92 protein-coding genes, 1 tRNA gene, 3 pseudogenes and 1 riboswitch (1 of these 97 running past the window's edge) are annotated in these 102,086 nt (G+C 69.3%); of the genes and pseudogenes, 55 read left to right on the top strand and 41 right to left on the bottom strand.

Going from position 1 to position 102,086, the window contains the following annotated elements:
• Window positions 1-95: 95 nt before the first annotated feature.
• From aspS to lepB, 9 genes are all read right to left on the bottom strand, one after another.
• Window positions 96-1,874 carry an aspartate--tRNA ligase gene (aspS, locus tag MQH10_RS04160; RefSeq protein ID WP_242562801.1) on the bottom strand — a complete coding sequence of 593 codons (1,779 nt, stop codon included), beginning with the start codon at window positions 1,872-1,874 and terminating at the stop codon, window positions 96-98.
• A 96-nt stretch (window positions 1,875-1,970) separates the two neighbouring features.
• The gene (locus tag MQH10_RS04155; protein ID WP_242562800.1) at window positions 1,971-3,314 is read right to left on the bottom strand and encodes a serine hydrolase domain-containing protein; all 1,344 of its coding nucleotides are present in this window, start codon (window positions 3,312-3,314) and stop codon (window positions 1,971-1,973) included.
• Window positions 3,315-3,394: 80 nt separating this feature from the next.
• Window positions 3,395-5,647 carry a DNA topoisomerase IV subunit A gene (parC, locus tag MQH10_RS04150; RefSeq protein ID WP_242562799.1) on the bottom strand — a complete coding sequence of 751 codons (2,253 nt, stop codon included), beginning with the start codon at window positions 5,645-5,647 and terminating at the stop codon, window positions 3,395-3,397.
• A 74-nt stretch (window positions 5,648-5,721) separates the two neighbouring features.
• On the bottom strand, window positions 5,722-6,651 hold the full coding sequence (locus MQH10_RS04145) for a homoserine O-succinyltransferase (RefSeq protein ID WP_242562798.1): 930 nt from the start codon (window positions 6,649-6,651) through the stop codon (window positions 5,722-5,724).
• A gap of 43 nt (window positions 6,652-6,694) precedes the next feature.
• A riboswitch (SAM-I-IV-variant riboswitch) is annotated at window positions 6,695-6,798 on the bottom strand.
• Window positions 6,799-6,865: 67 nt separating this feature from the next.
• On the bottom strand, window positions 6,866-7,597 hold the full coding sequence (gene recO / locus MQH10_RS04140) for a DNA repair protein RecO (RefSeq protein ID WP_242562797.1): 732 nt from the start codon (window positions 7,595-7,597) through the stop codon (window positions 6,866-6,868).
• The gene (locus MQH10_RS04135; protein ID WP_242562796.1) at window positions 7,597-8,400 is read right to left on the bottom strand and encodes an arylamine N-acetyltransferase family protein; all 804 of its coding nucleotides are present in this window, start codon (window positions 8,398-8,400) and stop codon (window positions 7,597-7,599) included. Before MQH10_RS04135 ends, recO begins: the two co-directional genes overlap by 1 nt.
• 17 nt (window positions 8,401-8,417) lie before the next feature.
• Window positions 8,418-9,362: a GTPase Era gene (gene era, locus MQH10_RS04130; RefSeq protein WP_242562795.1), complete on the bottom strand. Its 945-nt coding sequence runs from the start codon at window positions 9,360-9,362 to the stop codon at window positions 8,418-8,420.
• Window positions 9,359-10,057 carry a ribonuclease III gene (gene rnc, locus MQH10_RS04125; RefSeq protein ID WP_242562794.1) on the bottom strand — a complete coding sequence of 233 codons (699 nt, stop codon included), beginning with the start codon at window positions 10,055-10,057 and terminating at the stop codon, window positions 9,359-9,361. Before rnc ends, era begins: the two co-directional genes overlap by 4 nt.
• Window positions 10,054-10,827 (bottom strand): signal peptidase I, encoded by a 774-nt coding sequence (gene lepB, locus MQH10_RS04120; protein ID WP_242562793.1) that lies wholly within the window; start codon window positions 10,825-10,827, stop codon window positions 10,054-10,056. Before lepB ends, rnc begins: the two co-directional genes overlap by 4 nt.
• Before the next feature lie 164 nt (window positions 10,828-10,991).
• Here lepB and MQH10_RS04115 point away from each other — a divergent pair, with 164 nt between their 5' ends.
• Window positions 10,992-12,161, top strand: coding sequence for a pyridoxal phosphate-dependent aminotransferase (locus tag MQH10_RS04115; RefSeq protein ID WP_242562792.1), 1,170 nt, complete (start codon window positions 10,992-10,994; stop codon window positions 12,159-12,161).
• Window positions 12,162-12,226: 65 nt separating this feature from the next.
• Window positions 12,227-14,242: a S9 family peptidase gene (locus tag MQH10_RS04110; protein ID WP_242562791.1), complete on the top strand. Its 2,016-nt coding sequence runs from the start codon at window positions 12,227-12,229 to the stop codon at window positions 14,240-14,242.
• Here the strand turns inward: MQH10_RS04110 and MQH10_RS04105 are convergent.
• Entirely contained in the window at window positions 14,230-14,832 is a 603-nt protein-coding gene (locus tag MQH10_RS04105; RefSeq protein ID WP_242562790.1) for a TetR/AcrR family transcriptional regulator, read from the bottom strand. The two genes, MQH10_RS04110 and MQH10_RS04105, sit on opposite strands and share 13 nt — an antisense overlap.
• A gap of 62 nt (window positions 14,833-14,894) precedes the next feature.
• On the opposite strand from MQH10_RS04105, the gene MQH10_RS04100 reads away from it, so the two are divergent.
• Window positions 14,895-15,887, top strand: coding sequence for an SDR family NAD(P)-dependent oxidoreductase (locus MQH10_RS04100; protein WP_242562789.1), 993 nt, complete (start codon window positions 14,895-14,897; stop codon window positions 15,885-15,887).
• A gap of 171 nt (window positions 15,888-16,058) precedes the next feature.
• On the opposite strand, the gene MQH10_RS04095 is transcribed toward MQH10_RS04100, so the two are convergent.
• Genes MQH10_RS04095 through pyrE form a run of 4 tightly spaced genes read right to left on the bottom strand, consistent with a single transcriptional unit; the run spans window position 16,059 to window position 18,750 of the window.
• Complete coding sequence (locus MQH10_RS04095; protein ID WP_242562788.1) at window positions 16,059-16,988, bottom strand: hypothetical protein; 930 nt, start codon at window positions 16,986-16,988, stop codon at window positions 16,059-16,061.
• Window positions 16,989-16,997: 9 nt separating this feature from the next.
• Window positions 16,998-17,414 carry a holo-ACP synthase gene (acpS, locus tag MQH10_RS04090; RefSeq protein ID WP_242562787.1) on the bottom strand — a complete coding sequence of 139 codons (417 nt, stop codon included), beginning with the start codon at window positions 17,412-17,414 and terminating at the stop codon, window positions 16,998-17,000.
• Window positions 17,411-18,169, bottom strand: coding sequence for a pyridoxine 5'-phosphate synthase (locus MQH10_RS04085; RefSeq protein WP_242562786.1), 759 nt, complete (start codon window positions 18,167-18,169; stop codon window positions 17,411-17,413). Before MQH10_RS04085 ends, acpS begins: the two co-directional genes overlap by 4 nt.
• The gene (gene pyrE, locus MQH10_RS04080; protein ID WP_242562785.1) at window positions 18,166-18,750 is read right to left on the bottom strand and encodes an orotate phosphoribosyltransferase; all 585 of its coding nucleotides are present in this window, start codon (window positions 18,748-18,750) and stop codon (window positions 18,166-18,168) included. The genes MQH10_RS04085 and pyrE overlap by 4 nt, the downstream gene beginning before the upstream one ends.
• A 333-nt stretch (window positions 18,751-19,083) precedes the next feature.
• Between pyrE and MQH10_RS04075 the strand changes: the two genes are divergently transcribed.
• Genes MQH10_RS04075 through MQH10_RS04065 form a run of 3 tightly spaced genes read left to right on the top strand, consistent with a single transcriptional unit; the run spans window position 19,084 to window position 20,295 of the window.
• Window positions 19,084-19,308 carry a hypothetical protein gene (locus MQH10_RS04075; protein ID WP_242562784.1) on the top strand — a complete coding sequence of 75 codons (225 nt, stop codon included), beginning with the start codon at window positions 19,084-19,086 and terminating at the stop codon, window positions 19,306-19,308.
• Window positions 19,305-19,862 (top strand): GNAT family N-acetyltransferase, encoded by a 558-nt coding sequence (locus tag MQH10_RS04070; RefSeq protein ID WP_242562783.1) that lies wholly within the window; start codon window positions 19,305-19,307, stop codon window positions 19,860-19,862. The genes MQH10_RS04075 and MQH10_RS04070 overlap by 4 nt, the downstream gene beginning before the upstream one ends.
• Before the next feature lie 22 nt (window positions 19,863-19,884).
• Entirely contained in the window at window positions 19,885-20,295 is a 411-nt protein-coding gene (locus MQH10_RS04065; protein ID WP_242562782.1) for a VOC family protein, read from the top strand.
• On the opposite strand, the gene MQH10_RS04060 is transcribed toward MQH10_RS04065, so the two are convergent.
• Window positions 20,292-21,191 (bottom strand): EamA family transporter, encoded by a 900-nt coding sequence (locus MQH10_RS04060; protein ID WP_242562781.1) that lies wholly within the window; start codon window positions 21,189-21,191, stop codon window positions 20,292-20,294. The two genes, MQH10_RS04065 and MQH10_RS04060, sit on opposite strands and share 4 nt — an antisense overlap.
• Window positions 21,192-21,337: 146 nt before the next feature.
• On the opposite strand from MQH10_RS04060, the gene MQH10_RS04055 reads away from it, so the two are divergent.
• The 7 genes from MQH10_RS04055 (at window position 21,338) to MQH10_RS04025 (ending at window position 29,490) form a co-directional block, all read left to right on the top strand.
• Complete coding sequence (locus MQH10_RS04055) at window positions 21,338-22,210, top strand: TauD/TfdA dioxygenase family protein (protein ID WP_242562780.1); 873 nt, start codon at window positions 21,338-21,340, stop codon at window positions 22,208-22,210.
• Window positions 22,211-22,321: 111 nt separating this feature from the next.
• Complete coding sequence (locus MQH10_RS04050; protein WP_242562779.1) at window positions 22,322-25,474, top strand: amidohydrolase family protein; 3,153 nt, start codon at window positions 22,322-22,324, stop codon at window positions 25,472-25,474.
• A 38-nt stretch (window positions 25,475-25,512) separates the two neighbouring features.
• Entirely contained in the window at window positions 25,513-25,866 is a 354-nt protein-coding gene (locus MQH10_RS04045) for an ArsR/SmtB family transcription factor (RefSeq protein WP_242562778.1), read from the top strand.
• A gap of 14 nt (window positions 25,867-25,880) precedes the next feature.
• Complete coding sequence (locus MQH10_RS04040) at window positions 25,881-26,408, top strand: arsenate reductase ArsC (RefSeq protein ID WP_242562777.1); 528 nt, start codon at window positions 25,881-25,883, stop codon at window positions 26,406-26,408.
• 3 nt (window positions 26,409-26,411) lie between these two features.
• Entirely contained in the window at window positions 26,412-27,476 is a 1,065-nt protein-coding gene (arsB, locus tag MQH10_RS04035) for an ACR3 family arsenite efflux transporter (protein WP_242562776.1), read from the top strand.
• Window positions 27,473-28,747, top strand: coding sequence for an ATP-grasp domain-containing protein (locus MQH10_RS04030; RefSeq protein WP_242562775.1), 1,275 nt, complete (start codon window positions 27,473-27,475; stop codon window positions 28,745-28,747). Before arsB ends, MQH10_RS04030 begins: the two co-directional genes overlap by 4 nt.
• A gap of 56 nt (window positions 28,748-28,803) precedes the next feature.
• A complete protein-coding gene (locus MQH10_RS04025; RefSeq protein ID WP_242562774.1) occupies window positions 28,804-29,490 on the top strand; it encodes a glutathione S-transferase family protein in 687 nt (228 codons plus the stop codon).
• Here MQH10_RS04025 and MQH10_RS04020 read toward each other — a convergent pair.
• Window positions 29,487-31,655, bottom strand: coding sequence for a RelA/SpoT family protein (locus MQH10_RS04020; RefSeq protein WP_242562773.1), 2,169 nt, complete (start codon window positions 31,653-31,655; stop codon window positions 29,487-29,489). The genes MQH10_RS04025 and MQH10_RS04020 overlap by 4 nt on opposite strands.
• A 131-nt stretch (window positions 31,656-31,786) precedes the next feature.
• Window positions 31,787-32,146 (bottom strand): DNA-directed RNA polymerase subunit omega, encoded by a 360-nt coding sequence (rpoZ, locus tag MQH10_RS04015; protein WP_242562808.1) that lies wholly within the window; start codon window positions 32,144-32,146, stop codon window positions 31,787-31,789.
• 148 nt (window positions 32,147-32,294) lie between these two features.
• Here rpoZ and MQH10_RS04010 point away from each other — a divergent pair, with 148 nt between their 5' ends.
• Window positions 32,295-32,918, top strand: coding sequence for a DUF998 domain-containing protein (locus MQH10_RS04010; protein WP_242562772.1), 624 nt, complete (start codon window positions 32,295-32,297; stop codon window positions 32,916-32,918).
• Here MQH10_RS04010 and MQH10_RS04005 read toward each other — a convergent pair.
• Window positions 32,915-33,544, bottom strand: coding sequence for an HAD hydrolase-like protein (locus MQH10_RS04005; protein WP_242562771.1), 630 nt, complete (start codon window positions 33,542-33,544; stop codon window positions 32,915-32,917). The genes MQH10_RS04010 and MQH10_RS04005 overlap by 4 nt on opposite strands.
• A 151-nt stretch (window positions 33,545-33,695) precedes the next feature.
• Entirely contained in the window at window positions 33,696-34,241 is a 546-nt protein-coding gene (gene folK / locus MQH10_RS04000; protein WP_242562770.1) for a 2-amino-4-hydroxy-6-hydroxymethyldihydropteridine diphosphokinase, read from the bottom strand.
• On the opposite strand from folK, the gene MQH10_RS03995 reads away from it, so the two are divergent.
• On the top strand, window positions 34,235-34,828 hold the full coding sequence (locus MQH10_RS03995; RefSeq protein ID WP_242562769.1) for a LabA-like NYN domain-containing protein: 594 nt from the start codon (window positions 34,235-34,237) through the stop codon (window positions 34,826-34,828). The two genes, folK and MQH10_RS03995, sit on opposite strands and share 7 nt — an antisense overlap.
• Window positions 34,825-35,475, top strand: a complete 651-nt coding sequence (locus tag MQH10_RS03990; protein ID WP_242562768.1) for a uracil-DNA glycosylase — start codon at window positions 34,825-34,827, stop codon at window positions 35,473-35,475. Before MQH10_RS03995 ends, MQH10_RS03990 begins: the two co-directional genes overlap by 4 nt.
• Here MQH10_RS03990 and MQH10_RS03985 read toward each other — a convergent pair.
• Genes MQH10_RS03985 through dapA form a run of 4 tightly spaced genes read right to left on the bottom strand, consistent with a single transcriptional unit; the run spans window position 35,472 to window position 38,161 of the window.
• Window positions 35,472-36,044 (bottom strand): class I SAM-dependent methyltransferase, encoded by a 573-nt coding sequence (locus tag MQH10_RS03985; protein ID WP_242562767.1) that lies wholly within the window; start codon window positions 36,042-36,044, stop codon window positions 35,472-35,474. The two genes, MQH10_RS03990 and MQH10_RS03985, sit on opposite strands and share 4 nt — an antisense overlap.
• Before the next feature lie 31 nt (window positions 36,045-36,075).
• Window positions 36,076-36,825 (bottom strand): GNAT family N-acetyltransferase, encoded by a 750-nt coding sequence (locus MQH10_RS03980; protein ID WP_242562766.1) that lies wholly within the window; start codon window positions 36,823-36,825, stop codon window positions 36,076-36,078.
• Window positions 36,822-37,277, bottom strand: coding sequence for an SsrA-binding protein SmpB (gene smpB / locus MQH10_RS03975; RefSeq protein ID WP_242562765.1), 456 nt, complete (start codon window positions 37,275-37,277; stop codon window positions 36,822-36,824). Before smpB ends, MQH10_RS03980 begins: the two co-directional genes overlap by 4 nt.
• Complete coding sequence (gene dapA, locus MQH10_RS03970; RefSeq protein ID WP_242562764.1) at window positions 37,277-38,161, bottom strand: 4-hydroxy-tetrahydrodipicolinate synthase; 885 nt, start codon at window positions 38,159-38,161, stop codon at window positions 37,277-37,279. Before dapA ends, smpB begins: the two co-directional genes overlap by 1 nt.
• A gap of 130 nt (window positions 38,162-38,291) precedes the next feature.
• Between dapA and MQH10_RS03965 the strand changes: the two genes are divergently transcribed.
• The gene (locus MQH10_RS03965) at window positions 38,292-40,427 is read left to right on the top strand and encodes a lytic transglycosylase domain-containing protein (RefSeq protein ID WP_242562763.1); all 2,136 of its coding nucleotides are present in this window, start codon (window positions 38,292-38,294) and stop codon (window positions 40,425-40,427) included.
• A gap of 287 nt (window positions 40,428-40,714) precedes the next feature.
• Here the strand turns inward: MQH10_RS03965 and MQH10_RS03960 are convergent, their stop codons facing one another.
• Entirely contained in the window at window positions 40,715-41,344 is a 630-nt protein-coding gene (locus MQH10_RS03960) for a TetR/AcrR family transcriptional regulator (protein ID WP_242562762.1), read from the bottom strand.
• A 192-nt stretch (window positions 41,345-41,536) separates the two neighbouring features.
• On the opposite strand from MQH10_RS03960, the gene MQH10_RS03955 reads away from it, so the two are divergent.
• Window positions 41,537-42,439, top strand: a complete 903-nt coding sequence (locus MQH10_RS03955; RefSeq protein WP_242562807.1) for a class I SAM-dependent methyltransferase — start codon at window positions 41,537-41,539, stop codon at window positions 42,437-42,439.
• On the top strand, window positions 42,436-43,224 hold the full coding sequence (locus tag MQH10_RS03950) for a TrmH family RNA methyltransferase (protein ID WP_242562761.1): 789 nt from the start codon (window positions 42,436-42,438) through the stop codon (window positions 43,222-43,224). Before MQH10_RS03955 ends, MQH10_RS03950 begins: the two co-directional genes overlap by 4 nt.
• Before the next feature lie 3 nt (window positions 43,225-43,227).
• On the opposite strand, the gene MQH10_RS03945 is transcribed toward MQH10_RS03950, so the two are convergent.
• Complete coding sequence (locus MQH10_RS03945; protein WP_242562760.1) at window positions 43,228-43,575, bottom strand: hypothetical protein; 348 nt, start codon at window positions 43,573-43,575, stop codon at window positions 43,228-43,230.
• Between the two features lie 303 nt (window positions 43,576-43,878).
• On the opposite strand from MQH10_RS03945, the gene MQH10_RS03940 reads away from it, so the two are divergent.
• Window positions 43,879-44,313 carry a hypothetical protein gene (locus tag MQH10_RS03940; RefSeq protein WP_242562759.1) on the top strand — a complete coding sequence of 145 codons (435 nt, stop codon included), beginning with the start codon at window positions 43,879-43,881 and terminating at the stop codon, window positions 44,311-44,313.
• Between the two features lie 76 nt (window positions 44,314-44,389).
• Here the strand turns inward: MQH10_RS03940 and hrpB are convergent, their stop codons facing one another.
• Entirely contained in the window at window positions 44,390-46,828 is a 2,439-nt protein-coding gene (gene hrpB, locus MQH10_RS03935; RefSeq protein ID WP_242562758.1) for an ATP-dependent helicase HrpB, read from the bottom strand.
• A gap of 126 nt (window positions 46,829-46,954) precedes the next feature.
• Here hrpB and MQH10_RS03930 point away from each other — a divergent pair, with 126 nt between their 5' ends.
• From MQH10_RS03930 to MQH10_RS03915, 4 genes are all read left to right on the top strand, one after another.
• Window positions 46,955-48,502 (top strand): amino acid permease, encoded by a 1,548-nt coding sequence (locus MQH10_RS03930; RefSeq protein ID WP_242562757.1) that lies wholly within the window; start codon window positions 46,955-46,957, stop codon window positions 48,500-48,502.
• 75 nt (window positions 48,503-48,577) lie between these two features.
• The gene (locus MQH10_RS03925; protein ID WP_242562756.1) at window positions 48,578-49,246 is read left to right on the top strand and encodes an MBL fold metallo-hydrolase; all 669 of its coding nucleotides are present in this window, start codon (window positions 48,578-48,580) and stop codon (window positions 49,244-49,246) included.
• A gap of 70 nt (window positions 49,247-49,316) precedes the next feature.
• On the top strand, window positions 49,317-50,045 hold the full coding sequence (locus MQH10_RS03920; protein WP_242562755.1) for a response regulator: 729 nt from the start codon (window positions 49,317-49,319) through the stop codon (window positions 50,043-50,045).
• Entirely contained in the window at window positions 50,042-51,391 is a 1,350-nt protein-coding gene (locus tag MQH10_RS03915) for a sensor histidine kinase (protein WP_242562754.1), read from the top strand. The genes MQH10_RS03920 and MQH10_RS03915 overlap by 4 nt, the downstream gene beginning before the upstream one ends.
• A gap of 10 nt (window positions 51,392-51,401) precedes the next feature.
• On the opposite strand, the gene MQH10_RS03910 is transcribed toward MQH10_RS03915, so the two are convergent.
• Together MQH10_RS03910 and MQH10_RS03905 are read right to left on the bottom strand one after the other, a co-directional pair.
• The gene (locus MQH10_RS03910; protein ID WP_242562753.1) at window positions 51,402-51,878 is read right to left on the bottom strand and encodes an SRPBCC family protein; all 477 of its coding nucleotides are present in this window, start codon (window positions 51,876-51,878) and stop codon (window positions 51,402-51,404) included.
• Entirely contained in the window at window positions 51,868-52,230 is a 363-nt protein-coding gene (locus MQH10_RS03905; RefSeq protein WP_242562752.1) for an ArsR/SmtB family transcription factor, read from the bottom strand. Before MQH10_RS03905 ends, MQH10_RS03910 begins: the two co-directional genes overlap by 11 nt.
• A gap of 208 nt (window positions 52,231-52,438) precedes the next feature.
• Between MQH10_RS03905 and MQH10_RS03900 the strand changes: the two genes are divergently transcribed.
• Complete coding sequence (locus tag MQH10_RS03900) at window positions 52,439-52,657, top strand: con-10 family general stress protein (RefSeq protein WP_242562751.1); 219 nt, start codon at window positions 52,439-52,441, stop codon at window positions 52,655-52,657.
• A gap of 52 nt (window positions 52,658-52,709) precedes the next feature.
• Here MQH10_RS03900 and egtB read toward each other — a convergent pair.
• Window positions 52,710-54,943: pseudogene (gene egtB / locus MQH10_RS03895) on the bottom strand (ergothioneine biosynthesis protein EgtB).
• Window positions 54,944-55,166: 223 nt separating this feature from the next.
• Between egtB and MQH10_RS27015 the strand changes: the two are divergent.
• Window positions 55,167-56,794 (top strand): annotated as a pseudogene (locus tag MQH10_RS27015) (peptide ABC transporter substrate-binding protein).
• Between the two features lie 118 nt (window positions 56,795-56,912).
• On the opposite strand, the gene MQH10_RS03885 reads toward MQH10_RS27015, so the two are convergent.
• Window positions 56,913-57,692, bottom strand: coding sequence for a hypothetical protein (locus MQH10_RS03885; protein WP_242562750.1), 780 nt, complete (start codon window positions 57,690-57,692; stop codon window positions 56,913-56,915).
• A gap of 215 nt (window positions 57,693-57,907) precedes the next feature.
• A complete protein-coding gene (locus MQH10_RS03880) occupies window positions 57,908-61,075 on the bottom strand; it encodes a glycoside hydrolase family 2 TIM barrel-domain containing protein (RefSeq protein ID WP_242562749.1) in 3,168 nt (1,055 codons plus the stop codon).
• Window positions 61,076-61,262: 187 nt separating this feature from the next.
• Here MQH10_RS03880 and MQH10_RS03875 point away from each other — a divergent pair, with 187 nt between their 5' ends.
• The 12 genes and pseudogenes from MQH10_RS03875 (at window position 61,263) to cobA (ending at window position 76,314) form a co-directional block, all read left to right on the top strand.
• Window positions 61,263-62,036, top strand: coding sequence for a DUF2189 domain-containing protein (locus tag MQH10_RS03875; RefSeq protein ID WP_242562748.1), 774 nt, complete (start codon window positions 61,263-61,265; stop codon window positions 62,034-62,036).
• Between the two features lie 134 nt (window positions 62,037-62,170).
• The gene (locus tag MQH10_RS03870; RefSeq protein WP_242562747.1) at window positions 62,171-62,749 is read left to right on the top strand and encodes an ANTAR domain-containing response regulator; all 579 of its coding nucleotides are present in this window, start codon (window positions 62,171-62,173) and stop codon (window positions 62,747-62,749) included.
• A complete protein-coding gene (locus MQH10_RS03865; RefSeq protein ID WP_242562746.1) occupies window positions 62,746-63,879 on the top strand; it encodes a CmpA/NrtA family ABC transporter substrate-binding protein in 1,134 nt (377 codons plus the stop codon). The genes MQH10_RS03870 and MQH10_RS03865 overlap by 4 nt, the downstream gene beginning before the upstream one ends.
• Window positions 63,880-64,334: 455 nt before the next feature.
• Entirely contained in the window at window positions 64,335-65,543 is a 1,209-nt protein-coding gene (locus tag MQH10_RS03860) for an alginate export family protein (RefSeq protein ID WP_336605039.1), read from the top strand.
• A gap of 11 nt (window positions 65,544-65,554) precedes the next feature.
• A complete protein-coding gene (locus MQH10_RS03855; protein WP_242562805.1) occupies window positions 65,555-66,844 on the top strand; it encodes a CmpA/NrtA family ABC transporter substrate-binding protein in 1,290 nt (429 codons plus the stop codon).
• Window positions 66,845-66,852: 8 nt separating this feature from the next.
• Entirely contained in the window at window positions 66,853-67,743 is an 891-nt protein-coding gene (gene ntrB, locus MQH10_RS03850) for a nitrate ABC transporter permease (RefSeq protein ID WP_242562745.1), read from the top strand.
• A gap of 12 nt (window positions 67,744-67,755) precedes the next feature.
• Window positions 67,756-68,541, top strand: a complete 786-nt coding sequence (locus MQH10_RS03845; protein ID WP_242562744.1) for an ABC transporter ATP-binding protein — start codon at window positions 67,756-67,758, stop codon at window positions 68,539-68,541.
• Window positions 68,542-68,784: 243 nt separating this feature from the next.
• Window positions 68,785-70,014 (top strand): nitrate/nitrite transporter, encoded by a 1,230-nt coding sequence (locus tag MQH10_RS03840; RefSeq protein WP_242562743.1) that lies wholly within the window; start codon window positions 68,785-68,787, stop codon window positions 70,012-70,014.
• A gap of 15 nt (window positions 70,015-70,029) precedes the next feature.
• A pseudogene (gene nirB, locus MQH10_RS03835) lies at window positions 70,030-72,491 on the top strand (nitrite reductase large subunit NirB).
• Window positions 72,488-72,835 (top strand): nitrite reductase small subunit NirD, encoded by a 348-nt coding sequence (nirD, locus tag MQH10_RS03830; protein WP_242562742.1) that lies wholly within the window; start codon window positions 72,488-72,490, stop codon window positions 72,833-72,835. The pseudogene nirB and the gene nirD overlap by 4 nt, the downstream one beginning before the upstream one ends.
• Before the next feature lies 1 nt (window position 72,836).
• The gene (locus MQH10_RS03825) at window positions 72,837-75,530 is read left to right on the top strand and encodes a nitrate reductase (RefSeq protein ID WP_242562741.1); all 2,694 of its coding nucleotides are present in this window, start codon (window positions 72,837-72,839) and stop codon (window positions 75,528-75,530) included.
• Window positions 75,517-76,314 carry a uroporphyrinogen-III C-methyltransferase gene (cobA, locus tag MQH10_RS03820; RefSeq protein ID WP_242562740.1) on the top strand — a complete coding sequence of 266 codons (798 nt, stop codon included), beginning with the start codon at window positions 75,517-75,519 and terminating at the stop codon, window positions 76,312-76,314. The genes MQH10_RS03825 and cobA overlap by 14 nt, the downstream gene beginning before the upstream one ends.
• A 469-nt stretch (window positions 76,315-76,783) precedes the next feature.
• Here the strand turns inward: cobA and MQH10_RS03815 are convergent.
• A tRNA-Ser gene (locus MQH10_RS03815) sits at window positions 76,784-76,873 on the bottom strand.
• Between the two features lie 123 nt (window positions 76,874-76,996).
• On the opposite strand from MQH10_RS03815, the gene MQH10_RS03810 reads away from it, so the two are divergent.
• Genes MQH10_RS03810 through MQH10_RS03790 form a run of 5 tightly spaced genes read left to right on the top strand, consistent with a single transcriptional unit; the run spans window position 76,997 to window position 82,735 of the window.
• Window positions 76,997-78,532, top strand: a complete 1,536-nt coding sequence (locus MQH10_RS03810; protein WP_272886696.1) for an exopolysaccharide biosynthesis polyprenyl glycosylphosphotransferase — start codon at window positions 76,997-76,999, stop codon at window positions 78,530-78,532.
• Between the two features lie 10 nt (window positions 78,533-78,542).
• A complete protein-coding gene (gene hfsF, locus MQH10_RS03805; RefSeq protein WP_242562739.1) occupies window positions 78,543-79,988 on the top strand; it encodes a polysaccharide biosynthesis protein HfsF in 1,446 nt (481 codons plus the stop codon).
• Window positions 79,985-80,854 carry a glycosyltransferase family 2 protein gene (locus MQH10_RS03800; protein WP_336605038.1) on the top strand — a complete coding sequence of 290 codons (870 nt, stop codon included), beginning with the start codon at window positions 79,985-79,987 and terminating at the stop codon, window positions 80,852-80,854. The genes hfsF and MQH10_RS03800 overlap by 4 nt, the downstream gene beginning before the upstream one ends.
• Before the next feature lie 58 nt (window positions 80,855-80,912).
• Window positions 80,913-81,695, top strand: coding sequence for an oligosaccharide deacetylase HfsH (hfsH, locus tag MQH10_RS03795; RefSeq protein ID WP_242562738.1), 783 nt, complete (start codon window positions 80,913-80,915; stop codon window positions 81,693-81,695).
• Window positions 81,692-82,735 carry a sterol desaturase family protein gene (locus MQH10_RS03790; protein ID WP_242562737.1) on the top strand — a complete coding sequence of 348 codons (1,044 nt, stop codon included), beginning with the start codon at window positions 81,692-81,694 and terminating at the stop codon, window positions 82,733-82,735. The genes hfsH and MQH10_RS03790 overlap by 4 nt, the downstream gene beginning before the upstream one ends.
• Here the strand turns inward: MQH10_RS03790 and MQH10_RS03785 are convergent.
• The 3 genes from MQH10_RS03785 to MQH10_RS03775 form a co-directional block, all read right to left on the bottom strand.
• On the bottom strand, window positions 82,725-83,990 hold the full coding sequence (locus MQH10_RS03785; RefSeq protein ID WP_242562736.1) for an O-antigen ligase family protein: 1,266 nt from the start codon (window positions 83,988-83,990) through the stop codon (window positions 82,725-82,727). The two genes, MQH10_RS03790 and MQH10_RS03785, sit on opposite strands and share 11 nt — an antisense overlap.
• Window positions 83,987-84,688: a P-loop NTPase family protein gene (locus MQH10_RS03780; protein WP_242562735.1), complete on the bottom strand. Its 702-nt coding sequence runs from the start codon at window positions 84,686-84,688 to the stop codon at window positions 83,987-83,989. The genes MQH10_RS03785 and MQH10_RS03780 overlap by 4 nt, the downstream gene beginning before the upstream one ends.
• A 91-nt stretch (window positions 84,689-84,779) precedes the next feature.
• Entirely contained in the window at window positions 84,780-86,159 is a 1,380-nt protein-coding gene (locus tag MQH10_RS03775) for a GumC family protein (RefSeq protein WP_242562804.1), read from the bottom strand.
• A gap of 210 nt (window positions 86,160-86,369) precedes the next feature.
• Between MQH10_RS03775 and MQH10_RS03770 the strand changes: the two genes are divergently transcribed.
• Entirely contained in the window at window positions 86,370-87,173 is an 804-nt protein-coding gene (locus tag MQH10_RS03770) for a polysaccharide biosynthesis/export family protein (protein ID WP_242562734.1), read from the top strand.
• A gap of 58 nt (window positions 87,174-87,231) precedes the next feature.
• Here the strand turns inward: MQH10_RS03770 and MQH10_RS03765 are convergent, their stop codons facing one another.
• Window positions 87,232-87,498 carry a sel1 repeat family protein gene (locus tag MQH10_RS03765; protein WP_242562733.1) on the bottom strand — a complete coding sequence of 89 codons (267 nt, stop codon included), beginning with the start codon at window positions 87,496-87,498 and terminating at the stop codon, window positions 87,232-87,234.
• 315 nt (window positions 87,499-87,813) lie between these two features.
• Between MQH10_RS03765 and MQH10_RS03760 the strand changes: the two genes are divergently transcribed.
• From MQH10_RS03760 to MQH10_RS03730, 7 genes are all read left to right on the top strand, one after another.
• Window positions 87,814-88,347, top strand: a complete 534-nt coding sequence (locus tag MQH10_RS03760; protein WP_242562732.1) for an RcnB family protein — start codon at window positions 87,814-87,816, stop codon at window positions 88,345-88,347.
• A gap of 127 nt (window positions 88,348-88,474) precedes the next feature.
• Window positions 88,475-88,945, top strand: coding sequence for an RcnB family protein (locus tag MQH10_RS03755; RefSeq protein WP_242562731.1), 471 nt, complete (start codon window positions 88,475-88,477; stop codon window positions 88,943-88,945).
• Window positions 88,946-89,097: 152 nt separating this feature from the next.
• Window positions 89,098-91,170 (top strand): S9 family peptidase, encoded by a 2,073-nt coding sequence (locus tag MQH10_RS03750; protein ID WP_242562730.1) that lies wholly within the window; start codon window positions 89,098-89,100, stop codon window positions 91,168-91,170.
• Between the two features lie 74 nt (window positions 91,171-91,244).
• Entirely contained in the window at window positions 91,245-91,658 is a 414-nt protein-coding gene (locus MQH10_RS03745) for a hypothetical protein (RefSeq protein WP_242562729.1), read from the top strand.
• A gap of 8 nt (window positions 91,659-91,666) precedes the next feature.
• The gene (locus MQH10_RS03740; protein WP_242562728.1) at window positions 91,667-92,335 is read left to right on the top strand and encodes an alpha/beta hydrolase; all 669 of its coding nucleotides are present in this window, start codon (window positions 91,667-91,669) and stop codon (window positions 92,333-92,335) included.
• 116 nt (window positions 92,336-92,451) lie between these two features.
• Window positions 92,452-93,159 carry a DUF899 family protein gene (locus MQH10_RS03735; protein ID WP_242562727.1) on the top strand — a complete coding sequence of 236 codons (708 nt, stop codon included), beginning with the start codon at window positions 92,452-92,454 and terminating at the stop codon, window positions 93,157-93,159.
• A gap of 32 nt (window positions 93,160-93,191) precedes the next feature.
• Window positions 93,192-93,392 carry a hypothetical protein gene (locus tag MQH10_RS03730; RefSeq protein ID WP_242562726.1) on the top strand — a complete coding sequence of 67 codons (201 nt, stop codon included), beginning with the start codon at window positions 93,192-93,194 and terminating at the stop codon, window positions 93,390-93,392.
• Between the two features lie 77 nt (window positions 93,393-93,469).
• Here the strand turns inward: MQH10_RS03730 and gatB are convergent, their stop codons facing one another.
• Window positions 93,470-94,963: an Asp-tRNA(Asn)/Glu-tRNA(Gln) amidotransferase subunit GatB gene (gene gatB, locus MQH10_RS03725; protein WP_242562725.1), complete on the bottom strand. Its 1,494-nt coding sequence runs from the start codon at window positions 94,961-94,963 to the stop codon at window positions 93,470-93,472.
• Window positions 94,964-95,110: 147 nt separating this feature from the next.
• On the opposite strand from gatB, the gene MQH10_RS03720 reads away from it, so the two are divergent.
• Window positions 95,111-95,383: a hypothetical protein gene (locus tag MQH10_RS03720; protein ID WP_242562724.1), complete on the top strand. Its 273-nt coding sequence runs from the start codon at window positions 95,111-95,113 to the stop codon at window positions 95,381-95,383.
• A gap of 164 nt (window positions 95,384-95,547) precedes the next feature.
• Here MQH10_RS03720 and gatA read toward each other — a convergent pair whose 3' ends face one another.
• From gatA to MQH10_RS03700, 4 genes are all read right to left on the bottom strand, one after another.
• Entirely contained in the window at window positions 95,548-97,020 is a 1,473-nt protein-coding gene (gatA, locus tag MQH10_RS03715) for an Asp-tRNA(Asn)/Glu-tRNA(Gln) amidotransferase subunit GatA (protein ID WP_242562723.1), read from the bottom strand.
• The gene (gene gatC / locus MQH10_RS03710; RefSeq protein WP_242562722.1) at window positions 97,020-97,307 is read right to left on the bottom strand and encodes an Asp-tRNA(Asn)/Glu-tRNA(Gln) amidotransferase subunit GatC; all 288 of its coding nucleotides are present in this window, start codon (window positions 97,305-97,307) and stop codon (window positions 97,020-97,022) included. The genes gatA and gatC overlap by 1 nt, the downstream gene beginning before the upstream one ends.
• A gap of 67 nt (window positions 97,308-97,374) precedes the next feature.
• Complete coding sequence (locus MQH10_RS03705) at window positions 97,375-97,746, bottom strand: DUF4180 domain-containing protein (RefSeq protein ID WP_242562721.1); 372 nt, start codon at window positions 97,744-97,746, stop codon at window positions 97,375-97,377.
• Window positions 97,747-97,773: 27 nt separating this feature from the next.
• Window positions 97,774-100,092, bottom strand: coding sequence for an ATP-binding protein (locus MQH10_RS03700; protein WP_242562720.1), 2,319 nt, complete (start codon window positions 100,090-100,092; stop codon window positions 97,774-97,776).
• Window positions 100,093-100,220: 128 nt separating this feature from the next.
• Between MQH10_RS03700 and ruvX the strand changes: the two genes are divergently transcribed.
• From ruvX to MQH10_RS03685, 3 genes are all read left to right on the top strand, one after another.
• Window positions 100,221-100,703, top strand: coding sequence for a Holliday junction resolvase RuvX (gene ruvX, locus MQH10_RS03695; protein ID WP_242562719.1), 483 nt, complete (start codon window positions 100,221-100,223; stop codon window positions 100,701-100,703).
• Between the two features lie 63 nt (window positions 100,704-100,766).
• Entirely contained in the window at window positions 100,767-101,744 is a 978-nt protein-coding gene (locus MQH10_RS03690) for an aspartate carbamoyltransferase catalytic subunit (RefSeq protein WP_242562718.1), read from the top strand.
• A protein-coding gene (locus MQH10_RS03685) for an LOG family protein (protein WP_242562717.1) crosses the window boundary here: on the top strand, window positions 101,744-102,086 show its 5' portion. 239 nt of this gene lie beyond the right edge of the window; 343 of the gene's 582 nt are visible here — the first part of the coding sequence; it begins with the start codon at window positions 101,744-101,746; its stop codon lies off the right edge, out of view. Before MQH10_RS03690 ends, MQH10_RS03685 begins: the two co-directional genes overlap by 1 nt.

Raw genomic sequence — 102,086 nt, 5'->3', positions numbered from 1 at the left:
GTCCGGCCGGTGGCCGGTCCGGGCTGCCGGGTCCGTGGTCCCCGCCCCGCCCGCGTCCGTCGCGGCGCGCGCCGCCGAAGTACTGACCCCTACCCCTAGACCTTGATCGGCGGAGCCGTGCGGATGTGCAGCTCCTTCAGCTGCTTGTCGGTCACGTCCGAGGGCGCGTTCATCAGCAGGTCCTGGCCCTGCTGGTTCAGCGGGAAGGCGATGACCTCGCGGATCGCCGTCTGGCCGGCCAGCAGCATGACGATGCGGTCGATGCCGGGCGCGAGGCCGCCGTGGGGCGGGGCGCCATGGCGGAAGGCGTTCAGCATGCCGCCGAACTGCTCCTCGACCACATTGGGGCCATAGCCCGCGATCTCGAAGGCCTTCAGCATCACGTCCGGGCGGTGGTTCCGCACCGCGCCCGAGCACAGCTCGTAGCCGTTGCAGACGATGTCGTACTGATAGGCCAGGATGTCCAAGGGATCCTTGGTCTCCAGCGCCTCCAGCTCGCCCTGCGGCATGGAGAACGGGTTGTGCGAGAAGTCGACGTGGTTCGTCTCCTCGTTCATCTCGAACATCGGGAAGTCGACGATCCAGACGAACTCGAAGCGGTTCTCGTCCACGACGCCGAGGTCGGTCCCGACCTTGGTGCGGGCAGAGCCGGCGAACTTGTAGAAGACCTTCGGGTCGCCGGCGACGAAGAAGGCCGCGTCGCCCTTGCCCAGGCCCAACTGGCCCATGACCTCGTCGGTCTTCTCAGGCCCGAGGTTCTTGGCGATCGGGCCGCCCCAGGCGCCCTGGTCCTCGCTCCAGAAGATATAGCCCAGGCCCGGCTGGCCCTCGCCCTGCGCCCAGCTGTTCATACGGTCGCAGAAGGCGCGGCTGCCGCCCTTGGGGGCCGGAATGCCCCACACGGCGTTCTTGGCGTCTTCCAGAATGCGGGCGAACAGGCCGAAGCCGCCGCCGCGGAAGCGCTCGGAGACGTCCTGCATGACGATCGGGTTGCGCAGGTCCGGCTTGTCGGAGCCGTACTTGGCGATGGCTTCCCGATAGGGGATGCGCGGGAACGGATAGGGGGTCACCGGCTTGCCGTCGGAGAACTCCTCGAACACCCCGTGCATCACCGGCTCGATGGCCGCGAAGATGTCTTCCTGGGTGACGAAGCTCATCTCGACGTCGAGCTGATAGAATTCCAGGCTGCGGTCGGCGCGCAGGTCCTCGTCGCGGAAGCAGGGGGCGATCTGGAAATAGCGGTCGAAGCCCGAGACCATCAGCAGCTGCTTGAACTGCTGCGGCGCCTGGGGCAGCGCGTAGAACTTGGACGGATGCAGGCGCGACGGCACCAGGAAGTCGCGCGCGCCTTCCGGCGACGAGGCCGTCAGGATCGGGGTCTGATATTCCAGGAAGCCCTGGCCGATCATGCGGTTGCGGATCGAGTGGATGACCTTGGACCGCAGCACGATGTTCTTGTGCAGGGTCTCGCGGCGCAGATCGAGATAGCGGTGCTTCAGCCGGATCTCTTCCGGATAGTCAGGCTCGCCGAACACCGGCAGCGGCAGCTCGGCGGCTTCCGACAGCACGTCGACCGAGGTCACGCGGATCTCGACCTCGCCGGTGGGCAGGTTCGGATTGATGGTCTCGGGCGTGCGGGCCACCACCTCGCCGTCGACGCGGATCACGCTCTCGGCGCGCAGGCGCTCGACCAGATTGAAGCCGGGGGTCTCGGGCGCCAGGACCAGCTGGGTCAGGCCGTAATGGTCGCGCAGGTCGATGAAGACCAGCCCGCCATGGTCGCGCTTGCGATGGATCCAGCCGGACAGGCGGACCGGCTGACCGGTGTCGGCGGCGCGAAGCGCGCCGCAGGTATGAGTGCGATAGGCGTGCATGGGGAGTCGCTAAGGCTCAGAAAATCAAGGCGCGGAAGGGCGCATGGGGGGGGCGGAATGTCAAGGTGAGGCGGGTCATTCCACCCTCCCCTGGGGTCACTTCTCCGGGTGGGTCAGGGCCTGGTAGGTCAGGGTCCGGGCCATGGTCCCGAGATCATCCCCGCCCGTGCCGCCGATGCGCTGGATCATGCCCACGAAATAGAGGTCGTTGGTGGGGTCGATCCAGAACCAGGTGCCGGCCGCGCCGCCCCAGCTCATCTCGCCCTTGCCGGTCAGGCTGCCGGCCTTGCGCGGATCATTGACCACCGCGAAGTCGAGCCCGAAGCCCACGGCCTCGTTGAACCGCGCGCCGGACGTGCCGTTGGAGGTCACCAGCACGCTCTGCGGGATCACGTTGGTGCCCATCAGCTCAACCGCGGCTGGCGACAGGATGCGCACCCCGTCCAGCTCGCCCTTGTTCAGGATCATCTGGGCGAAGCGGCCATAGTCGGCCGTGGTGGAGACCAGGCCGCCGCCGCCGGATTCCATCGCCGGCGGCTTGGTGTAGTCGGGCATGGTCCCGCCGTAGAGCTGGGTCGGCTCGACCAGCTTGCCGGTCTTGGGATCGCCGACATAGACGGCGGCGAGGCGCGAGGCCTTGGCGGGGCCGGTATAGAAGGCGGTGTCGTTCATCTTCAGCGGGCCGAACACCCGCTGCTGCAGGAAGTCGCCGAACTTCTGGCCGCTGATCTTCTCGACGATATAGCCCTGGACGTCGACCGAGGCCGAATAGGACCAGCTGGTCCCCGGCTGGAACATCAGCGGGATGTCGGCCATCCGGTTGATCAACTCCTGCAGGTTCGAGGAGCCCAGGACGCGGCGTTCGCGGAACAGCTTGTCGACCGGATGCTTGTCGCCCAGGCCGTAGCCGAAGCCGGCCGTGTGGCTCATGATCTCGCGCATGGTCGGGGGGCGGTTGGCGGGGACGGTGACGATGTTCCCCTTGTCGTCCACCCCGGTCATGACCTTGAGGTCCTTGAACTCGGGCACGAACTTGGTGACCGGGTCGTCCAGCTTCCACTTGCCCTCTTCGAAGAGGATCATCATGGCCACGCCGGTCAGGGGCTTGGACATCGAATAGATGCGGAAGATGGCGTCGCGATCCATCGGCGCCGCCGTCGCCAGGCTCTTCTGGCCATAGGTGTTAAACTCCACGGCCTTGCCGTGGCGGACCAGCAGGGTGGTCATGCCGGCCACCCGGCCCTGGGCCACGGTCCCGGCCATATAGGCGTCGAGCTTCTTCAGCCGCTCGGCGTCAAAGCCCACCGCCTCCGGCGCGACCAGGCGGGGCGTCGCCGCCACGGGCGCGGCGGGCTTCTCCTTGGCGACCGCCTGGCAGCCTCCGAGCCCGAGGCCGAATGCGACGAAGGCGGTCGCGAAGAGATGGACGCGGCGCGTCATGGTCAGTCCCCCTGGAATTCGCCCGTCTGGATGCGGGTGTCTTGAAGTCAGCTAGCCCAGCCCGGGGTCGGGGGAAACCCCTACCCCTTCGGTCGGAACCGGCGGCTGGTCGGGAAGCCCTTGGGCGCCAGCTTGCCGGCGGCGGCGCGACGGGCCAGCCACTCGCGCCACTCGGCCCAGACCCGGGTGCGACCGGCCGGATCGATCCAGGTCGCGCCTTCCTCGGCCTTGAAGACGATGGCGTCGCGCAGCCCCCCCTCGCGGTAGGATTGCAGCTTCACGCCCTTGCCGCGCGGCATTTCCGGCAGCTCCTCGAGCGGGAAGATCAGGATCTTGCCGTTGTCGCCGATGACCCCCAGATGGTCGCCGGTCGCCGGCAGGGCGAAGGCCGCCCCCTTGGCGCCGACATTCAGCACCTGCTTGCCGGCCTTGCGGGCCGACAGGGCCTCCTCCTCGGGCAGGACGAAGCCGTAGCCCTCCTTCGACGCAATCACCCGCTTCAGGCCCGGCTTGTGGGCGAAGACGTCGATGATGCCGGTCTTGTCGTCGAGATCGAGCAGCAGGCGCAGCGGCTCGCCATGGCCGCGCGCGCCCGGCAGCTTGTCGCAGCCCAGCGTGAAGAACCGGCCGTCAGAGGCGAAGATCAGGAGCTTGTCGGTGGTCTCGGCCGGGACCAGGAAGCCCAGCTTGTCGCCTTCCTTGAACTTCAGTTCCGACGGATCCTCGACCTTGCCCTTGGCGGCGCGGATCCAGCCGCGCTCGGACAGGATCACGGTGATCGGCTCGCGCACGATCATGGCCTCGATGGCCGCCTCGGCGTCGACCACCGGGGCCTCGGCGAAGATCGAGCGGCGGCGGCCGACCGTGGTCTCCGGACCCAGCACGGCGCGCACGTCGCGCAGCCCCACCCCGACCAGCTTCCACTGCTGCTTGTCGGAGGCCAGCAGCTTCAGCAGGCCGTCGCGTTCCTCCGCCAGTTCCGCATGTTCGCGACGGATCTCCATCTCCTCCAGCCGGGCCAGCTGGCGCAGGCGGGTGTTGAGGATGGCGTCGGCCTGGATCTCGGACAGCGCGAAGGCGGCGATCAGCTTGGCCTTGGGCTCGTCCTCGTAGCGGACGATGCGGATCACCTCGTCGAGGTTCAGATAGGCGATTAGCAGGCCGTCGAGGATGTGCAGCCGGGCCTCGATCTTGCCCAGCCGGAACCGGGCGCGGCGGATCAGCACCTCGCGCCGGTGGTCGAGGAAGGCCTGCAGGATCGACTTCAGCCCCATGACGCCGGGCGTGCCGCGGGCGTCCAGGACGTTGAGGTTCACCGAGAACCGGTTCTCCAGCGCCGAGAGCTTGAACAGGCTCTCCATCAGCACTTCCGGTTCGACATTGCGGTTCTTGGGCTCGATGACCAGCCGCACGTCCTCCGCGCTCTCGTCGCGGACATCGCCCAGCAGCGGGGCCTTCTTGTTCTCGATCAGCTCGGCCAGCTGCTCGACCAGGTCGGCCTTCTTCACCTGATAGGGGATCTGGGTGATGACGATCTGGTAGCTGCCGCGGCCGGTGTCTTCCTTCTCCCACAGCGCCCGCAGGCGCACGCCGCCGCGGCCGGTCTCGTAGGTCTCGAGCAGCGAGGCGCGGGGCTCGACAATGACGCCGCCGGTCGGGAAGTCCGGGCCCTGGACATGGGCCATCAACTCCTCGGTGGTCGCCTCGGGCTTCTCCAGCAGCAGGGTGCAGGCGTCGATCAGCTCGGCGGCGTTGTGCGGCGGGATCGAGGTCGCCATGCCCACGGCGATGCCGGTGGTGCCGTTGGCCAGCAGATTGGGGAAGCCGGTCGGCAGGACGACAGGTTCTTCGTCCTGGTTGTCATAGGTCGGCTTGAAGTCGACCGCGTCCTCGTCGATGCCGTCCAGGAGCAGCATCGCCGCCTCGGTCAGCTTCGCCTCGGTGTAGCGCATGGCCGCCGGGTTATCGCCGTCGATATTGCCGAAATTGCCCTGGCCATCGACCAGCAGATAGCGCTGGGCGAAGTCCTGGGCCATGCGGACCAGGGTGTCGTAGATCGACTGGTCGCCGTGCGGGTGATAGCCGCCCATGACCTCGCCGACGACCTTGGCGCATTTGCGGGCCGCGGCCTCCGGGTTCAGGCGCATCTCGCGCATGGCGTAGAGCACGCGCCGCTGCACCGGCTTCAGGCCGTCGCGGACGTCCGGCAGGGCCCGGTCGGTGATGACCGAGAGCGCATAGGCCAGATATCGCCGCGACAGGGCTTCCGCCAAAGGCTCGTCAACGATGCGCTCGCCGTCACCGTCAGAGGGCGGGGGGATGTGTTTGGACATGTCGAATCAATCGGGAGAAGTGACTGAACGTTCTAGAGCCTGACGCCGGGAAAGGCATCCCTGGCGCGGCGCGGCTAAGCGACCGAACCTGACCCGATGGCGTCCAGATCGAAGGGCGTGGTCTGGTAGATCTCATTGATCCAGTTGCCGAACAACAGGTGCGCATGGCTGCGCCACCGGTTCTTTGGCGCGCCGCCTCGCGGACTGGCGTCGAAGTAGTGGGCCGGGGGCGCGGTGTCGGGCGCCTTGGCCCGATCGCGCTCATACTCTTCGGCCAGAGTGCCGGCGTCGTACTCAAGGTGGTTGAACATGAACAACCCCCGCCGGCGCGAATCCTCCACGAGGCACAGCCCCGCCTCATCGGACTCCATCAGCACGTTCAGACCGGCGCCGGCGGGAAGATCGCCATGCCGCACCTCGCTGGAGCGCGACACCGGGACGTCAACTTCGTCTGACAGGCCCCGCAGATAGGCCGAATTCGGCGAGACCAGCCGATGGGCGAACACCCCCGACAGCTTCTGAGGCAGGACGTGCTTGTCCACGCCGTGAAAATGCCGAAGCGCCGCCTGGGCGCCCCAGCAGACATAAAAGCAGCTGTGCACGTGGCGATCCGTCCAATCGAGGATCCGCCGCAGTTCGTCCCAGTAGGCGACCTGTTCGAACGGCAGGGTCTCGACCGGCGCGCCGGTGACGATCAATCCATCCAGGCGCTGGGTCTTCACCTCATCCCAGGTGCGGTAAAAGGCGCGGAGGTGCTCCGCCGGCGTATTCCGCGGCGTATGGGTGGCGAGTTGAACAAGGGTGAGCTCGACCTGCAGCGGCGTCGCCCCCAGCAATCGTGCGAACTGGGTCTCCGTCTTCGGCTTGTCGGGCATGAGGTTGAGAAGCCCGATATGCAGCGGCCGGATGTCCTGGCGGGCGGCGTCGGCCTCCCGCATGATGACCACGCCCTCGGCTTCCAGAAGGGCGCGGGCCGGCAGGGCGTCGGGAATCTTGATCGGCATGAAAGCCCCTCACAAGCAAACCAAGGTCGCGAGGCGGGGTGATGAGAACCCGTTTGTTTGCCGCCACGGCCACATCCTCCGGGGGGAGCGCCACCTTGCTCGGGAAGCAGGTTGGCGTTGGGCAGGGCCCAACTCTTGATGCCGCGCCAGAATAGAAGAAGGCCGCCCGGGACTTCAAGCGCGGCGTCCGGATTTTAGGCGCAGCGCGCCGATCCTAGAGCCGCTGGGCTTCCCTCAGGCGATCCACCAGCCATAGCCGCGCCGGCGGCAGCGGACGGTTCATGGGGGCGAAGACGAAGGCGTTGAGGAAGTGGGCCGTCAGATCCAGCCCCGCGCCGACATCGCCCGCCCCCAGGCCGGTCTGGGCGGCCAGCAGGAAGGGCGGCAGGGTCAGCAGCTTGTCCTTATAGGGCGCGCCGGCCTCGCGACTGACCGCGCGCCCGGTGCGCGGGCTCACATAGATCAGGTCGTCGGTCGATCCGGTCGCCGCGCACTTGGAGAGATCCAGGCCGAAGCCCAGATCCTGCAGCAGACCCGCCTCGAAGCGCACGAACACGGCCGGCCAGATGTCGGGCAGCAGCAGGGCAGAGGACAGGGCCTCGAAGGCCAGGAACGCGCCGGGATGCGGCTCGCGTTCCGGCAGGGCGCCGGCGGCCACGGCGGCCGCGGCAGCCAGGCCGGCCAGCGCCAGGGCGTCGTCGAACAGGGCCGAGGGCCCCTCCCCCACCGGCTCAAGCTGCGCCGAACCCAGCTGGTCGGAGACCCGGGCGCGATAGTTCAGGATCACCCGCGCGCCCGCCTGCAGGAACGGCTTGATCCGCCGCGACGCCCCGCCGGCCACATGGGCCGCATACTTGCCGTGGTGGGCGGTCAGGAGCTCGACAATCGCCCCGGTCTCCCCGTGGGCGCGGGCCGACAGCACATAGGCGTCGTCCTCGAACTCCATCAGCCGGCCGCCGCGAGGCGCTGAAGGATCGGTCGCCAAGCGGGATCGAAGGGCAGATGGAAGATCTCGCTCAGCGCGGCTTCCATCCCATCGGCGTCCAGCTCCCGGCGCTCAACCTCACCGGCGACCGGCCGGAGGGTCAGGCGATTGTTGAGCAGGGTGTGGCGGGCCTGGGGCGTCGTGCGGGCGACCATCAGCACCTGGCGGAACCGCGAGCTCGGATGGCGCGAGGTGAACCAGTTGGCCAGCTCGTCGTCGATCGGCGCCTGGGGATCGAGCCCGATCCGGTAGACCGGCGTCCAGTCCTCCAGCTTCGTCTCCAGCAGCAGGTCGCCGCCGAGGTCGCGCAGGCGGAAGGGTTCGTGCGGGGTGACCTGGACCTCGTCCGTCACCCAGCGCAGGGGGGCGGTCAGGACGGCGCCGCCAAAGCCGACATCGGCCAGCCAGGTCTCCCCGTCCAGCCGGACGCGCAGCAGCTTGTGGGTGCGCGGCGGGGTCGGCGCGTCGGGCGGCGCCATCCAAACGACGCGGGCCATCAGGGAGTCGAACTCGAAGCCCAGGGCGGTGAGCGCCCGGCCGAACAGCGAGTTCTGCTCGTAGCAATAGCCGCCGCGGCCCGCGGCGATCAGCTTGGCGTCCACCGCCTGCGGCGAGATGTCGATCCCGAGATCCATCAGGACGTCGAGGTTCTCGAACGGGATCGCCGCCGGATGCAGGGCCTGAAGCGCGCGCAGGGTCGCCAGGCTCGCCGTACGTGGCCCGTCATACCCGATGCGGCGGAAATAGGCGTCGAGGTCGATCATGGACCTATGTTGGGGGCTCAGACGTCGAAGTCGAGACCGACGTCGCCATAGAACTCGCGCTTGTCGGCCCAGGACTCGTCGACCTTGACCGTCAGGAACAGGTGGACCGTGCGGCCGAGCAGCTCGGTGAGCTCCTCGCGGGACTTCTGGCCAATCCACTTGAGCGTCTGGCCGTTCTTGCCCAGCACGATGGGCCGCTGGCTCTCGCGCTCGACATAGATGGTCTGCTCGATGCGGACCGCCCCGTCCTTGCGCTCCTCGAAGGAGGTGGTCTCGACGGCCGCCGAATAGGGCAGCTCCTCGTGGACGCGCAGATAGATCTTCTCGCGGGTCAGCTCCGCGGCCAGCAGGCGGGCCGGCAGGTCGGCGGTCTGGTCCTCAGGATAGAACCAGGGGCCTTCCGGCATGGCCTTGACCAGCCGGGCCATCAGGTCGTCGACGCCCGCGCCGGTGGCGGCCGAGATCATGAAGACCTCACTGTAGACGCCGGTCTCGAACAGCCGCTGGGCGACGGCCAGCAGGTTCTCGCGCTTCAGGCCGTCGATCTTGTTGAGCGCCAGGATCGCGGTCTTGCCGGCCGCCTTCAGGCCGTCGACGATGGAATCCACGTCGATCCGGGCGCGCTTGTCCTGGGCCTTGGCCTCGCCGGTGTTGATCGCAACCTCGGCCGCGGCGTCAACCAGGTGGACGATGATGTCGGCGTCCTCGGTCCCGCCCCAGGCCGCGCGCACCATCGCCCGGTCGAGCCGGCGGCGCGGCGCGAAGATGCCGGGGGTGTCGACGAGCACGATCTGGCAATTGCCCGACATGGCGACGCCACGGACCGGGAAGCGGGTGGTCTGGACCTTCTGGGTGACGATGGAGACCTTGGCCCCCACCAGTCGGTTGGTCAGGGTGGACTTGCCCGCATTGGGCGCGCCGATCACGGCCGCAAAGCCCGCGCGGGTGGATTCCACGGTCATAAGGCGTCTTCTCTCTTTCGTAGCATCAGGTCGGCGGCGATCTTCTCCGCCTCCCGCTTGGATCCGCCTTCCCCCCGCTCCGGCGGATAGCCCTGGAGCCGCACCTCGATGGTGAAGCGGGGCTGGTGCGCCGGGCCGGTGGTGGCGATCACGTCATAGCTGGGGACGGGCAAGCCGCGGGCCATAGCCCATTCCTGAAGCAAAGTCTTGGAATCCTTGAGCCGGGGCGCGTCCAGCTCCCCGAAGGCCTCGCCCCAGAAGGTCAGGATGAAGGCGCGCGCCGCCTCCAGCCCGCCGTCCAGATAGAGGGCGGCGATCACCGCCTCGCAGGCGTCGCCCAGCACCCGGTCATTGTCGCGGGCCCCGACCTTGGTGGCGCTGGCGTCCACCCGCATGGCGTCGGGCAGGCCGACGATCCGGGCGGCGGCGGCGCAGACATGGTAGTTGACCAGCTGGTTCATCAGGCGCGACAGCTCGCCCTCGCGGGCCTCGGGGCGCAGTTCCGCCAGGCGCTCGGCGACGATCAGGTTCAGCACCCGGTCGCCCAGGAACTCCAGCCGCTCATTATGCCGGACCTTGGTCGCGCCGTTGCCGACGCTTGAATGGGTCAGCGCCCGCTCCAGCAGCTCCCGATCGGCGAAGACGTGGCCGATGCGGCCTTCGAGTTCGGCGACCGCGACGTCTCGCTTGTTCATTTCAGGACGTTGAAGAACCGGCTGGGCCGGGCGTCGAGGACCCAGGTCCAGGGCTTGAACAGGGACGCGCCCTTGTTCCAGGACAACAGGATGATCTGGGCCTTGCCGACCAGGTTCTCGGCCGGGACATAGCCCACGCCGATCTCCGACGGCACGCGGCTGTCGAGCGAATTGTCCCGGTTGTCGCCCATGAAGAAGTAGTGCCCCTCAGGCACCACATAGACCCCGGTGTTGTCGACGTCGCCGTCCGGCCCGAAGTCATAGGTGATGAAGGTCTTCCCGTTCGGGAAGGTCTCCTGGTAGCGCTCGACATTGCGGGTGAAGCCGTAGCCGGAATCCACCAGCACGGGGGCGAGCGGCTTGCGCGGGACCGGCTTGCCGTTGATCGACAGCACCCCGCCCGTCACCTGGATCCGGTCGCCGGGCAGGCCGATCAGGCGCTTGATGTAGTCGGTGTGGCCGTCGCGCGGCAGCTTGAAGACGATGATGTCGCCGCGCTCCGGGACCTTCTCCAGCACCCGGCCCTTGAACAGCGGCGGGCTGAACGGGATCGAGTTGCGCGAATAGCCGTACGAGAATTTGGAGACGATGATGTAGTCGCCCTCGAGCAGGGTCGGCTCCATCGAGGCCGAGGGGATCGTGAAGGGCTGGAAGAAGATCACCCGCAGGACCAGCGCGATCAGCAGCGCATAGGCGACCGTCTTGACGATCTCCACCAGCTCGTTGACGGCGTCCGGCTCGTGGGATGCGCCCTGCACGTTGTCGGTCATTCCCGAATCCCGAATGGGCCCGACGCGCGTCAGACCGGTTGGCTGTAGCTAGACTCTGCATAACCGAACGGCAAGCGCAGCGCCCCCGAACTCTTCAACCGGGCGAACGGGTCGCAGCCCCGTGCGAAGGATGCGCCCGCGCGCGCGCAGGGCTATGAACCGACATGGCTTTCCCTCCCCTCGCCCGCCCCGCCGTCCAGGCCCTGCGCCGCTCGCTGATCCGCGAGGTGGCCAATGCCGGCATGGACCGCAAGGACGTGCTGGCCTTCTGGTTCGGCGAATCCGACCAGCCGACGCCCGCCTTCATCCGCGAGGCCGCCGCGAACGCCCTGGCCGAGGGCCGCACCTACTACACCCACAATCTAGGCCGCCCGGACCTGCGGGCCGCGCTCTCGGCCTATCTCTCCGGCCTGCACGGGGTCCCAATCGAGCCCGGGCGGCTGGCGATCACCAGCTCGGGCGTCAGCGCCCTGATGCTGGCGGCGCAAGCCGTGATCGAGCCGGGCGACAAGGTCGCCGTGGTCACCCCGGTCTGGCCCAATGTGGCGGAAATCCCCCGCATCCTGGGCGCCCAGGTCACGTCGGTCTCGCTGGAGCCCCGCAACGGCCGCTGGAGCCTGGACCTCGACCGCCTGCTGGCCGCGCTCACCCCCGACACCCGCGCCCTGTTCCTGAATTCGCCGAACAACCCGACCGGCTGGATGCTGGCGGCGGAAGACCGCCAGGCGATCCTCGACCACTGCCGCCGGCTCGGGATCTGGATCATGGCCGACGACGTCTATGAGCGGCTGAGCTTCTCCGGCGCGGCATCCGCCCCCTCCTTCCTGCCCCTGGCCGAACCTGAGGACCGGCTGATCAGCACCAACAGCTTTTCCAAGGCCTGGCGGATGACCGGCTGGCGGCTGGGCTGGATGGTCGCCCCCGCCGCCCTCACCGAGGCGCTCGGCGTGCTCCTGGAATACAACACCTCCTGCGCGCCGGACTTCGTGCAGGAGGGCGGGCTGGCGGCCCTGACCGGGGGCGAGGCCTCGGTCGCCGAGCTGCGCGCCGAACTGGCCGCCGCCCGCGACCAGGTGCTGGCCGGCCTGCGCGCCATTCCCGGCGTCGAGGCGCCCGAGCCGGACGGCGGGCTCTACGCCTTCTTCCGGCTGGAGGGCCAAGCCGACTCCCTGGCGCTGGCCAAGGCCCTGGTGGCCGAGGCGGGCCTGGGTCTCGCGCCGGGCGCGGCGTTCGGCGACGAGGGCGAAGGCTGGCTGCGCTGGTGCTTCGCCGCGCGGCCGGAGAAGAACGCCCAGGGCCTGGAGCGCCTGGCCGGATATCTCGCCCGCCGGTGATTGCGGGGCCCGCTCCCGGCCGTCATGATCCGCGCCATCAAAATGAGACGTCGGGGGTTATGGGGATGCACAGGATCTGGATCGGCGGCCTCATGGCCCTGGCCGCGGCAAGCTCAGGCCACGCGGCCGAGCCTCGCCATCTGACCCCCGACGACATCTTCAACGAGCGCGCGGTCTCGTCGCCGGCCCTGTCGCCGGACGGGGCCTGGGTGGCCTATGCGGTCAAGGCGCTGGACAAGGCCCAGGACAAGGGCGTGACCCACCTGTGGATGACCTCCTTCGACGGCAAGCAGACCGTCCAGCTGACCTCCGCGCCGAAGGAGAGCGAAAACACCCCGCGCTGGAGCCCGGACGGCCGCTACCTCGCCTTCATCTCCGGCCGCCGCGACGATGACGAGGCCGACCAGCTCTGGCTGCTCGACCGCCTGGGCGGCGAGGCCCAGAAGATCACCTCCGGCAAACGCTCGGTCGAGGATTTCGCTTGGTCGCCGGACGGCAAGTCCATTGCGCTCATCCTGCGCGACGCCCCGCCCGAACCGCCCAAGGCCGCCGACGGCGAGAAGGCCGACCCCAAGCGGCCGCAGCCGATCGTCATCGACCGCTTCCAGTTCAAGCAGGACATCGCCGGCTATCTCGGCGTCCAGCGGGGCCGGCTCTATGTCATGAGCCTGGCCGACAAGACCCCCGTCCGCATCACCACCGGCGAGTTCGAGGAGGCCCTGCCCGCCTGGTCGCCGGACGGCAGGTCGATCGCCTTCGTCTCCAACCGCGGCAAGGACATCGACCGCGACTACAACACCGACCTCTATGTGGTCGAAGCCAAGGCCGGCGGCGCCCTACGAGCCGTGACCACCTATGCCGGCGCCGACAACGATCCCGAGTGGAACAGCTATCCGGCCTGGTCGCCGGACGGCAAGTCGATCGCCTATCTGCAGGGCGGCGAGATCCGCAAGATCGGCTACGGCGTCCACACCCTCGCCGTCGTCCCCGCCGCCGGCGGCGCGCCCAGGGTCCTGACGCCGACCCTCGACCGCAATGTCTACCAGCCGCGCTGGTCCGCCGACGGCAAGACCCTCACCGTGACGGTCGAGGACGATCAGATCCGCCGTCTGGTGGCGATCCCCGCCGCGGGCGGCGCGCCCAAGGATTTGCTGGCCGGCCGCCAGCAGCTGCGCGACTACGACACCGACGGCAAGGGCAAGCTGGTCGGCCTGATCAGCGACCCGACCCACCCGGCCGAGGTCTACGCCATCGCCAAGGGCCAGCCCCGCGCGCTCAGCCACCAGAACGACTGGCTGAAATCCGTTGCGCTGGCCTCGACCGAGGAGATCAAGTTCAAGGACCCCGACGGGGTCGAGATCCACGGCTTCCTGGTCAAGCCGCCCGGCTATGTGGCGGGCAAGCGCTATCCCACCATCCTGCGCCTGCACGGCGGGCCGCAGTCGCAATACGAGCTGGCCTGGAACCAGGAATGGCAGATGCTGGCCGCCCAGGGCTATGTGGTGGTCGCCTCCAACCCGCGCGGCAGCAATGGCCGCGGCGAGGCCTTCGGCATGGCGCTCTACGCCGACTGGGGAACACCGGCGGTCAAGGACGTGCTGGCGGGCGTCGACTATGCCGTCGCTCAAGGGATCGCCGATCCGGCCCGGCTGGGCGTCGGCGGCTGGAGCTATGGCGGCATCCTGACCAATTACGTGATCGCCTCGGACACGCGCTTCAGGGCGGCGACCAGCGGGGCCAGCATCTCCAACGTGCTCGCCGGCTACGGCACCGACCAGTACATCCGCGACTATGAGATGGAGCTGGGCCGGCCCTGGGAGCACCCCGAGGCCTGGATGAAGATCTCCTATCCCTTCTATCACGCAGACCAGATCAAGACGCCGACCCTGTTCCTGGGCGGCGACAAGGACTTCAACGTGCCCCTGCTCAACACCGAGCAGATGTATCAGGCGCTGCGCAGCCTGGGCGTCGAGACCCAGATGGTGATCTATCCCGGCCAGTTTCACGGCCTGACCCGGCCCAGCTTCCTGAAGGACCGGCTGGACCGCTACATCGCCTGGTACGGCGATCACCTGAAATAAGCGAGCGCCCCCGCGCCGGTGACGATCAGCCGGACGGCGGCCTCGATCTGGGCCTTGAGATCGTCGCGGGGCAAGGCGGGCCGGGTGCTCTTCAGCCCGCGCACTGCGGCCATCAGCAGGTTGGCGAGGCCGGCCGCGGCGTCGGGGCTGGCGTCAGTCGCCCCGATGATCGTCTCGGCCAGCCGATCGGCCAGGCGCTGATTGTAGCTGAGCGTCACGTCGCCGAACTGCCGCGCGCTCTCCTCGACCAACTCGCCGGCATGGGGCGAGACATCGAGCCGTTCGATATAGAGGTCGAGCCAGGCCATGAGCTGAGCGGACAACCGGCCCGCCAGGTCCAGCCCCTGGTCGCGCGCCGCCGCCCCGGCCGCCTCGGCCCGGTCCAGGGCCGCCGCATGCAGGTCATGCAGGGCCGCCAGGAACAGGGCTTCCTTGTTCTCGAAGTAGCGATAGAGCGACTGGCGGGTCAGCTGCGCCTCGTCAGCCACCTGGCCGACCGAGGTCTGGCGATAGCCGTAGCGGCTGAACACGACGGCGGCGGCGTCGAGGATACGGCGTTCGGCTCCATCCATGCCGGACGAATGCGACACTTCTTGTCTTTTTGTCAAGTTCACCGATAGTGCGTCGGACGCCAAGCACAGGACCGACGCCCATGGCCCCGCCGACCCAGCACTACGCCGCCCTCGCCGCCAGCCTGCCGAGCCTGGCCGGCAAGACCGTCGCCATCACCGGCTGCACCAGCGGCACGGGCCTGGTCCTGGCCCGCACCTGCGCCGACCTGGGCGCCCAGGTGCTGATGCTGAACCGCCCCTCGCCCCGCGCCGACGCGGCCCTGGCGGAGCTGCGCCAGCGCGGCGGCAAGGCCGAGCTGATCGCCTGCGACCTGCAGAGCTTCGACGCGGTCCGCGCCGCCGGCGCCCAGCTGCGCAAGGCCTATGGCGGCGGCATCGATGTGCTCTGCAACAACGCCGGGGTCATGGGCCTGCCCGACGCCGCCACGCCGGACGGCTTCGACGTCCAGATGCAGCCCAACCACCTCTCGCACTTCCTGCTGACCTCCGAGATCTGGCCCCTGCTGGAGGCCGCCGCGACGGCGCGCGGCGAGGCGCGCGTGGTCAATCACTCCAGCGGCGCCCGCCGCGGCCCGCCGCTCAAAGCCGACTATCTGCGCGCCAAGGGCGGCAAGCTCGGCGGCCAGGGCTTCATGGGCGTCGCCAAGTGGCGGCGCTACCAGCAGTCGAAGCTGGCCAACCTCATGTTCACCTACGCCTTGGCCGACCACATCGCCCAGGAGCGGCCCGCCTTCGCCGGCAAGGTGAAGAGCCTCTGCGCCCATCCGGGCCCCACCGACAGCGGCCTGCAGGCCAAGACCACGGCGGCCGGGGGCGACACCCTGTTCGACCGCTTCGTGCTGAACCGCACGCTGAAAGCCGCCCACTCGGTCGAGGACGGGACCATGGGCATCGCCCGCGCCAGCTGCGAACCCGGCGTCGAGATCCTCGGCTTCTACGGCCCCGAAGGCGCCGGCAAGGCCGGCCCCGCCGTCCTGCTGCCGCCCGAGCGCGACGCCGCCAGCGAGGCGCTCCTGTGGCGCGAAAGCCTGAAGTCCACAGGGATCAGCCAGTACTTCGGCTGGACCTCTTAGCCCTCGCCCCGCTTGCGGGGAGAGGGTTGGGTGAGGGGCCCTTACTGAGCCGCCACATCACCTGAGTCGCCGCGAAACGCCCCGCTTCGCGGCGCGCCCCTCACCCTGCCCTCTCCCCGTACACGGGGAGAGGAAGAGGTCACTCTGGCAGGGCCTCGAGGGTCACGGCGGCTATGGCGCGCGCGGGCCCTGGGCCGTCGGCGCCGGGACCAAGGTCCGCCGGCCGGGATCCCAGCGGTAGGTCGTTTCCGGACACGGCGGCCCCTTGCTCCCGCCGCAGCCCTCCACCAGCTCCAGCGCCGTAAAGGTCGCCGGGCGGGTCTTCACATCGAAGGCGTAGAGAAATGTCGGCAGGAACAGGGGCTGGCCCTGCTCCCCGCCGCTCAGCAAGGTGACGCCGGTGCCGATCTCGATGAACGGCCCCATCTCGTTCTTGGGATCCACGCAGTTCAGCAGAGACGCATCCACCATCCAGTCGGATCGGCCGTCGCCGTCCAGGTCCGGCGTCCGCCGCACCCCTGAGTCCGCAGGACTCAGTCTACCGCCCCGAGCCTCGCAATCCCTGACGGTCGCCGCCACCGTAGAGGCGATCGACTTGGGATAAGTCGCTGGATCTGGGGCCAGCAGCTGCAGCAGCTGCTCAAGCCGTCCGTCGCCCCTACGGTTCGGAATCTCCACGAAGCGGCCATCCGCCTCATTCCAGAGGAAGGACCGCAGGCATTCGCTGGGCCACTTCGGGCCGCAATTGCTGCCGTGCACCTCAACATCCAGACGATGGCCTTCCCGGGTGTGGCTGAGCCGGAACATGTTGCGGATCTGGGTGTGGAGGACGAGGGTGTAGCCGCCGCCCGGCCGGGCCAGATAGAGCTTCTGGAGGCAACCGCCCGAGGTGCACAGATCGTCGATGCTGCTGTAGTCCACGCGCCAGTCCTGGAGACCGTCGCCGTTGATATCGACCCTGCGGAACAGCTTGGCGGCGTCCGAGGGGGCGTCCGGTTGGTCCTTGAGCTCCGCCTGAACGCTCGCCACCAGTTCGGGCGGCGGGCCTGCGCCCCCGATCAGGGCGAGGGCGAGGGCGAACGGCGCGAAGCTGGCGAACATGGACAGACCTCAGGCTTGGACCAGACCGGTCTCCGGCAGGGCCTCGATGATCACGAAGGCCTGGGCGTAGGGGTGGTCGTCGGTGAGCGACAGGTGGATCACCGCACGATGGCCGGCCGGGACCATCTCGGCCAGGCGGGCCGCGGCGCCGCCGGTCAGGGCCATGGTCGGCTGGCCGGAGCGCATGTTCACCACGCCCATGTCGCGCCAGAACACGCCGCGGCGGATGCCGGTGCCCAGCGCCTTGGCGCAGGCCTCCTTGGCGGCGAACCGCTTGGCGTAGGACGACGCGCGGTCGGGCTTGCGGTCCGAGCGGGTGCGCTCGATCTCGGTGAAGCAGCGGTGGGTGAACCGGTCGCCGAACCGGTCCAGGCTGCCCTGGACGCGGCGGATGTCCGACAGGTCCGAGCCGATGCCCAAAATCACGCGGCCAGCCCCACGCGGGCTTCGTCCATCAGGGTCCGCATCCGCTGGATGGCCGGCACCAGGCCGACGAAGATCGCCTCGCCGATCAGGAAGTGGCCGATGTTCAGCTCGGCCACTTCGGGAATGGCCGCGACGGCCTTGACCGTCTCATAGTCGATGCCGTGCCCGGCATGGACCTCCAGGCCCAGCCGATGGGCCTCGCGGGCCGTGACCCGCAGCCGTTCCAGCAGGGCCGGCGCCTCGGGCGAGCGGTCCCGAACAGCGTCGCAATAGAAGCCGGTGGTCAGCTCCACCACCTGGGCGCCGACCGACTTGGCGGCGGCCACCTGCTCCGGCACGGCGTCGACGAAGCACGACACCCGGATGCCGGCGTCCACCAGACGACGGACCACGGGGGCGATGGTGTTATGCGCCCCGGCCACATCCAGCCCGCCCTCGGTCGTCACCTCTTCCCGGCGCTCCGGCACCAAGCAGGCGGCGTGCGGCAGGTGACGCAGGGCGATGGTCTCCATCTCGGAGGTCACCGCCATCTCGAAGTTCAACGGCTGGCCGCGCTTGCGGGTGATCACCGCCAGGGCCTCGATGTCGGCGTCGGAGATGTGCCGGCGATCCTCCCGCAGGTGGGCGGTGATGCCGTCGGCGCCCGCGCCGATGGCCAACTCCGCGGCCCGCATCGGGTCGGGATAGGCGGCGCCCCGGGCGTTCCGGATCGTCGCCACATGGTCGATGTTCACCCCCAGGCGAAGGCGGCTCATCCGTGCAGCCTCCGGCTGCCCGGGTCCTCGATCGGGATGGCGGCCAGTTCCGGCGGCAGCTGGTCGGCCGGATAGGCCGGCACGTCCAGGCGGGCCAGGGCCACAAAAGGCGCGCCCGGATCGGCGCGGCCGCCCGAGCGGTCGACGATGGCGGCGGCGCAGACCACATTGCCGCCGGCCGCCTTGATGGCCTCGACGCATTCCCGCGACGACAGGCCGGTGGAGACGATGTCCTCGACCATGGCGATCTTCGCGCCCGGCGGGATCGAGAAGGCGCGGCGCAGCTTGAAGACGCCCCCTTCCCGCTCGACATACATGGAGGGCACACCCAGATGGCGCGCGGTCTCATAGCCCGGGATGATGCCGCCCACGGCCGGCGAGATGCACAGGTCGACCTGTCCCACCGTCGCAACGATCTTCTCGGCCAGCGCCTTGCACAGGCGCGCCGTGCGCTCAGGGTACTGGAAGACCAGGTTCTTCTGCAGGAAGACCCCGGAATGCAGGCCGCTGGAGAGGATGAAATGCCCCTCTCGCAAGGCGCCCGACGCGCGGAATTCCTCAAGGACCTGTTCAGTGTTCATGGCGCGCGCCTCCTGCTTGACGCGGATTAGCGAATGGCGGTCGGGCTGTCATCCGGCTTGCGCAGGATCCAGGCCCGCATGAGTTGAACCGGGGCCTTTGCTCGCCTAGAGGAAGCTGAGCCTCACGGAGACCGACATGCTGCGCGCCCTCGCCTTCTGCCTCGCCCTCACCCTCGCCGCGCCGACCCTGGCCAGGCCGCCGAGATCGGTGCGCCCCAGGACGCCCTGGTCCAGAAGTTCTTTCAGCAGCTCCAGGCCGGCGAGATCGGGCCCGCCTATGACAAGCTGTTTGCGGGCACCCTGCTGGTCGAACGCAAGCAGGCGGATGTGGCCATGCTCAACGCCCAGACGGCCTCGGCGATGAGCCTCTATGGCAAGATCAATGGTTGGGAGCTGATGTCGGCGGACAACATGTCGGCGAGCTACGGTCAGGCGATCTATCTGCTGCGGACCGACAACGCCCCGCTGTTCTTCAAGTTCGACTTCTACAAGGCCAAGGACCGGTGGGTGGTGGTCCGGATCTTTTTCAACGACACCTACTCAGCCCTTCCGAAATGATCGATCGGGCGGACGTTCCCCGCGATTTCGAGATCCGGACCGAGCGGCTGCGGCTGCGCGCCTTCACGCCCGCCGACGCCGCGCGGATGGTCGAGATCCAGTCGAACTGGAACGTGACCCGCATGCTGAGGCTCGCGCCCTGGCCCCCGACCGAGGCGGCCATGGCCAGCTGGGTCGATCTGCACGGCCAGGAATGGCGGGCCGGCAAGGCCTATCGATTCGCCGTCGAACATGACGGCCGGGTGATTGGCTGCGCCGACATCGACGCCATAGAGAACGGCTCGGCCGACATCGGCTACTGGTTCGACGAAGCCTATTGGGGCGGCGGCTACGCCTCGGAGGCGGCCCGCGCCGTCGTCCGCTTCGCCTTCGAGACCCTGGGCCTGGAGCGCCTGACCGCCGGCCACGTCAAAGACAATCCGGGCTCCGGCAGGGTGCTGACCAAGCTCGGCTTCGTCCATGTGGCGTACGGCGTACGCGACAGCCTGCCCCGCGGCGAGGGCGTGCCCTATCGCTTCTACGAACTGGCGGCGACGGCCTTCCGCCCCATCTAGGGACGAAGCCAGGGAGGATCCGATGACGCCGTTCCAGATGACCGGGCTCGACCATGTCGTGCTCAGGGTTGCCGATCTTGAGCAATCGCTCGCTTTCTACCAGGGCGTCCTCGGCTGCGCGGTCGAGAAGGTCCAGGCCCGGATCGGCCTCACCCAGTTGCGCGCCGGCCGGTCCTTGATCGACCTGATAACCCTAGACGGGGTGCTGGGATCGAAGGGCGGCGCAGGTCCCGGCCCCGAGGGCCGCAACATGGACCACTTCGCGCTCGGCGTGACGCCCTTCGACGAGGCGGCCATCCGCGCCCATCTCGCCACCCATGGCGTCGAGGTCCTCGAATCCGGCCCGCGCTACGGCGCCGAGGGCGAAGGCCCGTCGGTCTATGTCCAGGACCCGGACGGCAATGTCGTCGAGCTGAAGGGCCCGCCGGCCTAGGCGGCGACCACGGCCTTGGGCCGCCAGATCATGGGCCCGAGGATGTTGATCGCCAGCCCGCCGATCACCAGCATGGCGGCGACAATCTTCCAGACCGGCAGGGGCTCGGCCAGCAGGAGCGCCGAGGCGCCCATGCCGAACACCGGCACCAGCAGGGCCCAGGGCGTGACCGTCGCGGCCGGATAGCGGGCGAGCAGGAAGCCCCAGGCCACATAGCCGAACAGGGTGTTGCCCGCCGACTGCCAGAGCACCGCCGCCCAGGTGAGCGCGTCGGCATGGGTCAGGCCCTGCCGGATCGCCGGCCAGCCCTCCATGATGAAGGACAGCGCCACCAGCGGCGGGATCGAGAACAGGCTGGCCCAGACCACATAGGAGAGCGAGCTGACCCCCGGCGAGGCGCGCTGCACCAGATTGCCCAGCGACCAGCTGAGCGCCGCGAACAGCACCAGGCCCAGGCCGATCGGCGTCGTGGTCGCGTCGGTGTGGGTCAAGATCACGCCAAGCCCGACCGTGGCCAGGCCCAGCGCGGCGACCTGGAACAGCCGCACCCGCTCGCCGTTCAGCCACATGGACAGGCCGATGGTGAAGAACACCTGGGTCTGCACCACGAGCGAGGCCAGGCCCGGCGAAATGAAGCCGTGCATGGCGATATAGAGCACCCCGAACTGCCCTAGCCCGATCAGCACCCCATAGGCCGCCAGGTTGCGCCAGGGCACGGGCGGCTTCTTCAGGAAGAAGGCGGCCGGCAGGAAGGCGAAGGTGAAGCGCAGGGCCGCGAAGGCGAGCGGCGGCAGGTGGGCCAGCGCCACCTTGATGACCACGAAATTGGTCCCCCAGACGGCGACGACCGCCAGGGCGAGCAGCGCATGGCGCCAGGTCAGGCTGTGGGCGGTCATCCGGCGTCCCTCCGTAGGCGTCCGCTTTAGCACCGCTTTCAGGGTCCGAGGCAAGTCAGCTGGCCTCACAGGCGCCGGCAGCGATTCTGGGTTGCGCGCCGTCGCGATCAGGCGAACTTGAAGCGACATCAGACGGAGCGGGTCACATGGCCGGACAAACCCTGCGCATTCAGCGTGTCGCCGGCGCCCTCGGCGCGGAGCTCTCAGGCGTGGACCTGAGCCGCCCCCAGGACGCCGCCACCATCGCGGCGATCCGCCAGGCCTTCGTCGAGCACCAGGTGATCTTCTTCCGCGACCAGGCGCTCACGCCCGAGCAGCAGATCGCCTTCGGCCGCCAGTTCGGTCCCCTGAATATCCACCCCTATGTCAAGGGGATGGCCGGATATCCTGAGGTGATGGAGATCATCAAGGAGCCGGCCGACAAGGTGAACTTCGGCGGCGGCTGGCACTCCGACATGAGCTTCCTGGAGAAGCCCGCCATCGCCTCCATCCTCTATGCCGTCGAGCTGCCGGACTGGGGCGGCGACACCCTGTTCGCCAGCCAGGCCGCGGCCTATGAGGCCCTGTCGCCCGGCCTGAAGCAGACCCTGGAGGGATTGAACGCCGTCCACACCGCCAGCCGCGAATATTCCCCGGCCGGCCATTCCGCCCAGAAGCGCTCATCCATGAGCGTCACCGAGGCCGAAGGCGCGGTGGGCGAGTTCATCCACCCCGCGGTGCTCACCCACCCGGAGACCGGCCGCAAGGCGCTCTATGTGAACCCGGCCTTCACGATGCGGTTCGAGGGCTGGAGCAAGCGGGAGTCCAAGCCCCTGCTGAACTTCCTGTTCGAGCATTCCCGCTACGAGGCCTTCACCTGCCGCTTCGCCTGGCGCCCGGGGTCGGTCGCCATGTGGGACAACCGCTCGGTCTGGCACTTCGCCCTCAACGACTATCCGGGCCAGCGCCGCCACATGCGCCGCGTGACCATCGATCCGGCGCCTGTCCCCGCAGCCAGCCCGGCCCTCGCCCACGCCTAGCCTGATCGCGCGCCATCCCGCCGCCCCGCGCGGCCCAAGGTCGATCAGGCCTCGCCTCCGGCCGCGAGCTGTCCTCTATTGAGCCGGGACAACAGCGGACGGGGATGCGGCATGGGCGATCGGCGTGAGAGCGGCATGGATCGCCGCAAGCTCCTGTCCCTGGGCAGCCTCGCGGTCACCGCCGCCTCGTTGCCCGTCGCCGCGGCCCACGCCGCGCCCGCCGCCAAGGCCGCTGCCCCTGAAGCCGGGCGCCGCTATGTCACGGTGGTCGAGGGCACCAATATCGCCGTCGCCGCCTCGCCGGACGGCCGCACCCTGGCCTTCGATCTCTACGGGGTGATCTGGACCGTTCCCGTGGACGGAGGCCCCGCCACGCGCCTGACCGACGACCTCACCGACGGCGCCCAGCCTGACTGGACGCCGGACAGCAAAGCCCTGGTCTTTCAATCCTATCGGGACGGAACCTTCCAGATCTGGAAGGTCGGGGCCGATGGGGCGGGCCTGACCCAGCTGACCCAGGGGCCGTTCGACGCCCGCGAGCCCCGGGTGTCGCCGGACGGCCGCCGCGTCGCCTTCTCCTCCGACCGCACCGGCAAGTACGCCATCCATGTCCTCGACCTGGCGAGCGGCGAGATCCGCCTGTGGGCCGACGCGCAGGGCCAGGCCTGCGAGCCCGCCTGGTCGCCGGACGGGGCCCGCATCGCCTTCGCCGTGGACCGCGCTCGGATCGAGGTGGTCGACGCCGCAGGCGGCCGCACGGTGCTCGCCGCCCCCGCGCCGGTCGAACTGCACAGCCCGGCCTTCACCCCGGACGGCAAGGACATCGTCTATGCGGCCCTGGCCAACGGGACCGCGGAGCTGCGCAACGCCGCCGGCCCCCTGTTCAAGGGCGAGGATGTCTTTCCCTTCCGCCCCACCTGGCTGCCCTCCGGCGAGCTGGTCTATGCGGCCGACGGCCAGATCCGCCGCCGCGGCCTGGCCGGCGCCCGTGACATCGCTTTCTCGGTGGTGGTCCCGGTCAATCCGCCCGACTACGCCAAGAAGGGCCGCGACTTCGACAGCGCCAGGCCGTGCCCCGTCGTCGGGATCGGCAGCCCGACCCTCTCGCCGGACGGCAAGCAGGTGGCCTTCCGCGCGCTCAACGACCTGTGGATCCTGCCCATCGGCGGCAAGCCCAAGGCCCTGATCAAGGACGGCTACTGGAAATGCGATCCGGCCTGGTCGCCGGACGGCGCGCACCTCGCCTATTCCACCGACCGCGGCGGCTCTCTGGACATCTGGGTGCGAGACCTCGCCGCCGGGACCGACCGCCAGGTGACCCGCCATGCCGGCGCGGCGCTTTCGGCCGCCTGGTCGCGGGACGGCAAGACCCTGGCCTTCCTGGACCAGACCGGCGCCCTGCACACCGTCGATGTCGCCACCGGCGCGATCCGCCAGGTGTTCGGCGCCATCTGGGAGCCGGGCAAGCCGAGCTTCAGCCCCGACGGCAAGACCCTGGCGCTCGCCGCCTTCAAGCCCTACTCCGCCCGCTATCGCGAGGGCCTCAGTGAGATCCTCACCGTCGATGTCGCCACGGGCGCGGCGACCTATCAGCCCCACGCCCCGCACAAGTCGCTCGGCACCCGCGGCGACGACGGCCCGGTCTGGTCGCCGGACGGGACACGCCTCGCCTATGTGTTCGCCAGCCGCCTGTGGGTGGTCGATGTCGACGCCAAGGGCCGCTTCCAGGGCGCCCCGCGCGCCCTCAATGACGAGGTGACAGACGCTCCGAGCTGGAGTGGCGATTCCAGCCAGATTCTGTACCTTTCCGCTGGAAAGCTCAGGCTGATCCCGGCGACCGGCGGCGCGGCCAAGACCGTGCCCCACGGGCTGACCTGGGCCAACGCCAAGCCTGCGGGCCGAACCGTGGTCCGCGCGGCCCGCCTGTGGGACGGGACCGGCCCGGACCTCAGGACCGGCGTCGACCTGGTGATCGAGGGTAACCGCATCGCCGACCTCGTCCCCGCTGGCCAGGGCCCGACCGACGCCAGGCTGATCGACGCCCAGAACGCCACGGTCATCCCCGGCCTGGTCGAGATGCACGCCCACCGCCAGATGCAGGGCTACGGCTATGGCGACCGGGACGGCCGACTCTGGCTGTCGCTCGGCGTGACCACCGCCCGCTCGCCAGGCTCGCCCGCCTATCACATGGTCGAGGACCGCGAGGCGATCGACGCCGGCGCTCGCCTGGGCCCGCGCTATTTCTCGACCGGCGAGGCCATCGACGGGTCGCGGATCTATTACAACTTCATGCGGCCGGTGACCGAGCCCGGCCAGATGAAGCTGGAGCTCGACCGGGTCGAGGCCCTCTCCTACGACCTGATCAAGGCCTATGTCCGCCTGCCGCTCCAGGCCCAGCGCGACCTCGCCGCCTGGGCCCATGCCCGCGGCCTGCACGTCACCTCGCACTACCACTATCCGGCTCTGGCCTTCGGCCTGGACGGCATGGAGCACATGGGGGCGACCAGCCGCTTCGGCTATTCGCGCACCACCAGCGCTCTGGGCGCCAGCTATCAGGACGTCACCGCCCTCTTCGTCCAGAGCGGCGCCCGTCGTACGCCCACCCTGTTCTCATCCTCGGCCCTCTATGGCCAGGACCGTTCCCTGGTCGACGATCCCCGGATCAAGGCCCTCTATCCGCCGTGGGAATATGCCCGCCTGGCCCAGCGCGCGGAGATGGCGGCCAAGGGCGACAACCGCGCGGCCCTGGCCTCCCTGGCCCGCAATGTTGACCATCTGCGCGAGAGCCTGCGCAACGGCGGCAAGGTGGTCACCGGCACCGACTCCCCCATCGATTTCAACGGGGTCAGCCTGCACATGAACCTGCGCGGCATGGTCCGCTATGGGCTCACCCCCTATGAGGCCCTGACCACCGCCACGCGATATTCCGGCGAATATCTCGAACAGCCGATCGGGACCCTGACCAAGGGCGCCCTGGCCGACATCCTGGTGACCGAAGGCAATCCCCTGGTCCGCATCGAGGACGCCGCCGCCGTGCGCGTGGTCATCAAGAACGGCGTCGCCCACACCCCGGCCGAGCTGATGGCGCCCTTCGTCGGCCGCGCGCACGCCGAGATCGAACCGGTCCGTCCAATGGCCAGCGCCGGGGCCGCCTTCTGGTGGCACGAGGCCGACTATGTGGAGAGCGGCCGCGCCGCCTGCTGCGTCGATCCCTTCTGCCGCGCGCCCGTCGAGCCAGGCCGCTTCGTCGTCGAAGAGGTCTGACGCTTCACATTCATCCATATTTCCGCTAGCGTGGAAATATGGAAACGAAATCCGCCGTCGCGAGTCTGTCCGCCCTCGCCCTTGAGGGTCGCCTCTCCGTCTTCCGCCTGCTGGTCCAGGCGGGGCCCGAGGGCCTGCCGGCCGGGGAGATCGCCCGCCGGCTGGAGATCCTGCCCAATACGCTCTCGGCCAATCTCACCGTGCTCAGCCACGCCGGTCTGGTGAGCTCCAAGCGCGACGGCCGCTCGATCATCTACAGCGCCGACTATGACGCCATGCGCCAGCTGCTGGCCTTCCTGATGGAGGACTGCTGCGGTGGCGCGACCGAGATCTGCGCGCCGCTGGCCGCCATCGCCAGCCGCGCCTGTTCAGGCGAAGGCCGTTCCTGCTGACCCGGAGCCCGCCCATGTCCGCCAAGATCTACAACGTCCTCTTCCTCTGCACCGGCAATTCCGCCCGCTCGATCCTGGCCGAGGCCCTGATGAGCCGGCTGGGCGAGGGCCGGTTCCGGGCCTTTTCCGCCGGCTCCATGCCCACGGGACGGGTCAATCCCCACGCCATAGCCCTGCTGGACAAGCTCGGCTTCGACACCGCGGGCTTCCGCTCCAAGTCCTGGGAGGAGTTCTCCTCCAGCCAGAACCCGGACGCCCCGGCCCTCGATTTTGTCTTCACCGTCTGTGACAACGCCGCGGGCGAGGTCTGCCCGATCTGGCCCGGCCAGCCGATGACCGCCCACTGGGGCGTGCCCGATCCCGCCGCCGTCGAGGGCTCGCCGGCCGAGATCGCGCTCGCCTTCGCCGACGCCTATCGCCAGCTCGGCGCCCGCATCGGCGCCTTCGCCAGCCTGCCCATGGCGACCCTCGACCGCATGACCCTGCAGGCCCGCCTCGACGAGATCGGCAAGAAGGTCGTCGCCAAGACCCCGAGCGCCTGAGCCATGTCGATCTTCGAACGCTATCTCACCGTCTGGGTCGGCCTCTGCATCGTCATCGGCGTCGCGCTCGGTGAGCTGTTCCCCGGCCTGTTCCAGGCCATCGGCGCCCTGGAGATCGCCAAGGTGAACCTGCCGGTCGCCGGCCTGATCTGGCTGATGATCGTTCCCATGCTGATGAAGATCGACTTCCGCGCGCTCCGCCAGGTCGGCCGCCACTGGCGCGGCATCGGCGTGACCCTGCTGGTCAATTGGGCGATCAAGCCCTTCTCCATGGCCGCCCTGGGCGCCCTGTTCATCGGTTGGCTGTTCCGCCCTCTGCTGCCGGCGGGCGAGATCAACAGCTACATCGCCGGCCTGATCCTGCTGGCCGCCGCGCCCTGCACCGCCATGGTCTTCGTCTGGAGCAACCTGACCCGCGGCGAGCCCCTGTTCACCCTCAGCCAGGTCGCCCTCAATGACGCGATCATGGTGGTGGCCTTCGCCCCCATCGTCGCCCTGCTGCTCGGCCTGTCGGCGATCACCGTGCCGTGGGAGACCCTGCTGCTCTCGGTGGGGCTCTATATCGTGGTCCCCGTCTTCCTGGCCCAGAGCCTGAGGGTCGCGCTGCTGACCCGCGGCGGCGAGGCGGCGGTGACCGCCCTGCTCGCCCGCATCCAGCCCGTCTCCCTGGTCGCCCTGCTCGCCACCCTGGTCTTGCTGTTCGCCTTCCAGGGCCGCCAGATCGTGGCCCATCCGCTGATCATCGGCCTCCTGGCCGTGCCGATCCTGATCCAGGTCTATCTCAACGCCGGCCTCGCCTATCTGCTCAACCGCATGAGCGGCGAAGCCCACTGCGTGGCCGGTCCCTCGGCCCTGATCGGCGCCAGCAACTTCTTTGAGCTCGCTGTGGCCGCCGCCATCAGCCTGTTCGGCTTCACCTCCGGCGCGGCGCTGGCGACCGTGGTCGGGGTGCTGATCGAGGTGCCGGTGATGCTGACCGTGGTGGCGATCGTGAACCGCTCCAAGGGCTGGTACGAACGCGGCGCCGCCGTCCGCCGCCTGGCTCTCGCGGAACAGGTCGCCCCGTGAGCGACGTCCTCGAGGCCCCCCTCTCGCCCGATCAGCTGGTCGCCCAGCTCAATCGCGACTGCTTCTGCATCGGCGTCGACGACGAGGCCCTGTGGCGCGAGATCGCCGCCGATCCGGAGGACCGCGCCAGCCTGCGCCAGGGGCGCGAGCACCTGTTCGCCGCCGGCCCCGTCTTCCTGACCCGCGCCGACCTCGACGCCATGACCGCCACCCTGCAGGCCATCGAGGCCGCCGCCGCCCTGCCCGGCTATCGCGCGGCGGCCCTGGAGCGCGCCCCGACTGTCGCCCAGGTCGATCACGGCCCCCGCGGCGCCTTCATGGGCTACGACTTCCACCTGGGACCCGAGGGCCCCCGGCTGATCGAGGTCAATACCAACGCCGGCGGGGCCTTCCTCAACGCCCTGCTGGGCCGCGCCCAGCTCGCCTGCTGCCCGCAGGTCCAGGACCTGATCGACAACGCCCAGCTGGACGGCTTCGAGGTCGCGGTCTGGGAGATGATCCTGGCCGAATGGCGTGCCCAGGGCCGCGACGGCGCGCCGGGCCTAATCGCCATTGTCGACGACGCCCCCTCCGATCAGTACCTCTATCCGGAGTTCCGCCTGGCCCAGCGGCTGTTCGAGGCGCGCGGCGCCCGCGCCGTGATCGCCGATCCCGCCGAGCTGGTCTGGGCCGACGGCCGCCTGACCCACCGCGGGGCGACGGTCGATCTGGTCTATAACCGCCTCGTCGATTTCGCCTTCGAGGCGCCGGCCCTCGCCCCGCTGCGCCAGGCCTATGAGCAAGGCGCCGTCGTGGTGACGCCCAATCCTCGCAACCACGCCCTGCTGGCCGACAAGCGCAACCTCATCGCCCTCTCCGACCCGGACCAGCTGCGCGCCTGGGGCCTGGGCTCCGACCATCTGGCGGCGCTCGCCTACGTCCCACGCACGGTCGCGGTGACCGCCACCAATGCCGAGGCCCTCTGGGCGGACCGCAAGCGCCTCTTCTTCAAGCCCGCCGGCGGCTATGGCGGCAAGGCGGTCTATCGCGGCGACAAGCTCACCCGCGGGGTCTGGGACGCAATCCTGGCCGGCGGCTACATCGCCCAGGCCCTGGCGGTCCCCACCGAGCGGCAGGTCTGCCTCGGCGCCGAGACCGCGCCGCGCAAGATGGACGTCCGCCTCTACGCCTATGCCGGCCGGCCCCTGCTGGCCGCGGCGCGACTCTATCAGGGCCAGACCACCAACTTCCGCACCCCCGGCGGCGGGTTCGCGCCGGTCATCGTCCTCTAGACGAAGGCGCCCCGATCCGGTCTAGGATCACCGCCGCGCGGGGAGGCGCCCAATCGATGCTGAAGCTGTTCCAGGTCTATGATTCACCGTTCCCGACCCGGGTGCGCCTGCTGCTTCGCGCCAAGAACATCCCCCACCAGATCATCGAGCCGCCGGGCTTCAAGTGGGACGGCACGCCCAAGGGCGACTATCTCCAGATCAATCCGATCGGCCGGGTGCCGGCCCTGGTCCTGGAGGACGGCCGCGCCCTGCCCGAGAGCGAGGTGATCTGCGAGTACCTCGAGGACGCCTATCCGGAACCGTCCCTGCGCCCCGCCGACCCGTTCGAGCGGGCGACCATGCGGCTGATCTCGCGCATCTGCGACATCTATCTGGTCATGGCCATGGTCCCGCTGTTCAACGCCTCGGGCCGCCCGCGCAAGAGCTGGGACCCCGATCGCCTCACCGCCGCCATGGGCGAGATCGCCAAGGCTCTGGCCTATCTCGAGGACTATATCGGGACCGAGGGCTATGCGGTGGGCAAGGCCCTGAGCCAAGCCGACGGCGCCCTGGTTCCCCAACTGGTGCTGGCCAGCGAATGGGCGCCCATGGTCTTCGGGCTGGAGGATCCCCTGCCCGCCTTCCCCAAGCTGTCGGCCTATTGGGCCGCGATCCAAACCGACGCCCTGGCCGGCCAGCTGATCGAGGAGACCCGCGAAGGCATCCGCGCCTCCCGCGAACGGGCCAAGGCGCGCAACGGCTAGCCCTTCGCCCGCTCCACCGTCTCGATGGACGGATTGGCGCGCAGGGCGGCGGCGATATTGGTCAAGTGGCGGGCGTCCTTCACCTCGACATCGAAATCGACGTCGAAGAAGTCGGCCTGGCGGCGGTGCATGCGCAGATTGACGATATTGCCGCCGGCCTCGCCGATCACCGTGCAGGCTTGGCCAAGCACGCCCGGCGCATTGCGGATGGTGGCCGTCAGCCGCGACAGGGTGACCGTGTTGCGCTCGGCCTCGGGCGTCCATTGCAGGTCTCGCCAAAGCTCCTCGCGGTCCTCGTATTCGGCCAGCTTGGCGCAGTCGATGGCGTGCACCGTCAGGCCGCCGCTATCCGGCTCCACGATGCCGACGATGCGGTCGCCCGGCACCGGGGTGCAGCAGGTCCCGAAATGCAGCGAGATGCCGGGGGTCAGCCCGCCGCCGCGCACATAGAGCCTCGCCGACTTGCCGCCCTCGATCCGGCGCGTGGCCGTCGCCGCGGCGCGGTCGCTTTCCTTCAGGCCGGGGAAGATCACGTCGAGGATCTGGCCGGGCGAGATCTTGCCGCGGCCGACCAGGTTGTAGAGGTCCTCCTCGGTCGGCGCGGCCAGCCGCTCCAGGGCCGGCTTCAGCGAGACCTCGGCGCGGGACTTGCCGGCGCGCTCGAAAGTCTGCTCGACCGTGGCTCGGCCCAGCCGGGTGAATTCTTCCTTTTCCGCGATGCGGATATGCCGACGGATCGCCGAGCGCGCGCGCCCCGTCACGGTCAGCGAGCGCCAGTCCTGCGGCACCACCGGCTTCGGGCCGCGAATCACTTCCACCACGTCGCCGTTCTGGAGCAGGGTCCGCAGCGGCTTCAGCTCGCCATTGATCTTCACCCCGATGCAGGTGTCGCCGACGTCGGTGTGGACCCCATAGGCGAAGTCGAGCGGCATGGCGCCCCGGGGCAGGCTGACCAGCTTGCCCTTCGGCGTGAACACGAAGACCTGGTCGAGATACATCTCGAGCTTGGCGTGCTCGACCAGCTCCTCGACGTCGCCGCCATGCTCCAGCACCTGGACCAGGTGGCGCAAATTGACCAGCGGGTCGCGACCGCCCTCGGCGGCCTGGGCCTCGGCGTCGAAGCCGTAGGACTTGTCCTTGTAGCGCCAGTGGGCGGCCACGCCCTCCTCGGCCACCCGGTCCATCGCCTCGGTGCGGATCTGCATCTCGATGCGCATGCCGCGCGGACCGACCACAGTCGTGTGCAGCGAGCGATAATTGTTCCGCTTGGGCGTGGAGATGTAGTCCTTGAACCGCTCGGGCACGCTCGGCCAGGCGCGGTGAATGACGCCCAGGGCCCGGTAGCAGTCGTCCTCGCTGTCGACGATCACCCGGAAGGCGTAGATGTCCGACAGCTGCGAGAAGCCGATCGATTTGCGCTGCAGCTTGCGCCAGATCGAATAGGGGTTCTTTTCCCGCCCGAACACCCGGGCCGGCAGGCCGGCCGCCTCCAGCTTGGCGGCGATTTCCCCCGAGACCACCGCGACCGCCCCGCCCTGCTCGTTGCGCAGGGCCTCCAGCCGCCGGCCGATGGCGTCGCGCGCCACCGGATTGAGGTGCTCGAAGGCCAGCTCCTCAAGCTCGGAACAGATCCGGTGACAGCCGATGGACCGCGCGAGCGGCGCATAGATGTCCAGGGTCTCGCGGGCGATCCGCTCCCGCTTGGCCGGGTTCTTGATGTATTGCAGCGTCCGCATGTTGTGCAGACGGTCGGCCAGCTTGACCATCAGGACGCGCACGTCCTTGGAAATGGCCAGGATGAACTTGCGCAGGTTCTCGGCCTGCTTGGTGTATTCGCTGTTGAGCTCGAGCTTGGTGAGCTTGGTGACCCCCTCGACCATCTCGGCGATCTCGGCGCCGAACAGCTCGGTGATGTCGGCCGGCGTGACCGGGGTGTCCTCGATCACGTCATGCAGCAGGGCCGTGACGATCGTGGAGGTGTCCAGCCGGTAGTCGGTCAGGATGCCGGCCACCTCGATCGGGTGGGCGAAATAGGGGTCGCCGGACGCGCGCTTCTGCGAGCCGTGCATGCGCATGGCGTAGACATAGGCGCGGTTGAGGATCGCCTCGTCGGCGGTGGGGTCGTAGGAGCTGACCTTGTCGATCAGCTCGTACTGCCGAAGCATCCGGGGACGCTTGGCCGCGCTCGGCAGGGGCGGAGGCGCCTCAGGCGCCGTCGCCTCGACCGGCGTGTTTTGGGGTTCGGCGGGCGGGTCTGTCGCCGTCGTCAGAATAAGAGGGTCTGCGCCTTCAGGGCTCAGTACCGCTCCTCCTGACCGCCGTCGCGGTCGCTCTGCAGGGCGCGAACCAGTTCTAGTTCGCTCATCTGCATGTGGGTCGGATCCGACAGCAGGGCCAGGGTTTCGGCCTCTTCCTCGGCTTCCGAACGCTCATCGACCCGTTGCAGGGTGCCGATCAGGCTCTCGCGCAGTTCTTCGGCGTCGACGACGTCATCGGCGATCTCGCGCAGCGAGACGACCGGGTTCTTGTCATTGTCGCGGTCGACCATGATCTGGGACCCCGCCGAAATCGCGCGCGCGCGATGGGCCGCCAGCAGCACGAGGCTGAAGCGGTTGGGGACCTTTTCAATGCAGTCTTCAACGGTGACGCGAGCCATGAAATCCTCGGGAGGGCGCAGGAACCGCATAAAATAGAGGGTCGCGGCCAATTGTGCAACGCCGCATGACTCGCCTGGGAGAGGTCCGGCGTTGACCGGTCGCGCATCCCGCCTGATTTTTCCCCAAAACAAGCTCTGGGGAGGGCGCATGGACCGTCTGCTGCTCAAGTTCGGGATCGCCGCGCCGATCCTCTATTTCGCCACCGTCATCGTCTGCTCGCTGCTCAATCCGGGCTACAGCCAGGTGTCGCAGTATGTCAGCGAGCTCGGCGCCGCCACGGCCAAGCGCCCGGATGTCTTCGCCGTCGGCATCATGGCGACCGGCGCCTTCGCGATCATCGCGGGCCTGGGCTTCGGCTTCGGCCTGCGGCGAAAGGCCCGGGGCCTGATCCTGCCCCTGCTCACCGCCGCGACCGTGATCGCCTGGGGCGTCTCCATGGTGATGGGCGGGCTCTATCCCATGCCCGATCCCCGTCACGGGGCCTATGGCCTTGGCCTGGCGATCCAGGCCGCGCCGCTTCTGATGTTCCTGGCGATCGGCGGCCGGCCGGACATGACGGGCCTCAAGACCTTCCTGCTGATGATCTTCCTGGCTTCCGGCGCCCTGCTCGCTGCGATGATGGGGGTGGGCCACGTGGTTCATGCCGCCCAGGTCGGGTTGTGGCAGCGGGCCTATGCCCTGGCCAGCATCCCGTGGATCGGCGTCGCCGCCGCCTGCCTCGACCAGGGCCTGGCGCGCAAGGACCGCAAGGACCGCGCCGCCAAGGCTTAGCCGACGATGGAGGGCAGGATCTCGGCCATGTCCATATAGAGGATCGTCGGCTTGTGCTCGGCCAGGATCTCGGGCCGCTGATAGCCCCAGGTCACGGCGCCCGAGGCGATGCCGGCCTTGGTCGCCGCCTCGATGTCGCGGGTCTCGTCGCCGATGGAGATCACCTGGTCCGGGGTGATCCGGGCCCGGCGCATCACCGCCAGGAACTTCGGGGTCTTGCCGAACATCGAGGCGCCGCAGTTGTAGTACTGGACCATGGGGGCGAGTTTCGGCCCCAGGATGCGGCGGACATTGGCTTCGGAATTGGAACTGACCAGGGCCACCTTCACCCCGGCCTTGGACAGGCCCGACAGCAGGTCGGGCACGCCCTCGAACAGCGGGATCTTGGAGGCGTGCTGCGCCACCAGCTTGCGGGTGTGGATGGCGATCAGCGGCATCTTCCACTTGGCGACGCCCATATAGTCGACCACCTCGCGGCTGGACCGGCCGCGCAGCATCGCCACCTCCTCGTCGGAGATGCGGCGGAAGCGGAAGCGCTCCGCCACGCCATTGGTCATGCTGATGAACCAATCGGCGCTGTCGGCCAGCGTGCCGTCAAAGTCGAAAATAACGAGCCGATAGCCCAAGGAAGCGCCTCATATCGAACGGTCGGCCCGGCTACTCGGCCACAGGCGGGCCGTCAATCGGGCGGCCCCCAAGCTGCCCGAACATTTGCGCCGGATCGAGTCCTTCGATCAGGAAACCGGCCGCGCGTCCAGGGCGCGCTCGGCCGGGCGATCAGGAAACAGGTCGCGCGTCCAGGCCGACGCTCGCCTGGTCGGCCAGTTGCCGTGACGTGAGCCCCAGCCTGGGATGGCGCCACGCCGGCGCGATCTCCGCCAGCGGCCCCATGACGAACAGGCGCTCGTGCGCCCGGGGGTGCGGAATCACAAGCTCCGGTTGTTCCATGAGGGTCCGGCCGTGGGCGATCAGGTCCAGATCCAGGGTCCGGGCGGCGTTTTTCTGCGCACGTCTTCGTCCGAACTCGGCCTCGATTGAAAAAAGAGTCTGCAGGGTGTGAAGCGGCGAAAAGCGAGCCTCGACAAGTACAACGCCATTGCGATACTCGTTTCCGTCCGGCTCCGGCCAGGCTGCGGACCGCCACCAGGACGACCGGGTCACGACAGGCAATCCCGCCTGGGCGAAACGAGCGAGCGCAGCTTCGAGAAGAGCTTCGGACGAACCGAAATCGCCGGGCAAATTTCCGCCCAGGGCGATGACGACCAGATCGTCTGTCCCAGGCCGCCTTCCGCCCCCTTTATGGATTTCCGTTTCCAATGACATTTTATCCCACCGACAGGCTGGCGCTCTTCATTGACGGCGCGAACCTGTATTCCGCCGCCAAGGGCCTCGGCTTCGACATCGACTACCGCAAGCTGCTGGAGGAGTTCCGCAAGCGCGGCGTCCTCGTCCGGGCCTATTACTACACCGCCTTGGTCGAGGATCAGGAATATTCCCCGATCCGCCCCCTGGTCGACTGGCTCGACTACAACGGCTTCCGCCTGGTGACCAAGCCCGCCCGGGAATACACCGACGCCCAGGGCCGCAAGCGCTGGCGCGGCGACATGGATGTCGAGATCGCTGTCGACATGCTGGAAATGGCCGCCCACGCCGACCACCTCCTGCTGTTCTCCGGCGACGGCGACTTCCGCGTCCTGGTCGAGGCCGTGCAGCGCAAGGGCGCGCGGGTGACCGTGGTCTCCACCGTGAAGTCCCAGCCGCCCATGGCGTCCGACGACCTGCGCCGCCAGGCCGACAACTTCATCGACCTGGCCGACCTGGCCGACATGATCGGCCGGCCCTCGCGCCTGCCGCGCTTCATCCAGGAAAGCCGCACCGGCGCCGACCGCGAGGCGGATCTCGACGCGTGAGCGCCACGATCGCCGTGACGGCCGAACCGCCCCGCGACTGCCCGCTCTGCCCGCGCCTGGTCGCCTATCGCGCGGAGAATCAGGCCGCCCATCCCGACTGGTTCAACGGCCCGGCCCCCTCCTTCGGGGATCCTGACGCGCGCCTGCTGGTCGCGGGCCTCGCGCCCGGCCGCACCGGCGCCAACCGCACCGGCCGCCCCTTCACCGGCGATCACGCCGGCTGGATGCTCTACGACACCCTGATCAAGACCGGCTTCGCGCAAGGAAAATACGAGGCCCGGCCCGACGACGGCCTGGTCCTCACCGACTGCATGATCTCCAACGCCGTGCGCTGCGCCCCGCCCGGCAACAAGCCCGAGACCTCGGAAGAGGCCAATTGCCGGCCCTTCCTGACCGCCCGCCTGGACGCCCTGCCCCGCCTGAAGGTCATCGTCACCCTGGGCGACGTCGCCCGGCGCAATGTGCTGCGCGCCATCGGCCTGAAGGGCTCGGCCGGCGCGCCCGGTCACGGCTCGGAGTTCGACGCCGGCCCCTATCGGATCATCAACAGCTACCACTGCTCGCGGCTGAACACGAACACCGGCCGCCTGACCGCCGAGATGTTCGAGGCGATCTTCCGCCGCGCCCGCGCGGTGATCGAGGCTTAAGGCCGGCCATAGGGTTTGCGCGCCCGCAGGGTCATCCTGTGCTCGGTCGCCACATTGTTGTGCGACTGCATCAGCTCCCGCACGGCCAGGGGCGTCAGCTCGCCGGCCTGCATCCGACTGAAATAGGGCTCGTCAACCAGGGTCAGCGAACTCTCCATCCGGAAGTCGACCTGGAGATAGTGCGCGAACGGCGTGTTGGCGTGGCCACGCGACTTCCACTGATCATTATTGGCCTTGTCGAACAGCGACATGACCTGGGGTGTGACGATGCGGACATGGGTCGGGTCGCTGATGAAATTGTCATGCCGCGGGTGCGGCGCGTTGATCTGCACCACCGCGCCGTCCGCGCAGATCCGGTAGAGGTCCTGGATGATCGCGAGGAACACCTTGGCCTCGGCGCCCATGTGCTCCAGCGAATGGTTAAACAGCACCTCGTCGGCGCACCCGTCGGCCCAGGGCCAGGGCGTCTGCTCCAGATCGACGATCTGATCGGCGGTGGAGTTCGGCGAGGTGTCGACATTGACGTAACCGTCGAGACGGTTATGCCCGCAGCCCATATTGAACTTCATGTCGCGTTTCCTTGGGGCCGGTCGCTCGAACCTAGGCCCTGCGGCTCCAATAGTAATAGCGCCAGGCCGGGGTGAAGCCGGCGCGGCGGTAGAGCGCGCGGGCCGGCGCGTTCTTCTCCTCCACCTGCAGGAAGGCCAGCTCCACGCCGCGCTCGGTCGCCGTGGCGGACAGTCCGGCCAGCACCCGGCCCGCAAGTCCCTGGCCGCGATGGGCCGCGTCGGTGCGCATGCCGTGGAAACTGACCCAGCCGTGGCTGTACGACCCCGCCCCCACCGCCAGGGCGCGTGTCCCCTCCCGCACGGCGCCATAGGCCGCGCCGGGCGAGCGGCTCAGCGCCTTGACGCGATAGGCGCCGTCGACCGGATCGAAGCCCTCGCCCAGGAACACGGCGGCCCAGGCCTCGTCGGGCGCATCAGACACCTGGGCCGGCTCGGCCGAGGTCACGGCCCGCACGTCGGGAACTTGGGCGGTCTTGACCAGGGTCGGCTGCTCGAAGCCATAGCCCCGCGCCGCCAGGGCCTCGCGGACCGCCTGCAGGCCCGGCGCATCCGCCACCCGGAAGGCCGGCGACAACCCCCGCGCGGTATAGGCCGCCTCGATGGCGTCCAGCACGGCCGGGTCATGCGGCAGATCGTGGCTCAGGGGCACGGCGCTGGCGGCCCGCCGGATGGTGCCGGGATCCAGCCCCACCAGCCAGCCGCCGATCTCGACCACCTCCTTCGGCGCGACCGCGGCCAGGGTGGCCCGCTCGATCGCCTCGACGTCCGCGACCTGGCTCAACCCCGGTCTCTCAGCAGCCGGGCCTTGTCCCTCTGCCAGTCCCGATCCGCGGTGGCCTGGCGCTTGTCGTGGTTCTGCTTGCCCTTGGCCAGGGCGAGCTCGAGCTTGGCCAGCCCCTTCTCGTTCCAATAGAGCTTGGTCGGAATGATGGTCCGGCCTTCGCGCTGGACGGCGCCGATCAGCTTGCTGATCTGCTTCTTGTGCAGCAGCAGCTTCCGGTGCCGGCGCGGCTCGTGATTGAAGCGGTTGGCGTGGCCATAGGGCGGGATGTCGGCGTTGATCAGCACGATCTCGCCGTTCTCCACCGAGGCGTAGGACTCCGCGATATTGGCCCGCCCCACCCGCAGAGACTTCACCTCGGTGCCGGTCAGCATCAGGCCCGCCTCGAAGGTCTCCTCAAGGAAATAGTCGTACCGCGCCCGCCGGTTCTCGGCGATCAGCTTGCCGGTCATCAGATCACGCCGGCCTCGCGCAGGGCGGCGAGAACCTCCGTACGCGAGGCTTCCGACGCCGGCGCGATCGGCAGGCGGGAGGTCTCCAGGCACAGGCCCATCTGGGCCAGGGCGAACTTGGTGGGCGCCGGCGAATTGTCGGTGAACAGCGCCTTGTGCAGCCGCACCAGCCGGTCCTGCCAATAGAGCGCCGTCTTCCAGTCGCCGGACAGGGCCGCGTTATAGAAGGCCGCGCAAAGGTCGGGCGCGACGTTGGCGGTGACCGAGATGCAGCCGTGGCCGCCATGGGCCATATAGCCCAGCGCCGTGGGGTCATCCCCCGACAGCATCACCCAGCCCGGCTCGCATCCGATCCGCTGCAGGGTGGCGCGGGTCATGTCGCCGGTGGCGTCCTTGACGCCGACGATGTTGGGCAGCTTGGACAGCCGGATCAGCACGGCCTCGGAGATGTCGACGCTGGTCCGCGACGGCACATTATAGACCAGCACCGGCAGCTCGACCGCCTCGTTGATCGCCGCATAGTGGGCGTAGAGGCCCTCCTGGCTGGGGCGGTTGTAATAGGGCGTGACCACCAGGGCCGCGTCGGCGCCCACGGTCTTGGCGTGGCGGACCAGTTCGATCGCCTCGGCCGTGGAGTTCGAGCCCGCGCCGGCGATCACCGGCACGCGGCCCGCGACCGTCTTCACGCACAGCTCCACAACCCGGCGGTGTTCGTCATGGCTCAGCGTCGAGGTTTCCCCCGTTGTGCCGACCGGCACGACGCCGTGGACGCCGCCCGCGATCTGGCGCTCGACAAGGGCGACAAAAGCCGCCTCATCCACCGCGCCGTCGCGAAAGGGAGTGACGAGCGCCGGGATGACGCCCCGGAACAAAGGATCGGACATGGTCTGCAAAAAGCCGTGAAAGCGAGGCCCGGTGTTGCGGCCTCATGATTTGGGCGGACAATATGGCGCGGTGGCGTGCCGCCGCAACTCATCTGCATATCTAATCGGTTCAAACCGGGAGAGATTCGTTTTGCCGTCGAAGGCCACCAAGGCAGTTCTGACCGTCGCCATCGCCGCGATGGCCTTCGGCGTGGCCGATGCGCAACAGGCGCCCGTCGATCAGCGGCCGGACAGTTTCCCCTCCCCGATCGAGCTGACCCAGACGCCTGCGACCGCGCTGCGGGCGCGACTCTCCGACAGCGACGCCTCGACGCTCAAGAGCGGCCTCGACGCCGCGCGTCGGGCCGACATCAATGGCGCACGCTCGGCGATCGCCAGCCTGTCGGACCCGATCGCGCGCAAGATCGTCACCTGGGCCCTGGTCGACGCCAATTCCGATTCCCTCAGCTTCTTCGAGCTGGATCAGGCCCGCCGTGACCTGGCCGGCTGGCCCCGCGCCGTGCGCCGCCAGACCGCGGCCGAGAAGCTGCTGGAAACCTCCGGCCAGACCCCGGCCCAGATCATCACTTGGTTCGGCGGCGCCGACCCTCTGACCCCGCAGGGCGCCATGGCGCTCGCCGCCGCCTATCGCGCCTCGGGCCAGAACGACGCCGCGGCCCGGCTGATCCGCCACTTCTGGCGCGACCGCATGTTCGAGGCCGAGCCCCAGCGCCAGATGCTGGCCCGGTTCGGCGATGTCCTGACCACCGACGACCACATCCGCCGCGCCGACATCATCCTGTTCGGCGGCCAGGGGCCGGCGGCGCGGGACATGATCCCCCTGCTGCCGCCGGACCAGCAGCAGCTGGCCCAGGCCCGCATCGCCCTGCGCTCAAACCTCGGAAACGCCCCGGCCATGGCCGCGAACCTGCCGGCCAGCGTGGCCGGCAATCCCGGCCTCGCCTTCGAGCGGGCGGTCTATTACCGCAAGCACGGCATGGACGACATGGCGCGCAGTCTGGTCGCCAAGTTCCCCACCGACCTGCCCTTCCCGGAAATGGCCGACCGGGTCTGGGACGAACGCTATCAGCTGACCCTGTCGGCCCTGCGCGCCGGCGATTCGGCCGGGGCCTACGCCGCCGCCGCCAATAGCGGGCTGGTCGCCGGCGCCGACGCCGCCGAGGCCGAGTTCTACGCCGGCTGGATCGCGCTCACCCGACTGAAGAACCCCGCCCAGGCCGACGTCCACTTCGCCGCCCTTGAGCGGATCGGCTCCTCGCCGATCACCCGCGGCCGGGCCTTCTACTGGCGGGGCCGCGCGGCAGAGGCCATGGGCGACCAGACCCGCGCCCAGGCCTATTACGAGGCCGGCGCCAAGTACTACACCACCTTCTACGGCCTGCTCTCGGCGGAGAAGGTCAATGGCGGCCGACTGGTCATGGGCTACGACCCGCAGCTGAGCCAGTCGGACCGCGTGCGCTTCGAGGGCCGCGAGACCGTCCGCGCCGCTCGCATCCTGATCGAGACCGGCAACCGCGACCTGTTCCGCACCTTCGTCCTCGCCCTCGACGACGTCCTGCCCTCCACCGAGGAAGAGGCCCTGCTGGTCGACATGGCCCGCGGCTATGGCGAGATGGACACCTCGATGAAGGCGGTCCGCGCCGCCGCCCAGCGCGGATTCATCCTGCCCCAGCGCGGCTATCCGGTGCGCACCCCGCCCGGCGCCTTCAACGCTCCCGAACCGGCGCTCGTGCTCGGCATCACCCGCCAGGAAAGCGGCTTCGACCCCATGGTCCGCTCGGGCGCCGGCGCGCGCGGCATGATGCAGCTGATGCCCGGCACCGCCGCCCTGGTCGCCCGCAAGGTCGGCATCGCCTATTCCGCCGGTCAGCTGGATGATCCCGACTACAACATGCGCCTGGGCTCGACCTATCTCGGCGACCTGGTGGGAACCTTCTCCGGCTCCTATGTCATGGCGGTGGCCGCCTATAACGCCGGACCCGGGCGCCCGACCCAATGGTCCAGCTTCTGCGGCGATCCCCGCACCGGCAGCGGCGATCCCGTCGACTTCATCGAGTGCATCCCGTTCAGCGAGACGCGGAACTATGTGATGCGGGTGATGGAGGGCATGCAGCTCTATCGCGCCCGGCTGAACGGCGGGGTGGCCCAGATCACCCTGTCGACCGATCTGAAGCGCGGCGGCTACGGCTACGCCGTCCCCACCGACACCGCCGCCGCAGCCCCGCCCGCCGCGGTGGTCAGCATGCAGCCGATCCCGAATCCGTAGGGACAATAGGCGTTCGGATAAGGCTGCCGGCGCTGGGGCGCACCACCCCATCCCACTGCAGCGGTGAGCGCCCAATTGAACCACGAAGGGCGCGAAGGGCGCGAAGATCACGAAGGTGACCCGCCGTCCGGCGCGAAGCGCCAATCAGACGAACAAGGAACGGGTCTCCAGCTTGGCGCCCTTAGTGTCCTTCGCGCCCTTCGTGCCCTTTGTGGTTCCAATGGCGACCGTTCCGCCGCAATCGCACTTTGGATTCGCCGCGGCCTAACGGCCGCAGTGGCCCAACCCTAGTCGACCACCAGCCCATGCATCAACCCGTCCAGGGTCACCTGCAGCAGCTCCTCGGTCGGCGCCCACTCGAAGGTCGGGCGCAGGATCAGGAGCGCCACCACCCCGTGACAGGCGCCCCACAGCACCTGGGCGGCCGAATCGGCGGTGCCGGTGCGAAGCCGGCCCTCGGCCGCCATCTCGCGGACCACGCCGGAGAAAATCTCATAGCAGCGGGCGCTGAGTTCGGCGGTGCTCTCGGCCCAGACGTCCGACACCGGGTTCGTGCCCGAGAACACCAGCTGATAGGCGTTCGGATGCGCAAGACCCCAGCGCATGTAGGAATCCAGCATCTGCTTGACCCGGGTCACGGGATCGAGCGGCTTGGCGGCCAGTTCGGCGTTGCGTTCCAGCAGCTGGATGATCGTCCGCTCGCAGATTTCGAGCAGGATGCAGCCCTTGTCGGGGAAGTGCATGTAGAGCGCCGTGGAGGAGACCCCCACCTCGTCGGCGATCTTGCGGATGGTCGCGCCCTCATAGCCCTCGGCCACGAAGATGCGTTCGGCCGCCTCGAGGATTTCGGCGCGGCGCAGATGGCCGTCGCCCTTGGGCTTTCTCGCTGAGCGCCGCGTGGTCACTGCCGTGGTCACGGGGTTCCTTCCGTAATGACAACACTATGTTTTTATTGTTCCGGCGAGCGGAAACCAAAACAAGGGACGTGGCAAGCCCGCTCTCCGGAATTGGGACATTTCCATGACAAATGGCCGCGCTGGGTCCTGACGGCGCCGCTTCCGGCCCCGCGCGACTGGACGGGCCGCGTGCGAACCGGCTATGGCCTGCCGATGACCGCCTCCCGTCCCGCCGTCGCCGACGCGCCCGGTGTCATGCGCACTGAAGGGTGGGCGGACTACGCCCTCATCGATTCCGGCCATGGCCGCAAGCTCGAGCGCTACGGCCCCTATCGCGTCGTCCGCCCCGAACCCCAGTGCCTGTGGAGCCCGCGCCTGTCCGAGGCCCAGTGGGCCAAGGCCGATGCGGTGTTCGATCCCACCGACGAGGAGGACGCCGGCCGCTGGCGCTTCCAGGGCAAGCCCAAGGAGACCTGGCCCATGGGCTGGGGCGACGTGCGCTTCAACGCCCGCTTCACCGCCTTCCGCCACCTGGCCTTCTTCCCGGAGCAGGCCGCCAACTGGGCCTGGCTGGACCAGCGGGTCCGCGCCGCGAGCGGCCAGCCCAAGATCCTGAACCTGTTCGGCTATACGGGTGTCGCCAGCCTGGTTTGCGCCGCCGCCGGCGCCGCCGTGACCCATGTGGACGCCTCCAAGAAGGCCATTGGCTGGGCCCGCGAGAACGCCACCCTGTCGCAGCTCGACGACCGCCCCATCCGCTGGATCTGCGAGGACGCCCGCCGCTACGTCCAGCGAGAGGTCCGCCGGGGCTCCCGCTATGACGGCATCATCCTCGACCCGCCGAAATACGGCCGCGGGCCCGACGGCGAGGTCTGGAAGCTGTTCGAGAACCTGCCCGAGCTTTCGACCCTATGCGCCGAGCTGCTCTCGGAAAACGCCTCGTTCCTCTTGTTGAACGCCTATGCCGAGCGGATCTCCGGCGCGGCCCTCGCGGGCCTCCTCTCCGACAAGCTCGCCGACCGTGGCGGCAAGATCGAATGGGGCGAACTGGCGCTCTGCCAGGACGGCGGCGACCGCGAGATCGGCATGAGCTTCTACGCCCGGTGGGCCTCGTGAGCGGCCGCGCCGTCACCTCGCTCACCAATCCCACGGTCAAGGCCGTCCGCGCCCTGCACCTGCGCAAGGAGCGCGAAGAGACCGGCCTGTTCGTGGCCGAGGGCCTGAAGATCGTCACCGAGGCCGTCGAACTGGGCCACGCCCCGCGCATCCTGATGTTCGGCCGCGAGGCCGAGGGCCACCTCCTGCTGCGCCAGGCCGCAAAGGCCACAGAAGCCGCCGGCGGCGAGGTGATCGAGGTGACGCAAGACATCCTCGCCAAGGTCTCCCGCCGCGATAATCCCCAGGCCGTGGTCGGCGTCTTCCGCCAGGTCTTCACCCCGCTCGCCGATCTCGACCCCAAGAGCGCCGCCTGCTGGGTCGCCCTGCATCGGGTCCGCGATCCCGGCAATCTTGGGACCATCGTGCGCACTGCCGACGCCGCCGGCTGCGGCGCGGTGATCCTGGTCGGCGAATGCTGCGACCCGTTCTCGGTCGAGGCCGTGCGCGCGACCATGGGCTCGGTCTTCGCCGTCCCCATCGTCAAGGCGACCGAGGCCGAGTTCGCCGCCTGGCGCGGCGCCTGGCCGGGCTCGGTGGTCGGCACCCTGCTCACCGCCACGGTCGACCACCGCAGCGCGACCTATACGAAGCCCGCCCTGGTGCTGATGGGCAATGAGCAGCAGGGCCTCACCCCCGACCTCGCCGCCCTGTGCGACGTGAACGTCAAGATCCCCATGCGCGGCCGCGCCGACAGCCTGAACCTGTCAGTGGCCACGGGCATCATGATCTACGCGGCGAGCTGACGCCTAGCGGAACGCGAAGCTGAGCTTCGCCCCCAGGAACCGCCCCGACGGATCATAGCCATTGGCCGCCGCCGCCCCGCTGCGCTCCGCCCCCGGCTGAAGTCCGCACAGAAATCCGAGCGATCCGGTCACATCCTGCGACCGCAGACGCCGGTCCACCGAGGTCCGGGCCACGCCGGCCTGCTTCATCGCATAGGCCTGGGCGTAGGGCTCAGCGAGGGTGAGGCGCACCTGGGGCGCGGGGCCGGAGGCCAGCACCGCGGCGTCGAGGGCCTGGCGGGCATCGGCCGGCTGGGCGCAGGCGGCGCTCGCGGCCAAGCTGGCCGCAACGGCGAACAGGGCGAGTCTCAAGGCGGGGCCCTCCTATTGAAAGCCCCTCCCCCTTGCGGGGAGGGGTTGGGGTGGGGGTGCCAGCTCAGCGTCTGCCGTTCGCAGTCGAAACGCTACTGCGAAATCATGAGCGCCAGCGCTGACACCCCCTCACCCTACCCTCTCCCCGCAAGGGGGAGAGGAGCACGACCCTTCAAACGCTGAAGCTCGCAACTGTCTCAGGATGGCGGAAGGCGATGTCTGCGGGCAGACCTACCCGAAGTCCCAAGAAGGTAGGAAGCTGGCACAGCACAGTCTAGCTTGGTCCAGTTGCGCGGAGGTTTTATGGACGATTTGGCAGACCTTCTTCACGCGCCCATTGCGTCCGCATCGCTTGCTGTAGGAGGCTCCCTTCCAGCGACCGAATGGATCGATGGTGTTGGCTACGTCTCGATCTTCGAGCGAGGAGTCTCATTCGTTGTGGACGCCGACGAACAGATCGTGGCCATCCAGCTTCACGCCTCGGGTCATGAACGATTTTCCGAGTGGCACGGAGCGATGCCGAACGGGTTGTCCTTTAGATCTGGGCGTTCCGCCGCCCGAGGATTGCTTGGGTCTCCGGAACAAACTGGAGAGGTGCAAAATATCCCGGTTCTCGGCCTCAAACCCGCCTGGGATCGATTTTGCACTGGCAGCATCGCTCTGCACCTTGAATACGACGATGATCCTGAGGCCGGGGTGCGAATGATGTCAGTACTACCCCAGCGAAAGGTCGCCTAGGGATCGAGAGCGCTAGGCGGCCTTCCGCCGAGAAAATGATCTAGGTCGCCGCGACAAGAGCCCCAGCTCTTCCCCCTCACGTCCCCCGCGGCTTCGCCCGCGCGGTCGGCGGCGTATTGGCCGGGTCCTCCGGCCAGACATGCTTAGGATAGCGCCCGCGCATGTCGGAGCGCACATCCTTCCACGACCCGGCCCAGAACCCCGGCAGGTCCTTCGTCGTCTGCACCGGCCGATGGCCCGGCGACAGCAGGGAGAGCGTCAGCGGCACCCCGCCGACGGTCGGATGGACCTTCAGCCCGAACACCTCCTGCACCCGGACGTCCACGCGCGGGCCCGCCTCGGCCGTGTAGTCGATGGCGAAGCTGTTGCCGGTCGGCGCGGTCCAGCGGAGGGGGAAGGCGGCGTCAAGCGCCCGCTGCCGCTCCCAGGGGATCAGGCTCCGCAGCGCGCCGTCCAGCGCATCCGGCTTGAGCGCCGCCAGCGACCGCAGCCCGGGCAACAGCGGCGTCAGCCATTCGTCCAGCCGCGCGACAAGGGCCGCATCCGAAAGGTCCGGCCAGTCGCCCTCCCCCCGCGCCCTCAGGAACCCCACCCTCTGGCGCAGGCTCTGGGCCGCCTCGCCCCAGTTCAGTCCCCCCAGCCCTTCGGCCCGCACCCGGTCGGCCAGGGCCCGGGCGATCAGGGCGGGGTCCGGATTTTCATCGATCTCCTCGCGCAGGGTGAGCCGCCCCAGGCGGGTCAGGCGCTTGGCGCGCAGCCGGCCCCCGCCGCTCTCCTCCAGCCGATCCTCGGTCTCCAGCTGATCGGCGAAGGCCCGCGCCAGATCAGCCCCGTCCAGGGGCGCGGCCAAGAGGATGCGGTCGCGGCGGTCCCCGCCGCCCAGCTCGGCGATGGCCAGCCAGGGCTCGCGGGCCAGAGCATCGGTGGGCTCCAGGAAGGCGCCGCGCCCGTTCACCAGCTGGAACTCGCCGGTCTTGCCGCGCGCCTTGGCGATCCGCTCCGGAAAGGCGAAGGCGAGCAAAAGCCCGTCGTCCAGCGGCTCGCCCCGTCCGGCCTTGCCGGCCAGCCCCGCCCAGCGCTCGGCCAGGGTGCGGGCGTCGCGGGCGCGGGGACTACGGTCCCGCTCAAAACCTTCCAGCCGATGGCGCAGGTCGGCGTCCCGGCCGCCCAGATTGTGCTCGCTGACCAGGGCGGCGATCTTCGCCGCGCGCAGCGCCTGGCCCGTCTCCGCCGCCTTCAGCACCATGTGCGCCAGGCGCGGAGCCAGGGGGAACTCGCTCAGCGCCTCCCCGTGCGCCGTCAGCACGCCCTCCGGCGTCAGAGCTCCCAGCCGCCAGAGCAGGCTGCGCGCCTCGCTGAAGGCGGCCCTGGGCGGCGGGTCGAGGAAGGCCAGGGCGGCGGCGTCCTTCGCCCCCCAGCGCGCCAGGTCCAGCGCCAGGCCCGACAGGTCGGCGTCAAGGATCTCCGGATCGGCATAGGCCGGCAGGGCGCGGGTCTCGGCCTCGTCCCACAGGCGGTAGCAGACGCCGGGCTCGGTCCGCCCGGCCCGTCCGCGCCGCTGATCGGCCGCCGCCCGGCTCACCCGCACGGTGGCCAGCCGCGTCAGGCCGCTCGCCGGATCAAACCTCGGAACCCGCGCCAGGCCGCAGTCGATCACGACCCGCACGCCCTCGATGGTCAGGCTGGTCTCGGCGATGGAGGTGGCCAGCACCACCTTGCGGATCCCCGCCGGCGCCGGCGAAATCGCCCGGTCCTGCTCGCCCGGATCCAGCGCCCCATAGAGTGGGGCGACCACCACATCGGGCCGCCGCACGCGCTCGGCCAGTTGCTCGGCGGTGCGCCGGATCTCCCCCTGCCCCGGCAGGAACACCAGGATCGAGCCGCTCTCCTCGGCCAGCGCCCGCTCGACGGCGCGCACCGTCCGGTCCTCCAGCCGCAGGCGCTCGTCGCGGCCCAGATAGCGGGTGTCGACCGGATAGGCCCGGCCCTGGCTCTCGAGCACCGGGGCGTCGGCCAGGAGCCTGGCCACCGCCGCCCCGTCCAGGGTCGCCGACATGACCAGGATCCGCAGGTCGTCCCTGAGCAGCCCCTGGGCGTCGCGGGCCAGGGCCAGGCCCAGGTCGGCGTCCAGGCTGCGCTCATGGAACTCGTCGAAGATCACCGCCCCCACGCCGTCCAGGCTGGGATCGGCCAGGATCATCCGGGCGAAGACCCCCTCGGTCACCACCTCGATCCGCGTGGCGGCCGACACTCTGGACTGCATCCGCACCCGATAGCCGACCGTCTGGCCGACCTTTTCGCCCAGCGTCTTGGCCATGCGCTCGGCCGCCGCGCGGGCCGCCAGCCGGCGCGGCTCCAGCATGATGATCTTGCCACCGGCCAGCCAGGGGGCGTCCAGCAGGCGCAGAGGAACCACCGTGGTCTTGCCGGCGCCCGGCGGCGCGACCAGCACGGCGGCGGTCCCGTCAGCCAGGGCCGCCTGCAAGGCGGGCACGATTTCCTCAACAGGAAGCATCCAGGGGGTCTAGCCGCGCCCGGATAGCTCGCCAAGTGTTGCGGCTTGACCGCCGCCCCCCGGCCAAGCCAGGGTCCGCGCCAATTCAATTCCGGCGGCGCGGAAGGCGTCGCCCCAGGAGGACCTATGTGGCGTGTTAAGCCGCTCGACGCGATCATCGCGACGGCAGAAAAGAAATCCCTTCACCGGTCCCTCGGACCCGTACAGCTGACCCTTCTGGGCATCGGCGGCGTCATCGGCACCGGCATCTTCGTGCTCACCGCCGAGGCCGCGCAAAAGGCGGGGCCCGGCATGATCGCCGCCTTCGTCATCGCCGGCATCGTCTGCGCGGTCGCCGCGCTCTGCTACGCCGAGATGGCCGCCATGGTGCCGGTCTCCGGCTCGGCCTACACCTACAGCTACGCCGTCATGGGCGAGATGATCGCCTGGATGGTCGGCTGGGCCCTGATCCTCGAATACGCCGTCGCCGCCGGCGCGGTGTCGGTGGGCTGGTCCGGCTATGTGGTGGGGCTCATCGAGAACGCCTTCCACCTCGACATTCCCAACGCGCTCGTCCGCGGTCCGCTGGATGGCGGCCTCGTCAACCTGCCGGCCATGGCGATCGCGCTGGTCGTCACCGTGCTCCTGGTGATCGGCACCAAGGAATCGGCGACGGTCAACGCCATCCTGGTGGCCATCAAGATCGTCGCCCTGTCGCTGTTCATCTTCCTGGCCCTGCCGGTCATGAAGATCGAGCACTTCACCCCCTTCGCCCCCCTGGGCTTCAAGGGGATATCGGCGGCGGCGGCCTCCATCTTCTTCGCCTATGTCGGCTTCGACGCGGTCTCCACCGCGGCCGAGGAGACCCGTGACCCCCAACGCAACATGCCCATCGGCCTGATCGGCTCGCTCGGCATCTGCACCATCTTCTACATGCTGGTGGCCTCGGGCGTGATCGGCAGCGTCGGCGCCCAGCCGGTGCTCGACGCCCACGGCGCGGGCCTGCGTCCCGGCAGCGCGGAACTCACCGCCGCCTGCCAGACCGCCGGCGCGACCCACGTGGTCTGCTCCAAGGAGGCGCTCGCCTGGACCCTGCGCCAGATCGGCTGGCCCCAGATCGGCAACCTGCTCGGCCTCGCCGCCGGCCTCGCCCTGCCCTCGGTCATCCTGATGATGATGTTCGGCCAGACCCGCATCTTCTTCGTGATGAGCCGCGACGGCCTGCTGCCGGCCGTCCTGTCCAAGGTGCACCCGAAGTTCCACACCCCGCACGTGATCACCATCATCACCGGCGTGGCCGTGGCCCTGTTCGCCGCCTTCTTCCCGGTGGGCGTGCTGGCCGACATCTCCAACTCCGGCACCCTGTTCGCCTTCGCCATGGTGGCGATCGCCGTCCTGATGCTGCGCAAGACCGACCCCGATCGCCGCCGTCCCTTCAAGACCCCGGCGGTGGCCGTCGTCGCCCCCATCGCGGCGGCCGGCTGCATCTATCTGTTCTTCAGCCTGTCGGCCGAAACCCAGATCCTGTTCTTCAGCTGGGCCGCCATCGGTCTGGTGGTCTATTTCCTCTACGGCTATCGCCACAGCCACCTGGGCCGCGGCGTGGTCGAGGTGGCGGAACTGTCGGGCGACGCCCCGCCGGTGCCGGTGCCGCCCATGCCCAACGCCCCCACGCCGGGCGAGAAGCAGGCCTGATCCGATCAACTAAGGAGAGACCCGGGTTCGTCCCGGGTCTTTTCATATGGGCCCGCAGGCCCGATGTTAGGGACCATGTCCGACACGCCGCCCATCCACGCCCTGATCGCCCCGGTCACCCCGCTCGCTCAGAACTGCACCATCGTCTGGTGCACCAAGACCAAGAAGGCCGCGATCATCGATCCGGGCGGCGAGGTGCCGCGCCTGATGGCGGCGCTGGAGCAGCATGGCCTGACGCTCGAGAAGATCTGGATCACCCACGGCCATCTCGACCATGCCGGCGGGACCGCCGCGCTCAAGGCCGCCACCGGCGTCCCCATCGAGGGCCCGCATCCGGACGACGCCTTCTGGATCGACGAGATCGAGACCGCCGGCGCCAAGTACGGCATGCCCGACGCCAAGAGCTTCACCCCCGACCGCTGGCTGCAGGACGGCGACGTGGTCACCCTGGGGGAGACCGAGTTCGAGGTCATCCACTGCCCCGGCCACACCCCTGGCCACGTGGTCTTCTTCCACCGCGAGGCCAAGTTCGCCCAGGTCGGTGACGTCCTGTTCCAGGGCTCGATCGGCCGCACCGACTTCCCGCGCGGCAGCTATCCCGACCTGATCGCCTCGATCACCCAAAAGCTCTGGCCGCTGGGCGAGAACGTCGCCTTCGTCCCCGGCCATGGCCCGATGTCGACCTTCGGGCGCGAACGCCAGACCAATCCCTTCGTCTCGGACGAGGCGCTGAGCGACGCCTGAGGCGTTGCGGCGCGGGCTTAGCTTTCAGTCGTGAAATCTGGCTGTTACGCGGGGGTATAAGATGCCGAGGATGGACACCGCCGCCGATCCGCCCGCCGCCCGCATCCTGATGGTCGATGACGATCCGGGCATCCGCGACGTCGTCTCCGACTTTCTGGGCAAGCACGGCTATGCGGTGGAGACCGCCGGCGACGCCCGCGAGATGGACGCGGCCATGGCCCGCGGGCCCATCGACCTGGTGGTGCTCGACGTCATGCTGCCCGGCGAGGACGGCCTGGCTATCTGCCGTCGGCTCTCGGGATCGGACGGCCCGCCGATCATCATGCTCTCGGCCATGGGCGAGGACACCGACCGGATCGTGGGTCTTGAGCTGGGCGCAGACGACTATCTGCCCAAGCCCTGCAATCCCCGCGAACTCCTGGCCCGCGTCCGCGCCGTCCTGCGCCGGGCCGAGCTGCGCGGCGCGGGCGGGTCCGGCGGCGCGGCCTGCGAATTCGCCGGCTGGCGCCTCGACCTCATGCGCCGCGAGCTGCGCTCCCCCGACAGCGTCGTGGTCAATCTGTCGTCCGGGGAGTTCTCCCTGCTCCGCGCCTTCGTGGAGCGGCCGCAACGGGTGCTGACCCGCGACCAGCTGCTGGACTTCGCCCGCGGCCCGGATTCCGACGCCTTCGACCGCGCCATCGACGTCCAGATCTCCCGCCTGCGCCGCAAGCTCGACGACGGCGCCGCCGGCCAGGACCTGATCCGCACCGTCCGAAACGAAGGCTATATGTTCAGCGCCAAGGTGCGGCGCACGTGATCCGGCTCTGGCAGGGGCGGCCGACGGCCTCGCTGTTCGGACGACTGCTGATCCTGGTGGGCGCGAGCCTCTTGGCCGCCCAGCTGATCAGCGTGGTGCTGATCTTCGCCCTGCCCCCGCCGATCCCCGACTTTTACCGCCTGGGCGAGGTGGAGCAGGCCCTGAGGGGCGCGCCGCCCGCCTTCAACGAGCGCCGCCCCCTCGTGATCCGCATGTCGCCCAAGCCGCCCTCGGCCATTGTCGAGGGGCGGATGACCATGGTGATCCGGTCCCGACTGGCCCAGGACCTCGGCGTGCCGGTCGACGCCGTGCTGATTGGCGGCGACCACAGCCCGTTCTCCGACCGCCGCGTGTTCCGCATCCTGCGCGACCGCATGGCGCGCGAGGGCGTCTCGCGCGAGGAGCACTTCCTGGTCGCCCCCTTCGCTCTGGGCATCCGCCAGCCCGACGGCCAGTGGAAGATCGTCCGCCCCGAAGGCTTCGGCCTGGAGCCCTGGCAGCAGCGGATGGTGCTTTGGTTCGTGCTCTCGACGCTCGCCATGGCGCCCGCCGCCTATGTCTACGCCCGGCGCATCTCCCAGCCCCTGAAGCAGTTCGCCGACGCCGCCGAACGCCTGGGTCGCGACCCGCGCGGCGCCCCGCTCTCCCTGTCGCTCAAGGGCACCGCCGAGATCAATGTCGCCGCCGACGCCTTCAACGACATGCAGGAGCGCCTGCGCCGCTATGTCGAGGACCGCACCGCCATGGTCGGCGCCATCGCCCACGACCTGCGCACCCCCCTCACCCGCCTGCGCTTCCGCATCGAGAACGCGCCCGAGGATCTGCGCCTGAAGATGGCCGCCGACATCGACCAGATGGAGGAGATGATCTCGGCGGCGCTCACCTTTGTGCGCGACGCCAGCCGCCCCGGCGACCGCACCCGGCTGGAGCTCTCCTCCTTGCTGGAGAGCCTCTGCGACGAGATGGCCGAGACCGGCGCCGACACCGAGGTCGAGCGCGGCGAGAAGGTGATCCTGGAGGGCGACCCCGTCGCCCTGCGCCGCCTGTTCGCCAATCTCTTGGAGAACGCCGTCAAGTTCGGCGACCGGGCCCGGGCGCGCATCTATCAGGTCGGCGGCTCCGCCATCGTCGAGATCGAGGACGACGGTCCCGGCATCCCGGTCGAGGACGCCGAGCGGGTGTTCGAGCCCTTCTATCGCCGCGAGCCGTCCCGCAGCCGCCAGACCGGCGGCATCGGCCTGGGCCTCGCCGTGGTCCGCTCCGTGGTCCGCGGCCATGGCGGCGACGTCACCCTGGAAAACCGTCCGGGCCGCGGCTTGACCGCCCGGGTGCATCTGCCCCTCTAGGGGCGCGGGCTCACCCGCCGACCAGGTGCCGGGCCAGCTTGTCGAGGGTTTGGTAGCCGAACTCGACCGCACCGAAGCCGATGGTGGCGTCGCGCTGTTCCTGGGTCGGATGCAGCTGGCGCAGGGTCAGCACGCACTTGCCGTCGCTCTGCGCGTCGAAGGTGACGGTCATGCGGAACCGCCCGGGGTCGTCATCGACATCCGCCCCATGCTCCATCTCCAGCAGGTGGGGCGCCTCCACCCGAAGGAACACCATGCGGTTCTCCCAGCGGGTCCCGTCCGGGCCGGTATAGGTGAACCGCCAGCGCCCGCCCTCGCGGATGTCGATCTCCAGGGTCTCGGTCTTGAAGCCCTCCGGCCCGAACCAGAGCGTGATCTGGGCCGGATCGGTGAAGGCCTCGAATACGCGCTCGCGCGGCGCGGCGATCACGCGCGACAGCACGATCTCGCGTTCGCGCGCCCAGGTCTTGAGGGGGTCAGGGTTCATGGTCTTCACCTTTCGAGGCGGGCGGGGATTGGGGGGCGGCGAGGAAGCGCTCCAGCCGGTCGAAGCGGCGCTCCCAGGCCGCCCGCGTGTGGTCGAACCACAGCGCCGTCTCCGCCAGCCGGGCGGCCTCCAGCCGACAGGGACGCTTCTGCCCGTCCCGCCCGCGGGAGATCAGCCCGGCGCGCTCCAGCACCTTCAGATGCTGCGACACCGCCGGAAGGCTCATGGCGAAGGGCCGGGCGATCTCCTGGACGGTCATGTCGCCCTCGCTCGCCAGCCGCCCCAGGATCGCCAGCCGGGTCGGGTCGCCGAGCGCCGCGAAGGTCTCGCTCAGGGCTGAGGTGGGCGTCACGTGCGGGCTCGCTCTTATTTAAGTCATCACTTAAATATCCAACTTCACGGAGGCCGTCAACGCGCGCCGCCGCCGGCGGGCGCCGTCCGAATTGCTCCGGTTCACGAGGATTTTGAGCAACCCTCTGGCGTCTGAGGGGTTTGCCAATCCGTAACTGACCACACGGCGTCGCTCCGTCCCCCCGGGCGACCCACATCAGGAGCAGCCGATGGACCTCGATCCCAACGCCAAGCCCAAATCCCGACGCGGGTTCGCCGCCATGAATCCCGAACGTCGCCGTGAGATCGCCCGCAAGGGTGGCGCGAGCGTCCCGGGCGAGAAACGCAGCTTCGCCAAGGACCGCGACCTCGCGGCCACCGCCGGGCGCAAGGGCGGAGAATCCTCCCGCGGCGGCGGCCGCACGCCGACCCCGACGCGCGAGGGCTGACCCTCTCCGCATCCGCGAACTTCAGGCGCTTCCCGGAAAAGCCGGGGAGCGCCTAAGCGCGTAGAAGCACCATGGCGAAGGCCGGGTCCGGCCAGCGCCACACCGCCTCCACCCGCCACCCGGCCGGCTTGGCGAGCGCCTCGAAGCCCTCCAGCGCGAACTTGTAGCAGTTCTCCGTATGCAGCCGCTCGCCGGCCGCGAATCGGAAGCTCCGCCCCGCCACCCGCACGACCTGGTCGACCAGGCTTTCCAGATGCATCTCGATCCGGCCCTCGTCGCGGTTCCAGATCGCCCGGTGCCGGAAGGCGTCCAGGTCGAAATCCCCGTCCAGCTCCCGGTTCATGCGGGCGAGCAGGTTCAGATTGAACGCCGCCGTGACCCCTTGCGCGTCGTCATAGGCCGCGACCAGGGTCTCCTCCGCCTTGATCAGGTCGATCCCGACCAGAAAGGCCGCGCCTTCGCCCAGCAGCTTGCGCGCCGAGGCGAGGAAGGCGGTCGCCTCTTCCGGCCTGAAATTGCCGATGGTCGAGCCCGGGAAAAAGCCCACGACCGGAAGCCCCTGCGCCGCCTGCGGCAGGTCCATGGCGGTCGTGAAATCGTCCACCAGCTGGGCGACCTCCAGGGCTGGATAGTCCCGCCGGATCGCCTCCACGGCGCCGTCCAGCGCGTCCGGGCTGATATCGATCGGCACGTAGAGCGCCAGCTGCGGGGCGGCGTCCAGCAGGATGCGGGTCTTGGTGCTGGCCCCGCTGCCGAATTCGACCAGGGCGGCGCCGTCCGGAATGGCCCGCGCCATCTCGCCGGCCTTGGCGCGCAGGAGCGCCGTCTCCGTCCGCGTCGGATAATATTCCGGCAGGTCGCAGATCTCTTCGAACAGCCGCGAGCCCTCGGCGTCATAGAAGTACTTGGCCGACAGCTGCTTGTGCGGCCGCGACAGGCCGGCGACCACATCGCCGGCGAAGGCGCTGGCGGGCTTGGGTCCCGCGGCCAGCTTGGGATTGGCGTCCCGCGCCAGGCGCAGACCGGCGAACATCCAGCGCTGCTCCGGATGGAAGAAGTTACGATAGCTCGCCCGCGCATGGCCGGCCGGGGTGACGCAGGCTCCGCCGCGCAGCACCATCTGGCCGCTCATGAACTTGCCGTTGTACTCGCCGACCGCGCCCTCCGCCGGCTTGAAGCCCGAATAGGGGCCATAGGCGCTGCGGGTCCATTCCCAGAGGTCACCGAACATCTGGCGCAGCCCCGCGCCCGCCGGATCCGCGGGGTTGGCGGTGAACCGGCCGCGATCGGCGAAATGGCCGCGCACCGGCAGGCCTTCAGCCGCATGCTCCCATTCCGCCTCGGTCGGCAGGCGCGCGCGGCCCAGGTCGCATAGGCGTCGGCCTCGTAATAACTCACATGCGCCACCGGGCAGTCCGGGGCGACCGGAACCAGCCCCTGCAGGGTCATGGCTCTCCAGCCGTCGGCGGCCTCTTCCCAATAGAGGGGCGCTTGCCAGTCCTCGGCCTGGACCTGGGCCCAGCCGTCGGCGAGCCACAGATCCGGCCGCCGGTAGCCGCCGTCGGCCATGAAGGCCAGCCAGTCGCCATTGGTCACCAGCCGGTCGGCCAGGCTGAACGGCTCCAGCCACACCTTGTGCCTCGGCCCCTCATTGTCGAAGGCGAAGCCCTCGCCGCCGTGGCCGATCTCCACCAGCCCGCCGGAGAACCCGACCCAGCCGGGCGCGCCCGCCGCCGTCGTCGCCGGATGCGGCGCGGGCCGCTGATAGGCGGGCTTCAGGGGCGACTGGGCGAACAGGTGCAGCAGATCCATCAGGATCAGCTCCTGATGCTGCTGCTCGTGCGCCAGTCCCAGCTCGACCAGATCGACCAGCTCGTCGCAGTCCCCGCTCAGCAGGCGGCTCATGCCGGCGTCCACATGGGCGCGATAGGCCAGCACCTCGTCGAGGCCGGGCCTCGTCAGCAGGCCGCGCTGCGGCCGCGGCTGCCGGGGACCCAGCGCCTCGTAATAGGAATTGAACAGATAGCCGAACCGGGGATCGAACAGGTCATGGCCCGCCAGGCGCGGGACCAGCAGGAAGGTCTCGAAGAACCAGGTCGTATGGGCCAGGTGCCACTTCGCGGGGCTGGCGTCCGGCATCGACTGGGCCGACAGGTCTTCCGGCGACAGATGGCTGACCAGCCGTTCGGAAGCCGACCGCACCTCGGCGTAGCGCGCCGCGAGCGCGCGGGCGGATGCGCCCCTCAAAGGGGCCGGCAGCGGCGCTGCGTCATCCAAAGGCGCCATGGCCCATCCCCTGTCCGAAAATTCGACTGCCCGAAATGCTCAGGGGCCTGGCATGGTCCGCCAAGGCGCGACCAGAAAACGCCGAACCTCGCCCCCCGTTCCGAGACAATTGGGATGTTTCAGGCCAACCGCAAGGCCAGGCCTAAGCGAGCCTGTGGGCGAGCTTGACCCCTCAGGCCTCTGGCCTCCGAGGCCGGGGAATGCGAGGTCTTGAATCCTGCCGTTGTTTCCGGAGCCCGCCTTGGATTCGCACACCCGCCGCCTGGCCGTCGCGCTGGTCGCCGCCCTCGCCCTGGCGGGCTGTCAGGGCAAGGTCACCCGCGCCCCCTGCCCCAAGGGCCAGGTCTGCGTCGAGTACGGCAACAACGCCGAGGCCGCGAGCCTCGACCCCCAGAAGTCCAATCTGGTCGATGAAGCCAACATCATCTCCGACCTGATCGTCGGCCTGACCACCGACGCGCCGGACGGCACCCCGACCCCGGCGCTCGCCACCCGGTGGGAGACCAGCCCCGACGGCCTCGTCTGGACCTTCCACCTGCGCGACGCCCAGTGGTCGGACGGGGTCCCGGTGACCGCAGACGACTTCGTCTACGCCTACCGCCGGATCCTCGATCCCCAGACCGCCTCGATCTACGCCTACCTGCTCTACATCCTGAAGAACGGCCAGCCGCTCAACGAGGGCAAGGTCAAGCCCGAAGCCCTGGGGGTGGAGGCGATCGACCCCCACACCCTGCGGCTCACCCTGGAGCACCCCGCCCCCTATCTGCCCGAGATCGCCAAGCACCAGAGCTTCTTCCCGGTGCCCAAGCATGCGGTCGAAAAGTGGGGCGACGCCTGGATCCAGCCCGCCCACTTTGTCGGCGACGGCCCCTATTCCCTCGTAGACTGGCGGCTCGGCGACTACATCCGCGTCCAGAAGAACCCGCGCTATTTCGACGCCGACAAGGTCTGCATCGACCGCATCAACTACTACCCGACCCCGGATTCCGTGATGGCCGAGCGGCGCGTCCTGCGGGGCGAGCTCGACGTCAACACCATGTTCCAGTCCAACCGCATCGGCCGCCTGCGCGAGACCATGCCGACGACGGTGCGCACGGCACGATCCTGGCGACAGCCTACTATTCGTTCAACACCCACGACGTCGCCGCCTTCCGCGACATCCGCGTGCGCCGGGCGCTCTCGGAATCCATCGACCGCGAGTTCCTCACCGAAAAGCTGCTGCGCGCGGGCCAGAAGCCGGCCTACGCCTTCGTGCCCCCCGGCGTGGCCAACTATCCCGGCGGCCCCACCGTGTTCTGGGCCAAGACGCCGCTGATCCAGCGCCAGGCCGATGCCCGCCGCCTGCTGGCCGAGGCCGGCTACGGCCCCGACCACCCGCTCACCTTCGAGGCCAAGATCCCCAACAGCCCCGACACCGTGCTGATCTCCCAGGCCATCCAGGCCGACTGGGCCGCCATCGGCGTCCAGGCCCGGCTGGTGCAGAACGAGGGCCAGATCGCCTTCGTCTCCTATCGCAACCGCGATTTCGACGTCGGCGCCATGAGCTGGTACGCCGACTTCAATGACCCCGTGACCTTCCTCAGCCTGATGAAGTCCGACACCGGCGCCCAGAACTACGGGGACTACAAGAACCCCATCTACGACGCCCTGCTGAACGCCTCCGACCACGAGCCCAACGCCGCCAAGCGCGGCGAGATCCTCGCCGAGGCCGAGCAGATCATGCTCAACGACGAGGCCATGATCCCCCTCTACTACCTGGTCGGCCGCAACCTGGTGTCGCCAAAGATCACCGGCTGGGTCGACAATGTGGAGAACTTCCACCGGGCGCGGTGGTTGTGCGTGAAGAAGTAGGGCGGGGTCCGCTGCCGCTGGCAGGCCAGAGGCGGGCGGAGCGTGGCTGCGGGTTCAATCGGAACGGGGCGTCGCCAGGTTCACGGAAAGATTGAGCAGACTTCAGTAGATGCGACCATCAAGCCTCAGCAGGGCGCTTAGACATTGCTGCAATGACGACACGCGTTTTTGCCATGCAGATATTCGACATCTGCGCCAGCCACGCAGTACCCCCATTGGCGTAGAGCGCCCGAAATGGCTTTAGTCCTCCAACCTTCGCGGGGTGATAGAGACTGCCCTCGTAAGTCAGCCTGCCCATCAGCCAGATCAGCCGAATACGAAACGCCGAGGCTGGATCGAAGGTCACAGCCAACTCTGGAAAGTCTTTAGCGCGCTCCGCCAACATTAGCTCAACAGCAGCGAGTTCGGACACTCGGCCGTTGAGGTAAAATTCCTCGATCTTAGACAAGTCCCAGTCGTGGGAGATTCGGTTCCGCGCCGATCTCACCCGATCGATCGCATCCATCAGATCACCTGAGAGCACGTCGAACGCGTGAGCTAATCGAATTCGCTTTGATAGATCAGAGAGCGGCCCATAACCGCTCAGCATCTCCGCCCTTCCGCCCGGAACATTCGGTGGGATGACATCCAAAAACACCTGCTTGAGAACGTCGTCCGCATAGCCGCAGGCAATGACCGGAAGAAATCTAATATCCTCAGTCGCCAGTAGGTGGGCGAGCTTTTCGAAATCTGCATACTCGCCTGGAGCACTAGAGAGCGCCTCGCGGAAGCGCTTAATCCCCTCGTCTTCGAAGGCTCGCGTATAATTTCGGTAGATTTGAAGCCCGGCCTTCTCACCGTAGCCGAGCGTCATCGCTTGAATATCGGGATCGAACCAATTTTCGTCCGCAGGACGCATGCTCTCTCCGCCCGCCCACTGACTGCTAGCCTGGTTGCCAATTCACAGCTGTCTAAGGCGCGCGACTAACACAACTGGGCAATCCTACCTGACGGACGCATACCAGCAAGTCGGCACAACGATAGTCCACCAACGCTCACTCGCCCGGAGCCGTGGGGTATGACATGGACGTCTGTACCCCATATGCGAACCGCAGGACTAATCCCCGGATCCCCCTACCGCCCGCTCACCCGGATCTCGAAGTCCAGCTCATAGGTCCCCGCCCCGATCCGATAACGCTCCAGCGTGTCCGGCCCGCAGGACGCCGTGCCCAGCCCCCTCTGGCGGACGTCCAGATTGACCCGCACCTCGTCACGCGGAACCAGATCGGTCGTATGCCGCGCGGCGAACAGGTCCTCCGGCGCGAAGCGGGTGGCCGAGCCCTCGCTCACCCCGTCCACCACGAACCGCACCGCCGTCTCCGGGCTCGCCAGCTCCATCCAGCGCAGGCCGGTCTTGTTGCCGTGCTCCTGGGGCAGGACGTAATCCACATACTGGCCCGAGACCGTGCCGGCGAACCGGCCGACCCAGGAGGCGCGGTCGCGGTCGACATAGGTCTCCCCCGGCCCCCGCCCGAACCAGACCAGGTCCTCGAACCCGGTCGGCAGGGTCATGGTCACCCCCAGGCGCGGCAGGTCGGCCACGGCCTCGTCCACCTCAAAGCGATTGCGCACCGCCACCGTCCCGTCGGGGCTCACCCGATAGACATGGGAGTGAACGATCGCCTCCGGCGACGCCGCGCAGGAGGCGACCTGGCGGATGGTCACCACCGCCGCCCCATGGTCCTGGGCCACGCTCACCTGCGGCGCGCCGAAGCTCAGCGCGTCGAGGCCCGCCGCTTTCCAGCGGCCCAGCGGCTTGGCCTCCTGGCCGCTCCAGCCCTTGATCCCGTCATTGTCCGTCGCCCCGCGCCAGACCTGCAGCCGGGGCCCGGCCAGCAGCACCGTGTGATTGCGCCAGACGAAGCGCGAGATCCGCCCCTGGGCCCGGTCGAATTCCAGTTCGAAATGGGCCCCATCGATCGTCACCCGCTCCGGCGTCGCCTCGACATCCAGCGGCAGGGCCGCCGGCGTCTTCGGGGGCGTGGCCGAGGCCGCCAGCGGCAGGGTCACCGGCAGCTGTTCCCAGGCGACCTCGTGCCCGGCGGGCGCGTAAGGGGCGGCCTCGCGCAGGGCGAAGCTCACCTTCAGGAACGCCTCCTGGCCCGGGGCGATCGCCGGCCGCGGCAGGTCGAGCGCGATCCGCGTCGCAGCCCCCGGCGCGGTGTCGAGCGCGGGCAGCACGCCCTGCCCCACCGCCTCTCCGTCGATCTCCAGCACCCAGCGGCCGGCGAGATCGGCGAGCGTCGTGAAGTCGCGCTTGCTGCGCACCTCCAGCATGCCCGCGTCGGCCCAACGCACGGCCACCGGCTGCACCAGCTTCTTGAACTCCCACAGGCCAGGATGCGGAACCCGGTCGGCGCTGACAATGCCGTCGCAGCAGAAGTTCAGGTCGTTGGGCGTGTCGCCGAAATCCCCGCCATAGGCGAACCAGGTCCGCCCCTCAGCATCCGTCTGGGCGATGCCGTGATCGCACCATTCCCAGATGAAGCCGCCCTGCAGGCCGTGATGGGTCTCGAAGGCGTCCCAATAGTCGCCCAGACTGCCGTTGGAATTGCCCATGGCGTGGGAATATTCGCACAGGATCATCGGCCGCCGGTCGGTCGGATCATCGGCCTCCGCCCACCGCACCAGGGCGTCGATCTCCGGATACATGGGGCAGATCAGGTCGCTGGCCCGGAAACCTCGGTTGCGATTAGCCGGCGCCGACACCGTCCCGCGGATCAGCCGGGTCTGGTCGCCCTCATGGTCCCAGCCCCAGATCGCGCCCTCACAGTGCAGCGGCCGCGACGGGTCGAAATGCCGGATCCAGCCGGCCATGGCGTCGTGATTGGGCCCGTAACCGCTCTCATTGCCCAGCGACCAGATGATCACCGACGGATGGTTCTTGTCCCGCTCCACCATGCGCAGGCCCCGCTCCAGGAACTGGGTCGCATAGCGCGGATCGCGGCAGATCGTGTGCAGGAAGGCGTGGGTCTCGAGATTGGTCTCATCGACCAGATAGAGCCCGTATTCGTCGCACAGGTCATACCATTCCGGCGCGTTCGGATAGTGTGAGGTTCTGACCGCATTGACGTTGAAGGCCTTCATCAAAACGATGTCGGCCAACATGTCGTCTCGGGTGATCGCCTTGCCGCGCACGGGGTGATGCTCGTGGCGGTTCATGCCGCGGATCATCACCGGCTTGCCGTTGATCAACAGCTCGCGGTCGCCCAGCTCCACCCGGCGGAACCCGACCCGGCACGAGGTCGCCTCCACCACCGTCCCGTCGGCGCCGATCAGGCTGACCACCAGGGTGTAGAGGCTGGGCCGCTCGCTGGACCACGCCGCCACGTCCGGGATCGCGGCTTCCAGGGCGATCACGCCCAGCGGCCCGCGATAGGGATTGTAATTGACCGGCGAGGCCTTCACCGGCCCGCGCAGGGGCGCCTCCAGCACGGCGCGACCGGCCGCGTCGAACAGCTGCGCCTCGACCTCGAACCCGTTCAGCGGTTCGCCCGCAAACCCCAGGCTGGTCGTCACCTTCAGGGTCCCGGTCGCATAGTCATCCGCCAGCGAGGCCAGGGCGAAGACGTCGGTGATATGGGTGGGCGCGGTGGCGTAGAGATAGACCTCGCGATGGATGCCCCCCATCCACCACTGGTCCTGGTCCTCGACGAAGGTGGCGTCCGACCACTTGACCACGGCGCAGGCGACAAGCGCCGCCTCGCCCGGCGTCACGAAGTCGGTCAGGTCGAACTCGTGCGGCAGGCGGGAATCCTTGCCCATGCCCACCGGCCGGCCATTCACCCACACATAGAGCACGCTCTCGGCCCCGCCGACGTGCAGCACGATCCGCCGCCCCGTCCAGTCGGCCGGCACATTCACCCAGGTTCGGTAGAGCCCGGTCGGATTGTCGTCGGGCACGGTCGGGGCCACGCCCGGAAACGGCATCTGGACATTGGTGTAGTGCGGCCGGTCATAGCCATGCATCGTCCAGTTGGACGGCACGGGCAGCGCGGCCCAGCCGCTGTCGTCGCAAGCCGGCGCCATGAAGTCGGCCGCCACGGCCTGCGGCCGCTCGGCCATGCGGAACTTCCAGTCCCCGTTCATCGACAGGAAGAAGGGTGAGGCCTCCCGCCGCCCCAGCCGCGCCGTCTCGGCGTCCGGATAGGGATAGAGGCTCGCCCGCGCCGGCGCCCGCCCGATCGAGATCGTCTCGGGATGCATCCAGCTGGGCGTCTCGCCCTGGAAGAACAGGTCCATGGTCTGGGCTCTTCAGTGTTTCGGCCCCCAGGATGAACAGGGGTTCGCCCCTCCAGGCAAGCCTCGGCGGCGGGTCGGCGGGTTTCTTGATCCATCTCATGGCGCGGCGCCCGCCCGCCCCCTGAACCTCGCCGCAGAACAAGGATATGCGGCGATCTCAATGCCGCGGCTCGGGGAGGATCAGCGCATGGAGCCAGTTCGCGGGCTGCCGCCTGTCAATCGCGTGGGCGGGCTCGCGCCCTTCCGCTGGCTGGGCGGGGGCTGGCGGGACCTGTGGAAGGCGCCCGGCCCCTGCCTGATCTACGGCCTGGCCCTGGCCGCGTTCAGCGTCTGGATCTGCTACGCCATGTACGTCTTCAACGCCGCCCTGTGGGTCCTGGCCCAGACGCTCGGCTTCGTCTTCGTCGCCCCCATGCTGGCCATGGGGCTGTACGAGGCCGGCCGCCGGATCGAGCGCGGCGAGCGGCCCGGCCTGCGCAGCATGCTGCTGGTCAAATCGGCCGTGCGCCAGGACACCGCCTATCTCGGCCTCGCCCTGCTCCTGATCTATCTGTTCTGGGGCCGCGTCGCCCAGATCGTCTACGGCCTGTCGACCTACACCCTGCAGCACACGGTCAAGGACTTCCTGGCCTTCGCGGTCGGCACAAGCGACGGCCACCACATGCTGATCGCCGGAACCCTGATCGGCGGGGCCATGGCCTTCTTCACCTACTGCCTGGCCGTCGTCTCCGCCCCCATGCTGCTGGACCGCCGGATCGACGTCTTCACCGCCACCGTCACCAGCTTCCGGGCCGTCAGCCTCAACCCCGGCCCCATGCTGCTCTGGGCCGTCCTCATCGTGATCCTGATGCTGATCTCGGCCGCCACCGGCTTCGCGGCCATGATCCTCATCTTCCCCTGGCTCGGCCTCGCCAGCTGGCGCGCCTATCGCGACCTCGTGGCCCTGCCGGCGCCGGACTAGCCGGGCCGCCCGGCGCGCCGAAACGCCTATCTCGCAGGCGCCGCCCGCCCAGTTTTCGCGCAAATCGCCATTGCGCCGGCCCGACGCCGCGGCAAACCGCGGGTGCGCGGCCTCGGGTCGCTAGCAGTGGCGCGATGCGCGTCCTCGTCATTGACCCTGATCCGGCCCGCGCCGCCCTCGTCGCCGAGGGCCTGGCGGGCGACGACCGGCCCGAGGTCCGTCAGACCGCGCGCTATGACGCCGCGGAAGTCGCCGCCTTCGCCCCGGACGTCATCGTCGTGGCCTGTGACAGCGCCGACCGCGACACCCTGGAGAGCCTGCGCGAGGCCGGCGAGACCAATCCTCGCCCCGTGGTGATGTTCGCTGACCGCTCCGAGCCGGGCCTGGCCGAACAGGCGATCCGCGCGGGCGTCGCCGCCTATGTCGTCGACGGTCTCGCGCCTGGCCGGGTGCGGCCGGTGCTGGAAGTGGCCATGACCCGCTTCGCCCTGATGCAGCAGCTGCGCGGGGATCTCGCCAAGGCCAAGGCCAATCTCGAATCCCGCAAGGTGGTCGACCGGGCCAAGGGCCTGCTGATGAAGGAGCGCGGCCTCGACGAGGACGCCGCCTACCGGCTGCTGCGCAAGCTGGCCATGGACAAGGGACGGCCGATCGGCGCCGTCGCGGCCGATCTCCTGGCCTTCGCCGGGGTGTTGAAGGGGGACGCCTCGTGAGCGCCTTGATGCTGGGCTTCATTCCCCTGACCGACTGCGCGCCCCTGGTGGTCGCCAAGGCCAAGGGATTCTTCGCCGCCGAAGGCCTGGACGTCACCCTGAGCCGCGAGGCCTCCTGGGCGACGATCCGCGACAAGGTGGCGGTGGGGGCGCTGGACGCGGCCCATATGCTCGCCCCCATGACGCTCGCCGCGACCCTGGGCGCGGGCGGGGAGCCGACCCCGATGATCGCGCCCCTGGCCCTGAACCGGAACGGCAGCGGCGTCACCGTCTCCACCGCCCTGGCCGCGGCCCTGCGCCAGGCCGACCCCGTCGCCATGGCCGAGACCCCGGTCACCGCCCGCGCCCTGGCCCGCGTGATCGCCGCACGCAAGGCCGCCGGCGCGCCGCCGCTCACCTTCGCCGTGGTCTTCCCCTATTCGATCCACAACTACGCCCTGCGCTACTGGATGAGCCAGGCGGGCGTCGACCCGGACCGCGACGTGCGCATCGTGGTCACCCCGCCGCCCCGCATGGTCGAGCAGCTGGCCGCCGGCGTGATCGACGGCTTCTGCGTCGGCGCGCCCTGGAACGCGGTCGCCCGCGCCGACGGGATCGGCGAGGTGCTGCTTCGCGCCTCCGACTTTTGGCGAGACGGCCCCGACAAGGTGTTCGGCATGACTCGCGCCTGGGCCGAGGATCATCCCGACACCCTCCAGGCCGCCCTACGCGCCCTGATCTTGGCGGCCGCCTGGGCCGACGCGCCCGCCCATCGCCAGGAGCTGGTCGCCCTGCTCGCTCGCCCCGAGCATGTGGGCGCAGATCCCCAGGCGATCGCCTGGGCGCTCGAGGGCGAGATCGTATTTCATGCCGGCGACGCCGGCTTTCCCTGGCGCAGCCACGCCGCCTGGTTCCTCTCCCAGATGGCGCGGTGGGGACAGATCGCCCCGGATCTGGACCTCATGGCGACCGCCGCCCAGGTCTATCGGCCCGACCTCTATCGCCAGGCGGCCGAGTCGCTCGGCCTTGCATCCCCCGTCGAAGACGCCCGGATCGAGGGCCCCAAGGCCTTCTTCGACGGCCAGGTGTTCGACCCCGCGGCCGCCGGCGCCTATGCCCGGAGCTTCCCGATCGGCCGGCTGAGCGCCTGAAAACGCGCGAAATCCGGGCGCCGCCCCGGATCGGCCTGCTTTGCTGCTGTGCAACATGCGCGTGCGGAGCGCCCTGCGTCCCGATAACGGCGGTTTCCCGTTGCCGCCCGCGACGCCCCGCCGCCTCCTAAGGACGACACGCGGGGCAACGACGTCCCGCGCCGGCCCGAACGGGCCCGGCGGCGATGCAGCCGCCGATGCGATGGACAACGACGTCCGGTGAGGCCCCCAGGGCCTCCCCGGGCGTTTTTTTTTTTTGGCCTTAGGGGATTGAGGCATGACGAAAACCGGATGGGCGGCCAGCGCCGCCGCCCTCGCAATGGCCTGGAGCGGCGCGGCCGCGGCCCAGACCGCTCCACCCGCGCCGACGCCCGACGCGTCCGCGGCCGACGCCCCCCGCCGCCGAGGCGGAACCCGCGCCGGAACCACCGCCGCCGCCTGCGCCGCCGCCCACAATCAGCGACCAGATCGCCGCCGGAAAGCTGCTGCTGGAGGTCCGCTCCCGGTTCGAGGATGTCGACCAGACCCGCACCGCGACCCTGAAGGACGCGGGCCAGGCCTTCACCGTCCGCACCCGCCTGGGTTGGGAGAGCGCCGACTGGAACGGCCTCAAGGCCCTGGTCGAGTTCGAGGACGTCCGCCACCTCGGGGCCGAGCGCTTCGCCGTCAATGTGCCCGGCGCGACCACCGCCCCGCTCAACGGCGCGTCCAAGTCGAAATATCCGATCATCAATGATCCGGACGTCACCGAGCTGAACCGCGCCCAGCTGACCTGGGTCGCCAATCCGGCCCTGACCCTCACCGCCGGCCGCCAGCGCATCCTGCTCGACGACCAGCGCTTCGTCGGCAATGTCGGCTGGCGCCAGGACGAGCAGACCTTCGACGGGGTGCGCGCCGACATGGCGCTCGGCCGGTTCAAGGCGACCTACGCCTATGTCACCCGCATCAACCGCATCCTCGGCGAGGAGAAGGACTGGCGTTCCGACAGCCAGATCTTCAACGCCACCTGGTCGCCGGCCGAGGCCCTTCGCCTGCAGGGCTTCGTCTATGCGCTGGACTTCGACAACTCGCCCGTCAACGCCTCCCTGACCAAGGGGCTCAAGGCCTCGGGCAAGACCTGGGTCGGGCTCTATCAGCTCGCCTATGACGCCACCTGGGCCAACCAGAGCGACTATCGCCACCGCACCGCGGCCTTCGACCTCGACTATCTGGAGGCCAGCGTCGCCGGGACCTTCGACATCTACACGCTCAAGCTCGGCTACGAGCAGCTGGACGGGGACGGCAAGCGCGGCTTCACGACGCCTCTGGCCACCACCCACGGCTTCCAGGGCTGGGCCGACGCCTGGGTCTCGCCGGGCGGCAACAAGAGCTTCGTCGACGGGATCAAGGACACCAACCTGACCCTGAACGTGAAGCCCCGCTTCAAGCGGACCTATCTCTTCAACACCGACCTGGTCGCCCGCTACCACGACTTCAACGACCAGAAGACCGGCGCGGACCTCGCCCATGAGTGGGATCTGCAGGCCACGGCCGCCATCACGACCAAGCTCTCGGTCCAGCTGAAATACGCCGACTTCCAGCGCGAGGCGACCGTGCCGCTGGGCACGGCGGCGCCGCCGGCCTCGCGGACCAAGGTCTGGCTCACCCTCGAATACAAGCTCTGATCCCGGAACCCCTGATCATGACCACGTCATCGAACCCCACGGGCCTCACCCGCCGCCAGGCCCTGACGGCCGCCGCTGCGACCCTCGTCGCCGCCAAGGCCGCCTTTCCCTCCGGCGCCTTCGCCGCCGGTGCGGGCCCCGAGATCGCCAAGGCCCGGCTGGGCTTCATCGCGCTCACCGACTCCTCGCCCTTGATCATCGCCAAGGAGCGCGGCTTCTTCGCCAAGCACGGCCTGCCGGATCTTGAGGTGGTGAAGCAGGCCTCCTGGGCGGCGACCCGCGACAACCTGGTGCTGGGGTCTGGCGGCGGCGGCATCGACGGGGCGCATATCCTGTCGCCCATGCCCCTGCAGTTCACCCTGGGCGTCCAGACCGGCGGCCGGCCCCTGCCCATGTACATCCTCGCCCGGCTGAACCTGAACGGTCAGGCGATCTCGGTCGGCAATGATCTGAAGTCGGTCCAGGTCGGCCTCAACGCCGGCGGGGCCAAGGCCAAGTTCGCCCAGCTCAAGGCCGCCGGCAACATCGCCAAGGTGGCTATGACCTTCCGGGGCGGGACCCACGACCTGTGGGTCCGCTACTGGCTGGCGGCGGCCGGGATCAATCCCGAGACCGACCTGTCGACCATCGTCATCCCGCCACCCCAGATGGTCGCCAACCTCAAGGCCGGCACCCAGGACGCCTTCTGCGTCGGCGAGCCGTGGAACGGCCAGACCGTCAACCAGCACATCGGCTACACGGCCACCACCACCTCCGAGATCTGGATGAACCACCCGGAGAAGGCGCTCGGCATGCGGGCCGACTGGGTCGACAAATATCCCCGCGCCGCCGAGGCGATCACCGCCGCCGTCCTCGAGGCCCAGATGTGGTGCGACAAGATGGCCAACCGCCCGGCCATGTGCTCGATCGTCTCCGGCCGCCAGTACGTCAACGTGCCGATCGGCGACATCCTGCCCCGCCTGCAGGGCACGATCGACTATGGCGACGGCCGCAAGGTCGCCAATTCGCCGCACATCATGAAGTTCTGGGCCGACAACGCCAGCTTCCCCTTCAAGTCCCACGACCTGTGGTTCGCGACCGAGAACGTGCGGTGGGGCGTGATGCCCCAGAAGACCGACATCAAGGGCCTCGCCAACCGGGTGAACCGCTCCGACATCTGGCGCGCCGCCGCCAAGTCGATCGGCCAGTCCGGCCCGGCCAGCGACAGCCGCGGGCCTGAGAAGTTCTTCGACGGCAAGGTGTTCGATCCGGCCAATCCGGGCGCCTACCTCGCCGCCCAGCCCATCAAGAAACTCGTGTGAGGTCGCCGATGTCGGTTCCCAAGCCCAGCTTCACCCCCGCCGAGCCCCTCACCGCCGCCCTCGCCCCGCCCGAGCCCCAGGAGACCCGCGCGGGGCTCGCCGACGAGCTGGCGCGGCGGGCCACGGCGACCGCCACAGCGGTCCTGCCCCCGCTCCTCACCCTCGCCGCCCTGCTCGGGATCTGGCAGCTGGCGGCCTCCAGCCATCCGGGCGGCGTGCCCTCCCCGAGCGCCATTTGGCAGGACAGCCACGACCTGATCCTCGATCCGTTCTTCGACCATGGCGGCACGGACAAGGGGCTGTTCTGGCATGTGCTGACCAGCCTCAAGCGCGTCGGGATCGGCTTTTCCCTGTCGGCGATCTGCGGCGTCTCGCTGGGCGTGCTGATCGGGGCCAATCGCTGGGCCCACCGGGGGCTCGATCCGGTGTTCCAGGTCCTGCGCACCGTGCCGCCTCTGGCCTGGCTGCCGATCTCGCTGGCCATGTTCCAGCAGGCCCAACCCTCGGCCCTGTTCGTGATCTTCGTGACCTCGATCTGGCCGATCATCATCAACACCGCCGTCGGCGTGCGCAACGTGCCGGTCGACTATGTGAACGTGGCCCGGGTCCTGCGGCTCTCGCCGATCGAGTACTTCTTCAAGATCCTGCTGCCGGCGACCACGCCCTACATCTTCACCGGCCTGCGCATCGGGGTGGGCATGAGCTGGCTGGCCATCGTCGCCTCCGAGATGCTGCTCGGCGGCGTCGGCGTCGGCTTCTTCATCTGGGACCAGTACAACGCCTCCCGCATCTCCGACATCGTCGTGGCGCTCGCCTGGGTCGGCCTGACCGGCTTCGCCCTCGACCGCCTGGTGGCCCTCGCGGGCCGGCTGATCTCCCGCGGCGACGCGGCGAGCTGAAGGACGCACCCCATGCCCAAAGCCTATCTCTCCATCGAAGGTCTCGGCGTCACCTTCTCCAAGGGCGCTCAGCGCTCCGAGGTGCTGCGCGACATCAACCTCCAGGTCGAGCGCGGCGAGTTCGTCTCGCTGATCGGCCACTCCGGCTGCGGCAAGTCCACGCTTCTGAACGTGGTCGCCGGCCTGATCCCGGCCACCACCGGCGGGGTGATCCTCGACGGCCAGGAGGTGGACCAGCCCGGGCCCGACCGCGCCGTGGTCTTCCAGAACCACTCCCTCCTGCCCTGGCTGTCGGTGCGCGAAAACGTCGACCTCGCGGTCAACAAGGTGTTCGGCTCGGCCAAGTCGGCGGCCGAGCGGCGCGACTGGACCCTGCACAATCTGGAGCTCGTCCAGATGACCCACGCGCTCAACAAGCGCCCGGCCGAGATCTCCGGCGGCATGAAGCAGAGGGTCGGCATCGCCCGGGCGCTCGCCATGCAGCCCAAGGTCCTGCTGCTCGACGAACCCTTCGGGGCGCTCGACGCCCTGACCCGCGCCCGGCTGCAGGACACGGTCATGCAGATCCAGTCGACGCTGAAGAACACCGTCCTGATGATCACCCACGATGTGGACGAGGCGACCCTGCTCTCCGACCGGATCGTGATGATGACCAACGGCCCCCGCGCCTCGATTGGCCAGGTGCTGGAGGTGTCGCTGGCCCGCCCCCGCGACCGCCTGGCCGTGGCCGAGAACCCCGCCTACATCCGCGGCCGCGCCGCGGTGATCGAGTTCCTCTACGCCCGTCAGGCCGCCTGACGCCGCGCCCCCGGTCAGGGAGGCGCCCATGTTTCGGGCGCCTCCCTGCCTCTCCGCTGCACAATTGTGCGGCGCCGCATTGAACCACCCCAAGCGCCCGCTCCCCCGGCTGACTCTCGCCCAGGGCAGGCGCATCAAGGCCCCAGGCCCACGGACAACGAAGTTCGCGGCTGATCGAGACGACCGCTCGGATGCGGTCACCCCACCGGCGCTGACGCCGCTCTCGTTCATCCCGAGGTTTCCATGTTGAACCGTTCGTTCCTGAAGGCGGGCCACACCCCCACCCTCTTCGCGGCCTTCCTCTATTTCGACGTCAGCTTCATGGTCTGGGTGCTGCTCGGACCCTTGGGCGTCGCGATCGCCAAGGACTTCCATCTCGATCCCGCCCAGAAGGGCTTCATGGTCGCCGTGCCGGTCCTGGCCGGCGCCCTGCTGCGCCTGGTCGCCGGCGTCATGGTCGACCGCATCGGCCCCAAGCGCACCGGCCTGATCGGCCAGGCCGTCGTGCTCACCGGCCTCTCCGCCGCCTGGTTCCTGGGCGTCCACAATTACAGCCAGGTGCTGATCCTGGGCATGCTGCTGGGCGTGGCCGGCGCCTCCTTCGCCGTCGCCCTGCCGCTGGCCTCACGCTGGTATCCCCAGGAGCACCAGGGCCTGGCGCTGGGCATCGCCGGCGCCGGCAATTCCGGCACGGCTCTGGCCGCCCTGTTCGCCCCGGTCCTGGCCAAGTCCTTCGGCTGGGGCAATGTCATCGGCCTGGCGACCATTCCGCTGGCCGTCGCCTTCCTGGTCTATCTGGCCTTCGCCAAGGACGCCCCCGAGCAGCCCGCGCCCAAGCGCCTGGGCGAATATCTCGACGTGCTCAAGGTTCCGGACGCCTGGTGGCTGATGCTGCTCTATGGCGTGACCTTCGGCGGCTTCGTCGGCCTGTCCTCCTCGCTGACCATCTATTTCAACTCGGAATACAGGCTCGATCCCGTCGTCGCCGGCGTCTTCACCGCGGGCTGCGTCTTCGCCGGCTCCTTCGTCCGCCCGGTCGGCGGCGCTGTCGCCGACCGCTTCGGCGGGGTGCGCACCCTGATCGTGGTCTATGGCCTGGCCGCTCTGGGCCTCACCCTCGCCAGCTTCCAGATGCCCAGCCCCTATCTGGCGCTGGCCATCCTGCTCTTCAGCATGATGGCGCTCGGCGCCGGCAATGGCGCGGTGTTCCAGCTCGCCCCCCAGAGATTCCGCAAGGAGATCGGGGTGATGACCGGCCTGATCGGCATGACCGGCGGGATCGGCGGCTTCTATCTGGCCTCCACCCTCGGCCTCGCCAAGCAGCTGACCGGCACCTACCAGCTGGGCTTCCTCGGCTTCGCGGGCCTCGCCCTCTTCGCCCTGGTCGCCCTGGCCGGTCTGAAGAACAAGTGGCGCGCGGTCTGGCCGACCCTCGCCCCCGCCGACGGCGACGCCGTCCCGGTTCGCGTCTGAAGCGGAGCCAGCATCATGACCGCTTCCCGCGAACGCCTTGTCGTCATCGGCAATGGCATGGCCGGCTGCCGCGCCGTCGAGGACATCCTCAAGCGCGACCCCGACCGTTACGAGATCACCATCTTCGGGGCCGAGCCCCGGGTGAACTACAACCGCATCATGCTCTCGCCGGTGCTCGCCGGAGAGAAGAGCTTCGACGACATCGTCATCAATGACGCTGCCTGGTACGCCGAGCACGGCATCACCCTGCACGCCGGCCGCGCCGTCACCGCGATCAATCGCGAGCTCAAGGTGGTGGAGGCCGAGGGCGGCCTGTCGGTCGGCTACGACAAGCTGATCCTCGCCACCGGCTCGGACCCGGTCCGCCTGCCCCTGCCCGGCGCCGACCTGAAGGGCGTCGTCACCTTCCGCGATCTCGACGATGTCGACCAGATGGTCGCCGCCGCCGACGCGGGCGGCGCGGCGGTGGTCATCGGCGGAGGCCTGCTAGGTCTGGAGGCCGCCTATGGCCTTGCCCGCAGGGGCATGAAGGCCACGGTCGTCCACCTGATGGACGTGCTGATGGAGCGCCAGCTCGACAGCGCCGCCGGCTTCCTGCTCACCGAGGCCCTGGCCGAACGCGGGGTGGAGACCGTGCTCTCGGCCCAGTCCGAGGCGATCCTCGGCGAGGACGGCCGGGTCACCGGCCTCAAGCTCCAGGACGGCCGTATCCTGCCCTGCTCGATCCTGGTCATGGCCGTGGGCATCCGCCCCAATACGGCGCTCGCCAAGGCCTGCGGCCTGCCGGTCGGGCGCGGCGTCATGGTCGACGACCAGATGCGCACCGGCGACGCCGACATCTGGGCCGTAGGCGAATGCGCCGAGCACCGGGGCGTCGCCTATGGCCTGGTCGCGCCCATCTGGGACATGTGCCGGACGCTGGCGGCCGCGATCACCGGCGACGACGCGGCGGCCTATGAGGGCTCGCTGCTCTCCACCCGGCTCAAGGTTTCCGGCGTCGACGTGTTCTCGGCCGGCGCCTTCGCCGGCGGCGAGGGCTGCGAGGACATCGTGTTCCGCGACGCCGGCCGAGGCGTTTACAAGCGGGTGGTGCTGCAGGATGGCAAGGTCGCCGGCGCGGTGCTGTTCGGCGACGCCGCCGACGGCGGCTGGTACTTCGACCTCATGCGTCAGGGGGCCGATGTCCGCGACATCCGCGAGACCCTGATCTTCGGCCAGGCGATCACGGAGGGTCTGTCGGGCCTGGACCCTAGTGCGGCCGTTGCGGCCATGTCCGACGACCAGGAGGTCTGCGGCTGCAACGGCGTGTGCAAGGGCCAGATCACCACGGCGATCACCAGCCAGGGCCTCACCACCCTGGACGCCGTGCGCGGCGTCACCAAGGCCTCGGCCTCCTGCGGCTCCTGCACGCCGCTGGTGGAGAAGCTTCTCAAGCTGACCCTCGGCGACGACTTCCAGGCCCAGACCGGCCCCGCGCCCATGTGCAAATGCACCCACCACACCCATGACCTGGTCCGCCAGGCCATCCTCGCCCAGGAGCTCAAGTCCATCCCCGCGGTGATGCAGGCCATGGAATGGACGACGCCGGAGGGCTGCGCCTCATGCCGCCCGGCGCTCAACTACTACCTCGTCTGCGCCTGGCCCGGCGAATACCAGGACGACAAGCAGTCGCGCTTCATCAATGAGCGGGTCCACGCCAACATCCAGAAGGACGGCACCTATTCCGTCGTGCCGCGGATGTGGGGCGGCATGACCACGCCCGACGAGCTGCGCGCCATCGCCGACGTCGCCGACAAGTTCTCCATCCCGGCGGTCAAGGTCACCGGCGGTCAGCGCATCGACCTGCTGGGCGTCAAGAAGGACGACCTGCCCGCCGTCTGGGCCGATCTCAACGCCGCCGGCATGGTCTCCGGCCACGCCTACGCCAAGGGCCTGCGCACGGTGAAGACCTGCGTCGGCTCCGACTGGTGCCGGTTCGGAACCCAGGACTCCACCGGCCTCGGCATGCGGCTGGAGAAGTTCATGTGGGGCTCCTGGACCCCCGCCAAGGTCAAGCTGGGCGTCTCCGGCTGTCCCAGGAACTGCGCCGAGGCGACCTGCAAGGACGTGGGCGTGATCTGCGTGGACTCTGGCTACGAGATCCATGTCGCGGCGCCGCCGGCCTGCACATCCGCGGGACCGAGGTCCTGACCCGGGTGGCCAGCGAGGACGAGGCGGTCTGGACCATCTGCGCCCTCGTCCAGCTCTATCGCGAGCAGGGCTGGTACCTGGAGCGGATCTACAAGTGGATGGACCGGGTGGGGCTGGACTCCATCAAGGCGGTCATCGCCGACGAGGCCGAGCGCCGCGCCCTCTATGACCGGTTCTCCTACTCCCAGCGCTTCGCCCGCATCGACCCCTGGGCCGAACGCGTCGCCGGCCGCCACGCCGAGGAATTCAACCCGCTCAGCCGCCGCCTGGAGTTCACCCCCGCATGAACGCGCTCGTGAAGGAACCCGCCGTGATCTGGACCGATGTCGGCGCGGTCACCGACATCCCCCGCCGGGGCGCCCGCCGCGTGCCCAGCCCGCGCGGCGACATCGCCGTCTTCCGCACCGGCGACGGCCAGGTCTTCGCCCTGATGGACGCCTGCCCGCACAAGGGCGGCCCGCTCAGCCAGGGCATCGTCCACGGCGCGGCGGTCACCTGCCCCCTGCACGGGCGGGTCATCGATCTCGCCACCGGCGAGGCCACCGGGGTCGACCGGGGAACCGGCTGCGCCCCGGTCGTGCCGCTCGAGGTCCGCGACGGCCGCCTGTTCCTGGGCCTGGTCGGGGGCTGAGATGGCGGACGGCGCCCTCATCCCGTCGGTCGCCACCGCCTGCCCCTATTGCGGGGTGGGCTGCGGCGTCGCGGGTCGGGTGATCGAGGGTCGCACCCTGGCGGTGAGTGGCGACACCCGCCATCCGGCCAACCAGGGCCGCCTCTGCTCCAAGGGCCTGGCGCTCGGGGCCACGGTGGGGCTGGAGGGCCGCCTGCTGGTCCCGATGATCGGCGACCGCGAGGTCCCCTGGCGCGAGGCCACCGCCCTGGTCGCCCGCCGCTTCGCCCAGACCATCGCCCGGCACGGGCCCGACTCCGTCGCCTTCTACGTCTCAGGCCAGCTGCTGACCGAGGACTATTACGCCGCCAACAAGCTGATGAAGGGCTTTATCGGCTCAGGCAATATCGACACCAATTCAAGGCTTTGCATGGCGTCTGCTGTGGCCGCGCATAAGCAGGCCTTCGGCGCCGACCTGGTGCCCGGCTGCTATGAGGATCTCGACCTCGCCGATCTGGTGGTGTTCTCCGGCCATAACGCCGCCTGGACCCATCCGGTGCTGTTCCGCCGCATGGAGGCCGCCCGCGCCCGCGGCCAGCGCCATGTGGTCATCGACCCGCGCCGCACCGACACCGCCCAGGTCGCCGACCTGCACCTGGCGCTCGCCCCCCAGACCGACGTGCGGCTGTGGAACGGCCTGCTCGCCGACCTGATCCGCCGCGGCGCCATCGACCGCGACTACATCGCCGAGCATGTCGGCGGCTTCGCCCAGGTCGAGGCGGCGCTGTCGGAGGCCGACCAGTCCCCCGCCACCGTCGCCGCCGACTGCGACGTCCCGCTCGCCGACCTCACCCAATTTTTCGACCTGTTCGCGGCCACGCCCAGGACGGTCAGCCTGTTCTCCATGGGGGCCAACCAGTCGGCCCAGGGCGTGGCCAAGGGCCTCGCCATCCTCAACGCCCACCTGGCCACCGGGCGGATCGGCAAGCCGGGCGCCTGCCCCTTCTCGATCACCGGCCAGCCCAACGCCATGGGCGGGCGCGAGACCGGCGGCATGGCCAATACCCTGGCCGGCCACATGGACTTCGCCCCCGCCGACCGCGACCGGGTCGCGCGCTTCTGGGGGGCGCCGGACACCGCCCGCAAACCCGGCCTCAAGGCCGTGGAGATGTTCGACGCCATCGGCGAAGGCCGGATCAAGGCCGTCTGGATCATGGCCACCAATCCGGCGGTCAGCCTGCCCGACGCCAGCGGCGTGCGCGACGCCCTGGCCGCCTGCCCCTTCGTGGTGGTCTCCGACTGCATGGCCGAGACCGACACCATGGCCTTCGCCCATGTGAAGCTGCCCGCCCTGGCCTGGGGCGAGAAGGACGGCACGGTCACCAATTCCGAGCGCCGCATCAGCCGCCAGCGCGCCCTGTTCCCCCCGCCGGGCGAGGCCCGTCCGGACTGGCGGATCATCGCCGACGTCGCCGCCGCCATGGGTCACGCCGACGGCTTCTCCTGGCCCAGCCAGGACAGCGTGTTCCGCGAATGGGCGCGCCTGACCGCCTTCGACAATCCGGGCCCGGACGCCGGCGGCCGGACCCTGAACCTCGCGGGGTTGGTCGGGATCAATCGCGAGGCCTATGACGCCCTTGCCCCCATCCAATGGCCCGTGACGGCCGATGGATCGGGCACGCCGCGTCTGTTTACGGACGGACGCTTCCAGAGCCCCGACGGCCGCGCCGCCATGGTCCCCGTGCGCCCCAAGGGGCCGGCCGCGCCCTGCGACGCCGCCTATCCCCTGTCGCTCAACACCGGCCGCATCCGCGACCAGTGGCATACCCTCACCCGCACCGGCCTCGCCCCCGACCTCTGGCGCCATGCGCCCGAAGCCTTTGTCGAAATCCACCCGCGGGACGCCGCGGCCGCCGGGGTGGCCGAGGGCGCGCTGGCCCGCATCCAGACCGCCCAGGGCGAGGCGGTGGCCATCGCCCGCCTGACCGATCGCCAAAGGCCAGGCGGCATCTTCATGCCCATGCACTGGACCGACGCCTATGCGCCGTCCGGCCGCGCCAATCCGCTGATCGCCCGCCATGTCGACCCGACCTCCGGCCAGCCGGAGTTCAAGCACACCCCCGCCCGCATCCGCGCCTATCGCGAGACCTGGCAGGGCTTCCTGATCGCCCGCGCGCCGGTGGCCGCCCCGCCTGGATCGGACATCATCTGGCGGCGCATCCCCCAGACCGCCTGCGCGCTCTATGAATTCGCCGGCCGCGGCGACGGCGACGAGCGGGAGACCCTGCGCCGCCGGCTCGGCGAGGCCGAGGGCGAGGTCGTGACCTATGAGGATCCGGCCACTGGCGCGCGCCGCCAGGCCTGGATCCGCGACGGCCGGCTGGAGCGCGTGCTGTTCGTCACCACCGGCAAGGCCCTGCCGCCCAGGGACTGGCTGGTGGAGCTGTTTGAGGCTGAGACCCTGCCGGCCGAGGCCCGCGCCACCCTGCTGTTCGGTCGCCCGCCAGGGCCGGTGGTCGACAAGGGTGCGATGGTCTGCGCCTGCCTCAAGGTCGGAACCCACGCCATCGACGCCGCCGCCCGGGCCGGCGCGGCCACGGTCGAGGCGATCGGCGCCGCCACCGGGGCCGGGACCAATTGCGGCTCCTGCCGCCCCGAGATCGCCCGACGTCTGCAAGCCCTCCATACCCCCCAGGTGACCCATGGCGCCCCATGATCCCCCGACCGGTCGCGTCCAGCTGGTGGGCGCCGGCCCCGGCCCCGCCGACCTGCTCACGGTGCGCGCCCTGCGCGCGGTCCAGGGCGCCCAGGCCCTGCTCTATGACGCCCTGATCGCCGCCGAGGTCCTCGACCTCGCCCCGCCCGGGTGCATCCGCATCCAGACCGGCAAGCGGGCTGGTCGGGCCAGCATGAAGCAGCAGACCATCAACCGTCTGATGTTGCGCCTGGCGCGTCGCGGCCTGAAGGTCGTACGGCTGAAGGGCGGCGACCCGTCCGTCTTCGGCCGCGTCGGCGAGGAGCGCGCCTTTCTCAACGCCCACGGGGTGGAGACCGAGATCGTGCCCGGCGTCACCGCCGCCAGCGCGGCCGCGGCGCAGTTCGGCTTCCCGCTCACCCACCGCGACGCCGCCCGGCGCCTGCTGATCGCCACCGCCACCGTCTCGAGCGGCGACCTGACCGAGGGCGGCTGGGCCGGCGCCGCCGCCGATCCGGAGACCACGCTGGCCCTCTATATGGGCCGCGACCAGGTCGACGCCGCCGCCGACCGCCTGATCCGCCACGGCCGCGCCCCCGCCACCCCGGCCATCGCCATCGAAAACGCCGGCTATCCCCACGCCAAGGCCTACCCGACCACCCTGGCCCGCCTCGCCTCCACCCTGGCCGCCGCCGCCCCCACCGGCCCCGTCATCCTCCTCATCGGCAAGGTCTGCGCCCAGGCGACCCTACCGGCGGCTGACGCGGCGCCCCACGCCGCGCCCACCATGGCGGTGGCCCGGTAGGGCGAAGGAGACGTTCAGGCCGTCCGAAACTGCGTCGGGATGAGCGAAATTATCCCCGACCGCCCCGCCGCCGCGGCCCGTTCGTGGGGTTCGTGGGGTTCGTGGTCGAACTCTTGCTGACGCGCCGAGACCGGAGCCGAACGGCCCTGCGCCTGACGCGCAAGGCACACCAACCCCCCACCTCAAAAATTAAAATATCCTACTAAATCAATATCTTAAATTGACTCAACGTCACACCAAAACCCCTCGTCCATGTTGACGTCAAACAGGGCAAGTCGATTCAGGTCGGCGATATCAGACCCTCGGGGTTACAATCCCCAAGGTCCTTCTCATCGTTGACGCAAGACCTCCGCCGCCTCCGCGCACGGATGGGAATTCGGGAGCCGGCTGACCGCCGGGGCCTCCACGCGGCCCTGCTTCGCGGCAGGCTCTAGCTCAAATCCTGCGAAGCGCATTGCGCGAAGCAGGATGGCGGTGACGCAGGGATTCGAACCCTGGATACGCTTTCACGTATGACGATTTAGCAAACCGTTGCCTTCAGCCACTCGGCCACGTCACCTTTAGGGCGGGGACGGATAGCCGTTTCGAGCGGCCCTGGCAATCACGTCCGCGACCGTTAACCGGACGATCAGACGCCTGCGGCATATTGCCGGCCTCAAGGCCTTATGCAGCAAGCCATTTCATGTCCGTGATCGCCCCGCCCCCGACCGCCCCCGACGCCACCAAGATGGCGGCGGACGCGATCGCCGCCTCAGTGGCGCGGACCTCTGGCCCCCGCGCGGCCGGCGCGGACCGCCGCGGTCCCCTTCGCCCGGGCCATCTGATTCCCACCCGCAAGCGCCTGCCCGGCCATCGGATCGCCTGGATGTTCCAGGCGGGCGACGGTCTGGCCCTGGCTCTCTTGAGCTATGCCTTCCTGGACGCCCATCGCGCGGTGAACCCGGCCTTCGCCGTGATCGCCACCCTGAGCGTCCTGATCGCCCTCTCCCTGGGCAAGGCCTATGAGTTCAGCGCCCGCCAGCCCCTGGCCGTCCAGCTGGGCCGCGCGGCCGCGGCTGGCCTCGCCGGCCTGGCCGGAGCGAGCGCCATCCTGGCCCTCCTGTCGTCCTGGCCCGCCATCGCGCCGGTGCTGACGGTCTGGGGGCCGATGGCCCTGACCGCCCTGGTGACGCTGCATGCGGCCTGGTGGCTCGCCGTCCGCCGCTGGCGGCGCAGCGGCCGGCTGACCCCCAACATCGTCGTGGTCGGCGCCACCCGCGCCGCCGAACGCCTGATCTTCGCCAGCCTGAAGAGCCGCGAGGTCAACATCATCGGGGTGTTCGACGACCGCGCCGACCGGGCGCCCAAGACCCTCTATGGCGTGCCGGTGCTGGGCGACACCGACACCATGATGAACCATCGGGTCATGCCCTATGTGGACCGGGTGGTGATCACCGTGCCCGCCAAGGCCCAGGACCGGGTGAGCCAGCTGATCGAGCGGCTGCGCGTGCTGCCCAATGAGATCACCCTGCTGCTGGACGGGGAGGCGCCTGAGGTCGAGGCCGCCGCCATCAGCCGCATCGCCGATGTGCCCCTGGCCCGGATCTCCGGCCCGCCGGTCAACGAGGCCCGCGCCCTGGCCAAGCGGGCCCAGGACTTGGTCATCGGATCCCTGGCCCTGGTGGTCTCCGCCCCGGTGATGGCCATCGTGGCTCTGGCCATCAAGCTCGACAGCCCCGGCCCCGCCCTGTTCCGCCAGCGCCGCCACGGCTTCAACAACGAAGAGATCGTGGTCTGGAAATTCCGCTCCATGCGGGTGGAGCAGCCCGGCGCCCAGGCCAGCCAGGTTCGCCAGGTCCAGTGCGGCGACGACCGGGTCACCCGGATCGGCCGCTTCATCCGCAAGACCTCGCTGGACGAGCTGCCCCAGATCTTCAACGTCCTGACCGGCGAGATGTCCCTGGTCGGCCCCCGCCCCCATCCCGTGGGCCTGATGACCGGCGAGGTGGAGAGCGCCCGCCTGGTGCACGAATACGCCCACCGCCACCGCATGAAGCCCGGCATGACCGGCTGGGCGGCCATCCACGGCTCGCGCGGTCCGGTCGATACGCCCGAGCTGGTCCAGCGCCGCGTGGCCCTCGACGTGGAGTACATCGAACGCCAGTCGTTCTGGCTCGACCTCTACATCATCGCCATGACCATTCCCTGTCTCCTCGGGGACAGCGAGAACGTCCGCTAGGAGCCGCGACATGTTCTGGCGCGGCGTCCTCGGCTATCTGCCGGCCAATGTGATCCAGGGGGTGGTGGGCCTGCTCACCATCGTCACCTTCACCCGGCTGCTGACCCCGGCCCAGTTCGGCGACTACGCTCTGGGCTTCTCGGTGATGAGCCTGATCCACACGGCCGTCTTCGTCTGGAACGAGGCGGCCATGGCCAGGTTCTGGGCCGGGTCCGCGGAGCGCCGCGACAGCGCCGACCACTCGGCCGCCGTCTATGGCGCCTGGCTTGTGCTGTTGGCCGCCCTGCCGCTCGCCGCTCTCGTCGCCTGGCTCTGGCCCCTGCAGCCCGGCCTCAAGGTCGCGGTGCTGGCGGGGATCGCGGCCACGGCGCCCCGCACCCTGATCAAGCTGGCCCAGGAACGCCGCCGGGCCGGGGGCCAGGTCGGTCCCTCGGCCCTGATCGACATGGGCCAGACGCTTGGCGGCTTCGCCCTGGGCGCCGGCTTCGCCCTGGCCGGTTTCGGGGGCGCATCGCCCCTGATCGGCGCGGGCCTGGCGGCGCTCGCCTGCCTGCCCTTCGTCCTGCCCGCCGACGGCCGGCTGGCGATCAGCGGCCGCCTGGGCCTGGCCCGGGTGCGCGAGCACGCCGCCTACGGCCTGCCCGTGGCCCTGTCCCTGATCCTGGCCCTGGTGCTCGCCACCACCGACCGCTTCCTGCTGGCCCGCTTCCTCGATGAGGCCTCGGTCGGCGTCTATCACGCGGGCTACAGCCTCGCGAACCGCACCCTCGACGTGGTGTTCATCTGGCTGGGCGCCGCCGGCGGGCCGGCCCTGATCATGGCCCTGGAGCGTGGCGGCCGCGACGCGCTGAAGGCCGCGGCCCGGGAACAGGCGCAGGTGATGGTGCTGCTGACCCTGCCCGCCGCCGTGGGCCTGGCCCTGGTCGCCGCTCCCCTGGCCCAGCTGATGATCGGCCCCGCGCTCAGCGCCGGCGCCGCCCACGTCACCCCCTGGATCGCCCTGAGCGGCCTGCTGGGCGGCCTGACCACCTATTATTTCCACCAGGCCTTCACCCTGTCGCGCCGCACCGGCCTGCTGCTGGTCGCCATGACCGCGCCGGCCCTGGCGAACCTGGTTCTGAACCTGATCCTGATCCCGCGCTTCGGCCTCGACGGCGCCCTGTGGGCGACCCCGGCGAGCTACGCCCTGGGCCTCGCCGCCTCGGCCCTGCTGGGCGGCCGAAGCCTGCCCCTGCCCATTCCGTGGCGCACGGTCGCCGAGGCCGTCGGCGCCAGCCTGGCCATGGCGCTGGCCGTCGCCAGCGTCCCCGCCTGTGGCGGCCTGCCGGAACTGATCCTCAAGGCGGGCCTCGGCGCCCTGGTCTATGGCGCGGTCATCGCCCTGGTCGACGCCGGCGCCCTGCGCAGCCGGGCCCAGGCCATGCTCGGCGCGCGACTCGCCCGGAGCGCCGCATGAGCGAGATCCTGTTCGACAATGCGCTCTGGCGCGACGGGTGCCCGCGCCTGTCCATCCTGACCCCGTTCAAGGGCGACGATCCTACGCCGCTCCTCGCCGCCCTGGGCCGCGAGGCGCTCGCCCCCGGCGCCCAGGCCGAGCTGCTGATCCTCGATGACGGCTCCCGCGACCCTGCCCTGGCCGCGCGGGTAGAGGCCGCCGTCGCCGCCCTGCCCCTGCCGGCCCGCTTCATCCGGCTCGACGCCAATGAGGGCCGCTCCAAGGGCCGCAACCGCCTGGTCAGCCAGGCGCGCGGCGAGTGGCTGCTGTTCCTGGACAGCGACATGCTGCCCGACCGCCCCGACTTCATCTCGGCCTGGCTGACCCTGATCGACCAGGACCAGCCCGCCGTGGCCTTCGGCGGTTTCTCCCTCGACCAGGCGCCGGCCAGCCCCGACAACGCCCTGCACCGGGCCATCGCCGACGGCAGCGACTGCCAGCCGGCCGCCGTCCGCGCACGCATGCCGGAGAAGATCTTCACCTCCAACCTCCTGGTCCGGCGCGACGTCTTCGCCGCCGAGTCCTTCGACGAGGACTTCCAGGGCTGGGGTTGGGAGGACGTGGAATGGGGCATGCGGGTCGCCGCCCGCTGGCCGATCCTGCACGTGGACAATACCGCCACCCACCTGGGCCTGGACACCGCCGAGACCCTGACCGCCAAGTACGAGCAGTCGATCGGGAATTTCCTGAAGATCACCGCCCGCCATCCCGACCTCATGGCCCGCTATGGCAGCCTGAAGGTCGCCAAGCTCCTGCGGCGCGCGCCCTGCTCCAGCGCTTGCGGCCCCTGCTCAAGGCCTATGTCCTGGCCAAGGCTCCGCCGGTGAAGACCCGGGCCTTCGCGCTTCGGCTCTATCGCGCCGCCCTCTATGCGGAGGCCATGGGATGACCGGCTACGAAGGCGCCTATTCCGCTGACCGCTCGATCGCGGGCAAGCTCCGCCGTCGCCTCGTCCGACTGGCGCACAAGCGCCCCCTTGCGACCGTGCCCCAGGCGCCGATGGTCTCCTTCACCTTCGACGACGCGCCCCTGTCGGCGACCGTCGCCGGCGCCGCCCTGCTCGAGACCCGAGGCCTGGCCGGCACCTATTATGTTTCGGCGGGCCTGGCGGGACAGGCCGCGCCCATGGGCCCCTGCGCCGAGAAGGTCGACTATCAGCGCCTCGCCCGCGCCGGCCATGAGATCGCCTGCCACACCTATTCCCACCTCGACTGCGGCCGCGCCAAACCGGCCGAGGCCTGGGAAGACACCGCCCGCAACGCCCGCGCCCTGGCCGACTGGGGGATCTTCGAGGTCGAGAACTTCGCCTATCCCTATGGCGAGATCGCCTCGGGCCCCAAGCAGGCCCTCGCCAAGCGATACGATACGCTGCGCGCCCTGCACCACGGGGTGATCACCCAGGGAACCGACCTCAACCAACTGCCCGCCGTCGGGATCGAAGGCCCGGACGGCGAGGCCGTGGCCCGCCGCTGGCTGGCCGAGGCCAAGGCCGGCAAGGCCTGGCTGATCCTCTACACCCACGACGTCCGCCCCGATCCCTCCCCCTGGGGCTGCACGCCCGAGGTGCTGGCCCGGCTGATCGACGCGGCGACCCATGACGGGTTCCAGGTGGTCACCGTGCGCGAAGCCATGCGCCGCCTGCAGCCGGCCGCGAGCCTCGCCGCATGAGCCTGACCTCGACCGCCTTGCCGGACACCGCGCCGCGGCCCTTCGGGCTTGATCGACTGATGATCGTCCTGGGGCTGTTCGCCTATGCCGGCCTGCTCGGGATCGCCTGGTGGGGCCTGTCACGCCTGCTGCCGGACCAGCTGACTTTTCAGGTGTTCGGCCGCACGATCTCCGTGGGCCACGTCCATGACCGGCTCCTCGGCGAGGCGATGCTGCTCCTGGCGATCCTGCCCTTCGCGCTGTGGCTGGAATGCCTCGTGGTCGGTTGGGCGCAGAGCTCCGCCCGCCGGATGTTGTTTGCGCCCACCCGCTCGATCAGGACCGACATGGCCCTGCTGGTCCTGGCCCAGGGCCATGTCCTGGACCTCGCTGGCCGGGTGATGATGCTGGGCGCCTCGATGCTCTCGGGGGGCTGGATGCGGGACCGCATCGTGGCGGCCACCGGCTTCGCCGTGGATCCGAGCGGCCTGCCCCTGCCGGTCCAGATCGTGATCTATTTCTACGTCTACACCTTCTTCGACTACTGGACCCATCGCCTGGACCACAGCCGTTGGTTCTGGCCCCTGCACCGCTATCATCACTCGGCCGAGGACTTCTGCGTCGCCACCTCGGCGCGCCAGCATCCCGCCGCCTTCACCGTGATCTTCATGATCAACCTGCCCCTGGCGATCCTGGGCGCCCCGCCGGCGGTGATGATCTATGTGAACGTGATCGCCACCACGGTGGGCTTCCTGATCCATTCCCAGATGGCGTCGGACTGGGGCTGGGTCGGCCGCTGGATCATCCAGTCGCCCCTGCACCACCGCCTGCACCACAAGCTCGACATGACCGAGCCGACCGGACATTTCGCCATGGCGCCCATCTGGGACCGGCTGTTCGGCACCTGGCGCGGCACGGCCGATCCGTCGCTCGCGATCGGTGTCGACACCCCCTATCGGCACGGCTTCTGGGTGGCGCCGGACCTGGCGCGCGACTACTGGCATTTCTGGACCGGCCACCACGCCCGCAGGCTGGCGCGCGAAGAGGCCGCTAGGTCCTGACCTCCCGGTCGGGCCAGCACAGCTTGACCGACAGGGCGACAAAGATCACCCAGCGGAAATCGTTATAGGTCACCGCCACGCTCTCGGTCAGCGAGGTCAGGGCGTAGATCACCAGGAACGGCAGGGCCAGATAGGCGCCGGGCGTGCGGAACGCCGCCACCACCCCCATGACCATGGTCTGCAGGAAATAGAAGGCCCAGGACGCCAGGCCGAACACGCCCAGGCCCAGCCACTGCTCAATCCAGGAGTTGTGCGAGTGGTGCGGCCGCCAGTGGGCCTCCTTGACGATCTTGGCCAGCGGGGCCCAGGGGTCGGTGTCGTCCCAGACGGCGGCGTAGCCGTAGCCTGTCCAGGGTCGGAGCTCGATCTGGCGAATCGCGGCTGTCCAGACCTCAGTCCGGCCCGTCAGGGTCGCGTCCTTGCCGAGCGCCTTGAACAAGATGTCGGAGGCGAACAGGGCGACGCTCGCCACCAGGCCGATCCCCAGCACCGCGAGCCAGACGGTCGCCACCCCGATCGCCGGGCTGCGGCGGACCAGGGCCACGAAGATCAGGGTCCCGAACCCCATGACCAGCGCGACCAAGGAGGTCTTGGAGGTCGAGAGCAGAACCAGCAGCAGGCACAGGGCCGCGAAGCTCCACCACAGCCTGGCGCGATGCGGGTTGAGCATGGCGGTCCCGGCCAGGATGGCGAAGCCCAGGGCCATGATCCCGCCCAGGATGTTTTTCTCCGGCCACACCCCGCGCCAGGCGCCGGGGAACAGCTCGTGCATGATCCCGATCGAGGGAAAGGCGATGGGCACGACGAAGGCGATCACGGCCAGGGTCGCAAACGCCGTCGCCAGCACCTCGGCCAGGTCGGCCCAGCGATAGCGGGAGCCGAGCACCACCCCGCCCAAGGTCGTCGCATAGATCGCCACCACCCGGCGCAGGGTCTGATCCGGCGACACCGACCAGGTGATCGAGGCGCCGACGATGAGCATCAGCAGGATCAGGAACGGCTGGCGCAAGGTCGCCCAGAATGCGCTCGCCGGGGCCAGGACCGCCAGGAACAGGGCCATGCCGTAGGCGGGAAAGAACAGGGCGCGGACCAGGCTGTCCGCCGCTGCGTCCTCGTTGTCGCCCAGCAGGGGGAAGACCCAGGCCTGGCTGAAGATCAGCACGATCCCGACGGCGCAGCCGAAGACCAGCAGGCGGAAGGCCGTGACATGGTCGGCCGGTTCCGGCCGGGTCATGACCCAGGTCTGCTGGGTCACGGCATGATGGCCTTGAGGAAACGCGGCTGCTCCACCGTCACCCGGTTGACGAACAGGCCGGCCACATTACCGCCGGCGCCGGTGATGGCGTCACGCAGCTGGGCCGGTGCCCGGACGTCCGCCTCGTCGGCGGCGACCACCATGACTGTCTGGTCCATGAAGGAGGCCACGCTGAGCGCGGCCTGGGAGCGATCGGGCGACGGCGCATCGACCACGATCAGGTCGGCGTATTTGCGCAAGGCCGTCCAATAGTCGCCGGTCGGCAGGATATGGACCGCCTGGCGGCCGCGCAGGGCCTCGCGCCGGAAGCGGGTGACCCACCAGCGCGCCTCGCCCACCCGATGGGCAGCGAGATATCGGCTGTCCGGGAACGGCGTCCCGTCCGCGACCCGCGCCTGGGGCTGGACGGTGAAGAACATCGAGCCGTCGGGACTGGCGGCCGCCGCCTCCCCCAGACCGCCGTAACGATCGCTTTCCTCGCGCAGGGCCTCGTACTGCGGCGAACCCAACAGATCGAGATCGACCAGCCAGACCGAGCGGCCGGCGCGACGGGCGGCGAAGAAGGCCAGCTCCCGGGCGACGGTCGAGGCGCCCTCCCCCCGGCGCGCGGAGACGATCTGGACCACGCGCGCGCGGCCAGCCGCCGGCGCGCCCAGCGACGCCCAGAGCTCGGCCATCTCGGCGTTCAGATCCACCATCTCTCGAATCGCCGCGCACATAAGGCGCTCAAGCTACTGCAAACTGCTCTCAGGCGAACCGGAGCCCTTCGTCGCGACCGATGTAAAGCCACTACTGTATTTTGAAGGGCGCGGCGCCGAGCACCGGGAGGTCGAGGGTGCGCGACGCTGACTGCGCGGTGGGCAGGCCCGGCCGCAGGAACATCCGCAGGAGACCGGCGCAAACCGCGGTGAAGGCGGCGAACAGCAGGGCCAGGACCATCACCGGCTTCTTCAGGCTCTTGCCCTTGGAGGGCGGGGTCGCGCGGCTGACGATGCGGATGTTGTCATTGGTCCGCGCCGCGATCTCCTGGGCCGCCCGGCTCTGCTCTTCCTTGACGGTGTAGTCGCGGACATTGGCCTGCAGGACGTCGCGGTCGAGGCTCAGCTCCTGGAACTGGGGCTCCAGCTCGGCCAGCTTCAGCCGGCGCTGGGTCAGCTGGTCGACCTGCTCGGCCAGGGCGGCGTCGGCTTGCTTGAGGGCGGCGACCTCCGCGGTCAGCTGGATCTTCTCGGTCTGCAGGGTCTGGTAGACCGGATTGACACCGATCCGACGGGCGCCGTCCGCATGGGTGCGGCCGGCGGCCATGCCGGCCTCCAGCTGGGCGATCTGGGCGTCGAGTTCCTGCACCGGGCGGGCGTCGTTGCGATAGCGCGACAGGAGGTCCTCGCGCTGCACCTTCAGGCTGGCCAGCTTGTCGGAGGCGGCGCTGGAGATGTCGCGATAGAGCCCGACTTCCTGGGAGACCCCGTTCAGCTGGGCGTCGAGCGCCGCGAGCCGGCCGATGCGATCGCGCAGCTGGGCCGCGTTCTGGTACTTCTGGGTCTCGATCTGGGCCTGGAGCTGGCCCAGCGAGGCCTTCTCGGCCACGAAGTCGCCGATGCGGTTGTTGTTGAGGAAGTCCTCATAGGCCCGATCGGCCTCGGCCAGGCGCGCCTCGAAGGCGGTGCGCTGTTGCTCCAGCGCCGGCGAGGTCGGATCGGTCAGCACCGTGCGCCGGTAGATCAGATACTCCTCGAGCAGGGTGTTCAGCACCAGGGCCGCGGTCTGCGGATCCTCGCTGGTGAAGCTGATCCGGATGATCGGCGTGCCCGGCGCGGTCTCGATCTTGGTGTTGGTCTCCATGGCGTGGATCGCCTGGCCGATGATCAGCTTCTTCGCCGCCGGCGACGCCGAGGCGTACTTGGTCGCAAGCTCGGGATAAATCCGCGCCAGGCCCAGCCGGTCGATGACCTTCTGCTTCAGGGCGGCCGATCCCAGGATCTCGGTCTCGGACTGGATCAGCTGGTCGGAATCCGGCACGGCCCCCCGCGCCGCATCCCCCGCCCGCGGCTCATAGACATATTCCTGGCCCAGCCGGACGAGCACGCTGGAATTGGCCGGATAGCTGGTCTTCATGGTGAGCGCCGCGCCCAGGCCCAGCACGGCGATCACGGCGAAGATCACGATCATCAACAGGCGCTCGCGCCACAGGAGGGTCGCGAAGTCCGAGACAGCATAGCGCGGTCGCGCGGCCCAATCGGTCCGCGGCGGCGTGTCGTGCGGCCTTAATGTCCAAGCGCCTGGCGCCGCCATACGAATCCGACCGTTCTAGCCCTTACTGGCCCACGGTCGCCGGGGAGCATTAATGTTCCATTACCCATTCTCCTTAACCTTTAGGCCATGACCCCGGCCCCCAAGCACGCCCTGGCCCTGATCGCCCTCTCAGGCCTGATCCTGAGCGGCTGCGCGGCGCCGCGCCTGGCCCTGCCCCATGTCGCCATGCCGCATGTGGCCTTGCCCAATGTCGATCTCCTGGGACGCCGCGACGAGCCCGCGCCGAAGCGCGACCGCAACGCCGATTTCGGCGACATCCCCTATTCGACCTGGAGCGACTACGACCCGCCCTACCGGTTCTATCCCGGCGACGAGATCGAAATCTCCCTGCCCTCGGCGCCGGAGCTGAACAAGACGGTGACGGTGCAGCCGGACGGGCGGATCTCCATGCCGCTGATTCCGGCGATCATGGCGGCGGACCGGACGATTCCCGAGCTGCAGGCGAGCCTGTCCGACGCCTATGCGGCGCAGCTCCTTCGGCCTTACGTGGACGTCACGCCCAAGGCCGCGCCGCTCAAGGTGTTTGTCGGCGGCGAGGTCGGAACGCCTGGCGTCTATGACATGATCGGCGACGGCGACGCCCTGCGCGCCGTGATCCAGGCCGGCGGCTTCAAGCCGTCCGCCAATCTGAAGGAGGTCATCCTCCTGCGTCGCGGGCCGGACGGGCGCGGCATGATGCGCACCATCAACCTCGGCAAGGGCTTGAAGTCCCCGAGCGCCGACCTGGCGCCCCTGCGCCGGTTCGACATCGTCTATGTGCCGCGGAGCGGCGTGGCCAATGCGGGCCTGTTCGTCCAACAATACTTCCGCGACCTGTCGCCTGTGCAATTCGGCTTCAGCTACGCGGTCGGCTCAACGACCACCAAATAACCGCGACGCCCCCGCAAAGCCGCGGGCTGGCGTCCAGAAGGATCTCGCCGCGCGAGGATCAGCCGTGGGCCAACCACTCGCGCGCCTGGCGCTGGGCCTCGGCGACCTCGTCGGAGGCCATCTCCTGGCTCAGTTCCTTGCGGTAGACCTTGGCTTCGACCGAACCGCGCATCGCGGCCAGATTGAACAGCATGTGGGCCGAGACATAGTCCAGCGGCGCGCCGCCTTGGCCGGTCGAGTAGAGCAGCCCCATCCGGAAGAGTTCGTCACCGGTCGCGTCCGGCTTGGGCAGGGGCAGACCTTCCGATTCCACGCTCGAAAGCATGATGTCGTATCCTTATGTGTGGCCCCGAAACCCGTTCTGGGTAACGCTTCAGACCAGCTACGACCTCAGAGAAGTCTATAGGCGCTGAACATATAGTTAAACGCTGAGGACGCGATGTTAGGTCGCACTTACACGAAGAATTCACGTCAGTTACTGGCCGGAAACCTCCATCGCCGGGTGGTTAACGCCAATGGGGGGAAAAGCGCTACCGTGGCAGGCGAGCACGCCTGACAGGGGCCTCTGGATTGAGTTAATCGTGGAAATGCGCCCTCAGGCTGTGGCCCAGGCGTGTTCTGTGCGCTCGGTGGGGACCCCATGAAACTGCAAAATATTTTCGCCGCGACCGTTTCGGCGGCGACCTTCCTGGCCCTGGCGGGCGTCGCGCAAGCGCAATCGATCGATCTGCGGACCGGTTACTATGCGCCGCGCGAAGCGTATGGGGCCGACCCCTGCGCCTGCGGGACCGCGTCCGCTCAGGACGAACGCTGGGCCTATTATGAGCAGCACAGCAGCAACGGCGGCTACGCCCCGCCCCCGCAATATGCGCCGCCGCCGGCCTATGCCGGCCCCCAGTACTACGCGCCGAACGCGCCCTATTATCCGCCGGCGCCGGCCGCCGGCCCGAGCAACTACTATCCGAGCTATTATGACCAGTATACGCCGGGTCAAAGTACTTGGCGGCCCGAGACCCTGCTTCCGCCGAACCTGCGCGGATACCGGATCAGCGGCTATATCAAGGGCCTGCCGCGTCCGAAGAACGGCTTCGCCTGGTACCACATCGGCAACGACTACGTGCTGGCCTCCACCGAGACCGGCGCGATCGTCACCATCATGAACTTCCCGAACTGATCCGGCGCTCCCGGTCCGCGCCACGCATCGCGGACCGGGAGGCTGACAGTCTTGTTCAGGCTGAGTTCAGGCTGGCCGGTCGATCCTGCGCCTACGAGGGGTGATGGATTGACTTGAGGAGAGGCCGATGAAGCGCCTGATCTTGACCCTGGCCGCCGCCGCGGCCGTCGCCGGCCCTATGGCCGCCGCCACCGCCGCCCATGCGGACCCTTGGGATCGACACGAGGATCGCTGGGACCGGCGGGATGATCGCCGCGACGACCGTCGCGACAATCGCTGGGACCGGCATGAAGACCGCTGGGAGCACCGCGACGATCGCTGGGACGCCGGCCGTCACAACGGCTACTACTACAACAACCGCTGGTCCTACGGCCCGCCGCCGCAGGCCTATTACGGCAATCCCTATTACCGCCCGGGCTATGTGGCCTGGCGTCGCGGCGGCGTCCTGCCGCCGTCCTATCGCGGCTACTGGGTCGACGACTATTACCGCTACCACCTGCGCCCGCCGCCCCGCGGCTATCGCTGGTACCGGGTCGGCGACGACTACCTGCTGGCGGCGATCACCACGGGTCTGATCTTCGAGATCATCAACAACTAGGATCGCCCGTCCTGGAAGACACAAGGCCCCGGAGCCCAGCTTCGGGGCCTTTTCATGCGCGCTCGCGCCGGCCTGGAGGTCGGATCGTGCGCATGATACCACCTGCGCCAAATCGGTCGCCGATCGCGCGCCACAGCCCTCAGGAAACGCCCATGTCCCTTCGCCGCCTCTTGCTCGCCGCGGTCGCCGTCGCCGTCGTCGCCTCGCCCGCCCTGGCGGCCGAGGGTCGCGGCTTCACCGCCAAGGATCTGGCGACCCTGGACCGGGTCTCCGACATCCGCGCCTCGCCGGACGGGCGCTATGCGGTCTACGACCTGCGCACCACCGACTGGAAGGCCGACCGCGGCGTCCACGCCCTGTGGCTGGTCGACCTGAAGGCCAAGACGCCCGAGCCCCGCCGGCTGGCGATCTCCGAGGGCGGGGTCTCGAGCGCGCGCTGGAGCCCGGACGGCCAGGCCATCTATTTCATCTCCGGCCGCTCCGGCTCGGACCAGGTCTGGCGCACCACGGCCGAGGGCGCGAGCGCGACCCAGGTGACCAAGCTGCCGCTGGATGTCGGCGCCTTCCGCCTGTCGCCCGACGGCAAGACCCTGGTCGTGGGCCTGGCGGTCTATCCGGACTGCCCGACCGTGCAATGCACTCTCGACCGCAACGCCAAGCCCAAGACCCCGACCGGCCAGGTGTTCGACAAGCTGTTCGTCCGCCACTGGGATCAGTGGGCGGACGGGACCCGCAACCACCTCTTCGCCCTGGCGCTGGACGCCAACGGCGTCGCCGCGGGTGAGCCGGTCGAGGTGACCCCGGGCCTCGACGCCGATATCCCCACCAAGCCCTTTGGCGGCGACGACGACTTCGCCGTCACCCCCGATTCCAAGTCGGTGGTGTTCTCCGCCCGCATCGCCGGGACCAGCGAGCCCTGGAGCACCAATTTCGACCTGTTCCAGGCGCCCCTGTCCGGATCGCCCAAGCCGGTCAACCTGACCGCCGACAACCTCGCCTGGGACGCCGCGCCGGCCTTCTCGCCCGACGGCTCCAAGCTCGCCTGGCTGGCCATGAAGCGGCCGGGCTTCGAGGCGGACCGCTTCGGCATCATGATCCGCGACCTCAAGACCGGCGCGACCCGTGAACTCGCCCCGCAGTGGGATCGCTCGGCCGGCGGGCTGAAGTGGTCGGCGGACGGCAAGAGCCTCTATGTGATCGCCGGCGACGTCGGCCAGACCCGGCTCTTCGCCTTCGACGCCGCCAAGGGGGGAATGCCCGTCGCCCTGACCGGCCCCGGCCATGTCGGCGAGTTCGACGTCTCCAAGGCCGGCGTCGTCTATGACCGCGACGACCTCTCCGGCCCGGCCCAGGCCTACAGCCTGCCCGCCAAGGCCAAGGCGCCGATCCAGCTGACCCACGTGGACGCCGACAAGCTGGCCGGGATCGCCATGGGCGAGGCCGAGCAGTTCAGCTTCGCCGGCTGGAACGGCGAGACCGTCCACGGCTATGTGGTCAAGCCGGCCAATTTCCAGCCGGGCAAGACCTATCCGGTGGCCTTCCTGATCCATGGCGGGCCGCAGGGCTCGTTCGGCAACCTCTTCCATTACCGTTGGAACGCCCAGACCTATGCCGGCCACGGCTATGCGGTGGTGATGATCGATTTCCATGGCTCCACCGGCTACGGCCAGGGCTTCACCGATGCGATCAGCCGACACTGGGGCGACCGGCCGCTGGAGGACCTGCAGAAGGGCTGGAGCGCGGCGCTCGCCAAGTATCCGTTCCTCGACGCGGACCGGGCCTGCGCCCTGGGCGGCAGCTATGGCGGCTTCATGGTTAACTGGATCGCCGGGAACTGGAACAGCCCCTGGAAGTGCCTGGTCAATCACGACGGCATCTTCGACAACCGCATGATGGGCTATTCCACCGAGGAGCTGTGGTTCTCCGAGTGGGAGAACGGCGGCACGCCCTGGGCCAATCCGGCGGGCTACGAGCAGTTCAACCCGGTCAATCACGTGGCCCAGTGGACCAAGCCGGAACTGGTGATCCACAGCCCGCGCGATTACCGCATCCCGGTCGAGCAGGGCCTGGCCACCTTCGACGCCCTGCAGCGCAAGGGCGTGCCGAGCCAGCTGCTCTATTTCCCGAACGAGAACCACTGGGTGCTCAAGCCGCAGAACCTCGTCCAGTGGCACGACACCGTGTTCAGCTGGCTCGACAAGTGGACGGCGCCGGCCGCGAAATAGTGCCGGCGACACGCCGGCCTTGACTTATAAACTACAAATGTAATTTCATGCCGCCAGCCTGGGAGGTTGGCGGCATGGGTCGAGCGTTTGGAATTATCGGCGGCCTGGTCGCGATCCTGGTCTCCCTGGGCCTAGGGGCGCTGGGCGTACGCGCCCTCGCCCAGCATCAGCACGCCAGCGCCGTGGCCATCCGGACGGCCGCCGGCGTCGACGAGGCGGGCTTTGTCTCGATCGGCGGGGTCGACCAGTGGGTGACCATCCGGGGCGAGGACCGGCGCAATCCGGTGATCCTGATCGTGGGCGGCGTCGGCGCAGACGGCCCGGGCACGGTGCTCAGCCCGTTCGTCGACGCCTTCCGACCGTGGGAGCGCGACTTCACGGTGGTCCAGTGGGACCCGCCAGGCGCCGGCAAGACCTATGCCGCGCGGGCCGACGCCTTCCGCCGGACCTGGGCGTCGACCGCCTGGTCCGCGACGGCCTGCAGCTGACGGCGCATTTGCAGCGGCGCCTGGGCCAGGACCGGATCATTCTCTTGGGAACCGGCTTCGGCTCGACCATCGCCACCCGGATGGCCATCGCCGATCCCGCGCTCTATTCCGCCTATGTCGGGGCGGGCCAGATCGTCAGCCCGCGGGCGGACCGGGAGCGGTTCGGCTATGAGCGGCTGAAGGCCCGCGCGACCGCGGCCGGCGACCAGGAGAGCCTCGCCCAACTCCGGATCAGCGGGCCGTGGCCGTTCCGGGCGCCGCGCGACCCGGCCAAGGTCGCCGCCTTCGTGAAGGTGGCCCGCAAATACCACGCGCCCAATCCGCCGCATCAGACCTGGGACGTGCTGACCGCGCCGCACTGGAGCCTGGCCGACGCCCTGGCCGTCACGCCGGGCATGCGGGCCAGCGAGGCCGCCTTTGGCCGGGCCTGGGGGGAGCGCTTCGACTATGCGAGCCTGGGACCGGATTTCCAGATCCCGGTCTTCGTCATCCAGGGCGACGACAACACCGACGCGCCGCTTCCCCTGGCCCGCGCCTGGCTCGACCGCATCCATGCGCCGACCAAGGCGCTCGTCGTCATCCCCGGCGCGGGCAATCACGGCCTGCAGACCCACAGCCGGGCCTTTCTCGCGGCGCTGCAGGCCCATGTCCGCCCCGTGGCGACGGCCGCCCCTTGAGCAGAATCCGACGGCTTTCGCGAGGCCTCGACGACCGCTGACGCCCCCGCCTTGTCACCTGCGTCCGGGCGGGCGCAGTCTGACAGCCGCATGTTCTGGCGCCCGGAGCCCGGCTGATGACCGCCTCGTCCCTACCTCTCACCCCCGCCGCCGACCTGGCCCGCGACAACCCGGTCCGCTTTCCCAATGAGAGCGCCGAGTACCGGGCCGCGCGGACGGCCCTGCTGGCCGAGGAGATCGAGCTTCGCCGTCATATCGAGCGGGTGGCCGCCCAGCGCCGCGCCCTGCCGCCGGGCGGACCGGTGACCGGCCGTTACAGCTTCATGACCGAGAACGGCCCGTCCGACTTCGCGGGCCTGTTCGGCGACCACCAGACGCTCGGCCTCTACAGCTACATGTTCGGGCCGCAGCGCGAACGCCCCTGCCCCATGTGCACCAACCTGCTGGGCGCCTGGGAGGGCAACGCCCTCGACATCGCCCAGCGCATGTCCCTGGTGGTGGTCGCCACCTCGCCCCTCGACCGGCTGATCGCCTGGAAGGAGGAGCGCGGCTGGAAGAACCTGCGCATGGCGACCGACCTCGACGGCGCCTACAGCCGCGACTATTTCGGCCTGGCCCCCGACGGCTCGGAAATCCCGTCCTTCAACATCTTCACCCGCCGCGACGGGACGCTGCGCCACTTCTGGTCCGGCGAGATGACCGGCCAGACCGCAGATCCCGGCCAAGACCCCCGCGGCGCGCCCGACCCCGGCCCGATGTGGGCGATCCTCGACCAGACCCCGGAGGGTCGCGGCGCGGACTGGTATCCGAAGTTGGCGTATTGAGGCGACTGACCTTCTCGGGAGCCGAGCTCAAAATGTCGAAAGATCTGATCGCCCTTGGACTCTTCTCCGGTCTGATCGGGTTTCAGCTCAAGGTGGGCGTGGCCTATGTCGGGCTGAGCAATCGGATAGCCAGACGCAGCAATCCCAAGATCTATTTCGCGATCCTCACAGCCTACGGCGCGTTCGCGGCTTGGGCGGCGTGGGATCTGATCGCCCGTCTGTCGGCGTCCTGACCGTCAAGATCGAGGCGCGCGGAACAGCGCAGCCTCGACCTCGACCGCGACCGCGATGTTGGCCGCCGCGCTCCGGACTAGACCCCCAGCTTGCTCTTCAGCAGCTGGTTGATCACGCCCGGATTGGCCTTGCCGCCGGTGGCCTTCATGACCTGGCCGACGAACCAGCCGATGGCCTGGGGCTTCTCGGCGACCGAGGCGGCCTGGCCGGGATTGGCGGCGATCAGGTCGTCGATGATCTTCTCCAGCGCGCCGGTGTCGGACACCTGCTGCAGGCCGGCCTTCTCGACGATGGCGCGCGGGGCGCCCTCGCCGGCCCACATCCGTTCGAAGACCTCCTTGGCGATCTTCGACGAGATCACGCCTTCCTCGATCAGGGCGACCAGTTCGGCGATCTCCGACGGCGCGATCGGGCTGACCGAGATGTCCAGGTCGCCGGCCGTCAGCTTGGCGGCCAGTTCATTTGTCACCCAGTTGGCGACGAGCTTGGCGTCGCGGCCCTTGGCGGCCGCCTCGAAGAAGTCCGAGCGCGCCTGGTCGATGATCAGCACGCCGGCGTCATAGGCCGTCAGGCCGTACTGGCTCTGCAGCCGCGCCTTCTTGGCGTCCGGCAGTTCCGGCAGGCTTTCCTCGATGCGCTTCACCCAGGCGGGATCGAGCACCAGGGGCAGCAGGTCCGGGTCGGGGAAGTAGCGATAGTCGTGCGCCTCTTCCTTGGAGCGCATCGAACGGGTCTCGCCCTTCACCGCGTCGAACAGCCGGGTCTCCTGGTCGATCTTGCCCCCGTCCTCCAGGATTTCGATCTGGCGGCGGGCCTCGTACTCGATCGCCTGCTGGATGAAGCGGTAGGAGTTGACGTTCTTGATCTCGCAGCGCGTGCCCAGGTGGCTGAAGTCGCCGGTCTCGCGGAACTTCTCATAGGCGCCGGGGCGGCAGACCGAGACGTTCACGTCGGCGCGCAGATTGCCCTTCTCCATGTCGCCGTCGCAGGTGCCCAGATAGACCAGGATGGTGCGCAGCTTCTTCACATAGGCCGCCGCCTCTTCGGCGCAGCGCATGTCGGGGCGCGAGACGATCTCCATCAGCGCCGTGCCGGCGCGGTTGTAGTCCATGAACGTGGCGTTCGGGTCCTGGTCGTGCAGGCTCTTGCCGGCGTCCTGCTCCAGGTGCAGCCGCTCGATGCGCACGGTGAAGGTCGAGCCGTCGTCGCGCTCGACGATGACCTCGCCCTCGCCGACGATCGGATCCTTGAACTGGCTGATCTGATAGCCCTGCGGCAGATCGGGATAGAAATAGTTCTTGCGGTCGAACAGGCTCTTCAGATGGATCTGGGCCTTCAGACCGAGACCGGTCTTCACCGCCTGCTCCACGCAATGCTTGTTGATCACCGGCAGCATGCCGGGCATGGCGACGTCGACCAGGCTGACCTGCATGTTCGGACCGGCGCCGAATCCCACGGCCGCGCCGGAGAAAAGCTTGGCGTTCGAGGCGACCTGGGCGTGCACCTCCAGGCCCAGAACCATTTCCCACGGGCCGGTGCGGCCCTCGATCACTTTGGACGTATCAGTCATGGGCTCTTCCTAGCGCCGCCCGCGCTTTGGGGAAAGCGCCAGCCAAACAAGCCTTGCCAGGAAAGCGGTTTTCACGCTTCCTTCCGCCCGCGAAAACTCGCGTCGGGAAGGAAACCCTCTCATGAAAAGACTCTTGCCGCCGGCCTCGTGGGCCTGACCCTGTCGTTCGGCGCCCTGGCCGCCGCGCCCGCCCTCGCCGATGGCGGTCTCTCGGTCGAATCGACCCCGATCGCCGACCTGGCCGCCAAGCCGGAAACCAAGGCGATCCTCGACAAGGACGTCCCCGGCCTCACCGCCCACCCGGCCTTTGACCAGTTCAAGGGCATGACCCTGAAGGCCCTGCAGCCGATGTCCGGCGGTCAGCTGACCGACGAACAGATCGCCGCGGTCCAAGCCGACCTGGACAAGCTGCCGAAGTAAGACGCCTGAGCCCTCTTGCTTGCCCTCTCCCCGCCCGCGGGGAGAGGGTTGGGTGAGGGGCCCTGCTGAGACGCCGCGACGTGATCGCGCGCAGAAAGTCGCTCCGCTTCGCGGACCGCCCCTCACCCTACCCTCTCCCCCAAGGGGGGCGAGGGCTTAGACGATCACCACCACTTCGCCGGCTTGGCCTTGAAGTCCGCGGCCTTTTCGATCGCGCCGCCGAGCGAGAACAGCGTGCCCTCGTCCAGCGCGCGGCCGATCAGCTGCAGGCCCAGCGGCAGGCCGTTGTGATCGACGCCTGCGGGGATGCTCATCCCCGGCAGGCCGGCCAGGTTCACCGTCACCGTGAAGATGTCGTTCAGGTACATGGCGACCGGATCGTCGGCGTTCTCGCCCAGACCGAAGGCGGCCGAGGGGGCCGTCGGGGTCAGCAGGGCGTCGACCTTCTGGAAGGCCTGGTCGAAGTCGTCGGCGATGCGGCGGCGGACCTTCAGCGCCTTGACGTAATAGGCGTCGTAATAGCCGTGGCTCAGCACATAGGTGCCGATCAGGATGCGGCGCTTGACCTCGGCCCCGAAGCCCGCGGCGCGGGTCTTCTCATAGGTCTCGGTCAGGTTCGCGCCCTCGACCCGCAGGCCGAAGCGCATGCCGTCATAGCGGGCGAGGTTCGAAGAGGCCTCGGCCGGGGCCACGATGTAATAGGCCGGTAGGGCGTACTTGGTGTGCGGCAGGGAGACCTCGACGATCTCGCAGCCGGCCTCCTTCAGCCAGGCGATCCCCTTCTGCCACAGGGCCTCGATCTCGGGCGGCATGTTGTCGACCCGGTATTCCTTCGGAATGCCGATCTTCAGGCCCTTGACCGACTTGCCGACGAAGCTCGGATAGTCGGGGACCTCGATGTCCAGGCTGGTGGAGTCCTTGGGGTCGTGCCCCGACATGGACTTGAGCAGGATCGCGGCGTCCTCGACGGTCTTGGCGATCGGGCCGGCCTGATCGAGCGACGAGGCGAAGGCGACCACGCCCCAGCGCGAGCAGCGGCCATAGGTCGGCTTGATCCCGACCGTGCCGGTGAAGGCGGCGGGCTGGCGGATGGAGCCGCCGGTGTCGGTGGCCGTGGCCCCCAGGCACAGGTCGGCGGCCACCGAGGCGGCCGAGCCGCCCGACGAGCCCCCCGGCGTCAGCTGGCGGTTGCTGCCCTCGGCGCGCCAGGGGTTGACCACCGGACCGAAGGCCGAGGTCTCGTTGGACGAGCCCATGGCGAACTGGTCGAGGTTGAGCTTGCCCAGCATCACGGCGCCGTCGCGCCACAGCTGCGAGGTGACGGTCGACTCATAGGTCGGCACGAAATTGCCCAGGATGTCCGAGCAGGCCGTGGTGCGGACGCCCTCGGTGCAGAACAGATCCTTGATGCCCAGCGGCGCGCCTTCCAGCGGACCGGCCTCGCCCGCGGCGATGCGGCGGTCGGCGGCGGCGGCCATTTCCAGGGCCTTCTCCGGGGTCTCGAGCACGAAGGCGTTCAAAGGCCGCGCGGCCTCGACCGCGTCCACATGGGCGCGGGTCAGCTCCAGCGAGGAGAACGACTTGTCGGCCAGGCCCTTGAGGGCGGCCTTGAGCGTCAGCGAGGTCAGGGCGCTCATTATTCCACCACCTTCGGCACGACGAAGAAGCCGCCCGTCGACTTCGGCGCATTGGACAGCACCTTGGACGGGTCGCCGCCCTCGGTGACCACGTCCTCGCGCAGCGGCAGGGCCACGGCCACGGCCGAGGTCATGGGCTCGACCCCGTCGGTGTCCACCTCGGCCAGCTGCTCGATCCAGGCCATGATCCCGGAGAGCTCCTTGGCGAGCGATTCCAGCTTTTCTTCCGGCTCGGCGATACGCGCCAGCCGGGCGACCTTGCGGACGGTCGCCGCGTCGATGGCCATGGGGCCCTCCTGTTCGTTGCGCAGGGGTTAGCCGCGCGGGGACCGGTTTGACAAGTGATGCGTGGGTTTAGGACGCGATCGCGGCCAGCCGCCGCGCCAATTCGCCCTGGTCCGCCACAAACCACACCTGCTGACCGCGGTTGGACTCGTAGACGAAGTCCCTGAGCGCGTCGCTGTCGGCCACATAGGCCGAGATATCCCCCACCACCGCGACCTTGAAGCGATAGGTGATGAACTTCTGGATCACTTCGCCGGCGATGCGGGTCGAGAGCCGGAAGAAGTCCGGCCCCAGGCGCTCGACCGGCAGGGCCACCCAGGCGGCGCCCTGCTCGAAGGCCTGCCCCACGATATCGGCCGCATCCCGCTCCGAGCCGATCCGCGGCCCCTCGGGGCTCACCGTCAGCACGCCCGGCAAGGCCGTCAGCCTGTTGTCCGTCACCGTCGCCTCCGCGTCTGCGGCGCGAGGCTAGGCCACGGCGGCGGCCGCTGTCGATTCCGCCTGAGACGCCTCGGCCGCGTCCAGCGCCGCCTCCATGGCCTCGAACAGCTTACCGGCCTCGATGGGCTTGGCGATCACGTCGCTCATCCCGACGTCGCGATATTCGGCGACCTGGTGGGCCATGACATTGGCGGTCACCGCCAGGATTGGCGTCGGCGTCCGGCGGCGCTCCGCCTCGGCCTGGCGGATGGCGACCGTCGCCTCGACCCCGGTCATCTCCGGCATCTGGATGTCCATCAGCACCAGATCAAAGTCGGTTCGGGCGCAGGCCTCGACCGCCTCGCGGCCGTTCTCCACCAGGGTGAGGTCGAGGCCCAGCGGTTCGAGCAGGGCCGTCAGGATCATCTGATTGGTCTTGTTGTCCTCGGCCGCCAGGATGCGCAGGGGACGCCCCTCCCCCGCGTCCGCAGCCGGCGCGATCGGTTCGGCGGGCGCGATCGCCGCGTCGGGGCGAGCCTCGAGCGGAACCTCGAAGGTCACCACCGTGCCCTCGCCCTCGCGGCTGCGTACGGTCAGGTCCCCGCCCATCAGCCGGGCGAGATCGCGGCTGATCGACAGGCCCAGCCCCACGCCGCCGGTCCGGCGGGTGGCGGCGCCGTCCACCTGGGCGAAGCTTTCGAACACCCACTCGAGATAGTCCGCCGGGATGCCCATCCCGGTGTCGGCGACGGTGAAGCTCAGGCCCGTAGCGCCTTGGGTCACCTCGATCTCGACCTGGCCGGCCGCGGTGAATTTCACGGCGTTTGAGACCAGGTTGCTCAGCACCTGGCGCAGGCGCAGCCGGTCGCCGCGCCAGGCGCGGGGAAGCTCGGCCGGCAGATGGATCGAGAAGCCAAGGCCCTTTTCCCGAGCCTCGGCCGCGTGCGGCGCGCAGGCCGCCTCGACCATGGCCGCCAGCTCGAAGTCCTGAAGCTCAAGCTCCAGGGTCCCTGCCTCGATCTTCGAGACGTCGAGAATGCTGTTGAGGATGCCCAGCAGGGCCTCGCCGGACTCGCGGATGACGTCCAGCCGCTGGCGTTGTTCGGGATCGGTCGCCTGGCGGCTCATCACCTGGGCCATGCCGAGGATGCCGTTCAGCGGCGTGCGGATCTCATGGCTCATATTGGAGAGGAATTCGCTCTTGGCCCGGTTGGCGAGCTCCGCCCGCGTGGTGGAGGCCTTCAGGTCGCGCTCCCGCTCACGGATGGTCCGCGCCATGGTGTTGAAGCTGCGCTCCAGGGCGGCGATCTCGTCGGAGCCCGCAGCCTCGACGCTGGCGTCCTCGCCCCGCTGCAGCCGTTCGGCGGCGTCGCGCAGGGCCAGGATCGGGCGGGTGACGTTCTTGGCCAGCGCCCAGCTGCCCGCGGCGATCAGGGCCAGGCCCAGCAGGCCCAGGGCCGCCATGGCCCCGAGCAACCAGTCATAGGGCTTCAGGGCCTGGGCGAGCGGATAGCGCAGGAGGAGCGCGGCCCGGTCGTCGGTCATCGAGGCCAGCGGCTTGATCACCGCGACCGAGGGGCCCAGGCGGACGACCCCCTGGGGACCGGCGGCCTTGGACCCGCCGTTCAGATACCCGACCACCGCCTGTTGTTCCGACCGGGTCACCCCGTTGGTGTCGGCCTGCAGGGCGCCGCGCCCGTTCAGCACCAGCACGCCGGGCTGCAGGGGGATGGCGGAGAGCTGCTGCAGCGCGCTCATCTCGTGGCGATCCAGCCGGACGGCGAACACCACCCAGCCGCTGAGCACCGGGGTCAGGATCGGTTCGGACACCGCCTCGAATGGCATGCCGCCCATGACGAACACGCCGCGCGCCTGGTCCTGGCTGGCGATGGCGTTGAGCACCTCCGCCCCCGGCCTCAGGCCCGTCGCGCTGGAGGCGGCCAGCACCTGGCCGTCCAGCCCGACCACGAAGGCCTCGTCGATCCCGAGCCGGGCCCGCAGATTGGTCAGGGCCGACTGGATGGTCGCGGCGTCCTGGGTGGCCACCGCCGCCCGGAAGCCGAAGTCATGGGCGAGCACGCCGGCGCCGCTGCTCAGCTCGTGCGAGCGCAGCGCCCAGATGCGGTCGAACACCAGCCCGCTGGCCGCCAGTTCGCCGCGCACGATCCGCTCGGCGTTGCGGGCCACGGCGGCGTAGACCGCCGAAAGGATCAGCACCAGGATCGCCACGAACAGGCCGGCGAACAGCACGGTGAGCTTGGTGCGCAGGTGATCGAACTGCAGCGTCCGCAGGCGCCGCGCGGCGGCGCGGATCCGATCCCCCAGGGGATGAGCGACGCCCGCGTCGGGGGTCAAGGGCGAGACCATGGCGACCAGTCTTCCGACGGCGAGCCTTCGCCGTCACATTGCGAAGCCTCTCCCCTAACCGCTGTCTGGATAAGGTCTGGTGAACGCGCAACGCTTCGCGCGGGGCCCGACACCGGCTATGGAGCCCCATGGCCGTCATCGATCTGACCGAACTCCCCGCCCTCCTGCCGCGCTACGGCGCCCTGGTGGGGCTGGACCTCGGCGAAAAGACCATCGGGATCGCGGTCTCGGATGCAACCCGCACGGTCGCCACCCCGCTGCACACCCTCCACAAGACCAAGTTCATGCCGGACGCCGAGGCCCTGTTCAAGCTGATGGACGCCCGCGAGATCGCCGCCATCGTCATCGGCCTGCCGGTCAATATGGACGGGACCGAGGGCGTGCGCTGCCAGTCCAACCGCGCCTTCGCTCGCAACCTCCTGCGCCTGCGCCCCGATCTGATCATCGCCTTCTGGGACGAGCGGATGTCGACCATGGCGGTCAACCGCTTCCTGATCGACGAGCTGGACGCCAGCCGGGCCAAACGGGCCGAGCTGGTCGACGCCATGGCCGCCGGCTGGATCCTGCAGGGCGCCCTCGAACGGCTGCGCGGCCTGGAGCCCCCCGCCTAAACTGTGCGCGGTTTCGCCCCTCCCCTTGGCGCCCGGACCGACTTCGCCTAAGACGCCCCTTTAATGACAACCATGCCCCCCGGTCTGAACGAGGTCCTCGGCAGGACCTTCCCGTTCCCGCGGCGACACTTCCTGTCGGTGCTTGATCTCAATCCCGTCGAAGTCGCGGGACTGCTGGATCTGGCCGACGGCTTCGTGTCGCTCAATCGCCAAACCTCGAAGAAGCTCGACTTGCTCAAGGGTCGGACGCTGATGAACCTGTTCTTCGAGAACTCCACCCGCACCCAGAGCTCCTTCGAGCTGGCCGGCAAGCGTCTCGGCGCAGACGTCGTGAACATGAGCCCCCGCTCCTCGTCGATCTCCAAGGGCGAGACCCTGATCGACACGGCGGTGACGCTCAACGCCATGCAGCCGGACCTGCTGGTGATCCGCCACGCCTCGTCCGGCGCGGCCAGCCTCCTGTCGCAGAAGGTCACCTGCTCGGTGATCAACGCCGGCGACGGCCAGCACGAGCATCCGACCCAGGCCCTGCTCGACGCGCTGTCCATGCGCCGCGCCTTCGGCCGCATCGCCGGCCTGAAGGTGGCGATCTGCGGCGACGTGCTGCACAGCCGGGTCGCCCGCTCCAATGTCGGCCTCTTGCAGATGATGGGCGCCCAGGTTCGCCTGGTCGGTCCTCCGACCCTGATGCCCAGCCAGGCCGACCGCTGGGGCGTCGAAATCTTCCACGACATGCGCAAGGGCATCGAGGGCTGCGACGTCGTCATGATGCTGCGCCTGCAGCTGGAGCGGATGGACGGCGTCATGGCCCCGTCGCAGCGGGAATATTTCCGCTTCTTCGGCCTCGACCGCGAAAAGCTGGCCCACGCCGCCCCCCACGTCCGGGTCATGCATCCCGGGCCCATGAACCGCGGCGTCGAGATTGATTCCGAGGTGGCCGACGACCTCTCCGTCTCCCTGATCCAGGACCAGGTTGAGATGGGCGTCGCCGCCCGCATGGCGGTGCTGTCGGTGTTGGCCGCGCGCCTGGAAAACGACTGATGCGCAGTCTCTGCGTCTTCTGCGGCTCGAGCCCGGGGGCCGATCCCGGCTACGCGCGGGCCGCCGTGGCCACCGGCAAGGCGATCGCCCAACGGGGCATGACGCTGGTCTATGGGGGCGCCAAGGTCGGGCTGATGGGCCTGATCGCCGACGCGGCGCTCGACGCCGGCGGCGAGGTGATCGGCGTCCTGCCGACCGCGCTGGGGCGCAAGGAAATCGCCCATACCGGCCTGACCCGGCTGGAGATGGTCGACAGCATGCACGCCCGCAAGGCGCGGATGGCCGAGTTGTCCGACGGCTTCGTCGCCCTGCCCGGCGGCGCCGGAACCCTGGAGGAGATCT

The organism is Phenylobacterium aquaticum (genome assembly GCF_022695515.1).
GTDB lineage: Bacteria > Pseudomonadota > Alphaproteobacteria > Caulobacterales > Caulobacteraceae > Phenylobacterium > Phenylobacterium aquaticum.
This window is presented reverse-complemented; position numbering and strand designations above follow the sequence as displayed.

Bases quoted from the DNA above. Each gene is read 5' to 3' on its own strand.
- aspS (WP_242562801.1), bottom strand. From the start codon at position 1,874: ATGCACGCCTATCGCACTCATACCTGCGGCGCGCTTCGCGCCGCCGAC.
- MQH10_RS04155 (WP_242562800.1), bottom strand. From the start codon at position 3,314: ATGACGCGCCGCGTCCATCTCTTCGCGACCGCCTTCGTCGCATTCGGC.
- parC (WP_242562799.1), bottom strand. From the start codon at position 5,647: ATGTCCAAACACATCCCCCCGCCCTCTGACGGTGACGGCGAGCGCATC.
- MQH10_RS04145 (WP_242562798.1), bottom strand. From the start codon at position 6,651: ATGCCGATCAAGATTCCCGACGCCCTGCCGGCCCGCGCCCTTCTGGAA.
- recO (WP_242562797.1), bottom strand. From the start codon at position 7,597: ATGGAGTTCGAGGACGACGCCTATGTGCTGTCGGCCCGCGCCCACGGG.
- MQH10_RS04135 (WP_242562796.1), bottom strand. From the start codon at position 8,400: ATGATCGACCTCGACGCCTATTTCCGCCGCATCGGGTATGACGGGCCA.
- era (WP_242562795.1), bottom strand. From the start codon at position 9,362: ATGACCGTGGAATCCACCCGCGCGGGCTTTGCGGCCGTGATCGGCGCG.
- rnc (WP_242562794.1), bottom strand. From the start codon at position 10,057: ATGAACAAGCGAGACGTCGCGGTCGCCGAACTCGAAGGCCGCATCGGC.
- lepB (WP_242562793.1), bottom strand. From the start codon at position 10,827: ATGACCGACAACGTGCAGGGCGCATCCCACGAGCCGGACGCCGTCAAC.
- MQH10_RS04115 (WP_242562792.1), top strand. From the start codon at position 10,992: ATGGCTTTCCCTCCCCTCGCCCGCCCCGCCGTCCAGGCCCTGCGCCGC.
- MQH10_RS04110 (WP_242562791.1), top strand. From the start codon at position 12,227: ATGCACAGGATCTGGATCGGCGGCCTCATGGCCCTGGCCGCGGCAAGC.
- MQH10_RS04100 (WP_242562789.1), top strand. From the start codon at position 14,895: ATGGCCCCGCCGACCCAGCACTACGCCGCCCTCGCCGCCAGCCTGCCG.
- MQH10_RS04095 (WP_242562788.1), bottom strand. From the start codon at position 16,988: ATGTTCGCCAGCTTCGCGCCGTTCGCCCTCGCCCTCGCCCTGATCGGG.
- MQH10_RS04085 (WP_242562786.1), bottom strand. From the start codon at position 18,169: ATGAGCCGCCTTCGCCTGGGGGTGAACATCGACCATGTGGCGACGATC.
- pyrE (WP_242562785.1), bottom strand. From the start codon at position 18,750: ATGAACACTGAACAGGTCCTTGAGGAATTCCGCGCGTCGGGCGCCTTG.
- MQH10_RS04075 (WP_242562784.1), top strand. From the start codon at position 19,084: ATGCTCAACGCCCAGACGGCCTCGGCGATGAGCCTCTATGGCAAGATC.
- MQH10_RS04070 (WP_242562783.1), top strand. From the start codon at position 19,305: ATGATCGATCGGGCGGACGTTCCCCGCGATTTCGAGATCCGGACCGAG.
- MQH10_RS04065 (WP_242562782.1), top strand. From the start codon at position 19,885: ATGACGCCGTTCCAGATGACCGGGCTCGACCATGTCGTGCTCAGGGTT.
- MQH10_RS04060 (WP_242562781.1), bottom strand. From the start codon at position 21,191: ATGACCGCCCACAGCCTGACCTGGCGCCATGCGCTGCTCGCCCTGGCG.
- MQH10_RS04055 (WP_242562780.1), top strand. From the start codon at position 21,338: ATGGCCGGACAAACCCTGCGCATTCAGCGTGTCGCCGGCGCCCTCGGC.
- MQH10_RS04050 (WP_242562779.1), top strand. From the start codon at position 22,322: ATGGGCGATCGGCGTGAGAGCGGCATGGATCGCCGCAAGCTCCTGTCC.
- MQH10_RS04045 (WP_242562778.1), top strand. From the start codon at position 25,513: ATGGAAACGAAATCCGCCGTCGCGAGTCTGTCCGCCCTCGCCCTTGAG.
- MQH10_RS04040 (WP_242562777.1), top strand. From the start codon at position 25,881: ATGTCCGCCAAGATCTACAACGTCCTCTTCCTCTGCACCGGCAATTCC.
- arsB (WP_242562776.1), top strand. From the start codon at position 26,412: ATGTCGATCTTCGAACGCTATCTCACCGTCTGGGTCGGCCTCTGCATC.
- MQH10_RS04025 (WP_242562774.1), top strand. From the start codon at position 28,804: ATGCTGAAGCTGTTCCAGGTCTATGATTCACCGTTCCCGACCCGGGTG.
- MQH10_RS04020 (WP_242562773.1), bottom strand. From the start codon at position 31,655: ATGCTTCGGCAGTACGAGCTGATCGACAAGGTCAGCTCCTACGACCCC.
- rpoZ (WP_242562808.1), bottom strand. From the start codon at position 32,146: ATGGCTCGCGTCACCGTTGAAGACTGCATTGAAAAGGTCCCCAACCGC.
- MQH10_RS04010 (WP_242562772.1), top strand. From the start codon at position 32,295: ATGGACCGTCTGCTGCTCAAGTTCGGGATCGCCGCGCCGATCCTCTAT.
- MQH10_RS03995 (WP_242562769.1), top strand. From the start codon at position 34,235: ATGACATTTTATCCCACCGACAGGCTGGCGCTCTTCATTGACGGCGCG.
- folK (WP_242562770.1), bottom strand. From the start codon at position 34,241: ATGTCATTGGAAACGGAAATCCATAAAGGGGGCGGAAGGCGGCCTGGG.
- MQH10_RS03985 (WP_242562767.1), bottom strand. From the start codon at position 36,044: ATGAAGTTCAATATGGGCTGCGGGCATAACCGTCTCGACGGTTACGTC.
- smpB (WP_242562765.1), bottom strand. From the start codon at position 37,277: ATGACCGGCAAGCTGATCGCCGAGAACCGGCGGGCGCGGTACGACTAT.
- dapA (WP_242562764.1), bottom strand. From the start codon at position 38,161: ATGTCCGATCCTTTGTTCCGGGGCGTCATCCCGGCGCTCGTCACTCCC.
- MQH10_RS03955 (WP_242562807.1), top strand. From the start codon at position 41,537: ATGACCGCCTCCCGTCCCGCCGTCGCCGACGCGCCCGGTGTCATGCGC.
- MQH10_RS03940 (WP_242562759.1), top strand. From the start codon at position 43,879: ATGGACGATTTGGCAGACCTTCTTCACGCGCCCATTGCGTCCGCATCG.
- hrpB (WP_242562758.1), bottom strand. From the start codon at position 46,828: ATGCTTCCTGTTGAGGAAATCGTGCCCGCCTTGCAGGCGGCCCTGGCT.
- MQH10_RS03930 (WP_242562757.1), top strand. From the start codon at position 46,955: ATGTGGCGTGTTAAGCCGCTCGACGCGATCATCGCGACGGCAGAAAAG.
- MQH10_RS03925 (WP_242562756.1), top strand. From the start codon at position 48,578: ATGTCCGACACGCCGCCCATCCACGCCCTGATCGCCCCGGTCACCCCG.
- MQH10_RS03920 (WP_242562755.1), top strand. From the start codon at position 49,317: ATGGACACCGCCGCCGATCCGCCCGCCGCCCGCATCCTGATGGTCGAT.
- MQH10_RS03910 (WP_242562753.1), bottom strand. From the start codon at position 51,878: ATGAACCCTGACCCCCTCAAGACCTGGGCGCGCGAACGCGAGATCGTG.
- MQH10_RS03900 (WP_242562751.1), top strand. From the start codon at position 52,439: ATGGACCTCGATCCCAACGCCAAGCCCAAATCCCGACGCGGGTTCGCC.
- MQH10_RS03885 (WP_242562750.1), bottom strand. From the start codon at position 57,692: ATGCGTCCTGCGGACGAAAATTGGTTCGATCCCGATATTCAAGCGATG.
- MQH10_RS03880 (WP_242562749.1), bottom strand. From the start codon at position 61,075: ATGGACCTGTTCTTCCAGGGCGAGACGCCCAGCTGGATGCATCCCGAG.
- MQH10_RS03875 (WP_242562748.1), top strand. From the start codon at position 61,263: ATGGAGCCAGTTCGCGGGCTGCCGCCTGTCAATCGCGTGGGCGGGCTC.
- MQH10_RS03870 (WP_242562747.1), top strand. From the start codon at position 62,171: ATGCGCGTCCTCGTCATTGACCCTGATCCGGCCCGCGCCGCCCTCGTC.
- ntrB (WP_242562745.1), top strand. From the start codon at position 66,853: ATGTCGGTTCCCAAGCCCAGCTTCACCCCCGCCGAGCCCCTCACCGCC.
- MQH10_RS03845 (WP_242562744.1), top strand. From the start codon at position 67,756: ATGCCCAAAGCCTATCTCTCCATCGAAGGTCTCGGCGTCACCTTCTCC.
- MQH10_RS03840 (WP_242562743.1), top strand. From the start codon at position 68,785: ATGTTGAACCGTTCGTTCCTGAAGGCGGGCCACACCCCCACCCTCTTC.
- nirD (WP_242562742.1), top strand. From the start codon at position 72,488: ATGAACGCGCTCGTGAAGGAACCCGCCGTGATCTGGACCGATGTCGGC.
- MQH10_RS03825 (WP_242562741.1), top strand. From the start codon at position 72,837: ATGGCGGACGGCGCCCTCATCCCGTCGGTCGCCACCGCCTGCCCCTAT.
- cobA (WP_242562740.1), top strand. From the start codon at position 75,517: ATGGCGCCCCATGATCCCCCGACCGGTCGCGTCCAGCTGGTGGGCGCC.
- MQH10_RS03810 (WP_272886696.1), top strand. From the start codon at position 76,997: ATGTCCGTGATCGCCCCGCCCCCGACCGCCCCCGACGCCACCAAGATG.
- hfsF (WP_242562739.1), top strand. From the start codon at position 78,543: ATGTTCTGGCGCGGCGTCCTCGGCTATCTGCCGGCCAATGTGATCCAG.
- MQH10_RS03800 (WP_336605038.1), top strand. From the start codon at position 79,985: ATGAGCGAGATCCTGTTCGACAATGCGCTCTGGCGCGACGGGTGCCCG.
- hfsH (WP_242562738.1), top strand. From the start codon at position 80,913: ATGACCGGCTACGAAGGCGCCTATTCCGCTGACCGCTCGATCGCGGGC.
- MQH10_RS03790 (WP_242562737.1), top strand. From the start codon at position 81,692: ATGAGCCTGACCTCGACCGCCTTGCCGGACACCGCGCCGCGGCCCTTC.
- MQH10_RS03780 (WP_242562735.1), bottom strand. From the start codon at position 84,688: ATGGTGGATCTGAACGCCGAGATGGCCGAGCTCTGGGCGTCGCTGGGC.
- MQH10_RS03775 (WP_242562804.1), bottom strand. From the start codon at position 86,159: ATGATCGTGATCTTCGCCGTGATCGCCGTGCTGGGCCTGGGCGCGGCG.
- MQH10_RS03770 (WP_242562734.1), top strand. From the start codon at position 86,370: ATGACCCCGGCCCCCAAGCACGCCCTGGCCCTGATCGCCCTCTCAGGC.
- MQH10_RS03765 (WP_242562733.1), bottom strand. From the start codon at position 87,498: ATGCTTTCGAGCGTGGAATCGGAAGGTCTGCCCCTGCCCAAGCCGGAC.
- MQH10_RS03760 (WP_242562732.1), top strand. From the start codon at position 87,814: ATGAAACTGCAAAATATTTTCGCCGCGACCGTTTCGGCGGCGACCTTC.
- MQH10_RS03755 (WP_242562731.1), top strand. From the start codon at position 88,475: ATGAAGCGCCTGATCTTGACCCTGGCCGCCGCCGCGGCCGTCGCCGGC.
- MQH10_RS03750 (WP_242562730.1), top strand. From the start codon at position 89,098: ATGTCCCTTCGCCGCCTCTTGCTCGCCGCGGTCGCCGTCGCCGTCGTC.
- MQH10_RS03745 (WP_242562729.1), top strand. From the start codon at position 91,245: ATGGGTCGAGCGTTTGGAATTATCGGCGGCCTGGTCGCGATCCTGGTC.
- MQH10_RS03735 (WP_242562727.1), top strand. From the start codon at position 92,452: ATGACCGCCTCGTCCCTACCTCTCACCCCCGCCGCCGACCTGGCCCGC.
- MQH10_RS03730 (WP_242562726.1), top strand. From the start codon at position 93,192: ATGTCGAAAGATCTGATCGCCCTTGGACTCTTCTCCGGTCTGATCGGG.
- gatB (WP_242562725.1), bottom strand. From the start codon at position 94,963: ATGACTGATACGTCCAAAGTGATCGAGGGCCGCACCGGCCCGTGGGAA.
- gatA (WP_242562723.1), bottom strand. From the start codon at position 97,020: ATGAGCGCCCTGACCTCGCTGACGCTCAAGGCCGCCCTCAAGGGCCTG.
- gatC (WP_242562722.1), bottom strand. From the start codon at position 97,307: ATGGCCATCGACGCGGCGACCGTCCGCAAGGTCGCCCGGCTGGCGCGT.
- MQH10_RS03700 (WP_242562720.1), bottom strand. From the start codon at position 100,092: ATGGTCTCGCCCTTGACCCCCGACGCGGGCGTCGCTCATCCCCTGGGG.
- ruvX (WP_242562719.1), top strand. From the start codon at position 100,221: ATGGCCGTCATCGATCTGACCGAACTCCCCGCCCTCCTGCCGCGCTAC.
- MQH10_RS03690 (WP_242562718.1), top strand. From the start codon at position 100,767: ATGACAACCATGCCCCCCGGTCTGAACGAGGTCCTCGGCAGGACCTTC.